We start from the raw sequence: 113,251 nt of genomic DNA on the forward strand, positions 1-113,251 counted from the left end.
ATGCCGATCATCGGCCTGTCCGCCTTGGTGTCGCCGGCGGCGATCGAGCGCGGCCGTCAGGCCGGCTTCCACGATTATGTCGCCAAGTTCGACCGTCCCGGTCTGATCGCGGCGCTGAAGGAGCAGACCGCGGGCGCCGCCGGCGCCTCCGAGCTGAGCCGGGCGGCGGCGTAACCCAGGGGATCAGGAGATAGGCTTATGGCCAGCAACAAGATGCAGTCCAGCGAAGGCGCCATGGTCGAATACGTCACCGCGATGATCGGCGGCCAGCTGTTCGGCCTGCCGATCTCCCGCGTCCAGGACGTGTTCATGCCCGAACGCGTCACCCGCGTGCCCTTGTCCTCGCGCGAGATCGCCGGCGTGCTCAATCTGCGCGGCCGCATCGTCACCGTGGTCGACATGCGCGCCCGTCTCGGCCTGCCGCAGCCCGAGGACGGCAAGGTGCCGATGGCGGTCGGCGTCGATCTGCGCGGCGAATCCTACGGCCTTCTGATCGACCAGATCGGCGAGGTGCTGCGCCTGCCCGAGGCCGGCATGGAAGAGAACCCCGTCAACCTCGATCCCCGCATGGCCAAGCTCGCCGGCGGCGTCCACCGCCTCGACGGACAGCTCATGGTCGTGCTCGACGTCGATCGCGTCCTCGAGCTCGCGCCTGAGATGATGGCGGCCTGATACCGCGGCCTCACCGCCGACGTGCCAGTAATTGGAAGTGCCCCCCGCCGGGGGAGGAAGCAGAGGTTCACATGCGCACTTGTCTCGTCGTTGATGATTCTAGCGTCATCCGCAAGGTTGCGCGCCGCATCCTGGAGGGCCTCGACTTCCAGATTCTCGAAGCCGAGGACGGTGAGAAGGCGCTGGAAGCCTGCAAGCGCGGCTTGCCCGATGCGGTGCTGCTCGATTGGAATATGCCCGTGATGGACGGTTACGAGTTCCTCGGCCATCTCAGGCGGATGCCCGGCGGCGACCAGCCCAAGGTGGTGTTCTGCACCACCGAGAACGACGTCGCGCATATCGCGCGCGCGCTGCATGCCGGCGCCAACGAATACATCATGAAGCCGTTCGACAAGGATATCGTGACGGCGAAATTCCAGGAAGTCGGCCTTATCTGAGCGATCGGCCGGAGGCCGACCGGATTCTTCGGCGCCTGTTTTCAACCGTCCCCTTTCAGTCTGAGTTGGTGAGTAATGAGTGTGGCGTTCGCAGGGAATTCGGCAACGACGGCGTCACGCGAAGCAGGGCCGCTGCGGGTGATGATCGTCGACGACTCCGTCGTCATCCGCGGTCTGATCTCGCGCTGGGTCGGTGCCGAGCACGACATGGAGGTCGCGGCCTCGCTGCGGACCGGGCTCGAGGCGGTCAACCAGCTCGAACGCATCAACCCTGACGTCGCGGTGCTCGACATCGAAATGCCCGAGCTCGACGGCATCTCGGCGCTGCCGAAGCTGCTGGCGAAGAAGCGCGATCTGGTCATCATCATGGCCTCGACGCTGACCCGCCGCAACGCGGAGATCAGCTTCAAGGCGCTGTCGCTCGGTGCGGCCGACTACATTCCGAAGCCGGAATCGACGCGCGAAGCGTCGGCCGCGGACATCTTTCATCACGACCTGATCCAGAAGATCCGTCATCTCGGCGCGCGGCTGCGGCGCAAGTCCGCGGTTGCGAGTCCGCCGCTGGCACCCGCGAGCCCGGCTCCGGCCCCGCGCAGTCCCGTTGCGCGGCCCGTCGCGCCCGCTGCGACCGTGCAGGCCGCGCCGTCGGGATCGCCGGCGCTTCGCCCGTTCTCCAATCAGGCACCCAAGGTGCTGCTGATCGGCTCCTCGACCGGCGGCCCGCAGGCGCTGATGGCGCTCGTCGGCGAGCTCGGCCCGGTGATCGATCGCTTCCCGGTGCTGATCACCCAGCACATGCCGCCGACCTTCACGACCATCCTCGCCGAGCATCTGGCGCGGTCCAGCCGCCGGCCGGCAGCCGAGGCGGTCGACGGCGAGTCGGTGAGGCCGGGACGGATCTATCTTGCGCCCGGTGGCAAGCACATGCGCGTTGCACGCAACGGCGCGGACACCGTGATCGCACTCGACGACGGCCCCGCGGTCAATTTCTGCAAGCCCGCGGTCGACCCGCTCTTCATCTCCGCCATCGATATCTGGCACGGCAACATTCTCTCCGTGATCCTGACGGGCATGGGCTCGGACGGCATGCGCGGCGGCAAGGACATCGTTGCCGCCGGCGGCAACGTCATCGCGCAGGACGAAGCCTCCAGCGTGGTCTGGGGCATGCCGGGCGCGGCGGCCAATGCCGGCATCTGCGCCGCCATCCTGCCGCTCAACCAGATCGGCGCCAAGGTCAACCGCCTGTTCGCGGGAGATCGCTCGTGACGCCCACCGATTACGATTATCTGCGCAAGTTCCTGAAAGAGCGCTCCGGTCTCGATCTCTCGGCGGACAAGCAATATCTGGTCGAGAGCCGGCTCTTGCCGCTGGCGCGCAAGGCGAGCCTTCCCGGCATTCCCGATCTGGTGCTGAAGATCAGGAACGGCGACGGCCGGCTTGCGACCGACGTGGTCGAAGCCATGACGACCAACGAGACTTTCTTCTACCGCGACAAGATCCCGTTCGATCACTTGCGCGACACCATCCTGCCGGGTCTGATCCAGGCGCGCGCGGCGCGCAGGTCCCTTCGCATCTGGTCGGCGGCGTCCTCGACCGGCCAGGAGCCCTATTCGATCGCGATGTGCGTGAAGGAGATGGGCGCGGCCCTCGCCGGCTGGCGCATCGAGATCGTCGCCACCGATCTGTCGCAGGAGGTGCTGGAGAAGTCGAAGGCCGGCGTCTACAGCCAGTTCGAAGTGCAGCGCGGCCTGCCGATCCAGCACCTGGTGAGGTACTTCACGCAAACCGGCGAGCTCTGGCAGCTCAATGCCGACATTCGCGCCATGGTGCAGTTCCGCCAGCTCAATCTGCTGCAGGACTTCTCTCATCTCGGCACGTTCGACGTGATCTTCTGTCGCAACGTGCTGATCTATTTCGACCAGGACACCAAGGCGGTGATCTTCGAGCGGATGGCGAAGTGCCTGGAGGCCGACGGCACGCTGCTGCTGGGGGCCGCCGAATCCGTCGTCGGCATCACCGACGCATTCCGTCCCATCGCGGACCGCCGCGGTCTCTACCAGCTCAATCCCGCCCGCTCCGGCCGCCCCATGGGTGGATTGATGCCGCAGCCGCTGAAGCTCGCCGCGGCGAAGTGATTTGCTTCTCGTCATTCCGGGGCCGCGCGTAAGCGCGGAGCCCGGAATTCAAAAGCACAGGCCATCGTAGCAGGCAGGTGGTTAGACGCGGGGCCATTCGATCTGCCTGTGGTTATGGATTCTCTGATGCGCAATTGCGCATCATAGCTCGCGACTTTGTCGCGCGCCGGAATGACAAGCCCTCACAAGATCGCATGCGGCAGAAACCGCGAGCGGTTGCCCGTGATCGGGCTCTCGTCCTCGCGGATCGACAATCCGCACGGCTCGTGGTTCACCAGCCAGCTTCCCACCACCGGATAAAAGCCCGAGAAATTCGGCAGCGGTGCCAGGGCCTGCCGCACGAAACCTTCGGCGCCGTAAGGGCCCGCCTGCTCCTCGAGCGGCATCCCGCCGGACACCAGCGTGACGTTGGCGCCTTCGCGCGACAGCAGCGGCTTGCGCACATAGGACGTGCCGAGTTCGGCGGCGCGCGGATCGTCCTCGAAGAACGCCGGCAGCAGATTGGGATGGTTCGGAAACATCTCCCAGAGCAGCGGCAAAATGCCCTTGTTGGAGAGCACCGCCTTCCACGGCGGCTCGATCCAGCGCGTCGGCGCGTCCTTCAGCTTGGCGCCGAAGGCGTCGTGGAACATCCACTCCCAGGGATAGAGCTTGAAGGCGAGCGCGATGTCGTTCTCGTCGAGATCGACGAAGCCGCCGTCCTCATCGCGCCAGCCGATCTCCTCGATGTCGAGCAGCCTGGTCGAGAGCCCGGCCTGGCGTGCGGTGTCCTCGAGATAAGCGAGCGTACCGGCGTCCTCCGCGTTGCCGGTGATGCCGGTGAGATGGACATCGCGCCCGCCGGCAATCTCCTTCCATGCCGCGATCAATCGCTCATGGATGGAATTGAACTGATCGGCACGCGAGGGGATGACGCGGCGTTCGATCGCCTGTTCGAGCCAGGTCCATTGAAACACCGCGGCCTCGAAGATCGAGGTCGGCGTGTCCGCGTTGTATTCGAGCAGCTTTGCCGGACCTTTGCCGTCGAATTTGAGATCGAGGCGGCCATAGAGGCTGCGATCGTCGCGCTGCCAGCTTTCGGCGATCAGGCTCCAGAACGCTTCCGGTATCTTCAAGCGCCGCAAACAGCGCTCGTCGCCGATGACACGTCCGGCAAGCTCGAGGCACATCGCGTCGATCTCGCCGGTCGGCGTCTCGATGCCGCGCTCGATCTCGTCGAGCGTGAAGCCGTAATAGGCGCGCTCGTCCCAATAGCGTTCGCCGTCGATGGTGTGGAAGACGAAGCCGCAATGCGCTGCGGTCTCTCGCCAGTCGTCGCGCTCGAGACAGGTGATGCGCTGCATGGATCAGCCGCCGCCCGAGAAGCCGTGGCCGAACGAGCCGAAGCCGCCGCGGCTCACGCTGCTGTGGCCGGAATCGGATGACGTTGCCGACGATGAATGGGACGACGAATCGCTGCTGAAGAAGCTCGATCGCGACGACCAGCGCGAGCTGCTGCCACTGCTCGACGAAGAACTGCCGCTGCTGGTGCAGGTGGTGGTGGCCTGTCCCGGCACGGCGCCGGGCGTGGGCTCGCAGGTCTGCCGCGGCATCAAGGTGTAGGCAGTGGTGCCGACCGCGAGGGTGCCCATCACCAGCAGCGCGACATGACCGGAGCGCTTCACCGGCGGACGCGGAGGCGGTTTCTCGGCCACCGGCCGGCGCTTGCCGAATTCCTTCTTGGAGGGTTTGTCCGCCATCTCAATAGATCATGCTGGCAGCGTTGAGGAGGCCGGCCGCAAGCGAGGACAGGCCGAGCCAGATCGCGGGCGCAAGCTCGCCGTCGGCGATCCGGGCGGACAGGTTCGGCACCGGCACCCTTACGAGAAAGAACACGATGACCTGCACGATCAGCGCGATGGTCGCCCAGATCAGGCAGTCCAGCACATTGGCCGAATGCGCGATGGCGCTGACCAGCGGCGCCACGAAACCGAGCAGGCTGAGGCCGAGCGCGATCGCGGCGGCCGGCTCGTTGTCGCGGATCAGCTGGAACTCGTTGTGCGCCGTGATGCGGGTGTAGACGAACAAATACGCCACGATCGCGATCAGCCCGGTGCAGAAATAGACCAGGAAGGCGGGCAGGCCGGCCAGTGATTGCAGGATCATCGTTCCCCCATCGTGCAGCGACCATTCGTCGGCCGGGGAAGGATAGCGGTTCAAATGTTAAGAGCTGTAGCTGTAGCCGCGCCGGCGGTGTACCTCTCCCGCTTGCGGGGGAGGTCGGCGCGTTCCGGGCGATGCGAAGCATCGTCCCGCGCCGGGTGGGGGTTCTCTCCACGCAGGGATTGTCCCGATGTGGAGAAACCCTCTCCCCGACCCTCTCCCGCAAGCGGGAGAGGGAGAAATCGGGCCCCCCCCCAAAAAACAAAACCCCGCCATTTGCGGCGGGGTCCAGGCTGGGAGGAGCGAGCCTGTGGGCTCGCGACGTAAACCCAGGATCAGGCGGGGATGCGTTCGTCGGCCTCGTGCGGCTCGCGCAGCACATAGCCGCGGCCCCACACGGTCTCGATGAAGTTGCGGCCCTCGGAGGCGTTGGCCAGCTTCTTGCGGAGCTTGCAGATGAAGACGTCGATGATCTTCAGCTCCGGCTCGTCCATGCCGCCATAGAGGTGGTTGAGGAACATTTCCTTGGTGAGGGTGGTGCCCTTGCGGAGCGAAAGCAGCTCCAGCATCTGATATTCCTTGCCGGTCAGATGCACGCGCTGGCCGCCGACTTCCACCGTCTTGGTGTCGAGGTTGACGACGAGGTCGCCGGTCTGGATGACCGACTGGGCATGGCCCTTGGAGCGGCGCACGATCGCGTGGATGCGGGCCACCAGCTCGTCCTTGTGGAAGGGCTTGGTCATGTAGTCGTCGGCGCCGACGCCGAGACCCTTGACCTTGTCCTCGATGCCGGCGAGGCCGGAGAGGATCAGAATCGGTGTCTTGATCTTGGAGACCCGGAGCTGCTTGAGCACGTCGTATCCGGACATGTCGGGCAGATTGAGGTCGAGAAGGATAATGTCGTAATCGTATAATTTACCGAGATCGACGCCTTCTTCCCCCAAATCGGTCGTGTAGACGTTGAAGCTCTCCGACTTCAACATCAGCTCGATCGACTGCGCGACGGCGCTGTCATCTTCAATCAGCAAAACGCGCATGCCAGTTCCCCATAGTCGCCGCTCCTGGGCGTCAGGTCGGCCGCATTCGCGGCACTCAACAAAACGCCTTTGAACAACTGATTCGGATCCTGACAACAGATGGTTAACAAATCCTGATTCTGGAACGCAAGTCCCTCGGGTGCAATTTTTGTCGAATCGCCCTAAGGTCTTGCGGTGAAGCAGTTTTCGTCACCCAGCTCCGTTCAAGTTCCACTTTAAGAGACGGGCCTAACCGACTCCCGCGACTCAGCCTTCTTCTGAAGGGGAGTCACGCTCAGTCACAAAGACAGTGACGCAATGATTAATGATGCGGGTAAACACGAAGTTAAGCGCCGTTCAGAAATATGGCGAAACTTAAGGTTTCCTCCGTGATGTCCCGGAGATCGCTCGGGCGATCCGGGATTCCCGAAGGCGACCACGCTATGAAGGCCCTCATATGAAGGCTCCCCGATGAAGGCTCTTGCCGAACAGATCGGCGACATCGACGGCATCAATATCTATGGCCGTGTGGTCGGCGTCCGCGGCCTGATGGTCGAAGTGGCCGGTCCTATTCACGCCATGTCGGTCGGCGCGCGGCTGGTGATCGAGACCGGGGTCAACCGTTCGATTCCTTGCGAGGTAATCGGCTTCTCCGGCAACAATGCTGTCGTGATGCCGTTCGCCGGCCTCGACGGCGTGCGCCGCGGCTGCAAGGCCGTCATCGCCAATGCCGCCAATCTGGTGCGACCCTCGCCGGCCTGGCTCGGCCGCGTCGTCAACGCGCTGGGCGAGCCGATCGACGGCAAGGGACCGCTGCCGCAAGGCGCCTCGCCGATGCCGTTCCGCAATACGCCGCCGCCGGCGCATTCGCGCAAGCGCGTCGGCGCGCCGCTCGATCTCGGCGTGCGTGCGATGAACACCTTCCTCACCTGCTGCCGCGGCCAGCGCATGGGCATCTTCGCAGGCTCCGGCGTCGGCAAGTCGGTGCTGCTGTCGATGCTCGCGCGCAACGTCGACGCCGATGTCAGCGTCATCGGGCTGATCGGCGAGCGCGGCCGCGAGGTGCAGGAATTCTTGCAGGACGACCTCGGCGAGGAGGGCCTGGCGCGCTCCGTCGTGGTGGTCGCGACCTCCGACGAGCCGGCGCTGATGCGGCGCCAGGCGGCGTATCTGACGCTCGCGGTCGCCGAATATTTTCGCGACGAGGACAAGGACGTGCTGTGCCTGATGGATTCGGTGACGCGCTTTGCCATGGCCCAGCGCGAAATCGGCCTGTCCGCCGGCGAGCCGCCGACGGCCAAGGGCTATACGCCGACCGTCTTCACCGAGCTGCCGAAGCTGCTGGAGCGCGCCGGCCCGGGCCTCGGGGAGGGCGCCATCACCGCGATCTTCACGGTGCTGGTCGACGGCGACGACCATAACGAGCCGATCGCGGACGCCGTGCGCGGCATCCTGGACGGCCACATCGTGATGCAGCGCTCGATCGCCGAGCGCGGCCGCTATCCCGCGATTAACATCCTCAAGTCCGTCTCCCGGACCATGCCGAAATCGGCCGATCCGCAATTCTGGCCCGTCATCCAGCGGGCGCGCCAGGTAATGGCGACCTATGCCGACATGGAGGAATTGATCCGGCTCGGCGCCTACCGGGCCGGCTCCAGCCCGGAAGTCGACGAGGCGATCCGCCTGCACGAGCCGCTGGAGGCCTTCCTGCGCCAGCGCAAGGACGAAAATGCATCGCTTGCGGACGGCTACCGCCAGTTGGCGCAAATCCTCGGTAATTTGGAAACGGAACGCTAACTTTGTCCGGTCATCATCCGATCCCACAGAGTAGCAGAGCCGGTCTGGGCCTCCATTGGGCCCGTGGGGTGACCGGTATCGTCCCACGTGCAGCGGGGGGACTTCTGGGGAGTACGAGTCGATGAAGTCACGAGATACCCTCATCCGCCTGAAGAAGTTTCAGGTCGACGAGAAGCGCCGCCGGGTCACCCAGATCGAGACCATGATCGCCGATTTCCAGCGGATGTCGGTCGATCTCGAACGCGAGATCCAGACCGAGCAGGAGCGCGCCGGGATCAACGATCCCTCGCACTTCGCCTATCCGACCTACGCCAAGGCCGCGATCCAGCGCCGCGAGAACCTGACCCGCTCGGCCGACGAGCTCAAGGGCCAGCTCGACGAAGCCAAGGCCGCGCTGGCCGAGGCCTTCGAGGAGCTGAAGAAGGTCGAGCTGCTCGACGAGCGCGACCAGGCCCGCGAGCGCGCCGAAGAGAACGCCCGCGAGCAGGCCGACCTCGACAGTATCGGCCTGATGCGCGCCCGCATCGGCGCCGTCGCCTGAGCGGCCAAACCAGCAAGCCAGACCACCGAAACATCCTCAGAACCCGGACCCGCAAGGTCCGGGTTTTCGTATGTGCTGTCCACAGTGTGGCGCCGCGCCCCTTGGTGGTCGGCTTTGTCGCGCGCTATGGTGGTGGGTGGTTTACCTCGCCCCGCTTGCGGGGAGAGGTCGGATCGCCCCGGCGATGCGTAGCATCGTCAGATGCGATCCGGGTGAGGGGGATTCTCGGCGAGTCCGTCTGCAACCTCCCTTGCGGAGGCTCCCCCTCACCCCAACCCTCTCAGGGCGAGCGTAGCTCGTCCCGACCCCGCAGGCGGGGAGAGGGAGGAAGATGAGGGGGCTGAATGCTGACGCCAGCAGAGCTGGTCGGGTTGATCGAGGCGGTGGCGAAGGGCGATCAGGCCGCGTTCGAGCGCCTCTACGCCGCCACGCGCGCGAAACTCTATGGCGTCGTGCTCCGTATCTTGCGTCGACAGGATCTCGCAGAGGAGGTCATTCAGGAGACCTACGTCAAGATCTGGAACGGCGCCGGCCGGTTCGATCCGGCGCTGTCGTCGCCGATCACGTGGATGGCTTCGATTGCGCGCAACCGCGCGATCGATATCGTCCGCAAGAAGTCGGAAACGTCCATCGAGGAAGAGCCCCAGGCGATGGAGGTTGCGGCCGACAGTCCCGACCCGCTGGCGCGCCGGGAGATGACCGAAGAGCTGAAGCGGCTGCTGGAATGCATCGGCCGGCTCGAACCGGACCGTCAGCGGCTCGTGCTTCTCGCCTATTACAACGGCTGGAGCCGCGAGCAATTGGCGGAGAAATTCGCCGCCCCCGTCAACACGGTGAAGACGTGGCTCCGGCGCAGTATGTTGGATATCCGGGAGTGCCTCGGACTTTAGAGGATGATGAAGTGGCAGGAACCAGCGCGGCAACGACGATCCACCTCTCCCTTCGGGAGAGGTGAAGGACAGTGATGGCCTATTCGGAGGACCATATCGCGCTCGCCGCGGAATATGCGCTCGGCACGCTCGATGCCGACGAGCGCGCGCAGGTCGAGACCATGATGGCGGTGGACGAGGCGTTCGCCGCGATCGTGCAGGCCTGGTCCTTCCGGCTCGGCGGTCTCAACCAGATGGTCGGCTCGCTCGAGCCGCGCCCGATCGTGTGGGAGAACATCAGGTCCGAGATCGCGCGTACGGCGGGGGCGCAGCAGCCGCCCGCGCTTGCGGAAGCTTCGCCGCCGCCACCTCCGCCTGCACCGGAGCTGCCCGCTTCGGAGCCAGCAGAGCCGGCGACGGAGGCTGCGCAGATACCGGCCGGGTCGCAGGCCGAGGCCGCGCCGCCGGACATGCCGCGTCCGGAGCCGGACGCGCTTCCCGACGTCGCGCCGCAATTCATCCCGCAAGTCCATGCTCCGGATCTTGCCGTCGCGCGCGCGCCGCAGGCGGCGGTCGTCGACGATGGCAACGTGATTCGTCTCGAGGGCCGCGTGAAGCGCTGGCGCTCCATCGCATCCGTCGCCGGTGCGCTCGCGGCCGCGCTGCTCGTGACGCTGTCGCTCCAGATCTTCCTGCCCGATGCGCTGCCGAACGGCTTGCGTCCCGCACCGCGCATCCAGACCGTGGAAGTGAAGGTTCCGGCCGCGCCGCTCGCCGCGTCCGCGCAATATGTCGCGCTGTTGCAGGGCCAGGCCGGCGGCCCCGCCTTCATTCTCACCGTCGACGGCGCGACGCGGAATTTCACGGTGCGCAAGGTCGGTGCGACGCCGGAGCCCGGCAAGAGCTTCGAGCTCTGGCTGATCTCCGACAAGCTGCCGCGCCCGCGCTCGCTCGGCGTGATCGGCTCCGGCGATTTCACCGCGCGTCCGCTGCTCGCCTCCTATGATCCCGAGGTCGTCAACGGCGCGACCTTTGCCGTCACCGTCGAGCAGGCCGGCGGCTCACCCGACGGCCGGCCGACCTCAGCCCCGGTGTTTTCCGGCAAGCTGATCGAGACCGTGCCGCCGTCCCAGCCGCAGGCGCCCGCGAAAAAGTAGGTGTCGTAGCCGGGACAGAGCGCCGCGCGAGTGCTGGAGGCATTGCGCTCGATGCGAGCTGGAAGACATGCCTTCCTGTCGCCATGATCCATCCTGCTGTCGTGTCACGACAAGTCTCCCTGAATCAGCCCCCGATTTGAACCTCGCCGCAATCCGTGGCGTCAAATTCCCGGAAATTGCAGTCGGCGCCGCCGATCGCGGAGCCGGAGAGGGGCTAGAAAGCAGATGGATGCAGCGAGAACGCCGGGCATCGTCGTCCACCAATACACGGGACTGCCGCAGGGTGCGGCGTTCGAGCATTGGCGCGAGCGGGCCGTCGGTCCCTGCGGACTCGACATCGGGCCGAGCCATGGCGACAGCATCGATTGCCGGCTCCAGGTCAGCGTGGTCGACAACATCGCGCTCGCCATTCCGGAAGGCGCCTCCGCGCAATATTCCCGCACCCAGAGCCACCTCGCCGACGGCAGCGACGACCTCGTCCTGATCGCCGCACATGCGGGCCGCGTCCGCGTCGGGCAGAACGGCCATACCGTCGAGCTTGCGCCCGCCCAGATGGTGCTCGTCGACATGAGCATCACCGGCACCGTCGGGCACACCGACGAAGACCGCTTCACCACCATTCGCATGCCGCGCCGCGCGCTGCTCGACATCAATCCGCGCGCCGAGGACAAGCTGTCGCAAGTGCTCTCCGACGGCGCCGTCGCCGAAACCATCTTCCGCTATCACGCGCTCGCCGCCAATCACGCGCCGCATCTCGACGCGGTGGGCCAGCGCCTCACCGCGCAGCACATGGTCGATCTCGTTGGCCTCCTGCTCGGCACCGATGCCGAGCACGCGAGTCTCGCCCGCGGCCGCGGACACGCGGCGGCGCGTCTCGACCTCATGCGCGCCGACGTGATGGCCGCGCTCGGCCGCAACGATCTGTGCCTGTCCGAGGTTGCAACGCGCTCAGGCTTAAGCCCGCGTCAGGCGCAACGTCTGTTCGAGCAGGCCGGCACGACCTTCACCGAATTCGTGCTGGAGCAGCGGCTGCTGCAGGCACGCAAGCTGCTCAGCGACCCCCGCGCCAGGGCGCGCAAGATCAGCGACATCGCGCATTCGTCGGGCTTCGCCGATCTGTCCTATTTCAACCGCGCCTTCCGCAAGCGCTTCGGCGCGACGCCGTCGGAGCTGCGCGAGAGGTAAGCTGCGGTTTTTCCGCAGCGGCGCGGCGCTAGCACGGTTGGTCGATCCGGCCGAATGAGCTATATCGGGCTCGGCGGGCAGACCGCAGGATTTTCTTTGGAAAGCACGGTCCACGGACATGGCGCGTATTGTCGTGCTCGGCGCTGGATTTGCAGGCCTGTGGGCGGCCATCGGTGCCGCGCGCAAGCGCGACGAGATCGGCGCCGGCCGCGATATCGAGATCTGCTTGATCGATCGCAATGCTTATCACAACATTCGTGTGCGCAATTACGAGGTCGATCTCAGCGAGGTCGCGATACCGCTATCGAAACTGCTCGATCCCGTCGGCGTCAGTCACGGGATCGGCGAGGTCGAGGCCATCGATCCAATACGGCGCGAAATTTCGTTGGTCACAAGCAGCGGCGATGAGAAGCTGGTCTATGACCGTCTCGTGCTGGCGCTCGGCAGCGAGGTGATGCGTCCCGACATTCCCGGACTCGCGGAGCACGCGTTCGATGTCGATAGCTACGCTGCAGCGCTCCGCCTCGAGGACCATCTCGCCCGGCTAGGCCGCAGCGCGCCGTCGCAGGGGTATTCGACCGCCGTGGTGGTCGGCGCCGGCTTTACCGGCATCGAGGTGGCGGCCGAGATGCCCGACAGGCTGGCCCGTGCGGGCCTTGGCGGCAGCCCCCGTGTCATCCTGGTCGATCCCAATCCAGCGGTCGGCGCCAGCATCGGCGCGGCGGCGCGTCCCGTCATCGAGACGGCGTTGGCCGCGCTTGACGTCGAGATGCGTCTCGGTGTGCGCGTCGTATCGGTCGAGGCGGCCGGCATTCGCTTGAGCTCGGGCGAGTTTATTCCGGCTCAGACGGTGATCTGGTGTGCCGGGATGCGTGCGAGCCCCCTGGCGGCAAGTTTTCCGGATGCACGCGACCGGCTCGGACGCCTCCTGGTCGATCCCTTCATGCGGGTTGCGAATGTCGGCGGCGTGTTCGCGGCCGGCGACGTCGCTTCGAGCGTGGTCGACGGGCTGCATCCGACCGTGATGTCCTGCCAGTTCGCGCGTCCCATGGGCCGCTTCGCCGGCCACAATGTTGTCGCCGATCTCACGGGCTTGCCGATGCTGTCGCTGCGGATTGACTGGTACGTGACCGTGCTCGATCTCGGCGGCTGGGGCGCCCTCTATACCGAAGGTTGGGATCGCGACGTGAGGTCGACCGGCGCAGCCGCGAAGGCGACCAAGGAGATCATCAATCGTAAGCGCATCTATCCGCCGCTCACCGGCAACAAGGACGACCTGTTCGCGGCGGCAGCTCCGACCGTGCAGGCGCCGCCACCCACTTATGGAGCGTGGTCGCACTAGGCAATCTGTGACGCTGCCGGCCCGCGGTGTGCAGGTTGGAGCATGGCGGGCAGCGCAAGTTGCTCCCTCATTGCGAGCTGGCACTCGCGAATCCCGGACGTCGCTTCGCTCATCCGCGCTACAACCCTACAAGGCCTTGCGTTGCCCGACGGGCAAAACACGCCAGCCGTGGGTCAACGCGCGCCGTCGAAAATATTCCACTTTACCGAAATTCGGAAATGACGTATGTGTCGCCGCAACCCGGCCCAAGGAAGAGGGGCGTATCGCGATCGTCACGAACGCGGGCCGGGCGGCGGTGGACGCCGATGGCATCGGCGCGAAAGGGTCTTGCAGGGCGGAGAGCCGTGAGCGAAACCTCTCGCGCACACGACCGGTGCGATCGGCGTACGGCAAAATCGTGTGGTCCTGGCGCCCGGGGTCTGGCGTCAAGTCTTGCGGTGATGTGGCGGCCCGACCGGGCGCGCGCATCGATCAGCCGCAAGGCGACGGGGGCAATAGTGCAACGCTCCCCGGGGAGAGCACGACATAAGCCGTCAAACCACTGCGCAGGGAAGGCCGGATGTTTGGCTCCACCTGTATGCCGCTGTGCAGCTTTTCTTAAGCACACGCTTTCGCACAGTGGACCGTGGGTGCCCGGCTGGCACCCGGTCTTCCCTGCGCCCTCTTTCAATTGATGAGGTGAGGCGACAAGCAAAGCTCGGGCGAAACAAGCCGCGAGGAGGCGATGCTGTGTCCGCATGAAGGCGAGAACGTTGCAAACCCTATGCATCACCGTCACCCTGAGGTGCGCGCGCAGCGGCGCGATAGCGTCGCAGCGCAAGCCTCGAAGGGCGACGGCCCCGCTGCACCAGCTCGGCTGCGCATCCTTCGAGGCTCCGCATGCGATGCATCCGCATCGCATGCCTCGCACCTCAGGATGACGGATCAATTATTGTCGCCGCGGAGAGATTCTGACGGTGTTGAGGCAGTATGCGCGAAGGCTGAGCTCTCGTGCCCCGGACGCAGCGCAGCGTCCCTTCGACGATGCGCTGCAGAGCCGGGGCCCATGCAGCAGCGACTGCGGTGGCCTCTTGGGTCCCGGCTCTGCGCAGCAGCGCAAGAACGCTGCAGCTTGTCCGGGACACCAGAACGACGCTCACAATGACAAGCTTGAGGCGCGTGCAACTGAATGAATCGCGACCCCAGACATGAGAAAGCGCCCGTGGGGGGCGGGCGCTTTCTGTAGTCGACTTGGGGTTGGGGTCGTCTACATATCCACGTGGCGACTTTGGGGGGCTGGTAAAGAGCCGCGTGAATTCAAGAAACTCGTCAGATCTCCTTAGCGAACGAGGGGCACGTTCGAGCTGGTGATAGCGACCGGCTTGCCGGCCTTGATGACGCGGGCGGTCTGGGTCAGGCCTTCATCCGAACCCGTGCGTGCCGTGATGCCGAGGCCAGCCACCGCGATCCCTGCGACGAGGGCGACGACCACGACCTTCAAATGGGTCGCGCGGTCCGCGCTGTAGATCGAGTGGTTCATGGAAGCCTCCTGCCGCCATCTACCCGAAGTAGTCGCCAGCCCGTTCAGGCAGGTTCATGCTTCCGGTGCCCAACAACCTAGTATTGGGCGGATTCGTTCCCAAGAGGCCATCACAAGAGCGTGATAGGACGTGAAAGGTCGCGATCAAAAGCGACCCTTGATCGTGCATTTTTGCAATTATTTCAAAGCTGTAATGTGCTTGCCGGGCGCCTTTTCGACAGCTGGTCCACAAGGCGCCAGGAACTCAAAAACCATTTGCCTGTGGCCGAAAAACACACGGCTTCTTAAGGCAAATCAGACGCTTCCGACCGTTTTCAACCTCGCCCTGGGGTGGATTTCAGCCTGCGACAGCACGGTGGTCTGGGCCCGGAACCGCTCCACCAGGGACCGGACGAAGGGGCGAATGGCCGCGGAGGTGACCAGCACCGGCGCCTCGCCCTCGCGCGCGGCACGCTCGAAGGCCTCGCGCACGGCGGTCATGAATTCCGACAGCTTCGAGGGCTGCATCGCAAGGCTGCGTTCCTCGCCCTGGCCGATGATGGATTCGGCAAAGGCCTGCTCCCATTTCGCCGACAGCGCGATCAGCGGCAGATAGCCGTTGTAGGAGGTGTTCTGCGCGCAGATCTGCCGCGCCAGGCGCGCCCGGACATGCTCGACCATGGTCGCGGGATTGCGCGAGAAGGCCAGCGAGTCGGCGATGCCTTCGAGGATGGTCGAGAGGTCGCGGATCGAGATGCGCTCGGCGAGCAGCAATTGCAGCACGCGCTGGATGCCGGAGACCGTGACCTGTCCCGGCACGATGTCCTTGACCAGCTCGCTCTGCTCCTTCGGCAGCTCCTTGAGCAGCTTCTGCACCTCGCCATAGGAGAGCAGGTCCGACATGTTGGCCTTGAGCAGCTCGGTGAGGTGGGTGGAGAGCACGGTCGCGGCATCGACCACGGTGTAGCCCTTGAGCGAAGCCTCTTCCTTGAGGCTGGCGTCGACCCAGGTCGCGGGCAGGCCGAAGGTGGGCTCGGTGGTGTGGATGCCGGGCACCTGCACCTGGCTGCCGCCGGGATCCATGACCATGAACTGGTTCGGCCAGATCTTGCCGGTGCCGGCGTCGACCTCCTTGATCTTGATGATGTAGGTGTTGGCCTCGAGCTGGACGTTGTCGAGGATGCGGACCGCCGGCATCACGAAACCCATCTCGATCGCAAGCGAGCGGCGCAGCGCCTTGATCTGCTCGGTGAGGCGGTCGGTGCCGTCGGGGCCGTTGACCAGCGGCAGCAGGGCATAGCCGAGCTCGATCTTGAGGTCGTCGATCTTGAGCGCGGCCGAGATCGGCTCGTCCGCCGCGGCAGCGCCCGGCGCACCCGGCGTTCCCGGGGCGGGTGCGGCCTTGGCGGCCTCCTCGGCCCTGGCGGTGACCCGGTTGCGGTTGCGGGCGTTCCAGGCCAGCGCGCCGGCGCCGGCGCCGAGCGCCAGGAACGGGAGGGTCGGAATGCCCGGCAGCGCCGCCAGCACCAGCATGACCGCCGAGGACATCGCGAGCGCCTGCGGATAGCCGGAGAACTGCTTCATCAGCGCCTTGTCGGCGGCGCCGGAGACGCCGGCCTTGGAGACCAGCAGGCCGGCCGCGGTCGAGACGATCAGCGCCGGCACCTGGGTGACGAGGCCGTCACCGACGGTCAGCAGCGTGTAGCTGCGGCCGGCGTCGGCAAACGACATGCCCTGCTGCGCCACGCCGATGATCATGCCGCCGACCACGTTGATGAAGACGATCAGCAGGCCGGCGATGGCATCGCCGCGGACGAATTTGGAGGCACCGTCCATGGCGCCGAAGAAGCCGCTTTCGTCCTCCAGCTCCTTGCGACGCTCCTTGGCGATCTTCTCGTCGATCAGGCCGGCGGACAGATCGGCGTCGATCGCCATCTGCTTGCCGGGCATGGCGTCGAGGTGGAAGCGGGCGGCGACTTCGGCGATACGGCCCGAACCCTTGGTGATGACGACGAAATTGACGATGATCAGGATGGCGAAGACGATGATGCCGATGACGAAATTGCCGCCCATCACGAAGCTGCCGAAGGCCTCGATGACGTGACCGGCGGCAGCCGTGCCCTCGTGCCCGTGCGACAGGATCAGGCGGGTCGAAGCCATGTTGAGCGACAGACGCAGCATGGTCGAGATCAGGAGAACGGTCGGGAAGGCCGAGAATTCCAGCGGCGTCTGGATGAACAGCGAGGTCATCAGGATCAGGATCGAGAGCGTGATCGAGATCGCCAGGAACAGGTCCAGCACGATCGCCGGCAGGGGCAGGATCAGCACCACCAGGATGGTGAGGATGCCGAGCGCCAGCGCGATGTCGCCGCGCCTGAGGATGGTGACGATCTCGTTGACGGAGGGGATGCCGGCTCTTGCGGTGCCTACGCCTTGTCCCGCGGTGACGTCGACCATGGTAGCTGCCTCCCCGCGCGACTGCCGTCCGCGCGCCCCAAACGTCTGCACGGCGGCCGAGGGGCCGCCGTTTCGAAAGTGAGGCACCGCACTGGCGTCCACGGGGTTCCTCCCGTTTTACGCGGCCGACGACACTCGACTTCACCCGGCAATTCTTGCCGGGTGTATGGTTAGCAAAGGGTTAACGGGGAGTGGGAAGGGGGGTGGGGCAGGCTGTTTCGGCGCCCTCAGGTCGTCATTCCGGGGCGGCTCGCAGAGCCGAACCCGGAATCCATCGGGCGGCGGAGTTGGTCGATGAATGGATTCCGGGCTCGCGCCGAGCGGCGCGCCCCGGAATGACAGGAAGGGCTACTTCGCCTTTTGCATCTTCGTCACCGTGTACCCCGAGGCCGCCTCCTCGGCCTCGAAGCTCACCTTGTCGCCGACCTTCACCTGCTTGAGCATGGCGGGATCCTTGACGCGATAGACCATGGTCATGGGGTCTTCCATGCCGAGGCTCTTCGCCGGACCGTGCTTGAGCGTGATCTTGCCGGCGCCCTCGTCGATTTTCTTGACCTCGCCGCTGATCGAGGCCGCCTCGGCCGCCAGAGCTCCGGCGGCAACGCTCAATGTCAGCGCCAGCGCGGCGGTGATACGGATGATGCGGTTCATGGCAGACTTTCCTCGCGTTACTTGACGGTGACGTGGCCGACCATGCCGTAGTCGCGGTGGTCGGGAATGAGGCACGAATATTCGAACGTGCCGGGCTTGCTGAATTTCCAGAGGATCTCGGCCGTCTTTTGCGGCGCGAGCCTGACGCCGTTGGGATCGTCGTGCTCCATATGCGGATGCTTCTTCATCTCCGCCGCATGCGCGAGATTCTCCTTAGGTGTGGCGAGCAGGAATTCGTGGTCCTCCTTGCCGACATTGCGCAGCACGAAGCGGATCTGCTCGCCGCGCTTGACCTCGATCCGGGCGGGTGCGTAATCCATTTCGTTGAGCAGGATCTCGATGGTGCGCGCGGGCTTCTTGGGGTCGCCGGGCTCGCCGGCCGAAAAAGTCGCGTGAGAGTGCTTGTCGTGCGCAAAGGCCGGCGCAGTCGACAGCGCAACCAGCGCGAGGCCAAGCTTGATAGTCTTCATCGTCATCTCCAGTTGATGGTTCATCGAAACGCTCACATCTTGTGCTTCATCGGTGGGCTGCCGCGCTGCTGCCGTGCCGGCTCCGCGGCCGGCGCCGCGACCTCGTAGGCGACGGTGCCCTTCGGGAATTGGTAGGGGCCCGGATCGCGATAATCGTCGCGCGCGAGATCTTCGCGGATCTTCATCACCGTGAACATGCCGCCCATCTCGATCGGGCCGAACTGGCCGGTGCCCGTCATCATCGGCAGCGTGTTGTCGGGCGCCGGCATCTCCATGTTGCCCATCGCCATGCCGGTCGAGCCCATCGCCATGCCGTCGGGCGCGAGCTTGCCGACCGCCTTGGCGAGATCCTTGCGCGACACGCCGATCAGGTTGCGCACGTCGTGCCCCATCGCGTTCATGGTGTGATGCGACTTGTGACAGTGGAATGCCCAGTCGCCGGGATTGTCGGCGAGGACGTCGAAAACCCTGACGGCACCGACCGGCACGTCGGTCGTCGTCTCCGGATATTGCGCGCTCTCCGGAATCCAGCCGCCGTCGGTGCAGGTGACCGCAAAGCTATGGCCGTGCAGATGGATCGGATGGTTGGTCATGCTGAGATTGCCGATGCGCACACGCACCTTGTCGCCGAGCCGGACCGCCAGCGGATCGATGCCGGGAAACACCCGCGCATTCCAGGTCCACATGTTGAAGTCGGTCATCTCGTTGACATGGGGCAGATAGGTGCCGGGATCGACCCGATAGGTGCTCATCACGAAGACGAAGTCGCGGTCGACCGGCCGGAAGTTTTGATCGCGCGGATGCACGACGACCATGCCCATCATGCCCATCGCCATCTGCACCATCTCGTCGGAATGCGGGTGGTACATGAAGGTGCCGCTCTTCCTCATCTCGAACTCGTAGACGAAGGTCTTGCCGGGCTGGATGTGCGGCTGGTTCAATCCGCCGACGCCGTCCATGCCGCTCGGAATGATCATGCCGTGCCAGTGCACGGTGGTGTATTCGGGCAAGCGGTTGGTGACGAAGATGCGGACCTTGTCGCCCTCGACCGCCTCGATCGTCGGTCCGGGCGACTGGCCGTTATAGCCCCACAGATTCACCTTCATGCCCTCGGCGAACTCGCGCACCACGGGCTCGGCGACGAGATGGAATTCCTTCCAGTCGCCGTTCATGCGGAACGGCAGCGACCAGCCGTTCAGCGTCACCACGGGGCGATAATCGGGTCCGCTGACGGGATGGAGCGGCGGCTGCATCACCACCTTGTCCATGTGCGGGGCTTCCGGAATCGAGGCGGCCTGCACGCGGCCTTGAACCGCAGATGCGCCGACGAGCGCGGCGGTCCCCAAAAATCCTCGGCGGGAAAACATCTCGGTCTCCATGTCAATGGCCGCCGCCATCGGCAGGTGCTGCCGCGGCGATGGTGGTTGGATTGTCGCTGCCCGCGGCCGGCGCGCCACCGCCGTTGACGGCGGTCTGCAAGTCGGCCTGGGCGAGAAAGAATCTCTGCCTGGCGTCGATCGCGCCGCGCAGCGAGGCGAGGCGCTGCCGCGCCTCGGTCAGCAGCGCGAAGATGTCGACCTGCATGCTGGAGAAGCGCAGCTGCATCTCCTCGGTGATGATCTTGCGCAAGGGGATGATTTCGCGCTGGTAGTGGCTGGCGATGTCGTAGGTGGAGCGATAGACGCGATACGCATCGCGCGCTTCCGAGCGCACGTTGACGGCGCGCTCGGTCAGGCGGTTGAAGGCGAGATTGTAGGTCTCCGTCGCCTGCCGCACCCGCACCTCGCCGCCGTCGAAGATCGGTATCTGGAACTGGACGTCGAAGCCGCGCTCGCGGAAAGGTGGCCCTTCCGGATCCTGCGTGCGGCGGGAGATGCCGGCGAGGTCGAGCAGCGTGACGAAGCGCGTCGCCTCGGTGAGGTTCAAGGCCTTGGCCAGTGCCGTCAGCTCCAGCCGCGCGATCTGCAGGTCGATGCGATGGGCGACCGCGTCGGCCTCGATCGAAGGCAAGGTCAGCGGCCGGCGCGGCAGCTGCGGCAACGCGTTCGGCAGGCGGAAGTCGAGGCCGCCGTCCCACAATCCCATCAAGCGTGCCAGCCGTTCGCGGGCGCTCGCCGCGGTCTGTCGCGCGGTGGCGAGGTCGGCCGTGGTCTCCGCATAAAACACCTGCTCGCGGGCCTGGTCGAGTTTGTTGAGGGAGCCGGTCTCGCCGAGCTTGACGGCGAGCTGTGCGGTCGATTCCGCCGTCGCCTTGGCGTCGGTCAGCAGCACCACCATCTCGTTGCCGGCGATGGCGCGCCAATAGGCGCGGCGGACGTCGGCGGCGAGCCGCAGCGTCGCCAGCGCCGCGCGCAATTGGGCCTGACGAAAACGCTCGCGGGCGATCTCGGAGCGGAACGGCAGGGTGGCGAGCGCGAGAATGTCGCCGACCACCTGGCGTTCGATCTCGCTGGCGCCATTGCCTGTGATGCGCGAGATCGAGAATACGGGATTGGGCGGCAGGCTCTGCTCGACCAGATCGGTCTCGGCCAATGCGAGCTCGTTATAGGCGGCTTGCAGTCCCTTGTTGTTGAGCAGCGCGATCTGCACCGCGCTCTCGGCGCTCAGCGTGCGGGCCAGCAATTGATGAACGCGCGCCTCGACCGCGCCGGCGCCGTCGGCCGTTCGCACGAAGGCGACGTCCTTGTCGATGGTCCGGCTGGTCAGCTCAGAGACGGCGTTCATGCCGCTGTCGGGCGAGAACGCGGCGCAGCCGGAGACGCTGAACGCGGTGAGGACGAGCAGGCCTCGCGCAAGATGGCATGTCATGGCGCGCTCCTACCGGTCCTGCTTCGGTTGCGGCGTGACGGCGCCGTTGCGCTCGCGCCATGGCGCGGGCGTGGCCGGCCGCAGGCTGGTGTAGGGCGCGATGGTCGACCGATAGCCGACCGGCGCGACCTTCGCCGCCGGATCGGCAGGATCGGCGGCCGCGACCTGCGTGGTGGCCGGCATGCAGCCGGACAGCGCCAGCGCAACCAGGGCCAACAGCGGCCAATAGAATCGAAAGTGTCGTCCGCGCACCGCGGACATCGCGGCGGACTCCGCCCCGGAAAGCGTCAGCATGATTCATCCCTGATCTGAAGGACCACAGGCCCGCGCGCGCGGAGAGCGCGCAACGGCCCGAAATCGTCGCGTCAGATCAGGCGATGGGAGGGCGGTAGTGCTGGGGCGGCGCCGCGCTGTGCAGGCTGGCCACGATCTCCGGCGCACAGGCGGTGACGGGCAGAGGCGGCATGGCGACGCTGGGCAGATCGGCCGGCAGCGCGCTCACGCACATCATCGCGCAGCAGGGGCCGGCCGTTCCCTTGCCGCCATGATGATGCGGCGCCGGCGTATCCCGTTCGGCGGTCTGGTGATGCGAGTGCGGTCCGGCGTGCTGATGCGAGGTGGCATCATGTCCGTGGCCGGCAGGCATCTGATGATGCGCCGGCACGGCGTCCGCCATCACGGCCTCATCGAGGCAGGGCGCCGGGCCGTTGCTCCAGGCGAGGCCCGCTGCTGGCGCGAGCACGCAGAACAGATAGGCGAGGGCCAGGAGGCGCCCCACCTTGATCCGTACCGATCGTCTCAATCGCAGCAACATTGCGTCGTCAGGTTCCCGCGCGGCGATGGTGCCTGCGCCGATTGCAAGCTAATCGCAAACGGGGCAGCCGCCAAGCATCTTGTTACCGCAGTGCACCGCGCATGCCCAATATCGCGCCACGATGCTTGACCATAAAGCGCCCAGCGAACATGGTCCCGCCGTGCTTGCGCCAAATCATCCAGGACAGAGACCGGCCGCCTTCACGCCTGATTCGCGTCAGGCCTGGGTGCGCCTCGTGCTTGCGCTCGTCATCGGCTCGATCGGCGCCGTCGGCATGTGGGCGGTCGTGGTCGTGATTCCGATCGTGCAGACCGAATTCGGGGCCACGCGCGGCGCCGTGTCGCTCGCCTTCACGCTGATGATGTTCGGTTTCGGGCTCGGCGGGGTGATCGCCGGCAAGATCACCGACCGGTTCGGCATCGTGCTCGCGATGGCGATCAGCATCGCCTTTCTCGGCATCGCCAATGTGCTCGCGGGCCTGTCGACCCAGCTCTGGCAGTTCGTCGCCGCCTATTTCCTGATCGGCCTCGGCACCTCGGCGACCTTCGCGCCGCTGATGGCGGAAGCCTCGCATTGGTTCGAGCGCTATCGCGGCCTTGCCGTGACCATCGTCGCCAGCGGCAATTATGTCGCGGGAACGATGTGGCCGCCGATCGTGAGCTGGGGCACCGAGACGATCGGCTGGCGCTACACCCATATCGGCATCGGCATCGTCTGCGCCAGCACGATGGCGCTTCTGGTCCTCGTCCTGCGCGCGCAGATGGGCGACGACCATGTCCGCGACCATGCCAACGCGCCGCCGCCCCGCGTCGATCTCAAGCTGTCGACCAACACGCTGACCGTGCTGCTCTCGATCGCCAGCATCTCCTGCTGCGTCGCCATGGCGATGCCGCAGGTGCACATCGTCGCCTATTGCGGCGATCTCGGCTATGGCGTGGCGCGCGGCGCCGAGATGCTGTCCTTGATGATGGGCTGCGGCATCGTCAGCCGGATCGGCTCCGGCTATCTCGCCGACAAGATCGGCGGCATCCACACGCTGCTGGTGGGATCGCTGGCGCAGGGGTTTGCGCTGGTGTTCTATCTGTTCTTCGACAGCCTCGCCTCGCTCTATCTCATCTCCGCGATGTTCGGCCTGTTCCAGGGCGGCATCGTGCCGAGCTACGCCATCATCGTGCGCGAGGCGATGCCGGCGAGCGAGGCGGCGACGCGCGTCGGCATCGTGATCTTCGCCTCGGTGTTCGGCATGTCCTTCGGCGGCTGGGTGTCGGGCGTGATCTTCGATGCCACCGGCTCCTACGCCGCGGCGTTCGCCAACGGCGTGGCCTGGAACGCGCTCAACATCGGCATCGTCGTGCTGCTCCTGATCCGCTCGCGGATTAGTTCGGCGAAGGCGGGCCCGGGTTTTGCGACCTAAATTTCGTTAGGGGGCAAGCGGGTCGAGGAAGGGCGTATCGACCGCGCTGACGTAGAAGATGACGACCTTCGTCTCTCCGCTGGTGCGGTTGTAGCCGGTCATCGGTACGCTGGGCGGTTCGACCAGGGCCTCGCCCGCCTTAACCGTAAGCGGCGGTTTGCCGGCCAGCTCCAGGGTGAACGCGCCTTCGAGCACGTACACAGTCACGGGGTAACGGTGCGTGTGATAAACGGTCTTGTCGCCCGGCTTGAATGACGCCGTCATCACCCTCACCGATTGCCTCTCGTCCTTCGGCAGCCCCTCAACCACTTGCTGCAGCACCAGATTTGGTTTGGTGACGCCATGTGTATCGTGGCTCTGGGCGACGGCTGCGGCAGTCCAGCCCAGCACTATTGCGGTGCTGAGGACGAGGTGAGGGCGCATGTTCGGGCTCCATTTCAATATCGCGAATGTGCACCAGCCTAGGAGCGGTCGCTCAGGCCCGGGAGCCGCAACATTGCGGGTGCCGGCCGCAGAAGTGCATAATCCGTCTATGTTCGACTGGAACGACCTCAAATATTTCCTGGCGGTCGCGCGCCACGGCAGCACGATCGCCGCCGGTAAGGCACTCGGCGTCAGCCAGTCGACCGTGCATCGCCGGCTCGATGAACTCGAAAGGCGGCTCGAACGCGCGCTGGTGACGCGTCAGCAGACGGGTTACCGCCTGACCGAGTTTGGCCTGGCGATGTTGCCGTATGCCGAGCGCGTCGAAGCCACCATCGGAGACTTCAGGCGCAGGGCCGGCGATGTCGAGCAGGACATGAAGGGTGTGATCCGCGTGACCTGCCCGGAGCCCATTGTTGCCCGGCTGATCCAATCAGGCCTGATCGAGGCTTTTCACGCGCAGCATCCTTCGCTCCGGGTCGAGTTCGTGATGAGCGATCGCTATCTCGACCTGTCCAAGGGCGAGGTCGACGTCGCCTTCCGATCAGGCGATACCGATGATGAACTCGTCGGGCGCAAGATCGCCGAGTCCATCTGGGCTGTCTACGGCAGCCGCGACTATCTCGAACGGCACGGCAAGCCGCAGCATACCAAGGACCTCGCGGGACATCTGCTGGTTGGCCTGGACGAATCGCTGGCCAATCACCGTGCCGTCAAATGGTTGAAGGAGGTTGCGCCGGATGCCCGGATGTCTGCACGCATCAACAGCGTGCTCGGCCTTGTCTCTGCGATCAAGTCTGGGGTCGGCATCGGGCCGCTTCCGATCGCGCTTGGAGACGCTGAGCCCGACCTCGTACGCGTGCTCGGGCCTATCCCGGAATTGACCCGGAGCTGGCGTATCCTGACGCATCCGGATCTCAGGCGCGTGCCGCGGATCGCGGCGTTCTTCGACTTCATCGTGCTCCAGCGCGAGGCGCTGAAGCCCATCCTGACAGGATGATCCCTACCGCTTCCGCTTTGCGGCGGGGCTCGTCCGCCTGGCAGCCCGCTCCTTGATCTTGGGCCGCACGCGCAGCCCATCGATGAAGACGTCAAGCAGGCGGAGCGCCGTCGCCTGCCAGCCGGCCTGGTCGTGCACGTAGCACATGCCGAAGAACGCGCGCAGCAGATCCTCCGGGCTGATGTCGGCGCGCATTCCGCCGGCCGCGACCGCGCGATCCAGCAGCGAGCCGATCGCCTTGGTCAGCCGGTCGAACGAGAAGGCATGAAGCTCCGATCCGCTCTGCACCGCGAGCGCCAAGGCGGCCATCATTCCCTTCTTGGTCGCAACAAATTCGACACCTGAGTGCAGCCAGCGCCGCAGCGCCGCCACGGGATCTTTCGCGTTCTTCAGTTGCTCGGCCAACTCGCTGAGCTGCTCGACCTCACGGCGATACACCGCCTCGAACAATGCCTCGCGCGTCGGAAAATGCCGATAGAGCGTGCCGATCCCCACGCCGGCACGTTTGGCCACGGCCTCGAGGCTGGCCTCGGGGCCGCCCGCATTGAACACGGCCTTGGCCGCTTCGAGCACGCGCTCGCGGTTGCGCACGGCATCGGCGCGGGGCTTCCGAATCTGGTCGGTGTGGTCGTCCATGGCGCGCAATGTAGATCACGAATTGGTTAGATTGAACCCTCGCCGGACCTGCGCAGGGCTGCATCGCGTTGGTGGCGCAGTGGCTTTTGACCAATTCCAAATATTTTCGGCCGGCCCTTGTTAAACGGAGGGTGCCTCCGTATCTTCGCTTGGCTGTTGGCCGGCTTCCGCCTGGCCGACGCATATCGACGGCGGCCACGGCGGTGGCGCGCTACGCGATGACTCATGTCCAAATCTGATCGGAGCCTTGTATGAACCACTCCATCAGCCTCACCGTGAACGGTGCGCGGCGCGACTTCGTCCTCGACGATCCGCGCGTCACGCTGCTCGATCTCCTGCGTGAGCGCCTCCATCTCACCGGAACCAAGAAGGGATGCGATCGCGGCCAGTGCGGCGCCTGCACCATTCTGGTCGACGGCAAGCGCATCAATTCCTGTCTCGCGCTCGCCATCAGCCATGACGGCGCCGACATCCTCACCATCGAGGGCGTTGCGCGCGGCGACCAGCTGCACCCGGTGCAGGCCGCCTTCATCGCCCATGACGGCTTTCAATGCGGCTTCTGCACGCCCGGCCAGATCATGAGCGCGATCGGCATGATGCAGGAAGCGCAGGCCGGCAACGATCCCGAGCGCATCCGCGAATGCATGAGCGGCAATCTCTGCCGCTGCGGCGCCTATGCCGGCATCGTCGATGCCGTGCTCGATGCGCAAGGACAGATGGACCAATCCAACCAGAGGCGCTCGGCATGAAACCGTTCGAGTACATCAGGCCCGCCACGGTCGCCGAGGCCGTCGCCGCCGCAGCCCAGCCCGGCGCCGCCTATCTCGCCGCCGGCACCAATCTGCTCGATCTGATGAAAGGCGGCGTCAGCCGTCCGGATCGCCTGGTCGACGTCACCCATCTCGACGGGCTCGACGCCATCGAGACTCTCGCCGACGGTTCGTTGCGCATCGGGGCGCTGGTGAGCAATGCCGATCTCGCGCATGATCCGGCCTTTGCAAAGTCCTATCCGGCCGTCGCCGAGGCGCTGCTCTCCGGCGCTTCCGCGCAATTGCGCAATGCCGCAACGGTCGGCGGCAACCTGTTGCAACGAACGCGCTGCGCGTATTTCTACGACACCGCCAGCCGTTGCAACAAGCGCGAGGCCGGCAGCGGATGCGATGCCAGCGAGGGCGAGAACCGCACCCACGCCGTGCTCGGCTGGAGCGAGAATTGCATCGCCACGCATCCGTCCGACTTCTGCGTGCCGCTGGTCGCGCTCGACGCCATGGTCGAGATCGAGGGCAGGGGCGGCCATCGCGAGATCGCGCTCGACGAGCTGCATCGTCTGCCCGGCGACACGCCCGCGCGCGAGTCCGTGCTCGAGCCCGGCGACCTCATCGTCGCGGTGCGCCTGCCGCCGGCGGCGCACGCGTTTGCGGCGCACGCACGCTACCTCAAGGTCCGCGAGCGCACCTCCTATGCCTTTGCAGTCGTCTCGGCCGCCGCCGCATTGCGGATCGAGAACGGCAAGATCGCGGAAGCCCGGCTCGCGCTCGGCGGCGTTGCCGCAAAGCCCTGGCGGGCCCGCGCCGCGGAGGACGTGCTGAGGGGCGTCGCGCCCGCGGCAGATGTCTTCCAGGAGGCCGCCCGGCGTGCGCTGACCGACGCAAAGCCGTCCGGCGACAATGCCTTCAAGATCGAGCTCGCGCGCCGCATCGTCGTGCGCGCGCTGACCCTCGCCGCCGCCGGTACGCCCGCGCGCATGCCGGCGCTGCCGGCGTCTCCCTTTGCCTCGACGACCGGAGCCATCCATGCCTGAGCTCAATCTCACCAGCGCACCCGCCCATATCAGGCACGGTTCGAACATCGGCCAACCGCTGACCCGCCGTGACGGCGTCCTCAAGGTCACGGGGCAGGCGACCTATGCCGCCGACAATCATCCGCCCGGCATGCTCTATGCGGTGACGGCCGTCGCCGGCATTTCGCATGGCCGTGTGATCTCGCTCGATGTCGCCGCGGCCAAGCGCCATCCCGGCGTGGTCGATGTCATGACGCCGGAGCACAAGCCGCAGCTCGCGATCGATCCGGAGATCAAGACCAATCCGTTCGTGTTCCGGATGGAGGCGTTGCAGAGCAACGAAGTCCGCTACGCCAACCAGCCCATCGCGGTCGTGATCGCGGAAACGCTGGAGGCGGCGACGGAAGGCGCGGCGCTGCTGGCGCCGCGCTACGAAACCCTGCCTCCGCTGGTGGGGCTCGACGCCGGCGAGAGTTTCGTGCCGCCGGTCGTCGGCGTCGGCAATCCCACCGAAATTCACCGCGGCGATGTCGAGGCTGGCCTTGCCTCGGCCGAGAAGCGGATCGACGCGACATACGAGACGCCGCCGCAATATCACAACGCGATGGAGCCGCATGGGATCGTCGCAAGCTGGGATGGCGACAGCCTATCGGTGGACATGCCGACCCAGGGTCTGAAGCTGTCGCTCGCGCGCATTGCCGAACTGTTCGGCATCGCGCACGACAAGATCCATATCCGCAGTCCCTTCCTCGGCGGCGGGTTCGGCTCGAAGGGGCTGATGGGCGGTCCGCCGGTGCTCGGCATCATGGCGGCGAAGCTGGTCGGCAGGCCGGTCAAGCTGGTGCTGCGCCGTGAGCAGATGTACGGCCCGGTCGGCCATCGCGCGCCGACGCGTCAGCGCCTGCGCCTCGGCGTCGACGGCGAGGGACGTCTGACCGCGCTCGATCACCATGCGCGGACCGTGTCGAGCACATTCGACGATTTCTACGAGCCCGCGGCCGATGCCTCGCACACGCTCTATGCGGCACCCGCGATCCGCACCTCGCATGACGCCGTACGTGTCCACACGGGAACACCGCTGTTCATGCGGGCGCCCGGCGAGGCGACAGGCTCGATTGCGCTGGAGAGCGCGATCGACGAGATGGCCTGGGCCTGCGGCATGGATCCGCTGGCGTTCCGCCTGAAGAACTACGCCGAGGTCGAGCCGATCAGCGGCAAGCCGTTTTCTTCAAAGGCGCTTCTGGCCTGTTATGAGCAGGGCGCAGCGCGCTTCGGCTGGGCCAAGCGTTCGCTGCAGCCGCGGCAGATGCGCGACGATGCCGGCCTTCTGGTCGGCTGGGGCATGGGCACGGCGACCTTCCCGGCGCTGATGTTCCAGGCGGAAGCGCGCGCGGCGATCCGGCGCGACGGCTCGGGCGTGATGGAGATCGGCGCGCACGACATGGGGCAGGGCGCCTGGACCGCGCTGGCCCAGATCGCGGCTGATGCCGTCGGCCTCGATATCGCGCGGGTCGAGTTCAAGGCGGGGACGTCCGATCTGCCCGATGCCGGCATCGCCGGCGGCTCCGCGCATACGGCCACGGCCGGTGCTGCGATCCACAGCGCCGGCGCGGCCGTGATCGCCAAGCTCGCCGATCTCGCCACCGGTGACGAGCGCTCGCCGCTGTTCGGCGCCGGCAATGCCGGCGTGATCGCGCGCGACGGAAGGCTGGTCCGGCGCGACGACGAGAGCCGCGGCGAGAGCTACGCCGAAATCCTGGCGCGCGCCGGCGTCGCTGAGGTCGAGGCCCGCGGCACCGGAGCGCCGAATCCTGCCGCGATGGAGGAATATGCCATGCATGCCCATGGCGCGGTGTTCGCGGAGGTGAAGGTCGATCCCGAGCTCGGCCAGGTCCGTGTCAGCCGCATGGTGGGGGCGTTTGCCGCCGGGCGGATCGTCAATCCGCGCATGGTGCAGAGCCAGCTGTTCGGCGGCATGATCTGGGGCCTGTCGTTTGCGCTGCACGAGGAGGCGATTACCGATCGCCGTACCGGCCGCATCATGAATGCCAATCTCGGCGAGTACCACGTTCCCGTGAATGCCGACGTGCCGCCGCTCGACGTGATCACGGTCGAGGAGCACGACCCGCACGTCAACGCGCTCGGCATCAAGGGCGTCGGCGAGATCGGCATCACCGGCAGTGCCGGCGCGGTCGCCAACGCGGTCTGGCATGCGACCGGCGTCCGTGTCCGCAAGTTCCCGATCCGGATCGAGGAGCTGCTGACGCCGCGCTGAGGCGGGCAGGCGAGGCGAGGTCTCCTCGCGCCGCCGGGTGTCAGTTCAGCATCTTGCGGAGGGTCTTGATCTGCTCTCGTAGCGCCGCGACGTATTTCTCGAGGGCCGCGCGCAGCTCTCGCGAGTGGAGCTGGTCGGCGTCGCTCAGCACGTCGTGGAGTGCGGCTTCGGCATTGGCGAGGGTGATCTTCATGAGCGAGCTCCGTTACGAAGCGGCCCCGGAGAGCCCAGGAGTCCGGGGCCATAACCTCAGCACCTTTGCGCCAGGCTGCTCGGCTACGTTTCCGAATATAGAGCGGTTGAGCCCGCGGAAATTGAGATGGCTCAATCTGCTTCAGAAAAGGCAGGGCCCCGTATCCTCCCGGATGCGGCTGTTTGCCCTTCAGAACGTCGGCGGCGTGCAGGCCGAGATCACCTCGCACGGCTTGCCGCCGACGCAGCGGAACCGGTGCGGCCGGCGGCTCTCGAAATAATAGGCATCGCCCGGGTTGAGAATGCGGCGCTCGTCCTCGACGGTGACTTCGAGCTTGCCCGAGATCACGATGCCGCCTTCCTCGCCCTCATGGACGAGGTGGACGCGGCCGGTGTCGCTGCCGGGCTCGTAACGTTCCTTGAGGATCTGCAGATTGCGGCCGAACAGATTGTCGCCGATCTGACGGTAGGAGATCGGCTTCTTGCCGACCTCGGTGAGCTCTTCGGCCCGGTAGAAGATCTTGCGCCTGGACTCCGGCTCCAGTGCGAAGAATTCGGCGAGCCCCATCGGGATGCCGTCGAGGATGCGCTTGAGGGCGCCGACCGAGGGGTTCATCTGGTTGGATTCGATCAGCGAGATCGTCGAATTGGTGACCCCGGCGCGCTTGGCCAGCTCGCGCTGCGACAGCTTGTGGCGCGCCCGGATGAATCGCAGCCGTCCACCGATGTCGACGCTCATGGCCCGGATCCCGTGTTGCAGGTGTTGCGGATCGCGCAAATATGGACCGGCAGCCCCAGACAAATCAATGGGTTGTGGCGCAACAGAAAAGGACTTGTTGCGCATCTCAAGGCGTGCCTCTGCTAGCACGTCAGCACAGGAGCGCGGCCGTGACCCTTCATCAGATTCCGAACACTATCAAGACCGACTCGTTCTGGATGCCGTTCACGGCCAACCGGCAATTCAAGAAGGCGCCGCGCCTGTTCTCCTCGGCCGAGGGCATGCACTACACCACCGTCGACGGCCGCAAGGTGATCGACGGCTCCGCCGGCCTCTGGTGCGTCAATGCCGGCCACGGCCGCAAGCAGATCGCCGCCGCGGTCGAACGCCAGCTCATGACGCTGGACTTCGCGCCGTCGTTCCAGATGGGCCATCCGCTGGCGTTCGACTTCGCCGAGCGGCTCGCCGAGATCGCGCCGAAGGGCCTCGACCGCGTCTTCTTCACCAATTCCGGCTCCGAGTCGGTCGACACCGCGCTGAAGATCGCGCTCGCCTATCACCGCGCCACCGGCCAGGCCAGCCGCACCCGCCTGATCGGCCGCGAGCGCGGCTATCACGGCGTCGGCTTCGGCGGCACCTCGGTCGGCGGCATGGTCGCCAACCGCCGCGCCTTTACCACCCTGCTGCCGGGCGTCGACCACATCCGCCATACCCATGACCTCGGCCGCAACGCCTTCGCCAAGGATCAGCCGGAGCATGGCGCCGAGCTCGCCGACGATCTCGAGCGTCTGGTCGCCCTGCACGGCGCCGAGACCATCGCCGCCGTCATCGTCGAGCCGGTGCCGGGTTCGACCGCGGTGCTGCCGCCGCCGAAGGGCTATCTGCAGCGCCTGCGCGAGATCTGCGACAAGCATGGCATCCTCCTGATCTTCGACGAGGTCATCACCGGCTTCGGCCGTCTCGGCACGCCGTTCGCCGCCAATTTCTTCGGCGTCACGCCGGACCTGATGACGACCGCCAAGGGCATCACCAACGGCACGATTCCCTGCGGCGCAGTGTTTGCGAGCCGCAAGGTGCATGACGGACTGATGGTCGGCCCCGAGAACCAGATGGAGCTGTTCCACGGCTACACCTATTCGGCGCATCCGACCGCCTGCGCCGCGGGCATCGCGACGCTCGACATCTACAAGGACGAGGGGCTGCTGACGCGTGGTGCCTCGATCGCCGAATATTGGCGCGATGCGCTGCATTCGCTCAAGGGTCTGCCGAACGTCGTCGACATCCGCAATTGCGGCCTGATGGGTGCGGTCGAGCTGGCGCCGCGCGACGGTGTCGTCGGCGCGCGCGGCTACGACGTCATGGTCGACTGCTTCAACACCGGCCTTTACCTGCGCATGAGCGGCGACAGCTTCGCGATGTCGCCTCCGCTCATCGTCGAGAAGAGCCATATCGACCAGATGGTCTCGATCCTCGGCGACGCCATCAAGAAGGTGGCCTGATAATTGCTCTCGCCGTTGCGAGTTGTGTCCTTGCAGCGGCGAGCGTGATACCGCGGGAGTTTGACCAAGCGTGAAAGTTCTGATCCTCGGCAGCGGTGTCATCGGTGTCACCTCTGCATACTACCTCGCACGTGCCGGCCACGAGGTGACGGTCGTCGACCGTCAACCCGAGCCGGCGCTGGAGACCTCCTTTGCCAATGCCGGCGAGGTCTCGCCCGGCTATTCCTCGCCATGGGCCGGCCCCGGCGTGCCGGTGAAGGCGGTCAAGTGGCTGTTGATGAAGCACGGCCCGCTGGTGATCCGGCCGAAGCTCGATCCCGTGATGTGGGTCTGGCTGCTCAAGATGCTGCGCAACTGCACCAGCGCGCGCTACGCGATCAACAAGAGCCGGATGATTCCGATCGCGGAGTACAGCCGCGATTCCTTGCGCGACCTGCGCCGCGACATCGGCATTCAATATGACGAGCGCTCGCAAGGCACGCTGCAGCTGTTCCGCTACCAGGCCCAGCTCGACGGCACCGCCGAGGACATCGCCGTGCTCAAGCAATATGGCGTGCCCTTCGAGGTGCTGAGCCGCGAGGGCTGCATCGCGGTCGAGCCGGCGCTATCAGGCGTCAAGGAGAAGTTCGTCGGCGGGCTGCGCCTGCCGCAGGACGAAACCGGCGATTGCCACATGTTCACGCAGGCGCTGGCCAAGCATGCCGAAGCGCTCGGCGTGCGCTTCATGTTCAACACCTCGATCGACCGTATCGTCACCGAGGGCGCCCGCGTCAGCGGCGTTTCGACCAGCGCCGGCCTGCTGCAGGCCGACGCCTACGTGCTCGCGCTCGGCAGCTGGTCGTCGCGGCTCGCAGCCCCACTCGGCATCTCGCTGCCGGTCTATCCGGTGAAAGGCTATTCGATCACGGTGCCGATCAAGGACGCCTCCGGCGCGCCGGAATCGACCGTGATGGACGAAAGCTACAAGGTCGCGATCACGCGGCTCGGCAATCGCATCCGCGTCGGCGGCACCGCGGAAATCTCCGGCTATTCGGACAAGCTCTATGACGCGCGCCGTGCCACGCTCGATCATTCGCTGACCGACCTGTTCCCGCGCGGCGGCGATCTCGCTAAAGCGACATTCTGGAGCGGCCTGCGCCCGATGACGCCGGACGGCCCGCCCGTGATCGGTCCGACCCAATACGCCAATCTCCATTTCAACACCGGCCACGGTACGCTCGGCTGGACCATGTCCTGCGGCTCGGGACGCGTGCTCGCCGACATGCTGTCGGGCAAGAAGCCGGACATTGACGTGAGTGCGCTGACGGTGGACCGGTATAATCACCGCTTCGGGTAAGACTCTCTCCCCGCGTCATTGCGAGGAGCTCTTGCGACGAAGCAATCCAGACTGTCTCCGAGGATGCATCTCTGGATTGCTTCGCTGCGCTCGCAATGACGGTGTGGAGGTGACGTGCGTCCAAATCTATCACCGTCACCCTGAGGTGGCCGCTTCTTCAGCGGCCCTCGAAGGGCGACGGCCCGGCTGCATCGCGGCCGTGCATCCTTCGAGGCTTTCCGCGGGACGCGTTGCGTCCCGCGCCTCAGGATGACGGGTCGAGCCCGCGTTTCGCGGGATCAAGGTCGCTTCCGACGCGCAGAGATGATGCGGGCGATGTGGCCATCATCGCCGTACATCTTGTCCCAAAGATTGACGCCGGACGCCCACGATCTGATCCAGTCCTCGAAACTGGGAGAGTCCTCGAAGAATGCGTCGGTCCAGTCGTCTCCATCGTGCTCGTTCGGATCGAAAATCTGCATCCTTGAAGCCGGATCCAGACAATCGATGCAAGAATAGATGGCGCATCCCCAATGGCAGATCGGTAGCAGGCCATGGGGCCATCTTAGCTCCGGCGCGCTTCGATAGACCTCGTAAAGCGCAACAGCGGTCTTGTCGGTATCGTCGGGAACTCCGTTCGTCAAACCGATGAGTCCATATCCAGGTCCGAATCCTCCATTCCCGATCTCTGCGTAAATCCGCTTCAAAAGCGCCGGCAGCCGGAAGCGGAGGTGCTCCTCGTCATCGGCGATATCGCCTGCATTAGTGGGAATCAGCCCCGTGCGCGGAGTTCGACCCAGATCTGTAACATCAGTCTTCAGCCGTCGTCGGATCGCAGCAATGATGAGGTCATCCATCGACGAGGGACCTTAGCCTTGTGGAATGCCCTCGTAGTATGCGTGAAGAGGGGAACGGCGGCAAACTACGCCGTCCCCGTCACGCAATTCACCCACAGCACCACGGCCTTCGCATCGTTCGCCGGATTCGAAAACCGATGCGGCCGGCGGCTGGCAAAGCGAAAGCTGTCGCCGGTCTTCAGCGACCAGGTCTCGCTGTCCACCGTCAGCAGCATCTCGCCTTCGAGCACGAGGCCGGCTTCCTCGCCGTCATGGGTGTAGAGCTCGTCGCCGGTGGAGCCGCCGGGCTCCAGATGCACCAGGAACAGGTTGAGCCTGTTGTCGCTGCTCGCCGGGCTCAGCAGCTGCTTGGACACGCCGGTGCGCCAGAGCTTCAGCTCCGGGCGCTGCAGCCCGCGCGTCACCACCTGGTCGGAGACGCCGTCGGCGTTCGGGCTGGCGCCGAACAAGGCCGCGATGCCGACGCCGAGCACGTCGGCGAGCGTCGCCAGCACGCGCAGCGACGGCGATGACAGCCCGCGCTCGATCTGGCTGAGAAAGCCGATCGAAAGCTCGGTGCGCGCCGCGACCGTCTCCAGCGAGAATTGCCTGACGCGCCTGAGATCCCGGATGCGGCGGCCGACCGCGACGTCCATCGCGGGCTCGGCCGGTTTGGTCACGGCTTTTGATTTCACCCGCTTCACCGGCTTTGCGGCGGCCGGTCTGCGCATTCTTTTGCCACCGCTCACGTCAAACCGCTTCCTTCATGTGCATGAAAACCGCTTGCATCATCCGCGAAAGTGTGACCAAATTTTCATATTGGTGAAAATAGGCCGAAACGGCGTGGCCCGCAACGTCTGATCAAGACAACGTCTGATCACGACATGCGCGAGCGTCGCAACCGGCCGGGCCCAAAGGGGGATGCGATGAAGCGTTTTGGTCTGGCCGCGGTCGCGGCGCTCGCAATTGCAACCGTAGTGCCGGCCTCGGCGCAGCAGGTGCTGAAGGTCGGCTCGACCCCGACCGGCATTCCCTTCACTTTCCTCGACACCAAGACCAACACCATTCAGGGCATCATGGTCGATCTCATCACCGAGGTCGGCAAGGATGCCGGCTTCAACGTGCAGATCGAGCCGATGCAGTTCTCGGCCCTGATCCCGTCGCTGACCTCGAGCAAGATCGACATCATTGCCGCCGCGATGTTCATCACGCCGCCGCGCAAGGAGGTCGTCGACTTCTCCGACCCGATCTACAGCTATGGCGAGGGCCTCGTGGTGCCGAAGACCGACACCAAGGCCTATGCTACGCAGGACGACCTCAAGGGCGAGACCGTCGGCGCGCAGGTCGGCACCGCCTTCGTCGACGCGCTGAAGAAATCCGGCCTGTTCGCCGAGGTGAAGGCCTACGACACCATTCCCGACATCCTGCGCGACGTGAACACCGGACGCCTCAAGGCCGGCTACGCCGATTATCCGATCCTCGCCTACAATCTGAAGCAGGGCGGCTTCCCCGAGGTGCGCCTCGTCGACGGCTACAAGCCGGTCACGGTCGGCTCGGTCGGCATCGGCGTGCGCAAGGGCGAAGCCGCGCTGCTCGGCAAGATCAACGCCTCGCTGGCGAAGCTGAAGGCCAACGGCACCATCGCGAAGATCCTGGATAAATGGGGCCTGAAGGCACAGGGCTGATCGTTAGCGACGGATCGATGAAGGCTGCGCGATGAAAGGCTTCTGGCACGACGCCGCCGAGTTCTTCCCGATCCTGATGAACGGCGTCGCGCTGACGATCGTCGTCACCATCGGCTCGCTGCTGCTCTCGACGGTGCTTGGCCTGATCTGGGCGATGATGCGGGTCTCCGGCATCAAGGCGCTGTCGATGCTCAGCGCCAGCCTGATCAACGTGATCCGGGGCATCCCGATCATCGTCCTGTTATTCTATCTCTACTTCGTGATGCCCGATCTCGGCGTCACATTGTCGGCCTTGCAGGCCGCGATCCTCGGGCTCGGCATTGCCTATTCGGCCTACCAGGCTGAAAACTTCCGGGCCGGCATCGAGGCGATCGACAAGGGCCAGATCGAGGCGGCGCAGTCGATCGGCATGGGCTGGTGGCTCACCATGCGCCGCGTGGTGCTGCCGCAGGCCGTGCGCATCGTGCTGCCGCCCTACGGCAACGTCATGATCATGATGCTGAAGGACTCGTCGCAAGCCTCGACCATCACGGTCGCCGAGCTCGCGCTGCAGGGCAAGCTGATCGCGTCCTCGACCTTCAAGAACACCAGCGTGTTCACGCTGGTGGCGCTGATGTATCTCACCATGAGCATTCCGCTGATCCTGCTGGTCCGTCACTTCGAGAAGCGGGCCGGCAAGCGATGATCGAGCTGAGCGACGTCCACAAGAGCTTCGGCAAGGTCGAGGTGCTCAAGGGCATCACGGCTTCGGTCGCGAAGGGCGAGGTGGTCTGCATCGTCGGTCCCTCCGGCTCCGGCAAGTCCACCATCCTGCGCTGCATCAACGGGCTGGAAAGCTACGACCGCGGTGACATCAGCGTCGAGGGCCTGAAGGTCGACCGCGACGCGCCGTCGATCGTGAACATCCGCACCCAGGTCTCGATGGTGTTCCAGCGCTTCAACCTGTTCCCGCATCGCACGGCGCTGGAGAACGTGATCGAAGGGCCGCTCTTTGTGAAGAAGGAGCCGCGGGCGCAGGCGCTGGAGCGTGGCCGCGCGCTGCTCGCCCAGGTCGGCCTCGCCGAGAAGGCCGATGCGCATCCGCCGCAGCTCTCCGGCGGCCAGCAGCAGCGCGTCGCGATCGCGCGGGCGCTGGCGATGCAGCCGAAGGCCATCCTGTTCGACGAGCCGACCTCGGCGCTCGACCCCGAGCTGGTCGGCGACGTGCTCGGCGTGATGCGCAAGCTCGCCGACGACGGCATGACCATGGTCGTCGTCACCCACGAGATGGGCTTTGCCCGCGACGTCGCCGACCGCGTGCTGTTCATCGACGGCGGTGTCATCGTCGAGCAAGGGGCAGCCAAGACCGTCCTCAATCAACCCCAGCATCCGCGGACGCAGGATTTCCTGCGCCGCGTGCTGCATCCGCTCTGACCGGTCTTCGCCATGACGACGCGCCTGCCTCTGCCGCCCTCGCTCTATGCCGACACCGCCGTCGCGCCGGTGGCCACGCCGCCGCTCGACGTCGACAAGAATGTCTCGGTCGCGATCGTCGGCGGCGGCTACACCGGCCTGTCCACCGCATTGCATCTGGCCGAGCAGGGCGTCGAAGCGCTGGTGCTGGAGGCGCAGGAGCCGGGCTGGGGCGCGTCCGGCAACAACGGCGGTCACACCAATCCCGGATTGAAGCACGACCCCGATCAGATCGAGGCCGATTTCGGCCCTGAGCTCGGCCGCCGCATGATCGAGTTCGCCTACGGCACCACCAACTTCACGCATGATCTGATCCGCCGCTACCAGATCCCATGTGAGGCACGGCAGAACGGCACGCTGCGCGCGGCCTATCATGAGGCCAGTACTGCCGCGATCGAGAAGACGGCGCAGCAATGCATCCGCCGCGGCATGCCGGTCAAATATCTGAATCGCGCGCAGCTCCGCGAGATGACCGGCACCGACCGCTACGTCGGCGCCATGCTGGACACGCGCGGAGGCGATCTGCATCCGCTCAGCTACGCCCGCGGCCTTGCGCGGGCCGCGATCTCGGCCGGCGCGAAGGTGCATGGCGAGACGCCCGCGCTGTCGCTGCGCCGCGAGGGTAGCCGCTGGCGCATCGAGACGCCGCGGGCGGTCGTGCATGCCGACAAGGTGCTGCTCGCCACCAACGGTTTCACCGACGATCTCTGGCCGGCGCTCCGCCGCACCATCGTGCCCGTGTTCTCCTCGATCGCCGCCACCGCGCCGCTCTCCGACGCGGTCGCACGTTCGATCATGCCGACGCGTCCGGTGCTCTACGAGAGCGGCCACATCACCGTCTATTACCGCATCGATCAGCAGAACCGCCTCTTGATGGGCGGCCGCGGCCCGATGCGCTGGATCAAGTCGCCGTACGATGTCGCCTATCTCATGCGGTACGCGGAGAGACTATGGCCGCAGCTCAAGGGCGTTGCCTGGACCCACGGCTGGAACAGCCGGCTCGCCATCACCGCGGATCACTATCCCCATGTGCATGAGCCGGCCGAGAGCGTCCTGATCTCGCTCGGCTGCAATGGCCGCGGCGTTGCGCTTGCGACCGCGATGGGCGCTCAGCTCGCGCGTCGGCTGATCGGCGGCGCCACGGTCGAGATCGACATGCCCATCACCGGCATCAAGCCGATCCCGCTGCACGCGTTCTGGCCGGTGGGTGTGACGACCGCCGTCATCGCGGGCCGGGTGCGGGACCGGCTCGGCATCTGAAAAAGGCGCCGCCCTGTGAGGAGCGACGCCTTACATGATTGGCAGATCGGGGGTCAGCAGCGGCCCTGCTTCCAAAGGCCGGGCGGGCAGCCGTAACCGCGCCAGCCGACCTTGCGCCCGCGTGACCATCCTGGCGGCGTGCCGTGGTGATGATGACCCATCGAATGACCGTGACCATGGCCATGACCGCCACCATGGCCGCCACCATGGCCGCCCTTGGCCAGTGCAGGGCTCGTGAACGTAAAGCCGGCCGCGATGATCAGCGACGCGGCGAGCGCAAGTTTCTTCATCATGTCCTCCACTGGGGTGAGCGCGCATTCGTCCGTTCAACGAACGAACCGTGCGCAGCTAAGTTCCCTGCGAATGTGGAGGAGTCGTGATGCTCGCCTGGATGCGTAGTCGCCCGAGAACTCAACGCGCGCTGGCAGACTAGCGCAGCGATCCCCAGCGCTCAGGCTTCCGCAACCGCGTCGGCCCAGGGCTGAAAGATCTCGACCGCGCCGGAATTCGTGTCGCCCTCGCGCATCACCACGCTCGGGCAGGCGAATTTCTGCGGTAGCGTCTGCACGCGGCTCTCTTCATAGTCGAAGCGCGCGGCCAGCGTCTTGCGCACGTCCGCGGGCAAACGCGCATCGCCGATCACCACCGCGCCTTCGCTGGCGTCGATGCGCGGCTGATGGATGGCGGCGTCGAGATCCATGCCGTAATCCATCGCGAACGACACGAGCTGCAGCACCGACGGCAGGATGCGGCGGCCGCCGGAGGCGCCGACGGCGAGGCGATTGCCGTCCTTGGTCTCGGCGATGACGGGCGTGTAGTTGCAGAGGCAGCGCTTGCCGGGCGCGAGCGAGTTGGTGGTGCCCGGCGTCGGGTCGAACCACATGATGCCGTTGTTCATGGCGATGCCGGTGTGCGGCGTCACATACCGCGAGCCAAAGGACGAGAGCAGGGTCTGCGTCACCGCGGCGATGTTGCCGTCCCGGTCGACCACGGAGAAATGCGTGGTGCAGGCCGGCGCCAGATATTCGGCACCGAGCGAGCGTTTGCCGTCGGCATCGCCCATGTCCTTGAGCCGCTCGCGGAAGGCCGCCTGCAGCGCGAGTGCATATTCGACATAGGCGGCCGCATCCGGCGCGCTTGCCGGCTTCAGGCTCTGCTGCAACAGGCGCAGCGCGTGCGCCATGGTGGGCCCGGCCGTGAGCTCGGGCGTCGCATACACCTGGCCGCCGCGATACGGGATCGCCAGCGGCTCGCGCAAATGCGCGCGGAAGGCAGCGAGGTCCTCGACCGACAGCGAACCGCCGTCGGCCTTGATGTCGGAGGCGATGCTCCTGGCGAGATCGCCCCGATAGAAGTCGCGCGGCCCAGCCTCGGCGAGATGCGACAGCGTCGCTTTCAGCGAGTCCTGCGGCAGCCGCGTCTCGGCCTTGATGCCCCATGGCGCGCTTGGTGGCAGGCCGTCCTTCAGGAACGCCGCCGCGCTGGCGGGATAGCGCCTGAGATCGGCGGCCGAGCCCGAGATCGTCACCGTGGTCCACCAATCGACCAGCAGGCCTTCGCCGGCGAGCCTGGCTGCCGGCGCGACCAGATCCTTCCACGGCATCCTGGCGTAGCGGCGATGTGCCTCTTCCATCCCGGCGACGACGCCGGGCACGGCGATCGAGCCGGGACCGTGGATGTTGCGATCGTCCTTCACCCGCGGCCAGGGGAAGAGATCGGAAGCAGCGCCCGCGCCGCTGAGCGGATAGTCGGCGACGCGCAGGCTCTGCGGCGCGCACATGCCGTAGTCGATCACCTCATAGCGATTTTCCTTGGCGCGGTAGAGCACCATCGCACCGCCGCCGCCGATGCCACTGTTCCAGGGCTCCAGCACGTTCAACGCCATGGTCGTTGCCACGACCGCGTCGACGCAATCGCCGCCCGCCGCCAGCACCTGCGCCCCGACTTCGGCCGCTCGCCGCGATTGCGAGGCGACGATGCCGCCCTTGGACGTGACGGCGGGCTTGCGGACGGTTTGGTTGAGGCTGAACTGATGAGGCATGATGTCTTGATGTTCTGTGCTGGCTTCGTTGCGCTGACTTGCTTCGCGATTGGCGAAGCGCGCGGACAATGGCACATTGCGGCCAACGAGAACATCCAAAGGGAGGCGCGACATGGCTGGTGTGAAACAGGCGCGGGATGGCGCCGTCGGAATCCTGACGCTCGACGAGCCGGCGAGCCTGAATGCGATGACGCCGGATCTGCTCGGCGCGCTCGCCGTCGCCATCGGCGAGATGTCGCAGGACGAGGGTATTCGAGCCCTGATCCTGACCGGTGCGGGACGTGGCTTCTGCTCGGGACAGAATCTGAAGGCGTCGGAGGCGCTCGGCGAAGACATCGCGGCCGGCGTTATGCGTTTGTACTGGCCGGCCTTCAAGGCGCTGCGCGAGTGCCGCGTGCCCGTCATCGTCGCCGTGAACGGGGTGGCTGCCGGCGGCGGCTTCAGCCTCGCCATGGCCGGCGACATCATCGTCGCGGCGCGGTCGGCGAGCTTCATCCAGGTGTTCAGCCGCATCGCGCTGGTGCCGGATCTCGGCTCGACCTGGCTGCTGCCGCGGCTGATCGGCCGGCAGCGCGCGCTCGAGCTGATGCTGCTGAACGAGCCGCTGACGGCAGTGCGTGCCCAGGAGATCGGCCTGGTGCGGCAGGTCGTCGACGACGCGAAGCTGATGGACGAGGCGCTTGCTTTGGCGCACCGGCTCGCCGAGGGCCCGACGCGCGCTTTGGTGGCGACCCGCCTGCTCGTCGAGGAGAGCGAGCGCGCGACCTACGAGGCGCAATTCCGCCGCGAGATCGAGCTCCAGGCGGTGATCCGCAAGAGCGCCGACGCCGTCGAAGGCCGCAATGCCTTCGTCGAGAAGCGCAAGGCGAGGTTCACGGGGAGGTAGGGCAGGGGTAGCCTCTCGCTACGCCGTCATGGCCGGGCTCGTCCCGGCCATCCACGTTCTTCGGAGTGGCCCAAAACGTGGATGCCCGGGACGAGCCCGGGCATGACGAGTGGAGAGACTGTTGGTCGGCAAGCAGGGCCGCTCAGAGCCCGCGGTTCAGCCGGCTGGCCTGATACTTGGCGCGCCATTTCGGGCCAGGCCCGCGCATATAGTGAAGCTCGGGGCGGTAGGGGTTACCGGCGACCCTGACCAGCGTCTGCCATTTGGCGGCAACGAAGCTCAGGGGCTGGCGGAGCAGGCTCAGGGAGGCGATCAACATGGCATCACCTCAATGCGGCTTGCCGAGCATGGCGGTGAAGGGGAGGTCGAAAATCTCCTCGCCGTCGTCGTCGCTGACATGGATCACCCAGTCGCGCCAGTCTTCGTTGCTCGGCGTCAGGATCATCGACCGCATGATCTGGGAAGCGCGGTCGCGCGCCTCGGTGAGATTGGAAACGGCGGCGCCGTAGCGGTCGATCAGCGTGCCCTCGGTATTGGAGCAGTGAAAATAGACCTGGACCATATGCGCCTCCTGGCGGAGCAACTTGGATGGCAAAGAGATACCACCCGAAGCCTTCGCGAAACATTCGGGTCGAACCCGGTAAGGGAATTTACGGATATTGGTCGGTCCCAAGGCCGTTACAGGTTTAATCACAGGCGGGTGATGTTGAACTGGACGGCATTTCCACGGCATGGAACAGCTTTTCGGGGACGTCTGGGGAGGCCGCCGTGAGCTATTTCACATCTAGACGCGAACGCCGAAGGCTGCGCGCATGTGCGGCGGTCTTGGTGGGCGTCTTGGCGGCCTTGCTTGGGCTCGGCTCGGTGGCGTCATCAGAGCCGCTCCGCCGGAGCGGCTATGCGATCGGCGCGGACACCTGCGGCAACGGCGATCTCGCTTTCCCCAGGATCCAGATCGACATGAAGGCCGGATTTTGCGCCGGGCTCGTCGCCAGCGAAGAGGACCGCCTCAAGTTTCCGAGGTCGATCGTCCAGGTTCCGGACCGCGACCTGTTCGTGGTGGCAGACATGGGGGGCTGGGGCCACAGCGACGGACGGCTGCTGCTGCTCGATCCGCGCGCGCCGCAGGGCGGGCGGCTCAAGGAGCTTCTCGCGGGAATCGAATATCCCTTCGGCCTCGCGGTCGGTCCGGACAAGAAGCTCTACGCCTCGACCGCCGAGACGATCTTCCGGTTCGATCCGCTCGCCGACAATCCGCGCGGCACGGTCGAAACCATCATCCGTCACATGCCCGGCCGCCGGATCAAACTGCCCGACGGCACCAGGCTCGAGGAAAGTGCGCATCCGCTCAAGCAGTTCGTCTTCGACAGGAACGGGCGGCTGTTCGTCAATGTCGGCTCGCACAGCGACGACTGCATCACGCCGGCTCCGATCACGAAGCCCTGCGCGGCGGCCGAGGGCACTGCCGCCATGGCCTCGATCTGGCTGTTCGCGCCGCCCGCAAGCGGCGTCTTCCCGGCGCTGAATCCGGGCGATCCCGATCCGCCGCACACCGTCTATGCGCGCGGCCTGCGCAACTCGATGGCGCTGGCGCTGCATCCGAATTTCCCTGATGCTGGCTACGCCTTCCTGCAGGGCGAGAACAGCCGCGACCTGCCCGATATCTTCAAGCCGAACGAGGAGATCAACGCGATTCTAGAAGGCGGGCACTATGGCTGGCCCTATTGCTACGACCTCTCGACGCCGAGTCCCGAATTCAGAAGCGTGCTGCAATCCGGGGCCTACAAATCCTTTTGCACGGCAGGCGCGGTCTACAAGCCGCCGTTCACGCTGCTGCCGCCGCACGGTGCGCCGCTCGCGATGCTGTATTATCACGGCGCCAAGTTTCCGGAGCTGGAGGGCAAGCTGCTGGTCGGCTTGCACGGCTATCGCCCGACCGGCAGCCGCCTGCTCGTCTACGACGTCGACGACCACGGTTTCCCCAAGCCAAGCCCGGCCCCGGTGCGCTATCACGTCAGTTGTGCGGCCGAGCCGACGCGCAGCTTTCAGACCGAGGCCGGCGAAGCGGCCGCCGCGCCGTTCGACGAGCTGATCGCGGGCTGGCACCGCGTCAACGGCGCGCGGCCGCAAGGCGCGCCGGTCGGCATGACGGTCGCGGAGGATGGCGCGGTCTGGCTGGTCGAGGACAAGAACCGGACCGTGATCCGCATCGACCGTGCCGCGGGCGATCCGCCGCCACCGCTGCCGTGCGACACGCGCAGCGAGGCGATGATCGATCAGCTTGCGGCCTTCGTCGCCCGGGACGCGCAGAACAACGTCCGGCTGACCACGCTGCGCAAAGGCCTCGTCGAGCGGCACTGCGTCGGCTGTCATTCGGATTTCGGCCTGAAGCCGGGTCAATCGGAGGCAGAGAAGGACCGCGCGGTGCTCCGCTTCATGCTCGCGCAGGACGGCTGGATCTATCCGGGCGATCCCTCTTCCGGCAGGCTGCGCACGCGCCTGCGCGGCATCGGCGCGGAGAAGCTGATGCCGCCGGGCGGCGAGAGCCTGCCGAAGACCGAACCCGGTTATGCACGCCTGCTCGACACCATGGACCTGCTTGTTGCGAAAATGGTTCCGGGCACACGGATGCGGATCAAGCCCGGCCCACCGCAGCGCAAGTTCTTTGGCAAAACCGGCAAGGAATGCGGCGAAATACCGGCCGGGAAGGTCGTTGTCGTGACACAAAGCAGCGCTGTAGACAAACCCGGCTTCAGTCGATTCTTCCGGCCGGCCGATCCCTACCTGAACGGCGAGTGCACCGACGGCGATGGCTATTACATCCGGCAGGAATTTCTGGTGCCTGTGCAGTAGCGTCCTCGTCGTCGTTGCGACGGCTTCCGCGCAAGCGGAGACGAAGCTGTTCGAAAGCGCGCAGGTGACGCCCGCCGGCGAATACACCTTCGGCATCGAGGGCCCTGCAGCGGACCTCGACGGCAATCTGTTCGTGGTCAATCTCGGCAAGCCCGGCACCATCGGCAGGCTGCCTGCCGGCGGTGCGGCGTCGCAGCCGTTCACGGCACTGCCCGAGGGCAGCGTCGGCAACGCCATCCGCTTCGATCGCAGCGGCACCATGTTCATCGCCGACTACAAGAAGCACAACATATTTGCGATCCCGAAGGGGACGACCGAGCCCGCCATCTGGTTTCACTCCGACGAGATGAACCAGCCCAACGACATCACGATCGCCCACGACGGCACGATCTATGCGAGCGATCCGAACTGGAAGGGCAGGGAAGGCCACATCTGGCGGATTGCGAAGGCCGCCGACGGCACGGTGCGGGGACAGGTGATGGCGTCACCGCGCGCGATGGGCACCACCAACGGCATCGATCTCAGCCCTGACGGCAAGACGCTCTATGTCGGCGAATCCAGCAACGGTCAGATCTGGTCCTATGCCATCAACGGCACCGAGCTGACGGCGGCAAAGCTGGTCAAGACATTCCAGCCCGACACCGTCGATGGCTTGCGCACCGACGTTTCCGGCCGTCTCTATGTCGCGCGCATCCTCAAGGGCACCGTCGCGCTGATGAAGCCCAATGGCGCGGTCGAGCGCGAGATCGCGCTCAAGGCCAAGGAGCCGACCAACCTCGCCTTCGGCGGCAGCGACGGCAAGACCGTCTTCGTCACCCAGCGTCAGGGCGGCTTCATCGAGTCCTTCCGCACCGACCAGCAGGGCCGCGAGCACTGCCTCCAGCGCGGGCGCTGCTGAGCCATGGCTTTGGGTTGAAACGGTTGCCGTGGGTGGTTCACCTCTCCCGCTTGCGGGAGAGGTCGGCGCGTCCGGGCGATGCGAAGCATCGTCCCGCGCGCCGGGTGAGGGCTTTCTCCTTTTAGGGATTGCCCCATTGCGGATGCACCCTCTCCCCAACCCTCTCCCGCAAGCGGGAGAGGGAGCGCACCTCGCTCGTTGCAGCGATCAGCCTCACGCGACAGGTTGCGGCATTCTTCTTGCTTGCATCCTGCGGCCGCAGCGATCAAGACATCTGTGGCATCTTCAAAACGACCACGGAGTGTTTGAGTGAAAGCCGTCCATACCGAACTGCACCGCAGCCACGATCCGCAATTCTTCCTGGTACGCGGCGTCGTCAAGCGCACCACCGAGCAGCCGGAGCGCGCCGACCGCCTGCTCAAAGGGTTGAAGGACGGCAAGCATCGACTGGTCGAGCCGACCACGTTTGGGCAGGGGCCTCGCGCGCGCATTCACAGCCCGGAATATCTGTCGTTCCTGAGCGAAGCCTGGGACGCCTGGACCGCGCTCGGCGATTCCGGCCCGGAGATGATCGGCAACATCCATCCGGTGCGGCATGCCGCGACCTATCCGACCCACATCGTCGGCAAGCTCGGCTGGCACACCGCCGACACCGCGGCGCCGATCGGTCCGGGCACCTGGGCCGCGGCCTGTGCCGCAACCGACGTTGCGGTCACCGCCGCGCAGATGGTGATGGACGGCGAGGATGCGGTCTATGCGCTGTGCCGCCCGCCCGGACACCACGCCTATCGCGACATGGCCGGCGGCTTCTGCTTCCTCAACAACAGCGCGATTGCCGCGGCGCATCTGCGGCAGAAGCACGAGCGCGTCGTCATCCTCGACGTCGACGTCCATCACGGCAACGGCACGCAAGGCATTTTTTACGCGCGGCCGGACGTCTACACGGTGTCGATCCACGCCGACCCGATCGCGTATTATCCCTATGTGTGGGGCTATGCGCACGAGCGGGGCGAAGGTCCGGGCCTCGGCACCAATCTCAACATCCCGCTTCCGATCGGCACCGGCGATGACGGCTACATGCAGGCGATGGAGCTCGCACGCAAGGCGATCGAATCCTTTGCCCCCGGCGCGCTCGTCATCGCGCTCGGTCTCGATGCCTCCGAACACGATCCGCTGAAGGGACTGTCCGTCACCACGCCCGGCTTCCGCCGCATCGGCCAGGCCATCGCCAGGATGGGCCTGCCGACCGTGTTCGTCCAGGAGGGCGGTTATCTCTCGGATATTCTGGGCGCGAACCTGACCTCGGTGCTGGCCGGTTTCGAAGAGGCGAGGTGAGTCTCTTCGCCTCGTCGGGTCGGTCGTCATGCCCGGGCTTGTCCCGGGCATCCACGTTCTTCGAGCGTGCGGCGATGCGTGGATGGCCGGGACAAGCCCGGCCATGACGGCGGAGAGAGCACCGCTCGCCGTCGTTTGGGGGCAGACGCACAACCGCGGAAGGCGTCATTCAGCCGCTTGCTGCAGCGGCCAGGCATTGCGGCTGATGGGGAGGCCGCCGTTCGCGCCGGAGCCGTCGGCGATCGCGAGGCGATGCGAAGGCGACGGCGAGCTCAGCGAGAAGTGCCAGCCGTCGGGATCGTCGGCGATATCGGGCTTGAAGCTGATCTCGATCGCCTCGCGCGACACCTGCATCGCGAAGGCGTCGAGCGGCAGATTGAGCCCAAAGCCCCTGGCCTTCAGATAGGCCTCCTTGAGCGTCCAATAGTCGAAGAAGCGCTCGATCGCGGCGGGCTCGGGCAATCCGCGCAGCGTTTCGACCTCCTCCGGCGCAAAGAAGCGAAGCGCGGTGGACAGCGGCGCCACGCGTCGCGACACGGTTTCGACGTCGACGCCGACGGTCTCATGCCGCGACACGACGCAGGCGACGCAGCCGTCGGCGTGAGACAGGCTGAAATGCAGCGCGGTCGAGGTCGCGGGCGCTGCGACAAACGGCCGCCCGTAACGGCCGGCCCCGAACGACCAGTCGGACGGCGCGACGTTGGTGGCGACCTGCGACAGCGCCAGGCGCAGCATGGCGTGCGCGAAAATATATTGCCGTCGATGCCGCTCGAACATGAAGCGATCGGCCCGGATCCGCTCGTCGACCGAGAGCAGCCGTCGGCACGTCTCGACCGCGCCCGGCGCGTCAATGGACTCGATCAGTCCGACAAAGAGTTCAATTCTGTCGTCCGCCATCAATTGGGCCTTTTGCGTCAGGCAGCGGGCAAATTCCCCGTCCCGACGGAAGAAACAACTGAGCAAGAATCAACCACGCAGCCGCCTGTAGCGGTCCACCCGGGCGAATTCTTGTCGATTTGCAGGCCGGTTTACAGGCGCAAGCTTGTGCGAGACCCCAACTCGACGCGCGAGCAGCCCCTCCGAAAAGTGAAGCCTGAAGATTCTCAGGGCGTCCCGGCCGACGAATTCTACTTCTTCTCGGTGCCCGGCAACTTCGGGCGACCTTTGCGGTACCTGTCGCTCAAGAGGTACCCCCGGCAAATCTGCTGAAGCCCATAACAATCCCCCGTCGAAATAAATCGTCCAAATCAAAACTCAGGGACATCTTGCGCGGCGACGTCAAATAATCAAGCCGCAACTTGATCATTCACAGCTTTGGCGGGTGAACCCGTGGTCATCCGTGTTGTGCGGCTCGGGCCGCCCTGCGAGCGAGGGCTGCCGTCGATGGCTAACGAGTCGTTTCATTTTACCTTGATTCCGTTTGTGAGTTTCCCCCGTCTCCCGGTGCGGCTATGAGTGCGGCCTGATGGCCATTTGAGCGCGCTCCATGCATTCCGTTGCCCTGCTGACTGCCAGCTACGCCAAGGATATCGAGCGCTTTTCGCTGCTCAGCGAGAGCATCGACACCTGGCTGACGGGGTACACGCGGCATTATGTTCTCGTTAACGATGAGGACGTGCCGCTGTTCGCGCGCTTCGCGTCCGACAAGCGGGTCATCGTTCCGGCCTCGCGGTACCTGCCGAAATGGCTGTTCGCACTACCGCCGGCGCTTCAGTTCATCAGCAAGCGGCGCGTCTGGCTGTCGCTGCTGTCGTCGCCGGTGCACGGCTGGCACATCCAGCAGATCCTGAAGATCGCCGGCGTTCTCAACGCGCCCGAGCAGCGCGTCTGCATCCTGGACTCGGACAATCTGTTCTTCCGCGAATTCGACGTTGGCCAATATGCCGGCGCCGAGAAGACGCCGCTGTTCGTCACGCCGAAGGACATCGGTGCCGACCACCCGCTGCATGGGCTGTGGCTGCGTACCGTCGATCAGCTTCTCGGCATCAAGGGCCGCTCCTTCCCCGCCGACGATTATGTCGGCAACGCGCTGGTCTGGGACAAGGACACCGCGCGCGACATGACCGCCGCCATCAAATCGGCGACGGGGCTGAACTGGGTGCTGGCGCTGTGCCGGAAGAAGAAGTTCTCGGAATATCTCATGTACGGCCATTTCGTCGCGAACTCGCCCGCGCATCTGGCCACCCACCGGGTCACCGAAGCCAGCATCGCGGTCTCGCATTGGGACGACACGCCGCTCGACCGTCCCGCCATCGAAGCGATGATGCGCGCCGCTTCGCCCGAGCAGGTCGCGCTCTGCATCCAGTCCTATTCCTCGACCTCGATCGACGACATCCGCGACGTGTTCCGCCTCTCGTCGCGCGATCGCCGGGCTCCGAGCCTTGCGCCGGACCACATCGACGATGCGGCCGCTTTCGTCGTGCCGAAGGCGCGCTGAGATCACGGCCGCCAAGCTGTTGGTCTCGGTTTACCTCTCCCCGACGAGGAGAGGTGATCCTCAGGCGTCCCTGGTAAACTTGCTGATCACGTCCAGGAACGGCTTCGGCTTGAACTCGCCGTCGAGCGGCAGCGGGCGATTCGGCTGCTTGTCGGCGCGGGCGAAGGTGCCGTTGATCCAGCTGTAGCGATCCGAAAGTCCCCAGGTCAGGATCGAGCGCACCGGGCCGCTGGTCGAGATCGCGGTGAGGAGATCGTCGACGCGCTTGGCGACGATGGCGTCGCGCTGCGCAGGACTTCCCGCCAGCTTCTGGTCGTCGACGTCGAGCTCGGTGACGAGCACGTCCAGCCCCCACGAGCGCAGCTCGGTGACGAATTCGGCGAGGCCATGGGTGTCGATCTCGAGCTCGGCATGCAGATGCGATTGCAAGCCCACCGCGTGCAGCGGCACGCCCCGGTCGAGTAGGTCCATGATCAGGTTGCGATAGGCGGCGCGCTTGGCAATGAACGAGTCCTTCGCCGACTCGATGTCATATTCGTTGATCGCGAGCTTGACCAAGGGATCGGCCGCGGCGGCGGTGCGGAAGGCCAGCGGAATCCAGCCTTGACCCAGATGCTGCGTCCAGAACGTGTCGCGCCGGTCCTTCGGACTGCGGGGGTTGTCCGGGATCGGCTCGTTGACGACGTCCCACGACGTCAGCTTGTCCTTGTAGTAGGAGACCACGGTGCCGATGTGGTCGACATAGGCGCGCTCGACGCCGCGGGTATCCTTGATCTGCTTGGTCCAGTCCGGAATGTCGTGATACCAGGCGAGCGCGTGACCGCGCATCGTCAGGTCGTTATCCCCAGCGAAATCCAGGATCGCGTCGGCGCGCTCGAAATTGAACGTGTGGGCGTTCGGCCGCAACATCGGCCATTTCAGCTCGAGCACCGGCACCACCTGCGTGCAATAGGTGCTGATGGCTTCGCCGAGCCTGGGATCGGCCTGCAGATCCCAGAGCGTGGCGGCCGCGCCAAAGCCGGGGCGGCGCTGCGCAAGCTTCGACGCCGGGGCCGCGGATGCCGTTGCGCCCGCCGCAAGGGTTGCGGCGCTGCCGAGGAGAAATTCGCGTCTGTGGAGCCTGGTCACGGCAGTCCTTTTCGAGCCAACACTGCCATCGTACCAAGTGGGGACTTGCGACGCCGGGGTTTTGCCTTGTTGGGTTAACCTCTGCCGTTTGCCGGTCATGGTTTCCTCGCATGATCGCGCCTTGCCGTTCAAGGAAGGCCAAATTTAACGCTAACGCGCGAAAGCGGCTTCAAGGCTTCATTTGCCGCCCGATCTGCAGACTTATGTGACAATCTTGAGCGATGCTGCGGCGCAGTTCGTTCGCCCCGCCAAGGTCCCATTGATTAACGGCCGTCACATTCGCAAGAAAGCTGCCGGTCCCGTGCTCACATGCTGAACCGCCATTTCTCGATTTATCTGATCGCCTACATCCTGCCCGCGGCGGTGGGCTTCTTCGCCGTGACGGCCTATACGCGGCTCCTCAGCCCGGCAGAGTACGGCGTCTATGTCGTCGGCATCAGCCTCGCCGGCATTCTGGGCGCGATCTTCTTCGCCTGGATCAAACTGTCGGTGTCGCGCTATCAGGCGATGTCGGCGGAGGTGGATTTTCGCGGCACGGCGATGGTCGCCTTCGCCCTCACCGCTGCCGTACTCTGCGCCACGACCCCCTTGGTCTTCCTGGTCCGCAGCGACGTCAGTGTCGAGCTGCTGCTCGCCAGCATGTTCGTCGCGATCATGGCCAATGCCGTCGATGTCGGTCAGGAGTTCGAGCGCGCCAAATTGCGTCCCTACCGCTTTGCCGCGATCTCGATCGTGCGCAGCGTGGCGAGCGTCGGATTCGGCCTGCTCGCCATCTGGCTCGGTTGGGGCGGATTGGGGCTGCTGGCCGCGTTCGGCCTGGGCTCGCTGACCGGGATCATCCTGAATCTGGTCGGCGACCGCACCAGGATCGCACGGTTCCAGCGCAGCCAGTTCATGCAGCTGGCGCGCTACGGCCTGCCGCTGACGCTGGCCGGATTGTCCGTTGCGGTCTATTCGGCCTGCGACCGGCTCATCGTCGCTTACCTGCTCGGCAAGGATGCCGCCGGCATCTTCGGCGTCGCGGCCGACCTGCCGCGCCAGTTCATGGTCATGATCGCATCCAGCGTTGCCGCTGCCACCGTGCCGCTGGTGTTCCGGTCTTTGTCCGAGAACAACAAGGAGACGACGCGGGAGCGCTTGACCGAAAGCCTCGAGCTCCTGCTCGTCGTGGTCACGCCCGTTGCGGTCTGGCTCGCGCTTGCGGCGGATCAGGTTGCCGGCACGCTCGTCGGCGTCGACTTCCGCGCCGGCGTGTCGGCACTGCTGCCGACCCTGGTGCTCGCCCGCTTCTTCGGGATCGCCAATCAGTTCTACGTGCAGATCAGCTTCCAGCTCGCCGAGCGCCCCTTCATGCTGGCGGCGCAGTCCTTCCTCACCTTGGTCGTCAGCGTGGTGCTGATGGTCGTGCTGGTCGCCGGCTACGGCATCTACGGCGCTGCGCTGGCGACGCTCGCGACCGAGGCGATCGGTTTGCTCGTCGCCATCGTCTTGATGCACCGCGCCCACCCGGTCCCGTTCGACCTCGGCCGTCTCGCCGGCATTGCGGTCTCCGCAGCCTTGATGGCGGCGGCGATCCTGCTGGCGCGATCGCAAGCGGGTGGCACGGGTCTCGTGGCGCTCGTCATTGTCAGCCTCGCCGGCGGCCTTGCTTATGTCGCGACTGGCTGGCTCCTCAACGTCGCCAATGTCCGGACGCTCTCGCTGCGTTTCCTGCGAACGTTCAACCGGAGCGCCCTGGGAGTCTAAAGCGCGATGAGATTTGAATGAATCGTCATCGCGCTTTAGGTTGTTGTTTGCGCATGATCTTTCCGGAAAACCGCTGCGCACTTTTCCGGATCATGCTTTAGCCCAGATCCGTGCCCCAGGCGGCCGAGTTCCAGGTGGATGGGAACCTTGCGCGAGCGAGCAATATTGACCAGCAACTCTGAACCCGGCGGTCCATGCTGGCCCTATCATCGCCCCTTATCGGCAATCGATCGGCGGTGACTGGGAGTGCTGTAACGCTCTCGCCGGGGTGCGCCGCTTCGTCGGTCGCGGTCCTCCAAAGGCGCGTCAATGGGAGAGATGTGTGGTGAGCGGATACATATTCAATAACAGAGGAATCCGCGCCGGCGTTCTGGACGGCGCATCAATTTTCGACCTCACCGGCAAGAAAGTCTACGACCTTCGGGGCAACAATATCTACCGTCTCTCGGGCGAGCTGGTGGGCCATACGCTCGACGCGTCGGGCTCTGACAAGCGGCTGGACCGCGACAGCGAAGCGCTGCTCTCCGTCCAGGAATCGCCGGAACCCGAGGAGCCCGAGAATCGTCCTGCACCGCAAAGGCAGCCATCCGCAACCTTTGTGGAAGCAATACGCCTGCGCCGGATCGTCTCCGACACCCCGTCCGATCGTCCCAAGAAAGGGTGATCGTGCAGTCCCGCGGTTTTCACGAACACTTCGCGCAGCGGCAGGCGATGCCCGATGCGGAGCCAGTCAACCGGAAAATCTATTGCAGCGGCGACCGCACCCTGGTCGCAGCATCGTAGATCAGGATTTGCAGCATCGGGAACCTGTCGAGCAGCTCGGCGCCGGCTGCTCGGGCTGCCGTTTCGCTTTCATAACGGGTCTTGAAATGGCCATCGACGATAAGTGAGAAGCCATCGGTCGGTGCTATGTCAGCCCTTTGAATCGTTCTCGGCTCGATCTCTTCGACTTGCATGGTCGGCTTTTTCATGGGGTACCTCCAATCGTTGCAGGAGACGGCTTGAGGCGCGCTTGCCTCCAACCGTCTCAGTTGTCCCTCGCGATCTCAGGCTTGTCATACAGACCGCGTTCAGGAGGGAGCTGTGGACCTCGATCTTGCCGCTGTAGGTGATAAAGCCGAGCTTGCGAGATTTGTTCATGAAAAAGCTGACGCGGGATCGGGTTGTCCCGATCATCTCTGCGGGTGTCTCCTGGCTGACCTGGACGGAGATGGGCTGGGTGGCGCCATCCTGGCCGAAATTCGCCAGCACCAGCAGAAGACGCGCAAGCCGCTTCTCGCTCGAATTGAACAAATGGTCGATCAGGTCTTCTTCGATGCGGCTGTTTCGACTGAGCAGATATCTGGCGGCCGCCTCGGCCGGTTCGCCTGCGCTCAATGCCGTACGACCGTCTGATGCCGGTCCTTCATGAGTGCGGCGTCCAGTTCCGTCTGGCTGATCGCGTAGGACTGGATCAGGAGTTGGGAGGCAGACCTCGCGGGCGTTTGAAACAGCGTCGCGACGCGCCGATAGGCGATCCTCGACAACCCTTCGATCTGCTCGTCGTCAGTGAGAACGACATATTCACCGGCGGGCTGAGCGCCCTCCAGACCCTGAAGGAGGAAGGGATTGGCGAACGAAACGGTGGTGCGCGTTGTTCTGATGGTCAAGATGAGATCTCCTGGACGAACCTGCAGAGGCGTCGGCCGCGCCACTTGCTGACGCGGCTCGTCGTGCCGGTCGCGGGACGGCCGTTGGAGACTCTAACGGTTGGCTCGCCTGGCTGCAGAGCAGAATTGCTCAGCGGTGAAGGAATAGTCCTTATTTGATGGTGAGCCGCGCGCCGATCATACGACCGTCATTTGAGCAGTTTTGCACGTCATCCGCCCCTGCTCAGGTATGTCTAAGCGCTGGTAGGCGCCCGGCGTGCGAATATGCCTGGAACGAACGTCGTCGGGGTGACTTGGTGATGGCGACCGGATGTGATGCCCACTCATCATATCTGATGAATGGCGGCCCTGGTTCGCACCCCCGTGCTGGGGCCGCTTCCTTGCGTGCGCTCCTTCAGCGGCTATTCGGTTGATCTCATCGGATCGTCCATGGTTTTGTGGACATTCCCGCACTTGGAACACTCGAAGATGCGCAGATCGGGGCCCTCGCGACTTGCCCCGACGTGAGTCAGTATCATGCGGCTGCGGCAGGCCGGGCAGAGTGGTCTTGGTATCGGAATCAACGTCGGTTCTGGACGGCCATAGACCTCGGACATATGAAGTTACTCCTCATATGGCGGGGTACGCTGGGCCTGAAGCCGCCGCCGATGACGGCCGATTCGCCGGCCGCTCGCGGTGAGCATGCCGCGCTCGTCTGTCAGCCTCTGTTCAATATTGCTCACATTGTCGCAATTACCGGGCGGCGAATGGGTCCGATCTCACGTTTCCGATCTCGGTCGCGATGCGCCTTGCCGGTGCGCAAATTCGGCGGGAAGCAGCTGCCGGTGTGAGCAATATTGCTCAGCAGAAGATCCAGGCACGGATCAGTATGCGCGCGTCGGGGGCACGACCTCGGAATTGCTGCCGAAGGCGTCCGGGGGCGATCGCAGCATTTCTTCGGCGGACGTCGGGAGCAGACCGGAAATGACCCAGGGAATGCCGGAGATCCGCGCATCGGCGCAGTTGCTCGCCCGCTATCGCGAGCCCGACAGTGCGCGCGGTGTTCTCGAACTGGCGATCACGGCAATTCCGCTCTGCGTCATCTGGGCCCTGATCTGGGCCGCTCTTGACCAAGGCTATTGGTTCGCTGTGCTGCTCGAGGTGCCCGCGGCGGGCTTGCTGGTCCGTCTGTTCATGATCCAGCATGATTGCGGACATGGCTCTTTCTTCCGCGGCCGGGCTGCGAACGATTGGGTCGGCCGAGCCATCGGGGTGGTGACGCTGACACCATACGATTATTGGCGGCGTAACCATGCCGGCCATCATGCGCACTCCGGCAATCTCGATCACCGAGGCTTGGGCGACATCGATACGTTGACCGTGCGCGAGTTTCGCGACCAGCCGCGATGGCGTCGGGTGCTCTACCGTTTGTATCGGCATCCCATCGTGATGTTTGGCGTCGGTCCCGCCTATTTGTTCATCCTGAAGCATCGATTGCCGATCGGGCTGATGCGCGGCGGCTGGACCCCCTGGCTGAGCACGATGGGCACGAACGCCGCGATCGCGATTCTCGTCGCCGCGATGATTCAGCTGGTAGGCTATGGGCCATTCCTGCTGGTACACCTGCCGATCGTCGTTCTGGCGGCGTCGATCGGTGTCTGGCTGTTCTACGTCCAGCACCAGTTCGAGCACGCCTACTGGTCCCATGACGAGAACTGGAATTTTCACGACGCCGCGCTGCACGGCAGCTCGCACTACCAATTGCCGGCTGTCTTGCGATGGTTTACGGCAAATATCGGCGTCCACCACGTCCATCATTTGTGCAGTCGAATTCCCTGCTATCGCCTGCCGGAGGTGTTGCGGGACCATCCACAGCTCGCCGGCGTCGGACGGATTACGCTGCTCCAGAGCTTGCGGACCGTGCGGCTGAACTTGTGGGACGAGGAGCGGCTGCAACTCGTTTCCTTTGGCGAGGCTGCCTTGACCTCAACCGCCTCGCCGAAGCCGCTGAAGGCGTGAATGTCCGCGCACCGCGGTCGCGTTTATGGCCGGGGTTCGGCCGAAAGGTGCTGGGCGTTTAGCCACCTTTCTCGATCAAAAGCCTGTCTTCAAAGGATATAGGCCGTTCTTGCTGCATCGCGTCCAATTCCGCAGCGAGGACAAGAATCCGCGGATCCGACCCTCCAGGGCGGACATTTCGCCGCAGTGACAGACCGCCAGCCTCGGGCGTGAGCCACCCTTCCGCCTGCGCAAGCCGTCGTATATGAGAGATTGGTTGCCGAAGCGGGCCGAATATCGCCACAGACGGAACGTATGGCGGCTGCGATTTCTTAATCCAAAGATCGCAATCTGACACGTAATCGACATGAGCGCGGACTGGCATTTCGACCGGGGAATGGCATGAGAGACCGACTGACGACGGCGCAATCCACCTCGGCAATGCGGCGTTGGGGCCCCGGCATTGCGACCCTGGCGGCGATGATGGCATTTGCTGCTCTGAGCCCGGCCGGAGCGGCCAAGCAGGCGCGCCAGCCGGCCGAGGCGGTGGCGCCGCGGCAGGCCGGCGACCCGATCATGGCGATCGTCTCGATCAAGAGCCAGCAGGTCACCTTCTACGACGCGGACGGCTGGATCCTGCGGGCGCCGGTCTCGACAGGCACCACGGGACGCGAGACGCCGGCCGGCGTCTTCGCCATCATCGAGAAGGACAAGGACCACCGCTCGACCATGTATGACGATGCCTGGATGCCGAACATGCAGCGCATCACCTGGAATGGCATCGCGCTGCATGGCGGACCGCTGCCCGGTTATGCCGCCTCGCACGGCTGCGTCCGCATGCCGTTCGGCTTCGCCGAGAACCTGTTCGACAAGACCTATATCGGGATGCGGGTGATCATCTCGCCGCACGACACGGTCCCGACTGAGATCTCGCATCCCTCGCTGTTCGTGCCGAAGCCGGAGGCCATCGCGGCAGCACCCCGCCGGGCCGACAAGCTCTCCGTCGAGGCGGAGGAGGCGACAAGGGCTGCCGACGAGGCCAAGAAGGCTGCTTCCGTCGCCGCGAAGGAAGCTGCCTCGCTCCCCGCCGCGCTGCGCAAGCTGGAACAGCAGAAGGCCCGCTCGGATGCCGAGCTCGCCTTCGCCGACAAGACGCTCGCGAACGCCAAGACCGATCAGGCCCGCGCCAAGGCCGAGGAGCTGAAGCAGAAGGCGGCAGCGAAAGCTGCCGACGCGGCGACGCAGCTCGATGCCGCCAAGGCCGCCGCGCAGCCGAAGCGCGATGCCGTGGCCGCGACGAAGGAAGCCGCGAAGGCCGCGGCGGCCAGAAAAGCCGAGGCCGTCAAGGCCGCGACCGACGCGAAGCTCGCGGGCGAACCGGTCTCGGTCTATATCAGCCGCGCCACGCAGAAGCTCTATGTGCGGCGAAACACCCACAAGCCGGCGCCCGACGGCGGCGGCGAGGTGTTCGACACCAGCATCGAAGTCCCCGTCACGATCCGCAATCCGGATCAGCCGCTCGGCACGCATATCTTCACGGCGATGGCGAAGACCGACACGGGCCTGCGCTGGAGCGTGGTCACGATCGAAAACGGCGACGAGGCGCGCAATGCTCTCGATCGCATCACCATCCCGCAGGACGTGTGGGATCGCATCGGGCCGACCGCATTGCCGCGCTCCTCGATCGTCGTCTCGGACGAGCCGCTCAGCAGCGAGACCAATTATCGCACCGAGTTCGTCGCGGTGCTCAGCAACGAGCCGCAGGGCGGCTTCATCACCCGCAAGCCGACCGCGCCTGCCATGATCGCGAGCGACGACGGCTGGGACAACGGCTTCGGCTTCTTCTTCCAGCAGCGCGATCCGTACGTCCAGTCGGCCAATCCGCGCCGGCGCAGCCAATATCAGTACTATCAGCCGGCGCAGCCGATGCAGCGCGGCTTTTGGTAGGGAAGCCGGGCTTGCCTGCGGCGCAGGCCTATGGCCGCGCCGTGATCACCAGGGCCTGGATCTTGGCTTCGACCGGTCCGGACCCATGGCGCGCGCGGATCGCAGCGGCGACAGCGTCCGTCGCGGTCTGAAGATCGCCGCCGCTTCTCGCCTCGATTTCGCCGCGCAGCGGCGTACCCTGGCAATAGGCGAGCGCCACGAGGTCGGGCGACGGTGCTCGGCCGGTGGCTGCCAGTGTTTCGATCGAGACGTTGTCGAGACCTGCGCGTGCGAGATCGGCCCGTATGATCGCCTGGTCGAAATAGCCGTGCGGTGTCCGCGCCATGAAGCGGGGCGGATCGTCCGGAAACAGCTTGCCCAGGGCGGTCGTTGCGTCATCGGCGAACACGTTCTCCTCGATGCGGTCCCAGACATTGAAGAGAAATGTGCCGCCGGGCTTCAGGACGCGCTTTGCCTCTGAGTAACCCTTGACGCGGTCCGGAAAGAACATGGCGCCGAATTGGCAGCAGACCACGTCGAACTCGGCCTCGCCAAAGGGCAGCGCCATTCCGTCCGCCTGGCGCCAGGTGATGCGATCGTCATCCGCCTGACGCTGTGCGGCGACCGCGAGCATGGGCTCGTTGAGATCGGTCGCGACATAACGGACGCCGGGCGGCAGCGCTGCTGCCACGGCGCGCGTCACCGCGCCGGTGCCCGCGGCGATCTCGAGCAGCACGGAAGGCGAGCGCGCGGCGACGCGTCTTGCGATGTCCTCCGCATAGACGGAGAAGATCATCGGGACGAGATATTCGTCGTAGATTTTCGGAATCGAGCCGGTGAAAACCTTGTCAGTGTCGGACATGTCAGCCTCGCTGAAGGTTCGAACGCGAAGCGCATGTTAGCATGGCTCCCCGCGCGAGCCAGCAGCGGCGCGACATCCACCGGCGACCGGTCCCTACGATCTCCCGCCGCCGACTTCGCGGATCGGCCGGGTGCCGTCCCAGGTCGACGCCGCCTGACGGACCCGCTCGAAGAACGGCCCCTTGGTGCCGCTGATGTCCGAAATCTCGATCACCGTGCCCGGGTGGGCCTGGGTGTCGAAATAAGCAAAGCGTCCCCGTTCGCCGCCGATCTGGCCTTCATGGCCGATCCTGTAACCGAGCCCGAGTGCCTTGTCGTAGAGCGCCTGATAGTCGTGGCTCCAGTAGGACATGTGCTGCAGGCCCTCGTGGCCGGCGTCGAGGAACTCCTTGTACAGCGACGGCGCCTCGTTGCGCTGCTGGATCAATTCGATCTGGAGGTCGCCCGAATTGGCCAGCGCAATGCTCATCTCGACGGCAGAGTCCCGGCCGCGATGGCGAAACCAGTCGGTCCTGACGCGGTCCATGTAGTACCAGGGGCCGACACCCATCACCTCGATCCAGTGCCTCATCGCGGCGTGGATGTCCCGCACCACATATCCGTTCTGGCGCACCGCGCCGAAGATGCGGCTCATGTCCGCGCTCCTGTTCTTTGCTTATTCACGAGGGGACCTCATCCTGAGGGCCCGCCGCAGGCGGGCGTCTCGAAGGATGGCTGCATGCGAGCTGCCTGCGACGTTCCTGTTCACTTGACCTCGATGCCGGCGTCCTTGGCAACCTGCTTCCAGGCTGCGATGTCGCGGGCATTGATGTCGCGCTGCTCCTCGCCGGGCACGAATTGCGGCGTGATGCCCAGCGCGAGCAACTTTCCTTTCACCAGATCATCGCCGAGCGCCTCCTTCAGCGCGGCCGACAGCTTCTTCGCGATCGGTTCGGCAAGGCCTGCCGGCGCATACATCGCCCAGGACAGGTTGCGGTCGAACGGCACGCCCTGCTCCTTGTAGCTGGCGACGTCAGGCAGGCTCGGCGAGCGCTCGCCGCAGGCGGCCAGCGCCTTGATCGAGCCGTCCTTCACCAGCGGCGTCGCGGTCGCGACGTCGAGCGTCGCCAGCGAGATGTGGCCGCCGAGCAGGTCGCCGGCCAGCTTCGCGATGCCGTTGAACGGCACGTGATCCATCTTGATGCCGGTCTGCTGCATCAGAATTTCGGCACAGAACTGCCCGGTCGAGCCGACACCCCAGCTGCCGTACTGGACCGGCTCGCCCTTCTTGGCCAGCGCGACCAGGCTCTTGACGTCATTGGCGGCGAAATTCCTGGTCGCGACCAGCATGATCGAGGAGGTGCCGACGCGGCCGATGGTGGTGAAATCCTTGATCGGATCGTAGGGCAGCTTTGGATAGATCGCGGGGGCCAGCACATGCGTGGTCATGCCGCCGACGGTGATGGTGTAGCCGTCGTTTGGAGATGTCGCGACCATCTGCGTGCCGAGCGTGCCAGCCGCACCGGTGTGGTTCTCGATATAGATGCTCTGTCCGAGCGTCTTGCCCATCCTGTCCGCAAGCAGCCGGCCGACCACGTCACCGCCGCCGCCCGCTGCGTAGGGCAGCAGCATCTTGATCTTGTGGGTGGGGTAGGCGGCCGGATCCTCGGCAGATGCGGGCGCCGCCGCAGTCAGGATCAGCAGTGATGATGTGACGAGGCGAAGCGTCACGATGGCTTGCCGCGCGGGCAAGAGGCGGGCGAGGCGTGCCATGGCGTTGTCTCCCGATTGCTCTCCGCTTATCAACGGAGTTGAATGCCACCCGCGCGTTGCTGCGTCGCGGTCGACGATCGTCGCCTATGACATGCGAACGATCGTTCGTGCGGTTGACTAGCGAACGATCGTTCGTTAGTCAAGCCGACATGGTTGTCCATAACACCACCGCAGCGGACGAGGCCGCGCCTACAACGCGCGAGCGCATCCTCACCGAAGCGCTCAACCTGTTCGCGCAGAGTGGCTATGGCGGCGCCTCGATGCGCGAGCTGGCGCGCCGCGTCGGCATCCGCGAGAGCAGCCTCTACAACCATTTCCCCGGCAAGGCCGCGATCCTGGAGGCGATCGTGGCCGAGCACGGTCCGGCGAGTTCGGCGAGCCGGCTGGAAGAGCCGCGCTACAAGCAGCTCGCGCGCCAGCCTGCCGCGTTCTGCCGCCAGTTCGCGCTCGACCTCGTCGAGCAATGGTCCGATCCGCGCGAGCACCAGTTCCAGAAGGTCATCACCGCCGAGCGCAACCGCGTCCCCGGCATCCGCGCCAAATTCGCCGACCATTTCTACGCGCGCGAGCAAAGCCTGATGACGGATTATTTCCGCGGCTTCGCGCTGGCCGGCCTGGTGTCGACGCCGGATCCGCGCGAGACCGCCCGGCTGTTCGCGGCAGGCCTGATCTATATCCGTCTCGAGCATTATGTGATGGGCGCAGCACCTTCGCCGCGGGCGAAGGTGCTCGAGGCGATCGACCGCTATCTCGCCTTCTTCCTGTCGCTGATCGCGGCGGGCGGCGAGACCGACAACAAGAAACGAAAGCCAAAGGGAGAGAACCGTGGCAAGGCTGCCTCTGATTGATCCAGAGACGACCAGCGGCGACATCCGCGCCTCGTTCGACCGTATGCCGGTCAAGCTCAACATCTTCCGCATGATGGCCCACGCCGAGGCCAACATGATTCCGGCGATGCGGCTCGGCAACTCGATCCTGCACAAGCAGAAGCTATCTTCCGTCAACCGCGAGCTGTTGATCCTCCAGGCCGCCCAGTTGGAGGGCGGCGCCTATGAGTGGCGCCAGCACGTACCGATCGCGCTCGGCGTCGGCTGCACGCAGGCCCAGGTCAATGCGGTCGAGCTCGGCGACTACGATGCGGAGGCCTTCAGCGAGGCCGAGCGCGCGCTGCTGAACTTCGGCCGCGAGGTGGTCGAGAACGTCCGTGTGTCCGACGCAACGTTCGCTGCCATGCGTCGCCATTTCAGCGATCAGGAGATCGTGGAGTCCATCGTCGCGCTCGGCTTCTACATGATGATGGCGCGCCTCACGGAAGCGACCGAAACCGATCTCGATCCCGCCGCCGGCATGAAGGTCTATGACGGTGGCAAGAAATAAGGCGGCTGACGATGGCGGAGACCGAGAGCAAACCGGAGCGCTATGTCCGTCCGCCGAGCGCGGAATCGCTGGGTGAAGCGCCGGGCAGGGGGCGACTGAAGGGCCGCCATATCCTCATCGTCGGCGGCGGCCAGCGCGTGTTCGATGCCGTGACCGATCCGATCGGCAACGGCCGCGCCATGAGCATTCTGTGTGCGCGCGAGGGCGCGAAGGTCGCCGTGGCAGATCTCAATCACGCCTCCGCGCAGCAGACCGTCAAGCGCATCACCGACGAAGGCGGCGAGGCCTTTGCCATTGTCGCCGACGTCACGCATGAACCCGATGTTATCCGCATGATCGAGGAGGCACATCGCGCCATGGGCGGCCTCGACGGCATGGTGCTGAACATAGGCACCTTCGGCAAGACCGGCCTCGATAACGTCAGCCCGGAAGAGTGGAATAGGATTTACGACGTCAATGTTCGCGGCCCCATGCTGTGCTGCCGCGCCTCACTGCCGAAACTCGACGACGGCGGCGCCATCGTCTTCATCTCGTCGATCGCCGCGCTGAAGGCCGGATCGCAAATGGCGGTCTACGATTCGTCGAAAGCCGCACTCGGCGGCCTGATGCGCAACATCGCCCATCTCGGCGCACGCCGCGGCATCCGCGCCAATCTGGTTTATCCCGGCCTCGTCGACACCCCGAACGGCCGCGAAGCCGGCGCCGGCCGCCCCAATCGCGGCAAGGGCCACATCCCGTTCGGCCGCCAGGCCACGGCGTGGGAGATCGCCTATGCCGTGCTGTTCTTCCTGTCCGACGAGAGCGTCTACGTCACCGCGCAGACGCTCGCGGTGGATAGCGGCCTGAGCGGGATGTGAGAGGCCAAACGACATCAACCACACCCACTGACGTCATCCTGAGGTGCTCACCTTGCGATGCATTCGCATCGCAAGTGAGCCTCGAAGGATGGGCTACAGGCGCCCGCGGCCCATCCTTCGAGGCGCGCAAGGGCGCGCACCTCAGGATGACGGCGGTGCATGTGGATACGCAAACCTGTGCTTACCGCGCGTGCGATCGCGCGCGACAGATGAGGTGATCGAGCGAGATGTGTCCGGGTCCGTAGGCCATGAGGGCGAGCGCCATGGCGGCCCAGGTGAGGTGGATCGGCCAGCCGTCGGGCACCGTGAGCTCGACGACGACAGTCATGAACAGCAGCCCAAGCCCTGCGAACCGCGTGCCCAGTCCGAGCACGAGGAGGATCGGAAACATGATCTCGCCGGAGCCCGACAGGAATGCCATCACAGTCGGCGCAGGGAAGTGGTAAGGCCCGCCCGGCAGATGCAGCATGAACTCGTCGCTGAACAGCGTCACGGCGGTGTCGTTGAGCCTGAGGAAGCCGTCCCATTTGAGCAGACCTGAGCGCCAGAACGGCACCGCGAGCGCGAGGCGCAGCACGAGCAGGACCAGCGAGGGGGCGGCGATCGCCTGCACCAGCTGATTGGCCTTGTCGACGAGAAGCCAGGGCGACGGCAGGCCGCCGCCGGTCGCCATGCGTTGGTCCGTGATCATCATGCGTCTCCAGCAGCAAGCGAGGTGAATGCACCGGCCTCGATCAGGCCGGCGATGTTCGAGGCGATGTCGAAGTCGGGCGACGCATCCAGGGCTGTCGCGGCAGCTTCGCCGAGCGGCTGGCCGGATGCGAGGCAGGCAGCAAAGACGGCGCCGCCGGCGGGAAGATGCCGCACCGCGACGTCGAATTCGGGCCGTGTGATCAGCGCGTCCTCCGGCGTGGACGCATCAATGCGCTCGACGGGTGCGTCGTCGCGATTGGCGGCGAAGATCGTCACCGCAGAGTACGGCGAACGAACGATCCGCATCGCCGGATGCGGGATGAAGACGGCGTCCGCCAGACGCGCCGGGGCAATCGCGGACAACCGGTCCGGCGACAGCGGCGCGGCGTCGCCCGCATGATAGGCGTCGAGCCAGGCCCGTTCGATGCGGGCGACATCGGCAAGCCAAGGCATCGCCTGCGCATGCTCATAGGCTTCGATGAACCGGGGAAACTCGCGGCCATATTCGAACAGCAGCGGCGAGGTCGGCGGATGGCTGCGCACATGGAAGCGCGCCATGGCGCGGAAGAATTCGGCGCCGGTGATGCGCTGCACCGCCGGATAGACCGCGGCCAGCGCCTCGATCAAGCTGACGGTGACGTTGTTGCGGTAGACATCGTAGCGCCGGCTGGCGGCCTTGCCGTTCGGGCCGGTCACGATCTCAGGCGTGCCGCGTGCCGGATCCAGCAGCGCCTGCGCGAACGAGGTGGCGAAGGACGAGCCGGGCTCAGGCCGCATGACGCTCTCCTGCCATCGCGGCGGACTGATGACGGTCGAGGATCACCTGTGCGGCAGCGGCTTCCGCCTGCAGGACCGGCCAGTCCGGAATCCTGCTGTCCCATTCGATCAGCGTCGGCACCGCGCCGCGGCGCTGGATGACGATCTCGTAGAGCTTCCAGACGGCATCCGCGACCGGGCCGTCGTGGCTGTCGATCAACAGCAGATCGCCTTCGTCGTCGGCCTGCTCGGCATGGCCTGCAAGATGAATTTCCTGAACGCGTGACAGCGGGAAGTCCGCGAGATAGTCGAGCGCCGAATAGCCGTGATTGGCGGCGGAGACGAACACATTGTTGACGTCGAGCAGCAGCCCGCAGCCGGTGCGCTCTGCAATTGCGCGAATGAACTCGGTCTCGCGCATCGAGGATTCGCGGAAGGCGACGTAGGTCGAGGGATTTTCCAGCAGCAGCGGACGGCGGATTGCCTCCTGCACCTGGTCGATGTGGTCGCAGACGCAAGCCAGCGTCGCTTCGGTATAGGGCAGCGGCAAGAGATCGTTGAAGAAGCTGGTCTCATGGGTCGACCATGCCAGATGCTCGGACACCAGTGCCGGCTGATAGCGCGCGACCAGGCCGCGGAAGCGCGCCAGATGCGCCTTGTCGAGCGGCCGCGGCCCGCCGATCGACATGCAGACCCCATGCAGGGACAGCGGATGGTCGCGGCGGATTGCCTCGAGCGCGCGATGCGGCGGACCGCCGTCGCCCATGTAGTTCTCGGCGTGGACCTCGAAGAAGCCACGCCGAGGCCCTGCCGCGAGGATGGCCTGGAGATGCTCCGGCTTGAAGCTCGTCCCGGCAACGCCGCCGATGGGCGTCGCGAAACGGAGCGGCACGGCCGCAGGTCCGGTCGACTTGGTCACCGTGCTCATCGTGCTGCTCCGTTCGTGCCTGCTGGCGATGTCGAGCCGGCCCTTACACCGGCTTCAGCGAGCCCTTCTTGCCGCCCGGCAGTTCGATGCTGGTGCAGGTGCCGCCCTGCACGAATTTCCAGGCGTTGCCCTGGTAGTCGACGGTCGAGGTGCCCTGGCAGGTCGTGCCCGGTCCCGCCGCACAGTCGTTCTGGCCCTTCAGCGCGACGCCGAAGCACTTCTCCTTCTTGGCGGCGACGGCAGCCTCGGCCTCGGCCTTGGTCAGCGGGCCGGCGGTGGCGAGGGTCGCGAGCGCGGTGGATATGGCGCCGGCGAGGACGAGCGAGGTGACGGCATGCTTGGCAGACATCGAGATTCTCCTGTTCGAGATGGCATCGCCTGGCAGGCAATGCGCGCATGGTCTCCTTCGCTGCGCGCGCAGCCGGGGTTACTTGCCGGCTGCTCACAAACCCGTGAGACCGATTGGATCGGGCGCACCGCGCGGTGCGCTTGGGCCGGTATTTGCGGGCAAGCCTCGGCTCAAAGCCAATGCCTAGGGTCTATCGACACGGTAGCCGCCGCGCATTGGCGGCGGGGGCTCGTTCCTGCCAGACGTAACGGACGCGCGCTGGCGGCGTAGAGCAATGTCAGTGGCTCGAATGGACCGGCAGGAAGAGCGCGATGAAGGTTGATCCCGAACGACGGCTTCGTGCGATCGCAGGGCTGACGGTCAGCATCCGCCTCGCGGTGTCCGCGCTGGTCCTGACGGCGATCCTGCTGACGGCCGCGCTCTCCAGCCTGCTCTGGTGGCGCACGGCGGAGGCGACCAGCCGGCAGCTCGCCTCGACCATCAACGAGCAGATCGTGGCGGCGGTGCGCAAGGAGGTCTCGGCCATCGTCGACGAGGCGCGCGCCGCGCACACCGCGATCCGCACCCTGTTCCTGCAGAACGTGCTCGACACCCGCGAGGCCGACAAGCGCGAGTTCGTGTTTCTCTCGCAATTGCAGTCGCAGGCGACGATCTCCTGGGTCGCCTTCGGCTGGCCCGACGGCTCCTTCTTCGCCGCGCACAAGCTCGGCGATCGTCGCCTGGAGATGATGGAGATCTCGCTGACCGATCATCCGGGCCAGCGCCGCGTCGATGAATATGACGTGGTTCCCGGCGACATCGAATTCGCCAATCGCCGCTTCGAGCCGACCTCATTCCGCGTCGCCGATCAGGCCTGGTTCAGGGCCGGGCTCGACGCGGACGAACCGCAATGGTTCAGGGTGATGGACCACGCGACCGGCGAGCGGCCGTCGATCGCATTCGCGGGGCCGATCGACGTCTATCAGGAGCGGCAAGGCGTCCTGGCCGTCATCATCGAATACACGAGGCTTGCGCGCTTCCTGTCGCAGCTCGAGGTCGGGCGTACGGGGACTGCCTTCATCGTCGATGGCAGCGGCGAACTGGTCGCGGCACCGGACAAGGAGGCCGACGAGCTCCATGCGGCGCGCGGCGACACCTCGCTGCTGCCGCTGGCGCGCGCAGCGCTCGACAAGGCGGGGGAGGCCGGCCGTAAGGAGGCGTGGCGGAGCCGGCTCATTTCGGGCGGCGCGGCCTATGAGGTTGCGCTGACGCCGCTGCCGTTTCCCGGCTGGTCGCTCGCCACCGTGATTCCGGAGGCGGAATTTCTCGGCCCGGTCGAGACGACGTTGCACCGCCTGATCCTCGGCCTTGCCATCGGCGCCGTGCTCGCCGCGCTGGCCTCGGCGATGCTGGCGCGGTCCGTCATTGCCGCGCCGCTGTCGCGCGTCGTCGGCGAGCTCCGCCATGTCGAAGCTTTCGCGCTGGAGCAGGTCCGCCGCCATCCCTCGCGGCTCAAGGAGATCGCGAGCCTGTCCGGCGCGATCGCGGAGATGGCGGCCGGCCTGTCCGCCTTCCGCAAGTTCATCCCGGCCGATCTGGTCCGCGGCCTGCTGCGTCAGGGCGTCGAGGCGAGGCCCGGCGGCAATGTCCAGGAGCTCAGCGTGATGTTCATCGACATTGCCGGCTTCACCGGGCTGTCGGAGCGGCTGGGCGACCGCGTGGTGCCGCTGCTGTCGCGCTATCTCGACGTCACCTCGGAGATCATCGTCGCCAATGGCGGGACGATCGACAAGTTCATCGGCGACGCCGTGATGGCGTTCTGGGGTGCGCCGCAGCCGCAAGGCGATCACGCCGCGCGATGCTGCCGTGCGGCGCTCGCCTGCCGCAAGGCGGTGGAAGAGTCCGGTCTGGTCGATGATCTCGGCCAGCCGCTCGAGATCCGGATCGGCATCAATTCGGGTCGCATGCTGGTCGGCAATATCGGCTCGGAGCTGCGGCTGAACTACACCGTGATCGGCGATGCCGTGAACGTCGCCAGCCGGCTCGAAGGCGCCAACAAATCCTATGGCACGCAGATCCTGATCGGCGAGACGACCGCACGTCTGGCGCGCGGCGCCGTCATCACGCGCGAGGTCGACAGCATCGCGGTCTACGGCCGGGAGGAGGGACTGTTGGTCCACGAATTGATCGGGATGGTGGACGAAGAGGCCGTCGACGGCGGGGCGATCGGCTGGATCGCGGATTACGAGCGCGGCCTTGCCGCCTATCGCGCGCGGCGGTTCACCGATGCGCTGGCCGATTTCGAGGCCGTGTTGAAACGGCGCCGCCACGATCGTCCCGCCGAGCTGATGCGCGACCGCTGCCGGCAGCTCGCATCGGCCGCGCCCGGTGCCGCCTGGCGGGCCGTGGCGACATTGGCGACGAAATAGCGGCGTCGGAATCCATGACGCTGGCGCTCCAATCACGCGATACGCACCTCACATCAGGCACTTGAGCCCGCCGGGCGTCTATAGTAAGGATTGCATGGGTCTGCAGTTCACCCAGGCGTCACCGTCCCGCGAGGGAAGCTAAACCTGCAAGGCTCAATCGAACCGACACCAAACCTCGTGCCGCGTCGTAAGCCGGTGACCTCCGACAATCCTATCCGGATCGGCACTTTGAGGATTGGTCATGGCCAGAACTCCCATTGCCTTTGTTGCGGGCGACATCTCCGCGCTCGCGAAATCCGTGCGCGCCCAGCTTCTGGAGCGGACGTCGCCACCCGGGCACGTCGAGCTGCTCAACATTCTTGCGCGTGCGACGGGACATAAGAACTACCAGCACTTCCGGGCAGGTGCGGTCGGCAAGCCCGTGGACGACCGCGGCAGTCCCGCGCCCCGAGCCGATGCGGTCGATCTGAAACGCGTGCAGCGCGCGGCGCGCCATTTCGACGATCACGGCAGGCTGCTGCGTTGGCCGGCCCGTCACAATTTGCAGCAGCTGAGCCTCTGGGTGTTGTGGGCCGGCTTCCCGCCGCGGTGCAGTCTGGCCGAGGCGGAAGTGAAGACGCTGTTGAATCGTCAGCACGCTTTTGCCGACGATGCCTTGCTCCGCCGCGCGCTATGCGATCACGGTCTGGTCGCTCGCACCGCCGATGGGCGAGCGTATCGCAGGATCGAGCGTCGGCCTCCGATGGAGGCGGCCGCGCTCCTGCGACATCTCAAAGCCAACGCATCCGGCCGACCGGAGGCTGCGCCATGACCGCAAGTCCTGACGTATTGGCTCTCGCCGGGCCTGCTCCGGTTTGGGTGCAGACCTCCCGCGGGACAGTCCAATGCGCAATCGCGGGCGAGGGGGCTGCCATCCTGGCCATCCATGGCGGCATGGGCGGCCACGACCAGTCGTGGCTGCTGGCGCGCGCCCTCGCCATGACGCTCAGAGACAAGCGGGTGGTGGCCGTGTCCCGCCCGGGCTATCTCGGCTCGCGCCTCGCGCTCGGCGCCTCGCCCGACGAACAGGCTGATGTCTATGGAGCGCTGCTCGACGCGCTCGGGATTGCGAACGCGGCGGTGGTCGCGGTTTCCGCCGGCGGTCCCTCGGCGCTGCAATTCGCAGCACGGCACCCCTCGCGCTGCCGCTCGCTCGTGCTGGTATCGGCCTGCACCCGACAATTGCAAACGCCGCCGGAGGTAGAAGCGCGCCTGCGCCTGATGCGCCACCTTGCGCGCCTTCCCGGACTGCCTCGCTTGCTGAAGTGGCGGGCTGAACGCAATCCGCAGGCCGGCGCCCGCCGCGCCATTCCCGATGAGGCCATGCGCGAACGCACCCTTCGCCATCCCGAGGCCGGTCCGCTGTTGCGCGCCTTGCAGTCGAGTGTGTTCGAGCATCTGTCCGCCCGGCTGCCGGGGACCGTCAACGACATCGCGCAGTTTGCCGCGCTGGAACGCTTGCCCGCGGGATCGATCTCGGCGCCCACTCTGGTCGTGCACGGACGCGCGGACAATGTCGTGCCGTTCTCGCATGCCGAGAACGTCTGCCGGGCCATCCCGCAGGCGAAGCTGCTGGCGCTCCCCGACGGCGGCCACGTCTCGCTGTTCACGCATCTGGACTTGGTGCGCAAGGAGGCCGAACCGCTCCTTGACGCGCGCGAACACGCTCCGTCCCTTCATCGCACCGAGACTCTCCCATGAAGGCGACATTGCTTAGACCCGAAGACTACACCCGCTCGCCCTGGAAGAACGGCGGCGGCATCTTCACCGACATTGCGGGCGCCTGGCGCGCCGACGCGGCGGCGAGGGATTGGAGCAGCCTGCTGTGGCGCTTTGCCAGCACGCCGATCGTGGCACCCGGCCCGTTCTCGCATATGCCCGGCATCGACCGGCTCCAGATGGTCGTCAATGGGCGCGGGCTGGTGCTGAAGTCGCCGACGCAGGAGTTCGACGAGCGTGAACCTTTTACGACGGTGCGCTTCACCGGCGAGATGGAGATCGTGACCGCGCTCGAACAAGGCCCGGTCGAGGTCGTGAACCTGATGGCCCGGCGCGGTGCGGCGGAGATCGAGCTCGTGGCGCTCAGGGAGCCCGGCGAGAGGCGGCTCGCCGCCGGCACGCATCTGGTCTACGCCGCGCACGGCGATTGCCGCATCCGCCTCGATGGCGAGGAATTTTCACTTTCGCACGAAGACACGCTGAAGGTGGAGCTCGCCGCGGTCTCGCAGCTCGCGCTGGTGTCGGGGCTGGCGGTGCTGGGCTCGGTCCGGCTTCTCGGCTAGGCGGCATCGGCTCCGACAGCCCGATGCGCACAATCCATGCAACTGGCCAGGTTGACGCGGCGAAGCCGGGGCACGATATCTGCCCTGATGCAGGCCACAGCTGAAAGGGGCAGGATATGAACGTACCGACCGACAATGCCCCCACGCAAGCCGACGGTGTCGTGGACTGGCTGACCAACGGCACGCGCGACGAGCGCTTCATCGACGACATTTTTGCGCAGATGTGCATCCGCCTCCAGCAGGCCGGCATTCCGCTCAAGCGGGCGACGCTTCACGTCCAAATCAATCATCCGCAATGGCTCGGCGCCCGCATGATTTGGTCCGACGGCATGAAGGGGGCCGAGATCGCGCGGGTCGACTACGACGTTCGCGAGCGGTCCGAGTACATCGGAAGTCCTGCCAACGAGATCCATGAGGGAGCCGCCGAGCTGCGCGAGAATCTCGAGCGCGATCCCGCGCTCGGCCGCAAGCACGCTCTCTACGACGAGATGCGAGCCAACGGCTTGACCGACTACATCGCCTGGCCGCTGTACCACACGCTCGGCAAGCGCCACATCGTCACCTTCGCGACCGACCGGCCCGGCGGTTTCGACCCGGCGCATATCGCCGCCCTCAAGAAGCTCCTGCCGGTGCTGGCGCTGGTCAGCGAGATCCGTATCAAGAACCGCCTGGCGCGCACCCTGCTGGAGACCTATGTCGGCTCCCATGCCGGCGAGCTCATCCTGGCCGGCGCCACCCGGCGCGGCACCGGCACGACGGTGCGCGCCGCGATCATGATTTGCGATCTCAGGGATTTCACCAAGATTTCCGACAACTGGCCGCGCGACGACGTTATCGATCTGCTCAACGATTATTTCGACGCGATGTCGGAGCCGATCGCGCGACACGGCGGCGAGATCCTGAAATTCATCGGCGACGGCCTGCTCGCCATCTTTCCGCTTCAAGATCCCAACGCCTGCGCAAACCTGCTCCATGCCGTCACCGAAGCCCGTCTGGCCATGGCCGCCCTGAACGAGCGGAACAACGCGACCGACCGCGCGCCGCTGAACTACGGCATCGGCGTCCATGTCGGCGACGTCATGTACGGCAATATCGGATCGGCCAGCCGGCTCGACTTCACGGTGATCGGCCCCGCCGTCAACATGGCCTCGCGCCTCGAAGCGCTGACCAAGCAATTGGGACGGAAGGTGCTGCTGTCGCGCGACTTTGCGGAGCTGGTGCAGCCGAAGTTCGAGCTGGAGCACGTCGGCAAGCACGAGGTGCGTGGCTTCAGCGATCCGATCGAGCTGTTTGCGTATCACGGCTGAGGCTGGCATGCCGGGCGATACAAGCCGCGGCCGAAGGCGAGCTTCCGAACCGAGGCTCGTCTGTTGCAAACGCGGGAATGTGCAACTACGCTTCGCCGCGGCCAGCCCATGGTCCTGCGATCAGCTGTACACATGCCCAAATTTCTTCGCATCGGAGTCCATCAGTCGAACGTATCGGGGTACACGTCGAAGGCGTGGTGTGTCCGGCGGGTTGGTTCGGCGGTCTTCCTGAAGTGGGGCGCCGTGGAGGTTCATGGCGCCGGCGATGGGCGAAGGGTCTACTGGGCGCGGGTGCCGCAGGAGAAGACGATACGCTGCGGCACGGCGCAGCGCGCCCAGGACTACACCAAGGCAGCGATCGCCCGGCGCCGCAATCATCGCTACGAACCGCTGACTGGGCCGATCGCGCCCCGGCGCCGATCAGCCGAACGCGGCGCCGAGCTCAAGCAAGCGCTGGCCACGATCCTGATCGTCGACATCGTCGGCTCCACCGCAAAAGCCGCCAAGCTCGGCGATGCGCGCTGGACCAAGATCATGGGCCACTATTATGCCGCCGTGCGCAAGGAATTGAAGAGCTCGCGCGGCAAGGAAGTCGTGACGACGGGTGACGGCGTGCTGGCCACGTTCAGGAAACCGGACGCCGGCATCGCGTGCGCGACCGCTATTCAGAAGGCCATGCGCACGCTGGGCCTCGAGATCCGGATCGGCTTGCACGCCGGCGAATACACCATCAGCGGCGGCGAGATGGTCGGCCTTGCCTTTCACATCTGCACCCGCGTCGCGGCGAAGGCGCGCCCCGGCGAGGTGCTGGTGTCGAGCGCGGTCAGGGAGCTGATGAAGATGCAGTCTGCGGTCAGCCTGAAGGATCACGGCGTGCACCGGCTCAAGGGCGTGCCGGAACGGTGGAGGCTGTGGCGGGTCGAGGGGTGAGGGCCGCCGCCGTCACCTCATCTGCACCACGACCTTTCCCTTGGCTCGTCCCTTTTCGAGATAGGCAAGCGCCTGTTTTGCCTGGTCGAACGGAAAGACCTTGTCGACCACCGGCCGGATGCGCTCGGCTGCGAGAAGCGCGCCGATCTCGGCGAGTTGCCCGCCGTCGGGATGCACGAACAGGAACGAATATGTCGCGCCAGCCTTGCGGGCCTTGCGAATGATCTTCCGGCTCAGCAAGCCGAACAGCAGCACCATGAAGACATTCATCCCCCGTCCGCGCGCGAACGCGGCGTCCGGCGGGCCGACGAGCGAGGCAATCCTGCTGCCCGGCTTCAGAATCCGAAGCGACCTCTCGATCGTATCGCCCCTGACCGTCCCAAGCACGGCGTCGTAACCGCGCAGCACGTCCTCGAATGGCTGTCTCTTGTAGTCGATCACCTCGTCAGCTCCGAGGCTGCGCACCAGGTCGACATTTCCGGTGCTGGTCGTCGTCCCGACTTTCGCTCCGAGATGTTTCGCGAGCTGGATCGCAAAAGTACCAATGCCGCCGGCGCCCGCGGGGATGAACACCTTCTGCCCGGGCGTGAGGCCGATCCTCTCCTTGAGCGCCTGCCAGGACGTCAGGCCGACCATCGGGATCGAGGCCGCCTGCACGAAGTCGAGGTTTGCCGGCTTGAGCGCTGCGGCATTCTCCGGCACGCGCGCGAACTCGGCGAGTGCGCCGGTGCCGAGGTCGAAGATGCTGGCGAAGACGGCGTCACCCGGCTTGAAGCGGGTCACGCGGCTTCCCACCTCGACGACCACGCCTGCGAGGTCACTGCCGAGCGTGGCAGGCAGATCGAACTTGAGGATGGGCTTGAATGTTCCCTTCGGGATCATATTGTCGATCGGGTTCAGGCCCGCGGCGTGAACCTCGACCAGAATTTCGTTCGGTGCGGGCTTCGGCCGGGCGATGTCGGCCAGCTCCACCTGATCGGGCTTGCCGTATCGCTTGAAGATCAGAGCTTTCATGTTTTCCTCTCGGCCGAAATGTTCTTCGCGCTCGCAGAGCCGCGGGCTGCCGGTGCCGGTTGTCGCCGTCAGAAAGCCCGGGCGGTGCGGGTGGGCCCTGCCGCCGGCATATCGAGCCGCAGGTCTTTTCGAAGCCCGGCATCCACCAGGCTCGCAGGCGCAAATCGGCGAAGCAATCGCAGGCGCTTCGCCAGCTTGCCGGCGGAATATCGGAGTTTTGGCCGCGCTGCGCTCGCCGCCTCCAGCACGGTCTCGGCCACGACGCCGGGCTGTTCGGCCGTCGCCATCACCTCATTTACCCGCCTGGTCACGCCGGTGCGCGCCTCGTGATAGGCGTCGAGCCTGGCGTCGGGCTCCATGAAGTTCGCATCGAATGGCGTCTTGGTGTAGGCGGGCTCGACGACCGAGACCCGGATGCCCCTCGTGCGCAGCTCATGGTCGAGCGATTCCGAATAGCCGGCCACCGCGTGCTTGGTCGCGGCATAGAGCGCGCCATAAGGCATCGGCAGAAAACCAAGCACCGAACCGATGTTGACGATGCGCCCATGGCCCTGCTGGCGCATGTGCGGAACGACGGCGCGCGTCATCCGGACCAGTCCGAAGAAGTTCGTCTCGAAGATCGCTCGTGCCTGCTCGATCGAGCTCTCTTCCGCGCCGGCAGGAGCGACGCCGAAACCGGCATTGTTCACCAGCAGGTGGATGCCGCCCTCGCGCCGCATCAGCTCGCTGACGGCGGCTTCCACCGACTCGTCGCGGGTGACGTCGAGGGCCAGCATCTCGAACGCTTGGTTGCGGACCTGTGCCCCCCGTCTGCTGGTGCCGTAGACCTTGTAGCCGGCCTGCGCGAGCCGCGCCGCCGTGGCTTCGCCGATCCCGGACGAGGCGCCGGTCACGAGCGCGACCTGGGGTTTTATCTTGTTCATGGGCTGGTCTCCGACGCGGCCACTGGATGCGAAATGTTTTGATTACGATCGTAACTAATGATATACATGACGATCGTAATGATAATTGTCAAGGGCCCGAGGCCCGAGGACCAGTCTGATGCGCGTTTCGAAGGAACAGGCCGCCCAGAACCGCGAGCGCATTCTCAATGCCGCCTCCCGCTTGATGCGGGAGCGCGGCATCGCCGGCGTCGGTGTCGACGCCCTCGCCGAGGCGGCCGGGATGACTCACGGCAGCCTGTACAGTCAGTTCGGCTCCAAGGAGCGGCTGGTCGAGGAAGCGGTCGCCCATGCGATCAGCGCCAAGGGAAAGGAATTGTCCGAGGGCTTCGCCCTCGACGACTACGTGTCGGAATACCTCTCGCCGGCGCATCGCGACGCTCCCGCCAGCGGCTGCCCCTTTGCGGCGCTGGCGTGCGAGGTGTCACGCCAAAGCAGCGGCGTGAAGGAGCGTTTCACCGCCGGCTTGCGAGGCGTGATCGCGCTGCTGAGCAGCCGCCTGCCGTCCGGCTTGAAGCCGCGGCAGCGCGACGACCAGGCGATCGTAGCGACCGCCGCCCTGGTCGGCGCTCTCGTGCTCGCCCGCGCGGTGAACGATCCCAAGCTGTCGGACGACATTCTTCGCGCGACGCGGAACGCAATATTGAAGTGAAATACGCGTTCGACCCAGGGAGACGTAACTTCGAATAACGGCCGCGCTGCATCGCCGCGCACACGGGCCGATGGCGAGTGCCAGAGCAATGATCAGGACCAAGCTCGGCCTGTTCCCGGTTGGGAACTGCGGCGATTCCCTTTCCTCCGACAATTGCAGCAGCGGCGTTAAGGTCGAGGACACCAAGCGCCTTTACGGGTCCTTCGCCTCTCTGCCCTAGCCTTCGCATGGGTGGGGCGACATTGATGGGCTTCTTCGCGCGGCTTCGTGATTTTTTCTCGGTGGGCGATACGACCGATCCGCTCGGCCGCTCGTTGCTCGTCGAGCAGTTCCGCGTGCTCCGCAAGCAGGTGCCGGTTCTCTATGCCGCGCTTCTGGTCAACAGTATCAGCGTTGGACTGCTTCTTCCGAACACGGTCTCGGCATGGCTGCGATTTGCCTTGCCAGCCGCTCTCCTGGCGGCCTGTCTGTTTCGGCTGGCGCAGTGGCTGCGGCTGAAGAAGGCCGATTTCACCGCCGAGGAGGCCTACCGAGAGCTCGCAAGGGTTCGTCTCGCCACGGTGGTGCTCAGCTCCAGCTTCGTGATCTGGATCCTGGCGCTGTTCATGGTGGTCGATCCCGGTCTGCGTGTGTCGGTCTCCCTGCTGCTCTTCATGGGCTGCGTCGGGACTGCCTACTGCCTCGGCAGCTTCCCGCCGTCGTCCCGGCTGACGATGCTGATTGCCGGCGCACCGATCGCGACGCTCCTGCTGCTGTCCGGCGATGGGATGCTGGTCTCGGTCGGGATCAATCTGCTGGCGCTGCTCGTCCTGCTCGCCCGGATGATCAACACCAATTTCCGCTCCTTCGTGAAGCTGGTCGAGACCCACGGACGGCTGTCCGAGGAAGGCGATCGCGCCCGGGCCGCAGAGCAGACCGCGACCGCGTTCGCGGAGCGCTTCGACAGGGCGCTCAACAACATGTCCCAGGGGCTCTGCTTCTTCGATGCCGATCAGCGCCTGATCGTCTGCAACCGGCAGTATCTCGAGGTCTACGATCTCGACCCGAAACTGGTCCGGCCGGGCATGAAGCTGAACGAGATCGTCGATCTCCGCTATTCGGCCGGCAGCGCCCCGAAGATGTCGAAGCAGGATTATCTGGCCTGGCGCAACAGCGCTCCGGTGAGCGCCGAGAACTCGGATACGACCGTGGAGCTCACCAACGGGCGGATCGTGCGGATCCGGCATCGCCCGATGGGAGAGAAGGGCTGGGTCGCAACCCACGAGGACATCACGGAGCGCCATCGCACCGAGAGAGCGCTGGCGGAAGCCAAGAGCGCGGCCGAGCAGGCCGAAGCTGCCGCGCGCGCCGCGCACACCCATCTGACCGAAGCGCTCGATGTGGTTCCCGAAGGACTTGCCGTCTTCGACAAGGACGACCGTCTGGTTCTCTGGAATCGTCAATACGCCGAGTTCTACGCGGCCAGCCGGGATGCACTTGCCGCCGGCACGCCGTTCGAAACCATTCTTCGAACCGGATTGGCCGGGGGACAATATCCGGACGCCGCGGGGCGGGAGGAGGAGTGGCTTACCGAGCGCCTCGCCCACCATGCGCTGCCCCAACACTCGCACGAGCAGCATCTGGCGGGTGACCGCTGGGTTCGCGTCGAGGAAAGACACACCAGCGACGGAGGAAGCATCGGGGTCCGGATCGACATCACCGACCTCAAGCGCCGCGAAGCCTCCTTCCGCCTCCTCTTTGAAGAGAACCCGCTTCCGATGTGGGTGGTCGATGCGAAGACGCGTCGGCTCATCGCCGTAAATGGTGCGATGTGCAGGCATTACGGCTATTCCCGCCAGGATCTCCTCGCCATGTCCGAGCATCAGCTCGCCTCTGCGGAGCAGCAGGCGGCGGCCGAATGCGACTGCGAGTTGCACAGGACGGCCGACGGCGAGGTGATCGAGGTCGTGATCGAATCCCGGCCGCTGGTCTATGACGGGCGGTCGGCCCATGTCTGCGTCGGCTTCGACGTGACGGAACGGAACAGGGCTCAGCAGAGGGTGAGCTATCTCGCCGGTCACGACGCGCTCACGGAGCTGCCCAACAGGGCCGCCTTGGGCCAACATCTCTCCGCCGCGATCGAACGCGCCGAGATCACCGGTAGCGCCTTCGCCGTGCTCTGCATCGATCTCGACCATTTCAAGGCGATCAACGACCGCTTCGGTCACGCCGTCGGCGACGCCGTGCTGCGCGAGGCCGCAAGGCGCCTGCAGGAGGTTTCGCAAGGATCCTACGTGGCGCGCGTCGGCGGCGACGAATTCATCGGCATCATCGATCAAGCGCCGCTGCCGGCAACCGCGGAGCTGCTCGCCACCAGGATGCGGGCCCAGTTCGAGCAGCCGATCGAGGTCGACGGCCATGCCCTGAAGATCGATCTCTGCGTCGGCGTCGCGCTATATCCGAGAGATGCCGGCGATTCCGTTGCACTGCTGGCGAACGCGGATGCCGCCCTCTATCGCGCCAAGCATGAGGGCAGGGGAGCCATCCGCCTGTTCACCAGCGCGATGGACCAGCAATTGCGCGACCGCCGCGAGCTGGAGCACGATTTGCTGGCCGCGGTGGAGCGGGGTGAACTCTATCTGGAGTACCAGCCGCAGCAGCATCGCGATGGCACGGTGATGGCCTACGAGGCACTGGTGCGCTGGCGGCATCCGGTGCGCGGGATCATCCCGCCGGGCGAGTTCATTCCGATCGCGGAGCGAAGCGGCTCCATCGCGCAGATCGATGATTGGGTCCTGAAGGAGGCGTGCAGGGAAGCGGCATCATGGGATCAGCCGCTGCGGGTGGCCGTCAACGTCTCGGCGGCCCAGTTCCGCCGGGAAAACCTCGACCGGCAGGTCCGCCGGTCGCTGCGCGACAGCGGGCTTCCGGCCGCGCGGCTCGAGCTCGAGATCACCGAAGGCGTCCTGATCGAGGACATGCCGCGCGCCAAGCGGACCATGCAGTCGCTCAAGGCACTCGGCATCCTGATCGCCCTCGACGATTTCGGAACGGGATACTCGTCGCTGTCATATCTCGAAGCGTTTCCACTGGACCGCATCAAGATCGACCGCTCCTTCGTCGCCTCGCTCGGCCAGAGCGATCGCTCGCTCGCCATCGTCAGGGCCGTGATCGGCCTCGCCCACGGGCTCGGGGTGCCGGTCCTTGCCGAAGGTATCGAGACGGAGAAACAGATGTCGCTGCTGATGCAGGAAGGCTGCGACGAGATGCAAGGATATCTGATCGGGCGGCCGCGGAGCCTCGTGTCCTCCCGGCCAAGCAAAAACGCCTCCAGGCGAGCGGCTTCCTGAACGGCGGAAAGGGCAGTGCGGCGCGCTTTAGCTGGCCGGATCGGCCCGGTCGCATCTCGGGCATCGGCCGTCCGCGGCGACTGCGAGTTGCTGGCCGATTTCGTCCCTGAGGGCGTCTGCCTCGAACGGCGTCCCGTCGCTCTTCAGGATTCGCTTGGCGCGTTCGTAAGCATGGCTCTCGGCGGCGTCGTCGCCGACGCGGATGATCACCTCGCTGTGGAAGGGGCAGACTGTGGTCGCGCGCGTCGTCTCGAGCGCATAGCGCACGGCCGCAGAGAGATCGTCGAGGTTGGCGGGCATCATGGCTGCTCTCCCGGTCGAGGCGCTCCCGATGGTGGCCTGTTGCCGGCGGCGCGATTTGGTGTCGGGCCGGCCGGGCGAAATCAATCAGCCCCGGCTTCCGAGGAGAGCTTCCAGGGGGGCACCGAGGCCGATTGCATGGTCTGTCCAGGGCTGGGCCATCCAAACGGCTGGGCCATCCAACCCGCGGTACCGGCCTTCGTTCCATCGAACCTGCCGGCGGAGCCTCTCCTTGCGGAGCCGGCCCCCTGAGCGCGGTCGCTTGCACCCTGTCTTCGAAGCGGCGCCCGGAGTGCCTAGGAGTCCGGGCTCCGCTTCGTGCGGCACCGGATAGCGCGCCCGATGCCAGACACAGCATAGCGGCGGGCAGGCGGTTCGCCTTGACCCATCGCAAACCTGGGAAAGGCCCGTAAGGGATCGTCCGCAATTTCGCCGGCGGGGATTTCGGAGCATGAGAGAAGCATGCAGCGCCAGATCCTCTTCAGGTGCCCGCGCACCGGCACGAACGTCGAGCATCGGTTCGACGACGAACGGCCCGAAGGGGCCGGGCCGGCGGACAGCTATGTGCCCGTGAGGTGTCCGGCCTGCATGTCGCTGCATTTCGTCAACAGCACCACCGGCAGGCTGCTGAATGAGCCAGGCGCGCAGCCCGGCTCCACGCCGCGTTCCGCCTGATCCACCGCCGGCGCTTCACGCCGACCAGCGGTCCTGCTCCTCCCGGTGCGCCTGCTCGTTGAGCCGTTCGGCCAGTTCATCGGCGATCTGCTCCGACTCGGCCGAGGCCACCGGCTCGCCCTTGTGAGTCCTAAGCTTGTCCTTGTCGGCTTCGAGCGGGAAGTCGTCAGGTGTCAGTTCGGTTTCCTTGCCGGTCATCTTGGTCATGGCGCGCCTCGCTGTGTCATCTGGGACAACACGAACGAGGGCTGATTGTTGCAGCCGGGATGAAGCGCCGATCGGCAGGCCGAAGCGGGCCGCCCCAACGATCCGGAACTGTGTCTCTTGCTTCGCTATTTCTCGACGGCGCCCGTCCAGTCCTTGAAGCCGCCGAGGTTGTAGACCTTGTCGTAGCCCAGATCCTTCAGCAACTTGCCGGCCAGCGCCGATCGGCCGCCGGACGCGCAGTAAAGAATGACAGTCTTGCTCTTGTCGAACGCCTTGTCGTGGGAGGGCAGCTCCGGATCCGCGCGAAACTCCAGCATCCCGCGCGAGACATTCACGGCGCCTGCGATCTTGCCGCTGGCGGCGACCTCCGGCGCGTCGCGAACATCAACGACCAGCGTGTTACCGCTTCGGATCATCTCGGCGGCCTCGTCCGACGTGATCTTGGGCACCGCCGCGTTGGCGGCTTCGAGCATTTGCTTGACGCTGATCGGCATGGGTCGTCTCCGGTGCTGGTTTCGGCGCCGAGGATAGCACATTGGGGGCGCCTCGCCTCGTCCTGTTGAAGGAGAGCGTGGCGAGCGAAATGATCGGCAGGGATCACGGTGATAGTGCACAAAACTCATCGTCATCGAGCCGAAGCGGCGGACCTTCGGCAACGCATTTCGCCACATCCAGTCCGCCTTCGCCCTGCGGGCTTCGGCGTGACAGCCTTCGTTCGCTTCGCTGGGAGATCGCGACGCTGGCTTGCCGAGCCGAAGCTCGCGAAGCGAGCGAAGGCTGGTGGGCCCGGCAGGACCAGAACCTGCAACCAGACCGTTATGAGCGACGGGATATCGACAAGGTTCGGCGAGCCGTTCGCTGGAACGCGCTCTGTCATGCCGCGGAAGCCGGTGCGCCGACGGCGCTGCCGATCGGCAGGGCCTATCCGAAATATGGTGGGTGGGCCGGGAAGGGGGATCGTCGAGGGGGAGTGGGTGAAGAGTTCGAGCGATGCAAAAGCGGATCACATCATCAAGTCCGGTGGACCGCACCTAATCTTTGAGACTGCGGGTGCAGTCGAGATATCGAGTGCACTGGACTGCACCCCTGCAGTGAGACACGATAATTTACGGTGGCAATGTGGGGCGCCGAAACGCCGTGAGGCGGGACGCGTCAGCCCCGTGGGTAATGTTCGAAGCGGGTAAGTTCGAAGATCTCGTCTGGAAACAAGCGCGGGGAGAAGCGTTTGGGGGGATAAGGAACTCAGCGGCTGCGCCGTCTGGCGTACCCCGCGTATAAGGAAGCATTCGATGAAGATGATCAAGGGACCGGCGATATTCCTCGCCCAGTTCGCGGCCGACGCGGCGCCGTTCAACTCCTTCGACAAGATCTGCGAATGGGCGGCTTCGCTCGGCTACGCGGGGGTCCAGATCCCGAGCTGGGATGGGCGGTTCTTCGACCTGAAGATGGCCTCGGAATCGCAGGACTATGCCGACGAGGTGAAGGGGATCGCGGCCCGACACGGGCTTGCGATCACCGAGCTCTCGACGCATTTGCAGGGTCAGCTCGTTGCCGTTCACCCGGCCTATGACGCGGCATTCGACGGCTTCGCCGTGCCGGAGGTGCGCGGCAACGCCAAGGCCCGCACGGAATGGGCCGTCGACCAGGTCAAGCGCGCGATCCTGGCGTCCAGGCGACTTGGAATCACGGCGCAAGCGACCTTCTCCGGTGCACTTGCATGGCCCTATGTCTATCCCTGGCCGCAGCGTCCGGCCGGTCTCGTCGAGACCGCTTTCGACGAGCTCGCCAGGCGCTGGCGGCCGATCCTCGATTTTGCTGATGAGCACGGCGTCGACCTCGCCTATGAGATCCACCCGGGCGAGGACCTTCACGACGGCATCTCCTATGAGATGTTTCTCGAGCGGGTGAACGGTCACAAGCGCGCGAACCTGCTCTACGACCCCTCGCACTTCGTGCTGCAGCAGCTCGACTATCTCGACTACATCGACATCTACCACCAGCGCATCAAGGCATTCCACGTCAAGGATGCCGAGTTCAATCCGACCGGCCGCCAGGGCGTCTATGGCGGGTTCCAGAGTTGGGCCGACCGTGCCGGCCGCTTTCGATCGCTCGGCGACGGTCAGGTCGATTTCGGCGCCATCTTCTCCAAGCTCACGCAATACGATTACGACAGCTGGGCGGTGCTGGAATGGGAATGTGCGCTGAAGCATCCCGAGCAAGGCGCGCGCGAAGGTGCCGAGTTCATCAAGAGCCACATCATCCGCGTCACCGAGAAGGCCTTCGACGATTTTGCAGGCGCCGGCACCGACGACGCCGCGAACCGCAAGATGCTCGGCATCTCCTGAGGGAGGAGACGAAATGACGATCGAAGCAAGCAACGAAGCCGGCCATCGCGGTCGCATCCGGCTCGGCATGGTCGGCGGCGGCCAGGGAGCCTTCATCGGCGCAGTCCATCGCATCGCCGCTCGCATCGACGACCAGTTCGAGCTCGTGGCCGGTGCGCTCGCCTCGGATCCGATCCGGGCCAAAGCCTCCGCGAAGGAGCTCGGCATCGCCGACGACCGCGCCTACGGCTCCTTCGAGGAGATGGCCAAGGCGGAAGCTGCCCGAGCGGACGGCATCGAGGCGGTCTCGATCGTGACGCCCAACCACGTGCACAGTCCGGTCGCGAAGGTGTTCCTGGAAGCCGGAATTCACGTCATTTGCGACAAGCCACTGGCGACGACCGTCGCAGAGGCCGAGGAGCTGGTGGCCTTGGTCAGGAAGACGGGCAGGGTGTTCGTGGTGACGCACAACTACACGGGCTATCCCATGGTCCGGCAGGCCCGGGCCATGATCCTGAACGGGGAGCTCGGCGAGATCCGGCTGGTCCAGGCCGAATATCTCCAGGACTGGCTGACGGAGCGATTGGAGGCAAGCAGCCACAAACAGGCGGCATGGCGCACGGACCCGGCCCGGTCCGGCGCCGGCGGATGCATCGGCGACATCGGCACCCACGCCTATAATCTTGCCTGCTTCGTCACCGGCCTCGAGCTCGACGAACTGCTCGCCCAACTGTCGACCTTCGTCGAGGGCCGGCGCCTCGATGATGATGTCCAGATACTCCTGAAGTGGAAAGGCGGCGCCAAGGGCATGTTGTGGGCGAGCCAGGTCGCCGTCGGCAACGAGAATGGCCTCACGCTGCGCGTCTACGGCAGCAAGGGCGGCCTCGAATGGGCGCAGGAGAATCCGAACCAGCTCTGGTTCACGGCTTACGGCCGGCCTAGGCAGCTGCTGACCCGCGGCGGCGCCGGTGCCTTTGGCGAAGCGGCCCGCGTCACCCGCATCCCCGCCGGTCATCCCGAAGGCTACCTTGAAGGTTTCGCAACCATTTATGCCGAGGCAGCGCGCGCCATTCGCGGCGCAAGAACCGGTGAGAAGCCCGATGCCGAAGTCATCTTCCCGACCGTTGAGGATGGCCTGGCGGGCGTGAAGTTCATCGATGCTGCTGTAAAGTCTTCGGCATGCAAAGGCACCTGGGTTCGGATCACGTAACGGCTCGCGTCTGTCATGAGGCGCTCGGTCATGCCATCGACGTACCCTTCCACGGGATCGCTTCGCCGCTTCGAAACTGATCAGATCAATGCGCTCTTCGGTGGGCGGGTGCCCGGCTAGCTTCGATCGCCTGCAATAGCGAGTCCCGCGCGCCATGGATCGACGGGGGACAGCTCGAAGGCATGCGCCAGTTCGGGCCGAATGCGTGCGCTAAAGCCGAATGACGATCGTCCGCGATACGGCGCGGCCGAGGAAATTGTTGCCCGTGCCTGCTGGGACAAGTCAGTAGCTTGTTGGCGCGCGGCACGGCTGCGAAACAATCCCAGATGTCGGTATCTCGCTATGGGTATTCTGTAGCCATCAATGGGGCAGTTCGCTTAGCGGATTCAGCTCAGGGCGTGACCGGCCAATCCGTAGACCCAGGGCTCGTTTTCCTTTCGGTTGAGGAATCGCCGTCCCTTGGACATGGTCGTGACAGTTTCGCTCATTGCGAGGCCGCTTTGCTGAAGAAGGTCGGCAAAGGGGCCCGTCTGTTCCCGCGTATCCACGCGGGCGAATCGTCCGGCGAGATCCCTGAGATGCACGGCCGTGAGATGGATCGCGTCACAATCATTGTTGGCGACGATGGGGCCGATCACATGACCGCGTCCAAATTCGCGGTTCATGGAGTAGCCGACGGTCTCGCCGCCGCGGCGCAGAACGCAGATCGACGCCCCCTCCGCAAGCAATGCAAGCAGCTTCTGGCGGTTCGTTCCGAAGGCGCGCTCATCCAGTGCCGCTATCTCTTCAATATTCTCCGCTGAAAGCGAGTGCAATTCGCCGTCCAGAACTGGCACCGCCGGGAGAGATGATGCAACCTCCCCCTGCCAAAGATATACGACGGCTTCTTTGGTGAAGCCCAGCGACAGATAGAGGTGATACGCGGCGTCAGTGGAGTTGAGGCTCAGATTCCGACCGCCGCAGCGCTCAAAGACCTGTTCCATAAGCCATCGCCCCGTGCCTTGCGCCTGGGTGCGAGGCGATGTGATCACCAAGCCAATCGTCGCGAATTCGCGGCCATGTGGGAACCACATCGCGCTGCCGAAGACGCGTCCGATGCCGTCGACCGCGACGATGCCATGGCCTGCGCGACGCAAGAAATTCCAATCCTTAGGCCGATGCGGCCAGCCGACCCCAATTGAGAGCGCATGGAGCAGTTTCACATCGACTTCGTTGATGTCCTTCGCAGCGAGTTCAAAGGACTTCACGCGTACCGTTCGTCCCATTCAGCTTCATCCATTCTTGCACGATGCCAAGTCCACGATGCCAAGTCCCTGGGACATCCTGCCTCTTATCCCCTAGCACAATAGGACAGCAGACGTGCTCCGCCGCATTATGGCACGAATATTCAGCAGGTTTCGCCTGTTTAGGGCAAGTTTTCGAAATCTTCAGGCTGTCGTGCAGCGCAATTCGGCAGGGAAAGCTCCTTCCTGCAGCTACCCTCTCGAAATTCGTAAATTGCGCAGACAGAGCGGACCACCATGAGAGTCAAAAAAGATCTTGCGAGGCAATTCGCTTTTGTCGGCGGCGAAATGCCAAAGGAGGCCGCCTCATGCCCAAGAATGATCGAGGATCCCGGTAGGCGACTGTCTGCGTGACACGGCGGGTGCATCGATGGCCTTTCTCTTCAATTCTGATGCGGCCAGAGGAGCGGTCTTCCGCGAGGCGTTTGCGCGTGAGCTTCCTGATCTAAAATTCTACCATTGTAGCGAATCCATCGACCCGGAAAGCATACGATACCTGCTGACCTGGAACGTGCCCGAGGATGTCTCGCGCTTTCCTAATCTGGAAGTGCTGTTTTCGCTCGGTGCGGGGGTCGATCAGTTCAAGCCGGAGACCATACCGGATCACGTGAAGCTAGTGCGCATGGTCGAGGATGGCATCGAACGCATGATGCAGGAATACGTCGTCCTTGGCGTGTTGACGCTGCATCGCGAGATGCTCGCCTATCGGGAGCAGCAGAGAAGGGGACTTTGGCAGGCCTTGGCAACGCAACAGGCGACCGATCGGCGTGTGGGTTTCCTGGGCTTTGGCAGGCTGGCGCAAGCTGCAATCGATCGCCTGAAGCCGTTTCGATTCCCCCTTGCTGCGTGGAGCCGCAGCAAGAAAACGGTCGAGGGAGTTGCCTGCTTTCAGGGCGACGACCAGCTTGGCGAATTTCTGCAAGGGACGGATATCCTTGTATGTCTTCTCCCGCTGACGGAGCAAACGAGCGGCATCCTGAACGCAAAGCTCTTCTCGCGTTTGCCAGCGGGAGCAAGGTTGCTGCATGTAGGCCGCGGCCCGCAGCTTGACCAGGGCGCACTCATCGAGGCGCTCGACAGCGGGCATCTGGCAGCAGCCATGCTCGACGTCACCGATCCCGAGCCACTGCCGCAGAGCCATGCGCTCTGGTCCCATCCGAAGGTGATCATCACGCCGCATATCGCGTCCGTGACACAACCGCATACGGCGGCACAATCGGTCATAGCGAACATCCGGCGCCACCGCGCCGGACAGAGTCCGATCGGCCTCGTCGATCGAACGCTTGGCTACTAACAGGAAAGATGCCATGTCACTTCTGGTCACCATCGACACCAATCCGGACTTCGAACCAAAGCAGGCCGTGCCCGCTCCGGAACGGCTCATTTCGGGTAGCCCATCCTTCAAGACCTGGGCGCAGGATGCCTCGAAGGGCGAGAAGGTGCTGACCGGCGTCTGGGAAGCGACACCGGGCGAGACCCATTCCATCAAGGGCACCACCTTCGAGTTCTGCCACATCCTTTCGGGCCTCATCGAAATCGAGGAAAAGGATGGCGAGGTCAGGAGGTACCGCGCCGGCGACAGCTTTGTGATGAAACCCGGCTTCGTCGGAATCTGGCGCACGATCGAGACGGTGCGAAAGATCTACGTCTGCCACTATGACTGAGCCGGTGCCGAGGGCCGCACTGGAAACGGCGCACCGAATATTCGACCTTCAGGGCCGCGTCTGACCGGATGCAACGCCGCCAAACAATTCATTCTCGAGGAAAAATGCGGCGTGCGGTCCTGTACTGCTCGCATGAGGCGGCATCGTCTCGCCAATCGCAAATCCCGGCAGCGATGGCGGGGAGGGCCGAAGACAAGGAGCAAGCCATGATTGCGTTGAAGGACAAGGATCTGTTTCGCCAGCAAGCACTGATCGGCGGCAACTGGCGCGATGCGAGCACGAAAGCCACCGTTGAAGTTATCGATCCTGCGAGCCAGACAGTGCTCGGCACCATCCCCGACATGGGCCGAGACGAGACGAGGGCGGCGGTCGACGCCGCGGCCGCTGCGTTCAAACTGTGGAAGACCAAGGCTCATGCAGAGCGTGCCGTGCTGCTGGAGCGCTGGTATGAGCTCATGCGGCGCCATGAGCAGGATTTGGGGCTTCTGCTAACGCTGGAACAAGGCAAGCCGCTTGCAGAATCGCTCGGAGAAATCCGCTATGGGGCATCCTTCGTCAAATGGTTTGCGGAAGAAACTCGTCGCATCAACGGGTCGACGATCCCGGCGCCCAGCGTCGATCGCCGCATTCTGGTGCTGAAGGAACCGGTCGGCGTCTGCGGGATCATCACGCCCTGGAATTTTCCGAACGCGATGATTACGCGTAAGGTGGCACCGGCGCTTGCCGCGGGCTGCACCGTGGTCATCAAGCCCTCTGAATTCACGCCCTTTTCAGCCCTTGCCATGGGTGTACTGGCGGAGCGGGCGGGAATTCCACCTGGCGTGATTAACATCGTGACGGGCATGCCGACGGACATCGGCAAGGAGCTGATGGCCAACGAAACTGTCCGCAAGATCTCTTTTACCGGATCGACCCGCGTCGGCGCGTTGCTGATGAAAGGTGCTGCTGACAACGTCAAGCGGCTGAGCCTCGAGCTCGGCGGCAACGCGCCGTTCATCGTCTTTGATGATGCCGATGTCGATCGGGCCGTCGAGGGCGCGATTGCGTCTAAATTTCGCAATGGCGGCCAGACGTGCGTTTGCTGCAATCGCATTCTCGTGCAGTCGGGCATTTACGACGTCTTTGCACAGAAGCTTGCCGGTCTGGTCGCGAAGATGAAGGTCGGTGCGGGTACGGAAGAGGGGGTCACAATCGGGCCGATGATCAACGCGGCGGCGATCGAGAAGATCAAGCGGCATGTCAGGGACGCCCTGGACAAAGGCGCGAAGATCATCTCGGAGAGCGAGGCGATGCCGGAAGGTCGGCAATATGCCCGCCCTCTCGTGCTCGGCGAGGCGACGACTGAGATGCTCCTGGCTTCAGAAGAGACCTTCGGGCCGGTCGCACCGCTGTTCCGCTTTGAGACCGAGGACGAGGCGATAGCGATTGCCAACGGCACGCCATTCGGCCTTGCCGCGTATTTCTACACCGAAAATCTGAAGCGCTCGTGGCGTGTTGCCGAGGCGCTGGAGTTCGGCATGATCGGGCTGAATACCGGCCTGATCTCGACCGAGGTTGCGCCTTTCGGCGGCGTCAAGCAGTCGGGTCTCGGACGTGAGGGGGCGCAGCTGGGGATAGAAGAATACCTCGAGACCAAGGCGCTCCATGTCGGCGGGCTGGACTGAGCGGCCCATCGGATCGGCAGCAGAAAAAAGAAAGGGGGCGGTCGAACCGCCCCCTTTTTCCTGCACTGTGCACCGATTTCTATTGAAGCTTTCGCAGAGCTGAAGCGCCGCGAGAGAACCAAAAAGAATGCGTTCAAGCGCTTTTGCGCAGGGGCTCCAGTCCGACTGCCGCAGCAAGCCCGTCAATGCCAGCGACCTCGGTGTATTCGTAGAAGGGATTGGCGGGCTCGTGACCGCGGTTCACCCAGACCTTGCTCTTGATGCCCAAGTCGTAGGCGGTCATCAGGTCGTAGCGGAAGGAGGAGGAGACGTGGGTAATGTCCTCCGGGCCGCAGCCCAGCCTGTCCAGCATATACTCGAAGCCCTTCATGTGCGGCTTGTACGCGCCGGTCTCCTCCGCCGTGATGACCATGTGGAAGGGAGCGCCGAGTTTCTCAACGTTCGACATGATGAGGTTCTTCATGGAGTTCGACAGGATCACCAGCGGAATCTCCCTGGCAACCTTGGCCAGTCCCGCCGGGACGTCGGCATGTGGACCCCACGTGTGGATCTCTGCATTGATGCGCTGGGCATGCTCCGGCCGAAAGACGATACCGTTGCGTTTGCAGGCGCGCTCCAGCGCATTATGCACGATCTCGAAGTACGGCTTCCAGGCGCCGAGAACCTCATCCAGGCGGTAGGCCGAAAAATCCTTGATGAGCTTTGCCATCGCCGCGGCCGAAAGCTCCGAGCCATAGACACGGGTCGCGGCGCCGGCCATGTCGAAATTCGTCAGCGTGCCATAGCAGTCGAAGGTGATGTACTTGGGTCTAAACGTTGCCATCGCTCGTCCTTTCAGTCCTCATGCGCCGCTTGCCGGCACGACAAGCATCATAGCGAGCGAGCAACCAGATAAAGCACCGCTGTCGCGGCGACCCGGAGCAGATTGTTTCGTATTGGGTCGGAGCTTTGGCAGAGAGTTGCGCCCACAGACGTGTCGAATGGGCGTCATCTGGGCCGTCGTTCAGCACCGGCATAAAATCCCGCGGCGATCATCGATGAAAGTCAAAACTTCCTCCATCCATACGCTGCATGCGAGCAACTGCTGTCTCCGTCGCCGTACGTTGCATCCGAAAAGATCGGGCGGCCGCACAGCGTCGCGGCCGAGCTGGAGGACGACATGTTGAGCAACTCGCTGACTGAACTCGATCGGGCGCATCTGATTCACCCGGTCTCATCCTACCGCAGCCATGAGAAGTCGGGCGTGCGGGTGCTGAAATCGGCCAAAGGCGCCACGCTGACGGATGTCTCGGGACGTCAGTTGCTCGACGGCTTCGCGGGTCTGTGGTGTGTCAATGCCGGCTACGGCCAGGACAGCATCATTGAAGCGGCCACAAGGCAACTGCGCGAACTGCCATACGCGACGGGATATTTTGGGTTGGGCTCCGACCCGGCTATCAGGTTGGCGGCGAGGCTCGCCGAACTGGCGCCTGGCGATCTGAACCATGTCTACTTCACCCTGGGCGGCTCCGATGCCGTCGACAGCACGATCCGGTTCATCCGGTACTACTATCATGCGAAGGGTACGCCACAGAAGGACCAGTTCATTTCCGTGGAGTGTGGCTATCACGGATCGTCAACGACGGGCTCCGGCCTGACTGCGCTGCCCGCCTTTCACACGGGCTTCGGAGTGCCTTATAGCTGGCAGCACAAGATCCCGTCGCACTATGCCTATCGCAATCCTGTCGGTACCCATCCTCAGGCTATCATTGCTGCATCGGTTGCGGCCCTGCGGGCTAAGATCGCCGAGCTGGGCGCCGACCGCATTGCTGCCTTCTATGTCGAGCCGATACAGGGGTCAGGAGGCGTCCTCGTTCCGCCGCCGTCCTGGCTGAAGGCGATGCACGCCGTTTGCAAGGCGCACGACATTCTGTTCGTTGCCGACGAGGTCATCACCGGCTTTGGCCGGGTCGGTCCGCTTTTCGCCTGTGAAGAGGACGATATCGTGCCCGATCTCATGACGACGGCAAAAGGACTGACCTCCGGCTATGTGCCGATGGGGGCCGTTCTCATGTCTGATAGCGTGTACAACACGATCGCTGACGGCGCCGGCAAGACGGCCGTCGGTCACGGCTACACCTATTCCGCACATCCCGTCAGCGCAGCCGTCGGGCTCGCATGCCTCGACCTTTACGAGAACGGCTTGCTGGAAAACGGCCGTAAGGCCGGCCACCGCCTGATGGAAGGGCTTCGGACGCTTGTCGATCATCCGCTTGTCGGGGACGTCCGTGGTCGCGGCATGCTGGCCGCAATCGAGCTTGTCACCGACAAGGAATGCAAGACGCCCCTGCCGGCGGAAGCCGACGCGGCACGTCGCATCTTCGACCGCGCCTGGGACAATGGACTTGTCATCCGCGCCTTTGCTCAGGGCGTGCTAGGTTATGCGCCGCCGCTCTGCTGCACCGATGCGGAGATCGACGGCATCATCGAACGGACAAGGACCACGCTCGACCAGACGCTCGAAGACAGCGACGTCCGCGCGGCGATGAAAGGATGATCGCCGCGCTCGCGATCGGCGGCCAGATCGTTCCTCAGCCGTTGAAGATGCTCTCGAGGGGTAGGTGAGACTTCACGATAGGAGACTTGAGCACGACAAAGCTGAAGTATTTGTCGATGCCAATATCCATTTCGACGAGGCGCTCCATGATCGCTTGGTATTCACTGATCCCTGAGGTGATGAACTTGACGAGATAGTCGTACCCGCCCGACACCAGGTGGCACTCGACGACGGAATCGATCTTTTCAATCGTCGTGAGGAAGCGCGCGAAATCGATCTGCCGATGATTCTTCAGAGTGATTTCGGCGAACACCGTCAGTGTCTGTCCGAGCTTGGCAACGTCGATCTGGGCGGAATAGCCGGTGATGAAGCCCTCGGTCTGAAGCCTCTTGACGCGCATCAGGCATGGGCTCGGGGACAGGTTGATCAGCTCTGCGAGTTCGACGTTGGAAATCCGCCCGTTCTTCTGCAGTTCGCATAAAATCCTGATGTCGATCTTGTCGAGCTTCATCGCGATGCCTTGAGATTGTGGAGGATGGCAGCGTCAAGGCTTTGAGGCTTCAGCGTCATACACACTGTCATAGCACCAACCCGCATCTTTGCCCACTGAGCGGTAAAATTGCCCTTCAGAACTCGGCGACCTTGCCCCAGGCCCCCAGTTTCAGCCGCTCCGGCCTGTAGGGACGCGGGTCGACGATCGGCGCACGACCAGTGATGATGTCGGCAATCATATGCCCAGCGCCGGGGCCGATTCCAAAGCCGTGGCCGCTGAACCCCGCCGCCAGGATGAAACCCGGAATCGCATCGACTTCACCGATTGCCGGAACGCCATCCGGCGTACTGTCGATGTAGCCGGCCCAGACGTTCGAGATGGCGACGCGCCGGAGCTCCGGCAGCAATTCGCAGGCGCGTCGATGCGTCAGCCGAATCTGCGCCATGTCGGGACGGGGATCGAGCGTCCGGTTCAGCTCCATGGGGGTCACCTGATCCAGCTCCCATTTTGCCAGAGATTCATGACCATGGCGCACACCCTCGAACGCTCCCGGGGCAAGACTTCGCCACCGACGGGCGAACATGGGCAGGAATTCGCGGCCGAACCTGAACTGCTGCGGCGTCGGATCGACTCGCGCGCGCCCACTGATCGCCAGCGTGTATCCGCCGTTGCCGCGTCGGGTGAGCGACACGAGCGCGGTATGCAAGGCGTCGGGCAGACCGGCCGTGCCGGGAGCGACTGCGAGAATGGACTGGCGCACGGACGCCTGCGGAAAACGAATTCCATACTGGTTGCAGAACAAAGAGGCCCACGCGCCTCCCGCCATGACCGCGGTTTTCGTCCGGATCGTGCCCGCTTCGGTCACCACTCCGTTGACCCGGCCGGCACTGAGTTCTATGCCGCGCGCCGCGCAATTCTGGTGTACGGTGCCACCGGCCGCCATGATCGCGCGCGCGGCAACGGGCACCGCCTTCGAGGGATTTGCCGTTCCGTCCGTTGGAGAAAAGACGCCGCCTTTCCACTTGCGGCCTGTTGCCTTGCCCCGCTCGCTCGCCTCTTCCGCGCTAAGCATATGTGTGGTGACGCCGACGGTCCTGGCGAAATCGCGCCACTTGGCCCAGCCGGCCAACTCGTTTTCGTCGTTCGATAGATACAGAAGGCCGCAACGGCGGAAACCCGTGTCCTCACCGGTTTCCTCGGCAAATCTCTCCCAGAGGTCGAGGCTCTTGGTTGCGATCGGCAGCTCGCGCGCATCGCGGTTCTGTTGGCGGCACCATCCCCAGTTGCGGCTGGACTGCTCGGCGCCGACGCGACCCTTTTCGAGCAAGGCGACCTTGATGCCGCGGCGGGCGAGATAATAGCTCGTGAACACGCCCACCACGCCGCCGCCAATCACCACGACATCGGCCTCGTCGGGCAGGAACGGACTGGATTCGATATGCAGGAGCGGCGCGCTCATCAACAGGGTCTCCGGTGGCTGCCGTAACGTATTCGAGAAAAAGCGGCAGGCCTCGCGAACTTTCGCGATCAGACCGAATTTCCTGCGGTTCATTGCCTTTGACACAGGCTATTATTGCGAAAACATTGTGCATGCTGCGGCTAGCGGGCGGCGAGACCGATGCACGCGCTCCGGCAATCGATGGGCTTCCCTTCCGGGCAGGCGCTCCTGCTGGCCTGGCGGCACAGAGTGAAATGCCAAATCGGACTTCGTTTTCGGAAGTTCCTGCTGCCCGGATGCCCGCTTTCGGCGATTCCGGGGAGATCGAAATCGCCAATATCGGGAGAACCACTCGATCGGTGGGTCGAAGTCCATAGAGGCAACCTGCATGAGCCCAGCAGCACACCTTGGCAGAAGCGATCAAGCCATGACGCGGATGTCATCTGTGCATCGCTTCGATTGGGTTGGCCAATTCGGTCGGCGCCGCGCTCTGAACGACAGCTCTTGCTTGTTGCGCGAGGAGGCCTGAATCATGTCGCAGCCTCCAACGAAGGAATGGCAAGTTGAGCGGCAAATTGTCGACCTGTCGAAGGAGCGTGGCAACGCAAAGAGCCAAAGGCTCGAGTCGCAGCCGTATGACCGGACCCGGTTGATAGGGGAGGATCTTCCTATGGCCTCTGACGTGCAGGCTGCGGTCCCCGCCGATGTCGCGCTCTCGGTGCGCGATCTGAGCGTCAGTCTCCCTGAGGGAATGGAGCGAGCTTACGCCGTCGAGAACGTCTCCTTCGATCTGAAGCGCGGTCAGATCCTGTGCATCATCGGAGAATCCGGATCGGGCAAATCGGTCACGGCAAACGCGATCATGGGACTTCTGCCGAAGGCGATCAGGGTCTCCTCGGGTGCGGTCCACCTGAACGGGATGAACATCGTCGGCCTCTCGCCCATCAAGCTCCGCAGCCTGCGCGGCCGCGTCGTTTCAATGATCTTTCAGGATCCTCTTTCGGCGCTCAACCCGCTGATGACCGTGGGCGCGCAGATCGAGGAGGTGATGGCGGCGCACGATGTCGGCACGCCGAAATCCCGGCGCAGCCGGGCCGTCGACCTGTTGATTGAAGTGGGACTGCCCGATCCGCAGCTGATGTATCACCAATATCCCTTCCGCCTTTCGGGCGGGCAGCGGCAGCGGGTGATGATCGCCATGGCTCTGGCGCTCGAGCCTGCGATCCTGATTGCGGACGAGCCGACCACGGCACTGGACGTGACGACCCAAGCGCAGATCCTCCAATTGATCCGCGACATTCAGCGCCGCAAGGGAATGAGCGTCATGTTCATCACCCATGACTTCGGCGTCGTGGCGGAGATTGCCGATTACGTCGTGGTGATGGAAAAGGGCCATTGCGTGGAGCAGGGGACCGCCGAGCAGGTGCTCAAGTCGCCGAGCCACCTCTATACTCGCCGCCTGATCGCCGCCGTGCCACGCCTCACCGGCAAGGACCGCGTTGCTTTGCAACCCGCGGACAGAACGTCCATCCTCAAGGTGGAATGTCTCGCAAAGACCTATCGCAGCGGCAGCTCGTTTTTTGGCAGGCAGCGCATCGTTGCGGCGGTCAATGGCGTCACGTTCGATCTTGCGTCTGGGCGCACGCTGGGCGTGGTCGGGGAAAGCGGCTCGGGCAAGTCGTCTCTTGGTCGGCTGCTGATCAAGCTCATGGACAGCGATAGCGGCTCGATCCTGTTCGAAGGCCGCGACATCGCCGCGCTTTCGGAAGCCGAGTTTCGGCCCTTGCGGCCAAAGATCCAAATGATCTTCCAGGATCCTTTCGCCTCGCTCAATCCGCGATCGACGGTGGGCCAAATCCTCACGGTGGGTCCGGTCGCGCATGGGATGCCCTACGGCGAGGCTGCCGAGCGGGCGCGAGAGCTTCTGTCTCATGTCGGCCTGGATTCAGGAGCTTTTGACCGCTATCCGCACGAATTCTCCGGCGGGCAGCGCCAGCGCATCGGCATCGCCCGGGCACTGATGTTCAAACCAAAACTGCTGATTGCCGACGAAGCTGTCTCGGCGCTCGACGTGTCGATCCAGGCCCAGATCCTGAAGCTGCTGGACCAGATTCAGCGAGAGACGGGCGTCTCGATGATCTTCATCACGCATGATCTGCGGGTCGCAAGTCAGATTTGCGACGAAATCGCCGTCATGCATCGCGGACACATCGTGGAGCGTGGACCGCCTTCGCAGATCTTCCTCGACCCGAAATCCAACTACACGCGGGAGCTGGTGGCGGCGATCCCAGGGGAGCAGCCGGCGCAAGCACCCCAACACCTAGCAAATCCATAAATCACAGCGGACATTCCAAGTGAGGAGAGAGGTCATGAGCAAGCATTCGACGACTCAATCGAGCTACTCGCGGCGCGATGCGCTGCGAATGGTCGCGATCGGCGGGGTTGCCGGTTTGATCGCGCCCAATCTGCTGGGAAAGCATGCCTTCGCTCGGACGTCTTCAAAACCAAGCGGTCGCGTGATCGTCGGACTTGGGCAGGAGCCGACCGTCTTCAATCCGCTGATGGTCCACATCGAAGTAGATGATGGCGTGCATTTCTCGGTGTTCGATGCGCTCTTCCGCATCGATCCTCAGGGCGTCATTCAACCCAATCTGGCCTTGGAAGTGCCGAACCAGAAGAATGGTGGCATTTCGGAGGACGGTCGCAAATGGCGTATTCGCCTGCGAGACGATGTCCGCTGGCACGACGGCAAGCCTTTCAGCGCCGAGGACGTGAAGTTCACTCTCGAGCTGATCATGAATCCCAACTTCCGCAGCTGGCGCACGGCCGGCCATGCTCTCGTGCGCGACATCACGGTGGTCTCGCCCACGGAGATCTCGTGGCGAATGGAAGAGGCTTTTGCGCCTTATCTGTCATTCCTGACCGAAACCTTCATCGTCCCCAAGCACATACTCGAGAAGGAAGCCAATCCGAACAACGCCGCCTTCAACCAGGCGCCGGTCGGCACCGGTCCGTTCAAGTGGGGCAAGCGAGTCGCCGGCGATCATCTCGAGCTCGTGGCTAATCTCGAGTACTTTGGTGAAGGCCCTCACATCGAGAGGCTGGTCTTCAAATACATTCCCGACCTCACCGTCCTCTACACTCAGTTCAAGAGCGGCGATGTGGATCTGGTGGGACAGCCCTACATCACACCTGACCACTACGGGGAAGCCAAGACGCTGCCGAACCGGGTGGTGACCCTGGTTCCAAGGAGCTCGTTCGAGTCCTTCTACCTGAACCTCGAGCGTCCCCAGTTCAAGGAACTTGCGGTTCGCGAGGCGCTCTACGCGGCAATCGACAAGGAGGCGATCATCCAGGGGCTCTATTACGGAGTGCCGACGCCGACTGAGACCTTCATGCCCAAGCAGTCCTTGTACCACAACCCCAATCTGCCGGCCCACGAGTTCAATCTCGATCGCGCGCGCAAGCTCCTCGACCAGGCCGGCTGGGTGCCTGGACGGGATGGCATTCGGGCCAAAGGCGGCGTCCGCCTGTCCTTCGCCAACTCGACAACATCAGGCGATCCGCTTCGCGAGCAGGCGCAGCAGTTCTTGCAGCAGGCATTCGCTCAGCTGGGCATCGAGATGAAGATATCGAACTTGCCCGCCGCCGTGATGTGGGGTGAGTTCTGGCAGCAATCGCAATTCGATTCCGTGATCGTCGGCAGCACCTATCTGATTGGCGCTGATCCGGATGTTACCAACCGCCTGCACTCGCGTTCGATCGCAGCGAAGGGCGGGCGCGGCTCGAACAATGCGCAGTATTCAAATCCAGAGGTCGATGCCCTGCTCGACAAGGGCGCGCGCACCTTCGATCCGGAAGCGAGGCGCGGGATCTACCACAAGGTACAGGAGCTTGTTCGTCGGGACCTGCCCTTCCTTCCGCTGTACCAGAGCAATGCGGTCCAGGGTAACAAGAAGGGGATTTCGGGTGTCGTGCCGAACGGGAATACCCGTACGGAATCATGGAACGCGTTGGCCTGGTATTGGACGAGTTGACCGGCCGCCGCTCGAGGCCTGCATAGCCGGAGGACGGCGGCGGACTGGTACAGCCAACCTACATGGAGACTCGAATGTCCGGGTTCCTGCTCAATCGTCTTTCGCAGAGCATCGTGCTGCTTGTGATCGTCTCGATCATCGGTTTCACGGTTCTCAACCTCATGCCGGGCGGTCCTCTCGCGCAGTTCGGGCTTGATCCCGGCATGACCCAGAAGGACGTCGAGCGGCTCGCAGCGCAGCTTGGGTTGAACCGCCCGCTGTGGCTCCAATATCTCGACTGGGCCTGGCGGCTGATTCAGGGCGACTGGGGCCACTCTTTCCGCGATGGCTCGTCGGTGCTCGCGGTGATTGGCCGGCATCTCCTGGCGACGCTGCTGCTGATGGGCACGTCCACCGCCTTGGCGATCGCGGTCGGCACCTGGATCGGAATCCGCGGTGCCACCCATCGCTATTCCCTGTTCGACTACTGCGCGACGATCTGTGCCATGGTCGCATTGTCGGTCCCGACATTCTGGTTCGGCCTCATCGGCATCTACATCTTCACGCTGAAGCTCGGCTGGGTGCCCGCAGGCAACATGTACACGATCGGCGACGGGTCGGTCATGGACTACCTGCATCACCTGATCTTGCCGAGCTTGGTGCTGTCGCTGGTTCATGTCGCGATCTGGAGCCGCTACATGCGCACGGCGACACTCGATGCGCTAAGCCAGGATTTCGTCAAGACGGCCCGAGCCAAAGGCGTGAGCGAGCGCCGCATCTTGCTGAAACATGTGGTCGGCAATGCGCTGTTACCGATGATCACGCTGGCGGGGATGCAGCTGCCCAGCATTCTGACCGGCGCGCTGGTCACGGAAACTGTGTTCACCTGGCCGGGAATGGGGCGGCTGTTTCTCGACAGCCTTGGTTACAGCGACTATCCGGTCGTGATGGGGCTGTTGATCTTCTCAGCCGTTCTGGTCGTCTTGGGCAACCTGATCGCAGACATCGTTATCGCCATCGTCGACCCGCGCATTCGCCTGGCTTGAGCCCGCGGACTTACGCCTGATAACAGGAGGCAGCAGAATGACCGCAATTGCCGCGCACCTACCTCCAACTCGCTGGTGGCACAGCCGTGCGGTGTACCGCTTCATGCGCCATCATCTGGCTCTCGTGGGGATCGCGATGATCACCCTGCTAGTGTTGGCATGCACAATCGGCCCATATGCCCTGCCTTACGACTCGCTCCACATCGATCTGCGCGCTCGTTTTGCTCCACCTCTGAGCGGTCATCACTACTTCGGAACCGATCCCCTCGGGCGTGATCTGGCTGCGCGGTTGCTGATGGCCGGCCGCGTCTCGCTCCTGGTGGGGTTCTCCGCGATGCTGCTGTCAACGCTGATCGGGACGCTGGTCGGCGTAACGGCCGGCTATCGCGGCGGCTGGATCGGCGCGGCGCTGATGCGTGTGGTCGACGGGTTCCTTTCCTATCCCTCGATTTTCCTCGTGCTCGCGCTGGCCGCGACGTTGCGGCCGAGCCCCGTGATGATCACCGTCATCATTGCGGTCACGAGCTGGATGGAGACTGCCAGGATCGTTGAGGCAGAGGTCCGCTCGCTGCGCGAGCGTGAGTTTGTCCAAGCCGCGCGTATGGTGGGACTGAGCCGGAGACACATCATGTTCCGGGAGATCCTGCCCAATGCCATGGGTCCCATCATCGTCGCTGCAAGCCTGGCGGTTGCCCGCGCGATTCTGCTGGAAGCCTATATCAGCTTCCTCGGTTACGGAATTCAGCCGCCGCTGCCAAGCTGGGGCAACATGCTCAACGGCGCGCAGCAATATCTGGCCAGCGCTCCGTGGCTCGCCATCATTCCCGGTGCTGCGATCACGATCGCTGTGACGAGCTTCAACTTCATCGGCGATGGGCTCCGAGATGCCCTCGACGTTAGAAACGACCACTTTTGATGGTCTGAGTTCAATGCGAGCCGAGGTGCCGGCCTGCGGCCGCCTGAACATCTAGGAGCCATAAGCCATGCACGCGCCGACAGTTGCGGAGAAAGCGACACCGTATTGGTGGGAGGCCGCCCCGCTTATGCCGCTGCCTGAGCAGCCATTGCCCAAGAAGCTGGACGTGCTGATCGTGGGCGCGGGCTATGCTGGACTCGCGGCCGGGTTGATGCTGGCGCGCGAGGGACGCTCGGTCGCGGCCTTTGACGCAATGAATCCGGGCGAGGGAGCTTCGACGCGCAACGGCGGAATCACCAGCGGAAGCATTCGGCCGGACTACGACACGCTGGCGCGGCGGTTCGGCGAAGAGAAGGCGCTGGCGATCGAGGCGGAGGGCAAGGCCGCGCGCGAATTCCTCTACGATTTCATCAAGACGGAAGGGCTCACCTGCGACTTCCAGCTGGTCGGACAGTTCAAAGGCGCGTTTGGATACGAACAATACGAAGCCATGGGACGCAGCGCGGAGAGACTCGCGAAGAAACTCGGGAATCGAGGCTTATGCAGTTCCCTATGCCGAGCAGCGCAAGTACATCGGTACCGATGTCTATCGCGGCGGCACGGTTCGGATGGATATCGGCGGGCTGCACCCGGCGAAATTCCACGCAGAACTCATGCGTGTCGCACTCGCTTCGGGGGTGGCCGTCCACGGCCGAACACCAGTCACCTCGATCGAGAGGGATGGCTCCGGATTCCGCGTCGTGACGTCAGCCGGCGCGCTAGAGGCGCGTCAGGTGCTGGTTTGTACGAACGGCTATACCGATGGCGTCGTCCCCTTCCTGCGCCGCAGGCTGGTCCCGGTTCGCAGCCGGATCATCGCGACGGAGGAGCTCGCGCCAGAAGTCATGGCGCGGCTGATGCCGAAACGCATGATGATCACCGAGAACCGAGAGGTCGGCTTCTATTACCGTCCATCGCCCGACGGGAAACGCATTCTGCTCGGTGGACGTGACGGCTCGCGTGTCGGCGATCCCGTGGCTCCGAAACTGCTTCTGCGCAGGGGGCTGGTCAATCTGTTTCCTGAGCTCGAGACCGTTCGCCTCTCACACAGCTGGTTCGGCAATGTGGCGATGAACCGCGACATGATACCCCGCATCTTCGAGAAGGACGGCATCGTCTATGCCACAGGCTTCTGCGGTTCGGGCGTGGTCTGGGCGCCATGGATCGGCATGCATGCGGCCCACAAGCTGATGGGACATGAGGGGCGGGCGCGCAGTGCATTCGACTTCCGGCCTCCGGCTTTCATCCCGTTTTATCGGGGAAATCCTTGGTTCATGCCTGCGTTCATTCAGGGCTACCGGATGCGTGACCGAATCGCGATGTGGCGCGCCAGCCGTTGACGGCATATTGGATGCGATGCTGCATCATCTACGAAATACTATGCCGAACTTTGCTCCTGGTTGCTCGCATAATGCCGTCGAGCTCAAGATACACTGCAGACGATCAGAGGATCATCAGACAGCCGTCGTTCCTGTCGGCCACTGGCGATTAGTCGGGCAACTCCGAGCAAGAGACATCGGCGTATCATGACAAGAGCAGCGTACCAGACCGGAGATCGTGTCGAAGAGAACGTGGTCCTGGTTCCCTTCGCCACAGCGCATCTGGAAGGTGCCCTAAAGCTCTCGCAAGAGATGTCCTGGCCCTATCGGCTTGAGGATTGGGACGTCGCGCTGCAGTTGGGCCATGGCTTTGTGTTGCAGCGTGCCGGTGTGGTGATCGGGACCGCGGCTTGGTGGCCGTACGGCGATACCCATGCGTCCGCGGGCATGATCATCGTCGCGAAAGACGCTCAGGGCCGCGGCTATGGGGCGCGGCTGATGGATGCGTTGCTGGCGTCGGCACGTCCGCGATCCATCGCGCTGAATTCGACGGCCGAAGGCATCATGCTCTACCGGCGCCGCGGCTTCGTCCCCATCGGGATCATCCATCAGCATCACGGCATCCCAAGAGGGCGTTTTGAGGCGCCGCATTCCGGCTTCATCAGGCCGATGGACGTATCGGATTTTGAGGCCATCACGCGGCTCGATCGGGAAGCTACGGGTTTGGACAGGCAACGGATGCTGGACCGGCTCCTCCAGAGCGGAGATGGCTATGTTCTCCTGCGTGACGGCACGCCGCGCGGCTACGCCATCTGCCGCCTCTTCGGCCGCGGACATGTCATCGGCCCTGTCGTCGCCGAAAGCCCGTCCGATGCCCGCGCGCTGATCGAGGCTGCGCTCGCACGCCTCGGGCGTGCTTTCGTCCGCATCGACACCTCTACCACATCGCAGCTCGGAGAGTGGCTCGAAGGCATCGGCCTGCAGCAAGTCAGCGATGCCACCACGATGATCCTGGGGACACCGGCGCCCTCGACCGGACCGGCGCGCCTCTTCGCGCTCGCCAACCAGTCGTTCGGCTAGGAGACATCGACGTGCTACGCCAGGAGATGCGCGGGGCAGATATCCGAAACGGTGAGACGGCCGAAACGGTCGGCGCGCTGGCAACACCGGCTCTCTTGCTCGACAGCGACCGGCTCGACCGCAATCTCGCCCGCCTCTCTTCGCGTATGCAAGCGCGCGGCGTCGTGCTGCGTCCCCATATGAAGACGGCGAAATCCATCGACGTCGCTCGACGCGCTCATCGGTCGGGTCCCGGGCCAATCACCGTCTCCACCCTGGCGGAGGCGGAATACTTCGCCCAGCACGGTTTCCGGGACATGACCTATGCCGTGGGACTGGCGCCGCACACCGCAGAGAGAGCAATGCGCCTGCGAAAGGCGGGCGTCGATCTCAAGGTGCTACTCGATTCCCCCGAACAGGCGACGATGCTGGGCGCGGCCGGTCGCGCCGCCGGCGTGACCCCGTCCGCCTTCATCGAGATCGACTGCGACGGTCACCGCGGTGGGCTGACCGCCACCGATCCCAAGCTCGGCATGGTCGCGGCCACCCTGGCCGAAGCCGGCGTCAAGCTCGCCGGCATTCTCACCCATGCCGGCGAGTCCTACAGCCTCTGCACGCCTGAGGCTCTTGAGGGCGCGGCCGAAAACGAAAGGGCCGTGGCTGTCGCCGCTGCGGCGGCGTTGCGGGCCGCGGGGCATGAATGCCCTGTCGTGAGCGTCGGTTCGACCCCGACCGCCCATTTCGCGAAAGACCTGACCGGCGTCACGGAAGTGCGGACCGGCGTCTACATGTTCTTCGACCTCGTGATGCACGGTGTCGGTGTCTGCACGACCGAGGACATCGCAATCTCGGTGCTCGCCACCGTGATCGGCACGAAGCCGGAGAAGGGTTGGATCTTGGTGGACGCAGGCTGGATGGCGCTGTCACGCGATCGCGGCACCGCGGCGCAGCGGGTCGATCAGGGGTACGGCCTCGTCTGCGATCTCGCCGGCAAGATCTATCCCGACCTCATCGTTGTGCAGGCGAGTCAGGAGCACGGCATCCTCGCCATCAGGCCCCGATCGGCTGAGGCTTTGCCGGATCTTTCGATCGGCGCAAAAGTCAGGATCCTGCCCAATCACGCCTGCGCGACGGCCTCGCAGCACGAGGTCTACAACGTCGTCTCCGCCGGCAGCGAAATGATCCAAGCGCGATGGCGACGAATGCGCGGCTGGTAGGCGGTCGGCACCTATATCGGATCAAGGATCGCTTCCAATGACCTCTCCCCTCCAACACCTGACGGAAGCCGGCTTCCTCGGAAAATTCTACATCGACGGAGAATGGCGGAAGCCGGTCGGATCAGTTGCGGCAGCAGCAACCGTCGTCAATCCGGCGACGGAGCAGCCGATCGCCGAGGTTACGCTCGGCGATGACGATGATGTGGACTGCGCCATCGCAGCCGCCAGACGAGCCTTCGCCGGCTGGTCCGTGACGCCGCCTGCCGACAGAGCGGCGCTGCTCGACCGGGTTCATGGTTTGCTCCTTCAGAGGCTGGAGTTGTTCGCGCAGGCTCTCACGTGCGAGATGGGAGCTGCCATCACCTATGCGCGCCGAGCCCAGGTGCCGCTGGCGGCCGAACATATCCGTGTTGCACGCGACAATCTCACCAACCATCCGTTCGTCATCCGACGCGGCAACACTGCGATCATGCACGAGGCGATCGGGGTCTGCGGTCTCATCACCCCCTGGAACTGGCCTCTCTACCAGATCACAGCCAAGGTCGGCCCCGCGCTCGCTGCCGGTTGCACGGTGGTGTTGAAGCCGAGCGAATTGTCGCCACTGAGCGCCTTGCTATTCGCTGAGGTGATGGACGATGCCGGTTGTCCGCCCGGCGTCTTCAACCTCGTCAATGGGACAGGTCCGATCGTGGGCGCCGCTCTGGCGTCGCATCCAGAGGTCGACATGATCTCGATCACGGGCTCGACCCGGGCCGGCGTTCTCGTGGCGCAGGCCGCGGCGCCTACCGTCAAGCGCGTCGCCCAGGAGCTCGGCGGCAAGTCGCCGAACATTATTTTGCCGGACGCCGATCTCAGCCGTGCTGTTCCGCTCGGCGTCGGCGCCGCCTTCCGCAATCTCGGCCAATCCTGCAGCGCACCGACGCGCATGCTCGTGTCCCGCTCACAGGTGGAGGAGGTCGAGATTCTGGCGGCGGCCGCTGCTTCAGAACTGGTGGTTGGCGATCCCCTTGCGGAAAGCACGACCCATGGCCCGATCGCCAACCGGCCGCAGTTCGAGCGCGTGCAGACCATGATCAGCATCGGTCTGAAGGAAGGCGCGAAGCTCGTCATCGGCGGGCCGGGGCGGCCCGACGACCTTCAGATTGGCCTCTATGCGCGGCCGACGATCTTCTCGAACGTCCGTCGCGACATGAGGATCGCGCAGGAGGAGATTTTCGGCCCGGTGCTGTCGATCATTCCCTACGACACCGTGGAGGAGGCGATCGAGATCGCCAACGACACGGTCTACGGTCTCGGTGCCCATGTACAAGGCACTGACATGGAGAAGATACGGGCGGTCGCCCATCAGATCCGGTCGGGGCAGGTGCATCTCAACCATCCCGATTGGGACCCCAACGCACCTTTTGGCGGCTACAAGCGCTCCGGCAATGGCCGGGAATACGGCCTTGAGGGCATGGAGGAGTATCTTGAGACCAAGGCCGTCCTCGGATATTACCGATGAAGGCCAGCGAATGACCGAGAGCAGCTTCGATCGATCAAGCGGCCAAAAACCCGAACATCTTGCGAAGTCCTGGATGATTTCAGCACATTCTATCGGGTGCATCGTGCGATGAAGGGCTGATCGGAACTTTGCTTCCGCATTCTTGGCAGCCAAGGTTCGTTGGAACATGTCGCCCCACGTCGAGCGCATTCACAGCGATGAGCGTTTTCCGGCCGAGTCCGATGTCGTCATCGTCGGCGGCGGCATCCTCGGCACCACGGCCGCCTATTACCTGGCGAAGCGCGGCCTCTCCGTGGCGCTCCTCGAGAAGGGCCACGTCGCCTGTGAACAATCGAGCCGAAACTGGGGTTGGTGCCGCCAGCAGAACCGCGACCGGCGCGAACTGCCGCTATCGGTGCTCTCCATGCGGCTCTGGGACGAGCTCACGCGCGATATCAATCGGGATCTTGGATTTCGACGCTGCGGTCTCGTCTATGCGACCCATGACGAGGCTGTGCTCGCCGGCTGGGAAAAGTGGCGCGAGGTCGCCCGGGAGTACGACGTCGATACCCGCGTGCTGAGCCGGGCGGAAGTGGCCGAGCGAGTCCCCGAAGCACGCGACAAATGGGTCGGCGGGACCTATTCGGAGCGGGACGGCAAGGCCGAACCTGCGCTCGCCGCGCCGGCTATCGCCGATGCGGCCAGAGTGCTGGGCGCCACGATCCACCAGGGATGCGCCGCGCGCGCGCTCGACTTGGCCAATGGCAAGATCGCGGGCGTGCACACGGAGAAGGGCTACATCAGAACCAGCGCGGTGCTGTGCGCCGCCGGCGCCTGGTCCTCGCGCTTCCTTCGGCCGCTCGGGATCAGCTTCCCCCAAGCGAGCATCCGGCAGACCGCGCTGCGTTCCACCCCCACGATCAATATCGGCGAGGCGGTCTCGACACCCTACTGCACGATCACGCGCCGACTGGACGGCAGCTACACGCTTGCGATCAGCGGCAAGGCGAACCTCGAAATCACACCCCAGGCGATCCGGTATAGCCGGGAATTCATGCCGCAGTTCTTGCGCCGGCTGAAGAACGTCAGGCTCGGCGTCGGCCGATCGTTCGTTTCGGGGCCGGATTCGATGCCAGCGCTGCTGACCAACGACGATCGGATCTTCGAACAGAATCGCGTGCTGGATCCTCCTCCCTTGAAATGGCTGGTGAGCCAAGTGGTGGAGAGTGTCCGGAAAACCTTCCCCCAGCTCGGCGAAATCAAGATCGATAGCGCCTGGGGCGGCTTCGTCGATTGCACGCCGGACGCAGTGCCCGTGGTGTCGCAGGTGGACGGGGTGGAAGGCCTCGTCCTCGCGGCGGGTTGCTCGGGTCACGGCTTCGGTTTGGGCCCGGGGCTCGGCTATCTGGCTGCGGAGCTTGTCGTCAATGACACGCCTAGCGTCGATCCCACACCGTTCCGGCTGTCACGTCTGGTCGATGGCTCGAAGCTGGACATCGCCGCCATCTGAACATCGAGCCGGAACTCAGTCCTGACGCGCACCCTGGCGTTTCCTCCCCAACTTGAGCCACTCCTTCGGAGTGGCTCTTTCTTTATGGACAAGACGGTTTGGCTGATCGAGGTGCATCAGCCGAGGACCCACGTTTGGGCCTGACCAAAGCATCACCAACTCGCCGGCCGATGGTTCAATCAGGAAGACTGCTCTCCCAACGGACCAACGATCGCGCCTGAGTTCATGATGTCCGCCGGATCAAAGGCGGTCTTGATCCGGCGCATCGCCGCGATGCGTCCGAGATCGCCATACCGCTCCAGTAGGTGCTTCTTGAACCGACCGACGCCGTGCTCCGCGCTGAACGTGCCGCCGAGCGCCGCGGCCGTGTCGTAGAGTTGCAGCGACAGGCTGCCTTCGACCCGCTTGGTAAACTCCAACCGGTCGGCGCCGGCAGGAACGAGCACGTTGTAATGCAGATTGCCGTCGCCGACATGGCCGTAGACGGACAGCTCAAGCTCGGCATCATACGATCGCACCTGCGAGCCGGCCAATTCCAGAAAGCGGTGAATGGAAGAAAGCGGTACCGAAATGTCGTGCTTGACTGACCCGTTCCGCCGTTTCTCACCCTCGGGGATGGTCTCGCGCAGCCGCCACATCGCGGTCCGCTGCGATCCGCTCTGCGCCAGGAATGCGTCCTCGATCCAACCGGACTCGATCGCCTCGGCCAAAACGGCTTCCATCAGTTCGTCGAGATCGAGATGACGTGAGGAAGAGGCGAACTCGACGAGCACGGCGCCTTCTGGGCCTGCTCGAAGGGAGGGCGGGTCGGTCATTGCATCGGTCGCGAGCGCGATCGATCGGGCCGCCATGAACTCGAATGCGGTCAGCAGGTCCGCGGATTCACGACGGATCAGGGCGAGAAGCTCGGCGAGCGGCGCGCCCCGCGCGAGCTTCAGCCAGGCAGTCGCGCGGCGGGTCGGCAAGGGCGCCAGACGCAGCACTGCGCCCGTGACGACGCCGAGAGTTCCCTCGCTTCCGACGAAGAATTGTTTGACGTCGTAGCCGGTATTGTTCTTCCGCAGCTTGCGCATGTCGGAGACCACCGTGCCGTCCGATAGCACCGCCTCAATTCCGAGCAGCAGATCGCGCGTCATCCCGTACCTGACGACCGATAACCCGCCGGCATTCGTCCCGATGTTGCCGCCGATCCGGCAACTGCCTTCCGCACCGAGGCTGAGCGGCAACAGAAGTCCGGCGGCCGCCGCGGCGTCCTGTACGTTCTTCAGGATGGCGCCGGCGTCCACAGAGATGCTCATCGAGACGGGATCGACTTCGCGAATCCTGTCCATCCGCTCGAGGCTCACGATAATCTGCCGTCCGGAGGCGTCCGGGGTCGCGCCTCCGCAGTAGCTGGTGTTGCCGCCCTGCGGAACGATTCCGATACCGTGGTGCGCCGCCAGCCGCACGATGTCGGCGACTTGCTGCGTCGTCGTCGGCTTCAGCACTGCAAATGTGGACCCGGAGAAGAGCTGGCGTTGATCCGTTGTGTAGGCGACGATCCGCTCCGGGTCCTCAACGACGCCCCCGCTGTCCAGAACATCACGAAACGCCTGAACGTGTATTGACTGGACCATTATCAGCTCCCGATTGGCACTTAATCATTTTTGCGCGCTGCTGCGGCATTGCCTGCCGTACGTCGGCGCTTCCGAAGAAGTCGATGCTGAAATGTCGCGGTTGGCGGTAGTTTGCACCGCCCGGCCTCGTGGTGAGCGCCTTCTTCGCGGTACACATCGGCGCTGAGAGGAGGGGACCTTTAGCGAACTGCGGGGCTAGCGGTGGGAGCACCTGTCGCGACGAGATCTATGCCGCAAGGGGCGGCGGAATCGCCTCGTTCGACAACCGTCGAAACAGGTCGAGAACAACCGAGACCTCGCCTATGCCAGGTCCCGCCCCGGATCGAGCTTGGACGCGCTGAATTCATGCTGTGCGAGGGGAAGTCTGACCTCAAAGATCGACCCTTCGGGGCCTGATCGAGCAAGAACCAACTTGCCGCCCGCTCTTTCGAGAAGCGTTCGGCAGACCGCGAGGCCCAGACCCATGCCGTTTGGCCTCGTGGTGAAGAACGGTTCGAATATTCGCTCTTGATCCGCGGGAGCAACACCGGGTCCTGTATCTTGGACGATCAGGAGCGCAGAGCCGCGCTCGGACCGTGAGGACAATGTCAATTCCCGCCTGCCCGATGCAGGGCTCATTGCCTCGATCGCGTTTTTCACCAGGTTGAGAATGACCTGCTGAACCTGCGTGGGGTCTGCGTGCACATAGTGGCCCGGTGTGAAAAAATTCGCCGCGACCTGAATTTTGTGGAGTTGCAGCTCGTGCTCGAGGAGGCGCAATACTTGCAGCGCAACGGTTTCCACGTGGATGGTAGTCGTAACGGTCCCTGAGCCCTTGAACAGCTCTCGGACGCTCGAGATCGTTGCATTGACCCGCAGGCTTGCCGTCTCGATGTCCTGCAGAATGACATCGACGTTGGCCAAGTCTGGAGGCTCCATACCAAGCTGCAGGCGCGCGGCCTCGACGTTTAGCGGAATCGACGCCAATGGCGATCTGATCTCATGGGCGATCGCCGCGGTGGCCGCGTCGATGCTCATGAGCCGGTTGCCCCTTTCTCGTCGCAGCATCGTCAACGCGCTGGCGAGGCGCGAGTAGAGCAATGCCGTTTCCGTCAGAAGCACGCTCAACAGCAGTGAGCTCGCGACGAGTGCGAAGCCACGCGCGGCATACCAGCCCAGGGAGAAGCGGACCGAGCTCGCGACCGCCGCGACCAGGAAATTCGGAATCCAGGCCAGCAAGGTCACCATCAACCAGAGGTCGAGAATCGTGCGTCGGCGGACAAACAGCACGGCGAGCGTAATCGCGCCGAGCAGGCACAGCGCAATGTTGATCTGGTTTCCGAACCGCGTCTGTTGCGTGATGCTGCCCGTGTAAAATGGCGGCAGCAGTGCGACGTTTGCCGTCACCAGCCAGGCCAGCACAGCAATCGCCGCCACCACGCCGCAGATCGTCATCGCGAGGCTCTTCGCCGGCGCAATTCGAGAGGTCGGCTTTTCGTCCTTCAGGAAGGCGTAAGCCATGATGCAGAGAGGAAAAGTCGTATGCCACAGCACGAAGAACCAGGCGGGGCTGTTGTTGCCGTCGCCGATCACGCCGGCGGGCCCGTAGCCGCCGGGGAAGGTCAGCGTCTGCAGAAAGGCCATGGCGCCGCTGAAGATGTAAGCGCTGCCCACGGCAAGCAGCGCCCTGTGGGGCTGAATCGCGTATTGTGCAAATAAAAGGATCGCCGTGAGCAGGTCGACCAGGCTCAGAACCGTCTGGAGTACCGGAACGAACACGTCGATCCGTGCGAGCTGAAGGTGGGCGAACGGAGCAACCAGCACGGCGATCACGAGCAGGATGATCGCAGCAGCCGAAGCTGCGACCCGCTGCTGGCGCGTCGGAGGCATCGACGAGATCACGAGCGGGAAGTCGTGAGGAGAATCTACCGGCATGGAGGAAGCCCAATGACATTAACCGGTCGGCCTCCGCCAGTGAGAACGAGTTGAGCGTGAGGGTCAAGTGGCCAGTTTCCTACCCGAGCGTTAAAACGAGATGCACCAGGCCAGGATCGCCACTGGCGATTGGACTAAAGCCAAACTTGCGGAAGACGCTGAGCATCGGCGCGTTGTCCGGCAGCACCTCCGCGGTCAGCTGCCGTAACTCGGCGCCGCGAGCCAGCTTGACAAGATGACGCATCAGGAGTGAGCCGACGCCGCGCCGCTGCCAGGCGTCTATCACCACGAAGGCCATTTCGGCCCGCCCTGGTTCGAAAACGATATAGCGCCCGCCAGCGACGATGGCGCTCTTGCCTGCTGCGTCGGCCACGGCGACTAGCGCAACGTGGCTTTTGAAGTCGGCGTTCATGAAGAAGCTGCGCTCCTTGTCCGAGAAGTGCCGCTTCGTCGTAAAGAACCGGCGCTGCAATGACTGCGCCCCCGTTGCCTCCAACGCGGCGAGCATGCCGGCCTCATCGTCCGGCCGAAGGGCGCGGACCTCGATCAGATTGCCGTCACGCAAGTGCTCGCTTGCGCTATATTGACCAATGTCGGACATCGCGTTCTCGTGCCGTAGGCCGGCTTCGATCGTGTCCGGCGTCCTCCCATCAGGTCGCTCCTTGGGCTTCGCTCGCTTGATCCAGATCAAGATCGCAGCGCAACCGCGCCGGCTACGCTTGTCCGCCGGCCACACAGGAGGCACGTCCGTGAAGACACTTCGCCAGCTTCTCACCGGAGAGGACGTGATCCAGCTGGTGATCCGGCTCGGCTTACTCGCGCTGTTGATCTTCTGGACGTTCTACCTGGTCCGCCCGTTCGTGACGATTCTGGTCTGGGCCCTCGTGCTCGCGGTCGCGCTCAATCCAGCCTTCGTCCTGCTCGCCAAGCTGCTGGGCGGCCGCCCGAAGCTCGCGGCGACCATTCTCACGGCGGCCAATTTCGCCGTCGTCATTGGGCCGGCAGCCTGGCTCGGCCTCGGCGCGGTGGACGGGATCAAGGATTTTGCAGCTCAATTGGCGGTCGGCGAACTGGCGGTTCCCTCGCCGCCCGAGGCGATCAAGAGCTGGCCCCTGATCGGGACGCAGTTTTACGAGCTCTGGGATCAGGCCTCGACCAATCTGCGACCGGTTCTGCAAATGATCGCACCATATCTGAAGCCGTTTGCCGGAACGTTGCTCGGCCTTGCAGGCGATGCCGGCGTAGGCACGATCAAGTTTCTGCTCTCGGTCGCGGTCGCCGGATTCATCTTCCCGTATGGGGCGCAGCTGGTCGCGGCAGGCAGGGGCTTTCTGTCGCGGATCGTACCCGAGCAGAGCGAGCACTTTCTGGATCTGGCAGGTGCCACCATTCGCGCGGTAGCACAAGGCGTGATCGGCATCGCCGTCATCCAGGCGCTGCTGGCCGGTATTGGTTTCAAGTTGGCGGGCATCCCGATTGCCGGCCTATTGGCGCTCGTGGTGCTGCTTCTCTCGATTGTCCAGATCGGCGCCGCCCTCGTCGTGCTCCCGGTGATCATATGGATCTGGACCGACAAGGACGTCTCCACGGCCGTGCTGCTGACGCTGTTCCTCGGCGCGGTCAGCATTCTCGACAATATATTGAAGCCCATGGTGATGGGGCGCGGCCTGACGACGCCGACGCTCGTCATCCTCATCGGCGTGATCGGCGGCACCCTGGGCCACGGGATCATCGGTCTTTTCATCGGACCGATCATCCTGTCGGTGGCCTGGGAACTTGCGGTGGCCTGGATCGGGACCGGCCGCACCAGCCCGGCGCGGCATGCAGTCCCCCGAACGTTGACCTAAATCAACGTCGGCCGTCCCCGAGCGCCTTGGATCAAGCCGCGCGGTGATGAGGTCCGAAATGTCGATGGAAATCCCAAGCCTGCCCGGCGGTCCGCTGTCCGGGGTCGTTGCCTCCGCTGTCGAATACATGGTCGATGCAGGCCAGCGTAGCGTGCTGTTTCTCGACATCATGCGCCAGCGCGGCGACCAGTACCGCGAGCACGTCGCGCAGACTGCGCCGCATGTGCTGCAATATGCTGCCGAATTGATCATGGACGGCCGCAAGCTCGACGAGCCGGTCAATTACGCGCTGGTGCGCATCATCCCGCCGGAGGGGGTGGAACTCGATCTTGAGCGCCGGCCGTTCATCGTGGTCGATCCGCGCGCCGGCCACGGTCCGGGCATCGGCGGCTTCAAGGCGGACAGCGAAATCGGCGTCGCGATGAAGGCCGGGCATCCCTGCTATTTCGTCGGCTTCCTGCCGGAGCCGATGCCGGGACAGACCATCGAGCGGATCGCGCGAGCTGAAGCGCTGTTCGTGGAGAAAGTCATCAGCCTGCATCCGCAGGCCGATGGCAAGCCGTGCGTGATCGGCAATTGCCAGGCCGGCTGGGCCGTCATGATCCTGGCCTCGCTACGGCCGGAATTGTTCGGTCCGCTGATTATTGCCGGGGCCCCGCTCGCCTACTGGGCTGGCGTGCACGGAAAATATCCGATGCGCTATGCCGGTGGCCTGCTTGGTGGAAGCTGGCTGACGGCGCTGACCAGCGATCTCGGCGCCGGCAAGTTCGACGGCGCGTGGCTGGTGCAGAACTTCGAGAGCCAAAATCCCTCGAATACGCTCTGGACCAAGCAATACAACGTCTATTCCAAGGTCGACACCGAAGCCGACCGCTACCTGGAGTTCGAACGCTGGTGGGGCGGGCACGTCAATCTCAACGCCGAGGAGATCCAGTTCATTGTCGACGAGCTGTTCGTCGGCAACAATCTCGCGGCGGGCAAGATCGAGATGTCCGACGGCCGCAAGGTGGATTTGCGCAACATCAGGTCGCCGATCCTGGTGTTTTGCTCCAAGGGCGACAACGTCACGCCGCCGCAGCAAGCGCTGCACTGGATCCTCGATTGCTATGCCGACGTCGATGAGATCAGGGCTTACGGGCAGACCATCGTCTACACGGTTCACGAGAGCATCGGGCACCTCGGCATTTTCGTCTCCGGCGGTGTCGCCAAGAAGGAGCATGCCGAATTCTCCAGCAATATCGACCTGATCGACGTGCTGCCGCCGGGGCTCTACGAGGCGACGTTCGAAGCCAAGGACGAGGAGACCACGAGTTCAGATCTCGTCGTCGGCCAATGGGTCATGCGCTGCGAGGCGCGCACGCTCGACGATATCCGCGCCATGGGCGGCAATTCGCCCGAGGACGAGCGACGCTTCGCGGCTGCCAAGCGCGTTTCGGAACTCAATCTTGCTGCCTACCAGAAATTCGTCCAGCCCTGGGTCAAGAGCATGACGTCGCCGCAATTGGCCGAAGCGATGCGCAATCTGCATCCGCTGCGCCTCCAGTATGAAGCGCTCAGCAGCCAGAATCCCTGGATGGCCATGGTGAAGTCCGCGGCAGAGGAGATCGAGGAGAATCGCAAGCCTGTCGCGAAGGACAATCCGTTCCTGGCGTTCCAGGAGCAGATGTCCAAGCAGATCGTGCACGTGCTGGACAGCTGGCGCGACTCGCAGGAGGCGCTCAGCGAAGCGATCTTCCTCAACGTCTACGGTTCGCCTCTCTTGCAGGCGGCTGTCGGGGTCGATCCAACGTCCGAGCCATCACGCCGGCGGGAGATGTCGCCCGAACACCGCGCCATGCTCAAGCAGCGGATCGCCGAATTGAAGGCGAAAATCGGTGAGGGCGGACTCCGCGAAGCGGCCTTGCGCGCGCTCCTTTACGTGGGCTCGGCGCGAGGCATGGTCGACGAGCGGAGCATCGAGGCCTTGCGCCAGGTTCGCCGCGAACATGGCGGCGCGCGTATGACGCTTGCCGAGTTCAAGACGCTGGTGCGTGAGCAGTTCTTCATGCTGCTGCTGGACAGGGACGCAACGCTGGCTGCGATTCCCAAGCTGCTGCCCGACGACTTGAAGCAAAGGCGTGCAGTGTTTGCCGCCATCCGCGAGGTGCTGTCGGCCAGCGAGGCGATTTCCGGCGAACGTGCAGACCGCCTGAAGCGCATTGCCGATCTGTTCGGCGTGGATTCGGGAGAGGCAACGTCGAAAGTTGCCCCTTTCGACCCCAAGGCGAGGGCGTCCTAGCGCATATCGGAAGGATGGAGGGCGATATCATGTCAGCCGATACGAGACCGGCACAGTCTCCTAGCAAATATGATCGGCTGATCGCTGCAGCCAGAGCGGCGTCGCCCGCCCCCACCATCGTGGTGCATCCATGCGACGAGACCTCGCTCCGCGGCGCGGTCGAGAGCGCCCAGGCTGGGATCATCGCGCCGGTGCTGGTTGGGCCTGCTAGCAAGATCAGGGAGACGGCCGCGAGGTTCAGCGTCGATATCTCCGGATACGAGATCGTCGATGCCGCGCACAGCGACGCCGCGGCAGCGAAGGGCGTCGAACTCATTCATGCCGCCAGAGGCGAATTGCTGATGAAAGGCAGCCTGCACACCGACGAGTTGATGCGTGCCGTAACAGCGAAGGTCGGCGGCCTGCGCACCGATCGGCGCATCAGCCACGTGTTCGTCATGGACGTGCCAGCCTATGCCGAGACCATCTTTGTGACGGACGCGGCCATCAACATCTTCCCGGATCTCGATGCCAAGCGCGATATCATCCAGAACGCAATCGACCTCTACACGCAGACCGGCTTCGGCAAGCTGCCTCGAATTGCCATCCTCTCCGCCGTCGAGACCGTCACTTCCAAGATTCCGTCGACCATCGAGGCTGCGGCGCTCTGCAAGATGGCCGATCGCGGCCAGATTACCGGCGGACTGCTGGATGGTCCGCTGGCCTTCGACAATGCGATCGATCCGGAGGCGGCGCGCATCAAGGGCATCAAGTCGGACGTTGCGGGCAGGGCGCAGATCCTGGTCGTTCCCGATCTCGAGGCCGGCAACATGCTGGCGAAGAACCTCGCCTATTTTGCCAAGGCGGATGGTGCGGGTATCGTGCTTGGCGCCCGGGTGCCGGTTGTCCTGACCTCGCGCGCCGACTCGCCACGTGCACGAATGGCCTCCTGCGCGGTCGCCGCGCTTTACGCCAACGCGAGACGACTGAAAACGCCAACGATTGCCGCGTGATCGCCATGGATACGATCCTTGTCGTCAACGCCGGCTCATCGAGTGTGAAGTTCCAGGTCTATTCGGTCGAGGGCGAAGGCACTCTTCGCCGTCAGATCAAAGGCCAGATGGATGGCATCGGCACCCGGCCGCGCCTGCGGGCCAGTGGTGCAAACGGCGATTCGCTGGCCGACCGCTGCTATCCGATCGAGGCGGTGGCAAACGTTCCGGCCGCGATGGAGGTCGCGGGCGATTGGCTGCGGAACGAGATGCAGGTCAATCCGCTTGCAGTCGGGCATCGCGTCGTGCACGGCGGCGCGGAGTTCGACCGGCCGGTGTTGATCGATCATGGCGTGGTGGCACGTCTCGATCGCCTGGTCACGCTGGCACCGCTGCATCAGC

At 64.7% G+C, this 113,251-nt stretch carries 105 protein-coding genes and 2 pseudogenes (1 of these 107 cut by a window edge); 61 read left to right on the top strand and 46 right to left on the bottom strand.

From position 1 onward, the window contains the following. Positions 1–198 precede the first annotated feature (198 nt). From E4K64_RS19865 to E4K64_RS19880, 4 genes are all read left to right on the top strand, one after another. Positions 199–672 (top strand): chemotaxis protein CheW, encoded by a 474-nt coding sequence (locus tag E4K64_RS19865; RefSeq protein WP_135165039.1) that lies wholly within the window; start codon positions 199–201, stop codon positions 670–672. A gap of 71 nt (positions 673–743) precedes the next feature. Beyond that, complete coding sequence (locus E4K64_RS19870; RefSeq protein ID WP_007600538.1) at positions 744–1,109, top strand: response regulator; 366 nt, start codon at positions 744–746, stop codon at positions 1,107–1,109. Positions 1,110–1,184: 75 nt separating this feature from the next. Further along, the gene (locus E4K64_RS19875; protein WP_135165040.1) at positions 1,185–2,375 is read left to right on the top strand and encodes a protein-glutamate methylesterase/protein-glutamine glutaminase; all 1,191 of its coding nucleotides are present in this window, start codon (positions 1,185–1,187) and stop codon (positions 2,373–2,375) included. Then, complete coding sequence (locus tag E4K64_RS19880) at positions 2,372–3,244, top strand: CheR family methyltransferase (RefSeq protein ID WP_135165041.1); 873 nt, start codon at positions 2,372–2,374, stop codon at positions 3,242–3,244. The genes E4K64_RS19875 and E4K64_RS19880 overlap by 4 nt, the downstream gene beginning before the upstream one ends. A 182-nt stretch (positions 3,245–3,426) precedes the next feature. On the opposite strand, the gene E4K64_RS19885 is transcribed toward E4K64_RS19880, so the two are convergent. The 4 genes from E4K64_RS19885 to ctrA form a co-directional block, all read right to left on the bottom strand. Then, positions 3,427–4,587, bottom strand: coding sequence for a glutathionylspermidine synthase family protein (locus E4K64_RS19885; protein WP_135165042.1), 1,161 nt, complete (start codon positions 4,585–4,587; stop codon positions 3,427–3,429). A 3-nt stretch (positions 4,588–4,590) separates the two neighbouring features. Then, on the bottom strand, positions 4,591–4,983 hold the full coding sequence (locus E4K64_RS41180) for a hypothetical protein (protein WP_135165043.1): 393 nt from the start codon (positions 4,981–4,983) through the stop codon (positions 4,591–4,593). Between the two features lies 1 nt (position 4,984). Next, the gene (locus E4K64_RS19895; RefSeq protein WP_135165044.1) at positions 4,985–5,389 is read right to left on the bottom strand and encodes a DUF350 domain-containing protein; all 405 of its coding nucleotides are present in this window, start codon (positions 5,387–5,389) and stop codon (positions 4,985–4,987) included. Positions 5,390–5,721: 332 nt separating this feature from the next. After that, a complete protein-coding gene (ctrA, locus tag E4K64_RS19900; protein WP_016848562.1) occupies positions 5,722–6,423 on the bottom strand; it encodes a response regulator transcription factor CtrA in 702 nt (233 codons plus the stop codon). A gap of 450 nt (positions 6,424–6,873) precedes the next feature. On the opposite strand from ctrA, the gene fliI reads away from it, so the two are divergent. From fliI to E4K64_RS19930, 6 genes are all read left to right on the top strand, one after another. Then, a complete protein-coding gene (fliI, locus tag E4K64_RS19905) occupies positions 6,874–8,199 on the top strand; it encodes a flagellar protein export ATPase FliI (protein WP_135165045.1) in 1,326 nt (441 codons plus the stop codon). A 121-nt stretch (positions 8,200–8,320) separates the two neighbouring features. After that, the gene (gene fliJ / locus E4K64_RS19910) at positions 8,321–8,740 is read left to right on the top strand and encodes a flagellar export protein FliJ (protein WP_011084990.1); all 420 of its coding nucleotides are present in this window, start codon (positions 8,321–8,323) and stop codon (positions 8,738–8,740) included. A gap of 344 nt (positions 8,741–9,084) precedes the next feature. Then, a complete protein-coding gene (locus tag E4K64_RS19915) occupies positions 9,085–9,630 on the top strand; it encodes a sigma-70 family RNA polymerase sigma factor (RefSeq protein ID WP_126255835.1) in 546 nt (181 codons plus the stop codon). Between the two features lie 74 nt (positions 9,631–9,704). Beyond that, entirely contained in the window at positions 9,705–10,766 is a 1,062-nt protein-coding gene (locus E4K64_RS19920) for an anti-sigma factor (RefSeq protein ID WP_135165233.1), read from the top strand. A 225-nt stretch (positions 10,767–10,991) separates the two neighbouring features. After that, positions 10,992–11,951, top strand: a complete 960-nt coding sequence (locus E4K64_RS19925) for a helix-turn-helix transcriptional regulator (protein ID WP_135165046.1) — start codon at positions 10,992–10,994, stop codon at positions 11,949–11,951. A 118-nt stretch (positions 11,952–12,069) separates the two neighbouring features. Further along, on the top strand, positions 12,070–13,293 hold the full coding sequence (locus E4K64_RS19930; RefSeq protein WP_135165047.1) for an NAD(P)/FAD-dependent oxidoreductase: 1,224 nt from the start codon (positions 12,070–12,072) through the stop codon (positions 13,291–13,293). Positions 13,294–14,611: 1,318 nt separating this feature from the next. Here the strand turns inward: E4K64_RS19930 and E4K64_RS19950 are convergent. The 8 genes from E4K64_RS19950 to E4K64_RS19985 form a co-directional block, all read right to left on the bottom strand. Then, positions 14,612–14,812 carry a hypothetical protein gene (locus tag E4K64_RS19950; protein ID WP_135165048.1) on the bottom strand — a complete coding sequence of 67 codons (201 nt, stop codon included), beginning with the start codon at positions 14,810–14,812 and terminating at the stop codon, positions 14,612–14,614. Positions 14,813–15,106: 294 nt separating this feature from the next. Further along, on the bottom strand, positions 15,107–17,248 hold the full coding sequence (gene flhA / locus E4K64_RS19955) for a flagellar biosynthesis protein FlhA (RefSeq protein WP_167772143.1): 2,142 nt from the start codon (positions 17,246–17,248) through the stop codon (positions 15,107–15,109). 348 nt (positions 17,249–17,596) lie between these two features. Continuing rightward, entirely contained in the window at positions 17,597–17,899 is a 303-nt protein-coding gene (locus tag E4K64_RS19960) for a copper-binding protein (protein ID WP_135165050.1), read from the bottom strand. Positions 17,900–17,916: 17 nt separating this feature from the next. Then, positions 17,917–18,369, bottom strand: a complete 453-nt coding sequence (locus tag E4K64_RS19965) for a cupredoxin domain-containing protein (protein ID WP_167772144.1) — start codon at positions 18,367–18,369, stop codon at positions 17,917–17,919. A gap of 32 nt (positions 18,370–18,401) precedes the next feature. Then, positions 18,402–19,736 (bottom strand): copper oxidase, encoded by a 1,335-nt coding sequence (locus E4K64_RS19970; protein WP_135165052.1) that lies wholly within the window; start codon positions 19,734–19,736, stop codon positions 18,402–18,404. Between the two features lie 13 nt (positions 19,737–19,749). After that, on the bottom strand, positions 19,750–21,177 hold the full coding sequence (locus tag E4K64_RS19975) for a TolC family protein (protein WP_135165053.1): 1,428 nt from the start codon (positions 21,175–21,177) through the stop codon (positions 19,750–19,752). Positions 21,178–21,186: 9 nt separating this feature from the next. Continuing rightward, positions 21,187–21,471, bottom strand: a complete 285-nt coding sequence (locus E4K64_RS19980; RefSeq protein ID WP_135165054.1) for a hypothetical protein — start codon at positions 21,469–21,471, stop codon at positions 21,187–21,189. 76 nt (positions 21,472–21,547) lie between these two features. After that, positions 21,548–21,955 (bottom strand): hypothetical protein, encoded by a 408-nt coding sequence (locus E4K64_RS19985; protein ID WP_235884717.1) that lies wholly within the window; start codon positions 21,953–21,955, stop codon positions 21,548–21,550. A gap of 157 nt (positions 21,956–22,112) precedes the next feature. Here E4K64_RS19985 and E4K64_RS19990 point away from each other — a divergent pair, with 157 nt between their 5' ends. Beyond that, positions 22,113–23,405: an MFS transporter gene (locus E4K64_RS19990; RefSeq protein ID WP_135165056.1), complete on the top strand. Its 1,293-nt coding sequence runs from the start codon at positions 22,113–22,115 to the stop codon at positions 23,403–23,405. 6 nt (positions 23,406–23,411) lie between these two features. Here the strand turns inward: E4K64_RS19990 and E4K64_RS19995 are convergent, their stop codons facing one another. Beyond that, on the bottom strand, positions 23,412–23,828 hold the full coding sequence (locus E4K64_RS19995; protein WP_135165057.1) for a cupin domain-containing protein: 417 nt from the start codon (positions 23,826–23,828) through the stop codon (positions 23,412–23,414). Between the two features lie 94 nt (positions 23,829–23,922). On the opposite strand from E4K64_RS19995, the gene E4K64_RS20000 reads away from it, so the two are divergent. Beyond that, entirely contained in the window at positions 23,923–24,828 is a 906-nt protein-coding gene (locus tag E4K64_RS20000) for a LysR family transcriptional regulator (protein WP_167772145.1), read from the top strand. A 3-nt stretch (positions 24,829–24,831) separates the two neighbouring features. On the opposite strand, the gene E4K64_RS20005 is transcribed toward E4K64_RS20000, so the two are convergent. Beyond that, on the bottom strand, positions 24,832–25,464 hold the full coding sequence (locus E4K64_RS20005; protein ID WP_135165059.1) for a TetR/AcrR family transcriptional regulator: 633 nt from the start codon (positions 25,462–25,464) through the stop codon (positions 24,832–24,834). A 251-nt stretch (positions 25,465–25,715) separates the two neighbouring features. On the opposite strand from E4K64_RS20005, the gene E4K64_RS20010 reads away from it, so the two are divergent. The 3 genes from E4K64_RS20010 to E4K64_RS20020 are packed head-to-tail and all read left to right on the top strand — an operon-like array spanning position 25,716 to position 29,519. Further along, positions 25,716–26,213, top strand: a complete 498-nt coding sequence (locus E4K64_RS20010; protein WP_126260126.1) for a (2Fe-2S)-binding protein — start codon at positions 25,716–25,718, stop codon at positions 26,211–26,213. Then, positions 26,210–27,265, top strand: coding sequence for an FAD binding domain-containing protein (locus E4K64_RS20015; RefSeq protein ID WP_135165060.1), 1,056 nt, complete (start codon positions 26,210–26,212; stop codon positions 27,263–27,265). Before E4K64_RS20010 ends, E4K64_RS20015 begins: the two co-directional genes overlap by 4 nt. Beyond that, the gene (locus E4K64_RS20020) at positions 27,258–29,519 is read left to right on the top strand and encodes a xanthine dehydrogenase family protein molybdopterin-binding subunit (protein ID WP_135165061.1); all 2,262 of its coding nucleotides are present in this window, start codon (positions 27,258–27,260) and stop codon (positions 29,517–29,519) included. The genes E4K64_RS20015 and E4K64_RS20020 overlap by 8 nt, the downstream gene beginning before the upstream one ends. Before the next feature lie 40 nt (positions 29,520–29,559). Here E4K64_RS20020 and E4K64_RS40430 read toward each other — a convergent pair whose 3' ends face one another. Next, entirely contained in the window at positions 29,560–29,712 is a 153-nt protein-coding gene (locus E4K64_RS40430; RefSeq protein ID WP_167772146.1) for a hypothetical protein, read from the bottom strand. A 189-nt stretch (positions 29,713–29,901) separates the two neighbouring features. Next, positions 29,902–30,450 carry a cupin domain-containing protein gene (locus tag E4K64_RS20025; protein ID WP_028134606.1) on the bottom strand — a complete coding sequence of 183 codons (549 nt, stop codon included), beginning with the start codon at positions 30,448–30,450 and terminating at the stop codon, positions 29,902–29,904. A 149-nt stretch (positions 30,451–30,599) separates the two neighbouring features. On the opposite strand from E4K64_RS20025, the gene aptA reads away from it, so the two are divergent. Continuing rightward, complete coding sequence (aptA, locus tag E4K64_RS20030; RefSeq protein ID WP_164718887.1) at positions 30,600–31,928, top strand: omega-aminotransferase AptA; 1,329 nt, start codon at positions 30,600–30,602, stop codon at positions 31,926–31,928. Between the two features lie 70 nt (positions 31,929–31,998). Further along, positions 31,999–33,264, top strand: a complete 1,266-nt coding sequence (locus E4K64_RS20035) for a D-amino acid dehydrogenase (RefSeq protein ID WP_135165062.1) — start codon at positions 31,999–32,001, stop codon at positions 33,262–33,264. A gap of 278 nt (positions 33,265–33,542) precedes the next feature. On the opposite strand, the gene E4K64_RS20045 is transcribed toward E4K64_RS20035, so the two are convergent. Together E4K64_RS20045 and E4K64_RS20050 are read right to left on the bottom strand one after the other, a co-directional pair. Continuing rightward, positions 33,543–34,100 (bottom strand): SMI1/KNR4 family protein, encoded by a 558-nt coding sequence (locus E4K64_RS20045; protein ID WP_135165063.1) that lies wholly within the window; start codon positions 34,098–34,100, stop codon positions 33,543–33,545. A 65-nt stretch (positions 34,101–34,165) separates the two neighbouring features. Further along, positions 34,166–34,810, bottom strand: coding sequence for a helix-turn-helix domain-containing protein (locus E4K64_RS20050; RefSeq protein WP_167772147.1), 645 nt, complete (start codon positions 34,808–34,810; stop codon positions 34,166–34,168). A 195-nt stretch (positions 34,811–35,005) separates the two neighbouring features. Between E4K64_RS20050 and E4K64_RS20055 the strand changes: the two genes are divergently transcribed. From E4K64_RS20055 to E4K64_RS20070, 4 genes are read left to right on the top strand one after another with little or no spacing between them, the layout of a single operon-like run. Next, the gene (locus E4K64_RS20055; protein ID WP_135165065.1) at positions 35,006–35,764 is read left to right on the top strand and encodes an ABC transporter substrate-binding protein; all 759 of its coding nucleotides are present in this window, start codon (positions 35,006–35,008) and stop codon (positions 35,762–35,764) included. A gap of 31 nt (positions 35,765–35,795) precedes the next feature. Next, on the top strand, positions 35,796–36,449 hold the full coding sequence (locus E4K64_RS20060) for an amino acid ABC transporter permease (protein WP_135165066.1): 654 nt from the start codon (positions 35,796–35,798) through the stop codon (positions 36,447–36,449). Beyond that, on the top strand, positions 36,446–37,177 hold the full coding sequence (locus tag E4K64_RS20065; RefSeq protein ID WP_135165067.1) for an amino acid ABC transporter ATP-binding protein: 732 nt from the start codon (positions 36,446–36,448) through the stop codon (positions 37,175–37,177). Before E4K64_RS20060 ends, E4K64_RS20065 begins: the two co-directional genes overlap by 4 nt. A gap of 12 nt (positions 37,178–37,189) precedes the next feature. After that, positions 37,190–38,476 carry an NAD(P)/FAD-dependent oxidoreductase gene (locus E4K64_RS20070; protein ID WP_135165068.1) on the top strand — a complete coding sequence of 429 codons (1,287 nt, stop codon included), beginning with the start codon at positions 37,190–37,192 and terminating at the stop codon, positions 38,474–38,476. Between the two features lie 53 nt (positions 38,477–38,529). On the opposite strand, the gene E4K64_RS40435 is transcribed toward E4K64_RS20070, so the two are convergent. Together E4K64_RS40435 and E4K64_RS20080 are read right to left on the bottom strand one after the other, a co-directional pair. Then, complete coding sequence (locus E4K64_RS40435) at positions 38,530–38,766, bottom strand: hypothetical protein (protein WP_167772141.1); 237 nt, start codon at positions 38,764–38,766, stop codon at positions 38,530–38,532. A gap of 161 nt (positions 38,767–38,927) precedes the next feature. Further along, the gene (locus E4K64_RS20080) at positions 38,928–40,517 is read right to left on the bottom strand and encodes a gamma-glutamyltransferase family protein (RefSeq protein WP_135165069.1); all 1,590 of its coding nucleotides are present in this window, start codon (positions 40,515–40,517) and stop codon (positions 38,928–38,930) included. 112 nt (positions 40,518–40,629) lie between these two features. Between E4K64_RS20080 and E4K64_RS20085 the strand changes: the two genes are divergently transcribed. Continuing rightward, entirely contained in the window at positions 40,630–41,403 is a 774-nt protein-coding gene (locus E4K64_RS20085) for an enoyl-CoA hydratase-related protein (RefSeq protein ID WP_135165070.1), read from the top strand. 142 nt (positions 41,404–41,545) lie between these two features. Here E4K64_RS20085 and E4K64_RS40440 read toward each other — a convergent pair whose 3' ends face one another. Further along, entirely contained in the window at positions 41,546–41,722 is a 177-nt protein-coding gene (locus E4K64_RS40440) for a hypothetical protein (RefSeq protein WP_167772148.1), read from the bottom strand. Positions 41,723–41,731: 9 nt separating this feature from the next. Next, positions 41,732–41,965, bottom strand: coding sequence for a DUF6894 family protein (locus tag E4K64_RS20090; protein ID WP_094973683.1), 234 nt, complete (start codon positions 41,963–41,965; stop codon positions 41,732–41,734). 266 nt (positions 41,966–42,231) lie between these two features. Between E4K64_RS20090 and E4K64_RS20095 the strand changes: the two genes are divergently transcribed. The 3 genes from E4K64_RS20095 to E4K64_RS20110 all read left to right on the top strand — a co-directional run bounded on the left by E4K64_RS20095 (position 42,232) and on the right by E4K64_RS20110 (position 46,489). Further along, entirely contained in the window at positions 42,232–44,256 is a 2,025-nt protein-coding gene (locus tag E4K64_RS20095) for a PQQ-dependent sugar dehydrogenase (protein ID WP_430642514.1), read from the top strand. Beyond that, positions 44,213–45,154, top strand: coding sequence for an SMP-30/gluconolactonase/LRE family protein (locus E4K64_RS20100; RefSeq protein WP_135165072.1), 942 nt, complete (start codon positions 44,213–44,215; stop codon positions 45,152–45,154). Before E4K64_RS20095 ends, E4K64_RS20100 begins: the two co-directional genes overlap by 44 nt. 309 nt (positions 45,155–45,463) lie before the next feature. Beyond that, positions 45,464–46,489, top strand: a complete 1,026-nt coding sequence (locus tag E4K64_RS20110; protein ID WP_135165073.1) for a histone deacetylase family protein — start codon at positions 45,464–45,466, stop codon at positions 46,487–46,489. 165 nt (positions 46,490–46,654) lie between these two features. Here the strand turns inward: E4K64_RS20110 and E4K64_RS20115 are convergent, their stop codons facing one another. Then, entirely contained in the window at positions 46,655–47,386 is a 732-nt protein-coding gene (locus E4K64_RS20115) for a 4'-phosphopantetheinyl transferase family protein (RefSeq protein WP_135165074.1), read from the bottom strand. 589 nt (positions 47,387–47,975) lie between these two features. Here E4K64_RS20115 and E4K64_RS20120 point away from each other — a divergent pair. Then, positions 47,976–48,926 carry a DUF6492 family protein gene (locus tag E4K64_RS20120; protein WP_135165075.1) on the top strand — a complete coding sequence of 317 codons (951 nt, stop codon included), beginning with the start codon at positions 47,976–47,978 and terminating at the stop codon, positions 48,924–48,926. A 60-nt stretch (positions 48,927–48,986) separates the two neighbouring features. On the opposite strand, the gene E4K64_RS20125 is transcribed toward E4K64_RS20120, so the two are convergent. Continuing rightward, a complete protein-coding gene (locus E4K64_RS20125) occupies positions 48,987–50,054 on the bottom strand; it encodes an endo-1,4-beta-xylanase (protein WP_135165076.1) in 1,068 nt (355 codons plus the stop codon). Between the two features lie 309 nt (positions 50,055–50,363). Between E4K64_RS20125 and E4K64_RS20130 the strand changes: the two genes are divergently transcribed. Next, entirely contained in the window at positions 50,364–51,800 is a 1,437-nt protein-coding gene (locus E4K64_RS20130; protein WP_135165077.1) for an oligosaccharide flippase family protein, read from the top strand. Positions 51,801–52,125: 325 nt separating this feature from the next. Next, positions 52,126–52,464, top strand: a complete 339-nt coding sequence (locus tag E4K64_RS40880) for a 4-fold beta flower protein (RefSeq protein WP_209311976.1) — start codon at positions 52,126–52,128, stop codon at positions 52,462–52,464. A gap of 79 nt (positions 52,465–52,543) precedes the next feature. Here the strand turns inward: E4K64_RS40880 and E4K64_RS20140 are convergent, their stop codons facing one another. The 3 genes and pseudogenes from E4K64_RS20140 to E4K64_RS20150 all read right to left on the bottom strand — a co-directional run bounded on the left by E4K64_RS20140 (position 52,544) and on the right by E4K64_RS20150 (position 53,449). Further along, positions 52,544–52,771, bottom strand: a complete 228-nt coding sequence (locus tag E4K64_RS20140; protein WP_135165079.1) for a hypothetical protein — start codon at positions 52,769–52,771, stop codon at positions 52,544–52,546. Between the two features lie 91 nt (positions 52,772–52,862). Then, positions 52,863–53,141, bottom strand: a pseudogene (locus E4K64_RS20145) (helix-turn-helix domain-containing protein); the annotation flags it as partial. A gap of 32 nt (positions 53,142–53,173) precedes the next feature. Further along, positions 53,174–53,449: a hypothetical protein gene (locus E4K64_RS20150; protein ID WP_135165080.1), complete on the bottom strand. Its 276-nt coding sequence runs from the start codon at positions 53,447–53,449 to the stop codon at positions 53,174–53,176. Between the two features lie 963 nt (positions 53,450–54,412). Between E4K64_RS20150 and E4K64_RS20155 the strand changes: the two genes are divergently transcribed. Then, a complete protein-coding gene (locus E4K64_RS20155) occupies positions 54,413–55,447 on the top strand; it encodes a fatty acid desaturase (protein WP_135165234.1) in 1,035 nt (344 codons plus the stop codon). Between the two features lie 381 nt (positions 55,448–55,828). Continuing rightward, positions 55,829–57,373: a L,D-transpeptidase gene (locus E4K64_RS20160; protein WP_135165081.1), complete on the top strand. Its 1,545-nt coding sequence runs from the start codon at positions 55,829–55,831 to the stop codon at positions 57,371–57,373. A 28-nt stretch (positions 57,374–57,401) separates the two neighbouring features. On the opposite strand, the gene E4K64_RS20165 is transcribed toward E4K64_RS20160, so the two are convergent. The 3 genes from E4K64_RS20165 to E4K64_RS20175 form a co-directional block, all read right to left on the bottom strand. Next, on the bottom strand, positions 57,402–58,214 hold the full coding sequence (locus E4K64_RS20165) for a class I SAM-dependent methyltransferase (protein WP_135165082.1): 813 nt from the start codon (positions 58,212–58,214) through the stop codon (positions 57,402–57,404). A 93-nt stretch (positions 58,215–58,307) separates the two neighbouring features. Continuing rightward, a complete protein-coding gene (locus tag E4K64_RS20170) occupies positions 58,308–58,847 on the bottom strand; it encodes a VOC family protein (RefSeq protein ID WP_135165083.1) in 540 nt (179 codons plus the stop codon). A gap of 110 nt (positions 58,848–58,957) precedes the next feature. Next, positions 58,958–59,923, bottom strand: coding sequence for a tripartite tricarboxylate transporter substrate-binding protein (locus tag E4K64_RS20175; protein WP_167772162.1), 966 nt, complete (start codon positions 59,921–59,923; stop codon positions 58,958–58,960). Between the two features lie 191 nt (positions 59,924–60,114). Between E4K64_RS20175 and E4K64_RS20180 the strand changes: the two genes are divergently transcribed. The 3 genes from E4K64_RS20180 to E4K64_RS20190 are packed head-to-tail and all read left to right on the top strand — an operon-like array spanning position 60,115 to position 62,199. After that, positions 60,115–60,813 (top strand): TetR/AcrR family transcriptional regulator, encoded by a 699-nt coding sequence (locus E4K64_RS20180; protein ID WP_135165085.1) that lies wholly within the window; start codon positions 60,115–60,117, stop codon positions 60,811–60,813. Then, entirely contained in the window at positions 60,791–61,342 is a 552-nt protein-coding gene (locus E4K64_RS20185) for a carboxymuconolactone decarboxylase family protein (protein WP_135165086.1), read from the top strand. Before E4K64_RS20180 ends, E4K64_RS20185 begins: the two co-directional genes overlap by 23 nt. Positions 61,343–61,353: 11 nt before the next feature. After that, a complete protein-coding gene (locus tag E4K64_RS20190) occupies positions 61,354–62,199 on the top strand; it encodes an SDR family NAD(P)-dependent oxidoreductase (RefSeq protein ID WP_135165087.1) in 846 nt (281 codons plus the stop codon). Positions 62,200–62,380: 181 nt separating this feature from the next. On the opposite strand, the gene E4K64_RS20195 is transcribed toward E4K64_RS20190, so the two are convergent. From E4K64_RS20195 to E4K64_RS20210, 4 genes are read right to left on the bottom strand one after another with little or no spacing between them, the layout of a single operon-like run. Next, complete coding sequence (locus E4K64_RS20195) at positions 62,381–62,890, bottom strand: DoxX family protein (protein ID WP_135165088.1); 510 nt, start codon at positions 62,888–62,890, stop codon at positions 62,381–62,383. Continuing rightward, positions 62,890–63,669 (bottom strand): HvfC/BufC N-terminal domain-containing protein, encoded by a 780-nt coding sequence (locus E4K64_RS20200; RefSeq protein ID WP_135165089.1) that lies wholly within the window; start codon positions 63,667–63,669, stop codon positions 62,890–62,892. The genes E4K64_RS20195 and E4K64_RS20200 overlap by 1 nt, the downstream gene beginning before the upstream one ends. Further along, complete coding sequence (gene bufB / locus E4K64_RS20205) at positions 63,659–64,576, bottom strand: MNIO family bufferin maturase (protein ID WP_135165090.1); 918 nt, start codon at positions 64,574–64,576, stop codon at positions 63,659–63,661. Before bufB ends, E4K64_RS20200 begins: the two co-directional genes overlap by 11 nt. A 43-nt stretch (positions 64,577–64,619) precedes the next feature. After that, entirely contained in the window at positions 64,620–64,925 is a 306-nt protein-coding gene (locus E4K64_RS20210; RefSeq protein ID WP_135165091.1) for a BufA1 family periplasmic bufferin-type metallophore, read from the bottom strand. A gap of 311 nt (positions 64,926–65,236) precedes the next feature. On the opposite strand from E4K64_RS20210, the gene E4K64_RS20215 reads away from it, so the two are divergent. From E4K64_RS20215 to E4K64_RS20240, 6 genes are all read left to right on the top strand, one after another. Then, positions 65,237–67,333, top strand: coding sequence for an adenylate/guanylate cyclase domain-containing protein (locus E4K64_RS20215; RefSeq protein WP_135165092.1), 2,097 nt, complete (start codon positions 65,237–65,239; stop codon positions 67,331–67,333). 241 nt (positions 67,334–67,574) lie between these two features. Further along, on the top strand, positions 67,575–68,144 hold the full coding sequence (locus tag E4K64_RS20220) for a DUF2087 domain-containing protein (RefSeq protein WP_135165093.1): 570 nt from the start codon (positions 67,575–67,577) through the stop codon (positions 68,142–68,144). Further along, the gene (locus E4K64_RS20225; protein WP_135165094.1) at positions 68,141–69,073 is read left to right on the top strand and encodes an alpha/beta fold hydrolase; all 933 of its coding nucleotides are present in this window, start codon (positions 68,141–68,143) and stop codon (positions 69,071–69,073) included. The genes E4K64_RS20220 and E4K64_RS20225 overlap by 4 nt, the downstream gene beginning before the upstream one ends. Further along, on the top strand, positions 69,070–69,654 hold the full coding sequence (locus E4K64_RS20230) for a HutD/Ves family protein (RefSeq protein WP_135165095.1): 585 nt from the start codon (positions 69,070–69,072) through the stop codon (positions 69,652–69,654). Before E4K64_RS20225 ends, E4K64_RS20230 begins: the two co-directional genes overlap by 4 nt. Positions 69,655–69,770: 116 nt before the next feature. Next, positions 69,771–70,961 (top strand): adenylate/guanylate cyclase domain-containing protein, encoded by a 1,191-nt coding sequence (locus E4K64_RS20235; RefSeq protein WP_135165096.1) that lies wholly within the window; start codon positions 69,771–69,773, stop codon positions 70,959–70,961. 132 nt (positions 70,962–71,093) lie between these two features. Continuing rightward, a complete protein-coding gene (locus E4K64_RS20240) occupies positions 71,094–71,891 on the top strand; it encodes an adenylate/guanylate cyclase domain-containing protein (protein WP_135165097.1) in 798 nt (265 codons plus the stop codon). A gap of 12 nt (positions 71,892–71,903) precedes the next feature. Here the strand turns inward: E4K64_RS20240 and E4K64_RS20245 are convergent, their stop codons facing one another. Together E4K64_RS20245 and E4K64_RS20250 are read right to left on the bottom strand one after the other, a co-directional pair. After that, positions 71,904–72,905, bottom strand: coding sequence for an NADP-dependent oxidoreductase (locus E4K64_RS20245; RefSeq protein WP_135165098.1), 1,002 nt, complete (start codon positions 72,903–72,905; stop codon positions 71,904–71,906). Positions 72,906–72,973: 68 nt separating this feature from the next. Further along, positions 72,974–73,828, bottom strand: a complete 855-nt coding sequence (locus E4K64_RS20250) for an oxidoreductase (protein WP_135165099.1) — start codon at positions 73,826–73,828, stop codon at positions 72,974–72,976. Positions 73,829–73,946: 118 nt separating this feature from the next. Between E4K64_RS20250 and E4K64_RS20255 the strand changes: the two genes are divergently transcribed. Together E4K64_RS20255 and E4K64_RS20260 are read left to right on the top strand one after the other, a co-directional pair. Further along, on the top strand, positions 73,947–74,498 hold the full coding sequence (locus E4K64_RS20255) for a TetR/AcrR family transcriptional regulator (RefSeq protein ID WP_126260066.1): 552 nt from the start codon (positions 73,947–73,949) through the stop codon (positions 74,496–74,498). Between the two features lie 245 nt (positions 74,499–74,743). Then, positions 74,744–77,827 carry an EAL domain-containing protein gene (locus tag E4K64_RS20260; protein ID WP_135165100.1) on the top strand — a complete coding sequence of 1,028 codons (3,084 nt, stop codon included), beginning with the start codon at positions 74,744–74,746 and terminating at the stop codon, positions 77,825–77,827. A 27-nt stretch (positions 77,828–77,854) separates the two neighbouring features. On the opposite strand, the gene E4K64_RS20265 is transcribed toward E4K64_RS20260, so the two are convergent. Then, positions 77,855–78,130, bottom strand: a complete 276-nt coding sequence (locus E4K64_RS20265; RefSeq protein WP_135165101.1) for a hypothetical protein — start codon at positions 78,128–78,130, stop codon at positions 77,855–77,857. Between the two features lie 459 nt (positions 78,131–78,589). Here E4K64_RS20265 and E4K64_RS20270 point away from each other — a divergent pair, with 459 nt between their 5' ends. Continuing rightward, positions 78,590–78,802 carry a hypothetical protein gene (locus E4K64_RS20270; protein ID WP_135165102.1) on the top strand — a complete coding sequence of 71 codons (213 nt, stop codon included), beginning with the start codon at positions 78,590–78,592 and terminating at the stop codon, positions 78,800–78,802. A 15-nt stretch (positions 78,803–78,817) separates the two neighbouring features. On the opposite strand, the gene E4K64_RS20275 is transcribed toward E4K64_RS20270, so the two are convergent. Both E4K64_RS20275 and E4K64_RS20280 read right to left on the bottom strand, forming a co-directional pair. Beyond that, on the bottom strand, positions 78,818–79,000 hold the full coding sequence (locus tag E4K64_RS20275; protein ID WP_135165235.1) for a hypothetical protein: 183 nt from the start codon (positions 78,998–79,000) through the stop codon (positions 78,818–78,820). A gap of 134 nt (positions 79,001–79,134) precedes the next feature. Beyond that, entirely contained in the window at positions 79,135–79,503 is a 369-nt protein-coding gene (locus E4K64_RS20280) for a rhodanese-like domain-containing protein (RefSeq protein WP_135165103.1), read from the bottom strand. 795 nt (positions 79,504–80,298) lie between these two features. Here E4K64_RS20280 and E4K64_RS20285 point away from each other — a divergent pair. Then, positions 80,299–81,354, top strand: a complete 1,056-nt coding sequence (locus E4K64_RS20285) for a sugar phosphate isomerase/epimerase family protein (protein WP_135165104.1) — start codon at positions 80,299–80,301, stop codon at positions 81,352–81,354. 13 nt (positions 81,355–81,367) lie between these two features. Beyond that, on the top strand, positions 81,368–82,543 hold the full coding sequence (locus E4K64_RS20290) for a Gfo/Idh/MocA family protein (RefSeq protein ID WP_135165105.1): 1,176 nt from the start codon (positions 81,368–81,370) through the stop codon (positions 82,541–82,543). Positions 82,544–82,929: 386 nt separating this feature from the next. Here the strand turns inward: E4K64_RS20290 and E4K64_RS20295 are convergent, their stop codons facing one another. Beyond that, entirely contained in the window at positions 82,930–83,808 is an 879-nt protein-coding gene (locus E4K64_RS20295) for a GNAT family N-acetyltransferase (RefSeq protein WP_135165106.1), read from the bottom strand. 388 nt (positions 83,809–84,196) lie between these two features. Between E4K64_RS20295 and E4K64_RS20300 the strand changes: the two genes are divergently transcribed. The 3 genes from E4K64_RS20300 to E4K64_RS20310 all read left to right on the top strand — a co-directional run bounded on the left by E4K64_RS20300 (position 84,197) and on the right by E4K64_RS20310 (position 87,154). After that, positions 84,197–85,120 (top strand): 2-hydroxyacid dehydrogenase, encoded by a 924-nt coding sequence (locus E4K64_RS20300; RefSeq protein WP_135165107.1) that lies wholly within the window; start codon positions 84,197–84,199, stop codon positions 85,118–85,120. A 13-nt stretch (positions 85,121–85,133) separates the two neighbouring features. Next, positions 85,134–85,490, top strand: coding sequence for a cupin domain-containing protein (locus E4K64_RS20305; RefSeq protein WP_135165108.1), 357 nt, complete (start codon positions 85,134–85,136; stop codon positions 85,488–85,490). 206 nt (positions 85,491–85,696) lie between these two features. Beyond that, the gene (locus tag E4K64_RS20310) at positions 85,697–87,154 is read left to right on the top strand and encodes an NAD-dependent succinate-semialdehyde dehydrogenase (RefSeq protein ID WP_167772149.1); all 1,458 of its coding nucleotides are present in this window, start codon (positions 85,697–85,699) and stop codon (positions 87,152–87,154) included. A 133-nt stretch (positions 87,155–87,287) separates the two neighbouring features. Here the strand turns inward: E4K64_RS20310 and E4K64_RS20315 are convergent, their stop codons facing one another. Continuing rightward, entirely contained in the window at positions 87,288–87,977 is a 690-nt protein-coding gene (locus E4K64_RS20315) for a haloacid dehalogenase type II (protein WP_135165109.1), read from the bottom strand. Between the two features lie 336 nt (positions 87,978–88,313). Between E4K64_RS20315 and E4K64_RS20320 the strand changes: the two genes are divergently transcribed. Then, a complete protein-coding gene (locus tag E4K64_RS20320; RefSeq protein WP_135165110.1) occupies positions 88,314–89,690 on the top strand; it encodes an aspartate aminotransferase family protein in 1,377 nt (458 codons plus the stop codon). A gap of 34 nt (positions 89,691–89,724) precedes the next feature. Here E4K64_RS20320 and E4K64_RS20325 read toward each other — a convergent pair whose 3' ends face one another. Beyond that, positions 89,725–90,201 (bottom strand): Lrp/AsnC family transcriptional regulator, encoded by a 477-nt coding sequence (locus E4K64_RS20325; RefSeq protein WP_126260007.1) that lies wholly within the window; start codon positions 90,199–90,201, stop codon positions 89,725–89,727. A gap of 115 nt (positions 90,202–90,316) precedes the next feature. After that, positions 90,317–91,642 carry an NAD(P)/FAD-dependent oxidoreductase gene (locus tag E4K64_RS20330; RefSeq protein WP_135165237.1) on the bottom strand — a complete coding sequence of 442 codons (1,326 nt, stop codon included), beginning with the start codon at positions 91,640–91,642 and terminating at the stop codon, positions 90,317–90,319. Positions 91,643–92,291: 649 nt separating this feature from the next. On the opposite strand from E4K64_RS20330, the gene E4K64_RS20335 reads away from it, so the two are divergent. From E4K64_RS20335 to E4K64_RS20375, 9 genes and pseudogenes are all read left to right on the top strand, one after another. Further along, on the top strand, positions 92,292–93,956 hold the full coding sequence (locus E4K64_RS20335) for an ABC transporter ATP-binding protein (RefSeq protein ID WP_135165238.1): 1,665 nt from the start codon (positions 92,292–92,294) through the stop codon (positions 93,954–93,956). Positions 93,957–93,990: 34 nt separating this feature from the next. Beyond that, complete coding sequence (locus tag E4K64_RS20340; protein ID WP_135165111.1) at positions 93,991–95,658, top strand: peptide ABC transporter substrate-binding protein; 1,668 nt, start codon at positions 93,991–93,993, stop codon at positions 95,656–95,658. 74 nt (positions 95,659–95,732) lie between these two features. Beyond that, positions 95,733–96,683 (top strand): ABC transporter permease, encoded by a 951-nt coding sequence (locus E4K64_RS20345; RefSeq protein WP_135165112.1) that lies wholly within the window; start codon positions 95,733–95,735, stop codon positions 96,681–96,683. Between the two features lie 37 nt (positions 96,684–96,720). Next, positions 96,721–97,599: an ABC transporter permease gene (locus E4K64_RS20350; RefSeq protein WP_135165113.1), complete on the top strand. Its 879-nt coding sequence runs from the start codon at positions 96,721–96,723 to the stop codon at positions 97,597–97,599. 67 nt (positions 97,600–97,666) lie between these two features. Further along, positions 97,667–98,978, top strand: a pseudogene (locus E4K64_RS20355) (NAD(P)/FAD-dependent oxidoreductase). Positions 98,979–99,164: 186 nt separating this feature from the next. Next, positions 99,165–100,037, top strand: a complete 873-nt coding sequence (locus E4K64_RS20360; protein ID WP_135165114.1) for a GNAT family N-acetyltransferase — start codon at positions 99,165–99,167, stop codon at positions 100,035–100,037. A 26-nt stretch (positions 100,038–100,063) separates the two neighbouring features. Next, positions 100,064–101,233: an alanine racemase gene (locus E4K64_RS20365; RefSeq protein ID WP_135165239.1), complete on the top strand. Its 1,170-nt coding sequence runs from the start codon at positions 100,064–100,066 to the stop codon at positions 101,231–101,233. A 37-nt stretch (positions 101,234–101,270) separates the two neighbouring features. Continuing rightward, a complete protein-coding gene (locus E4K64_RS20370) occupies positions 101,271–102,734 on the top strand; it encodes an aldehyde dehydrogenase family protein (protein ID WP_135165115.1) in 1,464 nt (487 codons plus the stop codon). 166 nt (positions 102,735–102,900) lie between these two features. Continuing rightward, on the top strand, positions 102,901–104,223 hold the full coding sequence (locus E4K64_RS20375) for an NAD(P)/FAD-dependent oxidoreductase (RefSeq protein ID WP_135165116.1): 1,323 nt from the start codon (positions 102,901–102,903) through the stop codon (positions 104,221–104,223). A gap of 179 nt (positions 104,224–104,402) precedes the next feature. Here the strand turns inward: E4K64_RS20375 and E4K64_RS20380 are convergent, their stop codons facing one another. From E4K64_RS20380 to E4K64_RS20390, 3 genes are all read right to left on the bottom strand, one after another. Next, a complete protein-coding gene (locus tag E4K64_RS20380) occupies positions 104,403–105,839 on the bottom strand; it encodes an FAD-binding oxidoreductase (protein WP_235884719.1) in 1,437 nt (478 codons plus the stop codon). Positions 105,840–106,139: 300 nt separating this feature from the next. Further along, complete coding sequence (locus E4K64_RS20385; RefSeq protein ID WP_135165117.1) at positions 106,140–107,753, bottom strand: MASE4 domain-containing protein; 1,614 nt, start codon at positions 107,751–107,753, stop codon at positions 106,140–106,142. Positions 107,754–107,832: 79 nt separating this feature from the next. Then, positions 107,833–108,354, bottom strand: a complete 522-nt coding sequence (locus tag E4K64_RS20390; RefSeq protein ID WP_135165118.1) for a GNAT family N-acetyltransferase — start codon at positions 108,352–108,354, stop codon at positions 107,833–107,835. Between the two features lie 148 nt (positions 108,355–108,502). Here E4K64_RS20390 and E4K64_RS20395 point away from each other — a divergent pair, with 148 nt between their 5' ends. The 4 genes in view from E4K64_RS20395 to E4K64_RS20410 are tightly spaced (at most 58 nt apart) and all read left to right on the top strand, a layout consistent with a single transcriptional unit that may run on beyond the window. Continuing rightward, positions 108,503–109,600, top strand: coding sequence for an AI-2E family transporter (locus E4K64_RS20395; protein WP_209311977.1), 1,098 nt, complete (start codon positions 108,503–108,505; stop codon positions 109,598–109,600). Positions 109,601–109,658: 58 nt separating this feature from the next. Next, on the top strand, positions 109,659–111,878 hold the full coding sequence (locus tag E4K64_RS20400) for a DUF3141 domain-containing protein (protein WP_135165119.1): 2,220 nt from the start codon (positions 109,659–109,661) through the stop codon (positions 111,876–111,878). A gap of 29 nt (positions 111,879–111,907) precedes the next feature. Beyond that, complete coding sequence (locus E4K64_RS20405) at positions 111,908–112,870, top strand: phosphate acetyltransferase (RefSeq protein ID WP_135165120.1); 963 nt, start codon at positions 111,908–111,910, stop codon at positions 112,868–112,870. 5 nt (positions 112,871–112,875) lie between these two features. Beyond that, on the top strand, positions 112,876–113,251 hold the start of the coding sequence (locus E4K64_RS20410) for an acetate/propionate family kinase (RefSeq protein ID WP_135165121.1). 839 nt of this gene lie beyond the right edge of the window; only the first 376 of its 1,215 coding nucleotides appear in the window; its start codon is at positions 112,876–112,878; the stop codon falls past the right edge of the window.

It is taken from the genome of Bradyrhizobium frederickii, from assembly GCF_004570865.1.
Classification (GTDB): Bacteria; Pseudomonadota; Alphaproteobacteria; order Rhizobiales; family Xanthobacteraceae; genus Bradyrhizobium; species Bradyrhizobium frederickii.

Coding starts and splice junctions, on each gene's coding strand:
- E4K64_RS19865 (WP_135165039.1), top strand. CDS start 199: ATGGCCAGCAACAAGATGCAGTCCAGCGAAGGCGCCATGGTCGAATAC.
- E4K64_RS19870 (WP_007600538.1), top strand. CDS start 744: ATGCGCACTTGTCTCGTCGTTGATGATTCTAGCGTCATCCGCAAGGTT.
- E4K64_RS19875 (WP_135165040.1), top strand. CDS start 1,185: ATGAGTGTGGCGTTCGCAGGGAATTCGGCAACGACGGCGTCACGCGAA.
- E4K64_RS19885 (WP_135165042.1), bottom strand. CDS start 4,587: ATGCAGCGCATCACCTGTCTCGAGCGCGACGACTGGCGAGAGACCGCA.
- E4K64_RS41180 (WP_135165043.1), bottom strand. CDS start 4,983: ATGGCGGACAAACCCTCCAAGAAGGAATTCGGCAAGCGCCGGCCGGTG.
- E4K64_RS19895 (WP_135165044.1), bottom strand. CDS start 5,389: ATGATCCTGCAATCACTGGCCGGCCTGCCCGCCTTCCTGGTCTATTTC.
- ctrA (WP_016848562.1), bottom strand. CDS start 6,423: ATGCGCGTTTTGCTGATTGAAGATGACAGCGCCGTCGCGCAGTCGATC.
- fliI (WP_135165045.1), top strand. CDS start 6,874: ATGAAGGCTCTTGCCGAACAGATCGGCGACATCGACGGCATCAATATC.
- fliJ (WP_011084990.1), top strand. CDS start 8,321: ATGAAGTCACGAGATACCCTCATCCGCCTGAAGAAGTTTCAGGTCGAC.
- E4K64_RS19915 (WP_126255835.1), top strand. CDS start 9,085: ATGCTGACGCCAGCAGAGCTGGTCGGGTTGATCGAGGCGGTGGCGAAG.
- E4K64_RS19920 (WP_135165233.1), top strand. CDS start 9,705: ATGGCCTATTCGGAGGACCATATCGCGCTCGCCGCGGAATATGCGCTC.
- E4K64_RS19925 (WP_135165046.1), top strand. CDS start 10,992: ATGGATGCAGCGAGAACGCCGGGCATCGTCGTCCACCAATACACGGGA.
- E4K64_RS19930 (WP_135165047.1), top strand. CDS start 12,070: ATGGCGCGTATTGTCGTGCTCGGCGCTGGATTTGCAGGCCTGTGGGCG.
- E4K64_RS19950 (WP_135165048.1), bottom strand. CDS start 14,812: ATGAACCACTCGATCTACAGCGCGGACCGCGCGACCCATTTGAAGGTC.
- flhA (WP_167772143.1), bottom strand. CDS start 17,248: ATGGTCGACGTCACCGCGGGACAAGGCGTAGGCACCGCAAGAGCCGGC.
- E4K64_RS19960 (WP_135165050.1), bottom strand. CDS start 17,899: ATGAACCGCATCATCCGTATCACCGCCGCGCTGGCGCTGACATTGAGC.
- E4K64_RS19965 (WP_167772144.1), bottom strand. CDS start 18,369: ATGAAGACTATCAAGCTTGGCCTCGCGCTGGTTGCGCTGTCGACTGCG.
- E4K64_RS19970 (WP_135165052.1), bottom strand. CDS start 19,736: ATGTTTTCCCGCCGAGGATTTTTGGGGACCGCCGCGCTCGTCGGCGCA.
- E4K64_RS19975 (WP_135165053.1), bottom strand. CDS start 21,177: ATGACATGCCATCTTGCGCGAGGCCTGCTCGTCCTCACCGCGTTCAGC.
- E4K64_RS19980 (WP_135165054.1), bottom strand. CDS start 21,471: ATGCTGACGCTTTCCGGGGCGGAGTCCGCCGCGATGTCCGCGGTGCGC.
- E4K64_RS19990 (WP_135165056.1), top strand. CDS start 22,113: ATGCTTGACCATAAAGCGCCCAGCGAACATGGTCCCGCCGTGCTTGCG.
- E4K64_RS19995 (WP_135165057.1), bottom strand. CDS start 23,828: ATGCGCCCTCACCTCGTCCTCAGCACCGCAATAGTGCTGGGCTGGACT.
- E4K64_RS20005 (WP_135165059.1), bottom strand. CDS start 25,464: ATGGACGACCACACCGACCAGATTCGGAAGCCCCGCGCCGATGCCGTG.
- E4K64_RS20010 (WP_126260126.1), top strand. CDS start 25,716: ATGAACCACTCCATCAGCCTCACCGTGAACGGTGCGCGGCGCGACTTC.
- E4K64_RS20015 (WP_135165060.1), top strand. CDS start 26,210: ATGAAACCGTTCGAGTACATCAGGCCCGCCACGGTCGCCGAGGCCGTC.
- E4K64_RS20020 (WP_135165061.1), top strand. CDS start 27,258: ATGCCTGAGCTCAATCTCACCAGCGCACCCGCCCATATCAGGCACGGT.
- E4K64_RS40430 (WP_167772146.1), bottom strand. CDS start 29,712: ATGAAGATCACCCTCGCCAATGCCGAAGCCGCACTCCACGACGTGCTG.
- E4K64_RS20025 (WP_028134606.1), bottom strand. CDS start 30,450: ATGAGCGTCGACATCGGTGGACGGCTGCGATTCATCCGGGCGCGCCAC.
- E4K64_RS20045 (WP_135165063.1), bottom strand. CDS start 34,100: ATGGATGACCTCATCATTGCTGCGATCCGACGACGGCTGAAGACTGAT.
- E4K64_RS20050 (WP_167772147.1), bottom strand. CDS start 34,810: ATGCGCAGACCGGCCGCCGCAAAGCCGGTGAAGCGGGTGAAATCAAAA.
- E4K64_RS20055 (WP_135165065.1), top strand. CDS start 35,006: ATGAAGCGTTTTGGTCTGGCCGCGGTCGCGGCGCTCGCAATTGCAACC.
- E4K64_RS20060 (WP_135165066.1), top strand. CDS start 35,796: ATGAAAGGCTTCTGGCACGACGCCGCCGAGTTCTTCCCGATCCTGATG.
- E4K64_RS20065 (WP_135165067.1), top strand. CDS start 36,446: ATGATCGAGCTGAGCGACGTCCACAAGAGCTTCGGCAAGGTCGAGGTG.
- E4K64_RS20070 (WP_135165068.1), top strand. CDS start 37,190: ATGACGACGCGCCTGCCTCTGCCGCCCTCGCTCTATGCCGACACCGCC.
- E4K64_RS40435 (WP_167772141.1), bottom strand. CDS start 38,766: ATGAAGAAACTTGCGCTCGCCGCGTCGCTGATCATCGCGGCCGGCTTT.
- E4K64_RS20080 (WP_135165069.1), bottom strand. CDS start 40,517: ATGCCTCATCAGTTCAGCCTCAACCAAACCGTCCGCAAGCCCGCCGTC.
- E4K64_RS20085 (WP_135165070.1), top strand. CDS start 40,630: ATGGCTGGTGTGAAACAGGCGCGGGATGGCGCCGTCGGAATCCTGACG.
- E4K64_RS40440 (WP_167772148.1), bottom strand. CDS start 41,722: ATGTTGATCGCCTCCCTGAGCCTGCTCCGCCAGCCCCTGAGCTTCGTT.
- E4K64_RS20090 (WP_094973683.1), bottom strand. CDS start 41,965: ATGGTCCAGGTCTATTTTCACTGCTCCAATACCGAGGGCACGCTGATC.
- E4K64_RS20100 (WP_135165072.1), top strand. CDS start 44,213: ATGGCTATTACATCCGGCAGGAATTTCTGGTGCCTGTGCAGTAGCGTC.
- E4K64_RS20115 (WP_135165074.1), bottom strand. CDS start 47,386: ATGGCGGACGACAGAATTGAACTCTTTGTCGGACTGATCGAGTCCATT.
- E4K64_RS20120 (WP_135165075.1), top strand. CDS start 47,976: ATGCATTCCGTTGCCCTGCTGACTGCCAGCTACGCCAAGGATATCGAG.
- E4K64_RS20130 (WP_135165077.1), top strand. CDS start 50,364: ATGCTGAACCGCCATTTCTCGATTTATCTGATCGCCTACATCCTGCCC.
- E4K64_RS20140 (WP_135165079.1), bottom strand. CDS start 52,771: ATGAAAAAGCCGACCATGCAAGTCGAAGAGATCGAGCCGAGAACGATT.
- E4K64_RS20155 (WP_135165234.1), top strand. CDS start 54,413: ATGACCCAGGGAATGCCGGAGATCCGCGCATCGGCGCAGTTGCTCGCC.
- E4K64_RS20160 (WP_135165081.1), top strand. CDS start 55,829: ATGAGAGACCGACTGACGACGGCGCAATCCACCTCGGCAATGCGGCGT.
- E4K64_RS20165 (WP_135165082.1), bottom strand. CDS start 58,214: ATGTCCGACACTGACAAGGTTTTCACCGGCTCGATTCCGAAAATCTAC.
- E4K64_RS20170 (WP_135165083.1), bottom strand. CDS start 58,847: ATGAGCCGCATCTTCGGCGCGGTGCGCCAGAACGGATATGTGGTGCGG.
- E4K64_RS20180 (WP_135165085.1), top strand. CDS start 60,115: ATGGTTGTCCATAACACCACCGCAGCGGACGAGGCCGCGCCTACAACG.
- E4K64_RS20190 (WP_135165087.1), top strand. CDS start 61,354: ATGGCGGAGACCGAGAGCAAACCGGAGCGCTATGTCCGTCCGCCGAGC.
- E4K64_RS20195 (WP_135165088.1), bottom strand. CDS start 62,890: ATGATCACGGACCAACGCATGGCGACCGGCGGCGGCCTGCCGTCGCCC.
- E4K64_RS20200 (WP_135165089.1), bottom strand. CDS start 63,669: ATGCGGCCTGAGCCCGGCTCGTCCTTCGCCACCTCGTTCGCGCAGGCG.
- bufB (WP_135165090.1), bottom strand. CDS start 64,576: ATGAGCACGGTGACCAAGTCGACCGGACCTGCGGCCGTGCCGCTCCGT.
- E4K64_RS20210 (WP_135165091.1), bottom strand. CDS start 64,925: ATGTCTGCCAAGCATGCCGTCACCTCGCTCGTCCTCGCCGGCGCCATA.
- E4K64_RS20215 (WP_135165092.1), top strand. CDS start 65,237: ATGAAGGTTGATCCCGAACGACGGCTTCGTGCGATCGCAGGGCTGACG.
- E4K64_RS20220 (WP_135165093.1), top strand. CDS start 67,575: ATGGCCAGAACTCCCATTGCCTTTGTTGCGGGCGACATCTCCGCGCTC.
- E4K64_RS20225 (WP_135165094.1), top strand. CDS start 68,141: ATGACCGCAAGTCCTGACGTATTGGCTCTCGCCGGGCCTGCTCCGGTT.
- E4K64_RS20230 (WP_135165095.1), top strand. CDS start 69,070: ATGAAGGCGACATTGCTTAGACCCGAAGACTACACCCGCTCGCCCTGG.
- E4K64_RS20235 (WP_135165096.1), top strand. CDS start 69,771: ATGAACGTACCGACCGACAATGCCCCCACGCAAGCCGACGGTGTCGTG.
- E4K64_RS20240 (WP_135165097.1), top strand. CDS start 71,094: ATGCCCAAATTTCTTCGCATCGGAGTCCATCAGTCGAACGTATCGGGG.
- E4K64_RS20245 (WP_135165098.1), bottom strand. CDS start 72,905: ATGAAAGCTCTGATCTTCAAGCGATACGGCAAGCCCGATCAGGTGGAG.
- E4K64_RS20250 (WP_135165099.1), bottom strand. CDS start 73,828: ATGAACAAGATAAAACCCCAGGTCGCGCTCGTGACCGGCGCCTCGTCC.
- E4K64_RS20255 (WP_126260066.1), top strand. CDS start 73,947: ATGCGCGTTTCGAAGGAACAGGCCGCCCAGAACCGCGAGCGCATTCTC.
- E4K64_RS20260 (WP_135165100.1), top strand. CDS start 74,744: ATGGGCTTCTTCGCGCGGCTTCGTGATTTTTTCTCGGTGGGCGATACG.
- E4K64_RS20265 (WP_135165101.1), bottom strand. CDS start 78,130: ATGATGCCCGCCAACCTCGACGATCTCTCTGCGGCCGTGCGCTATGCG.
- E4K64_RS20270 (WP_135165102.1), top strand. CDS start 78,590: ATGCAGCGCCAGATCCTCTTCAGGTGCCCGCGCACCGGCACGAACGTC.
- E4K64_RS20275 (WP_135165235.1), bottom strand. CDS start 79,000: ATGACCGGCAAGGAAACCGAACTGACACCTGACGACTTCCCGCTCGAA.
- E4K64_RS20280 (WP_135165103.1), bottom strand. CDS start 79,503: ATGCCGATCAGCGTCAAGCAAATGCTCGAAGCCGCCAACGCGGCGGTG.
- E4K64_RS20285 (WP_135165104.1), top strand. CDS start 80,299: ATGAAGATGATCAAGGGACCGGCGATATTCCTCGCCCAGTTCGCGGCC.
- E4K64_RS20290 (WP_135165105.1), top strand. CDS start 81,368: ATGACGATCGAAGCAAGCAACGAAGCCGGCCATCGCGGTCGCATCCGG.
- E4K64_RS20295 (WP_135165106.1), bottom strand. CDS start 83,808: ATGGGACGAACGGTACGCGTGAAGTCCTTTGAACTCGCTGCGAAGGAC.
- E4K64_RS20300 (WP_135165107.1), top strand. CDS start 84,197: ATGGCCTTTCTCTTCAATTCTGATGCGGCCAGAGGAGCGGTCTTCCGC.
- E4K64_RS20305 (WP_135165108.1), top strand. CDS start 85,134: ATGTCACTTCTGGTCACCATCGACACCAATCCGGACTTCGAACCAAAG.
- E4K64_RS20310 (WP_167772149.1), top strand. CDS start 85,697: ATGATTGCGTTGAAGGACAAGGATCTGTTTCGCCAGCAAGCACTGATC.
- E4K64_RS20315 (WP_135165109.1), bottom strand. CDS start 87,977: ATGGCAACGTTTAGACCCAAGTACATCACCTTCGACTGCTATGGCACG.
- E4K64_RS20320 (WP_135165110.1), top strand. CDS start 88,314: ATGTTGAGCAACTCGCTGACTGAACTCGATCGGGCGCATCTGATTCAC.
- E4K64_RS20325 (WP_126260007.1), bottom strand. CDS start 90,201: ATGAAGCTCGACAAGATCGACATCAGGATTTTATGCGAACTGCAGAAG.
- E4K64_RS20330 (WP_135165237.1), bottom strand. CDS start 91,642: ATGAGCGCGCCGCTCCTGCATATCGAATCCAGTCCGTTCCTGCCCGAC.
- E4K64_RS20335 (WP_135165238.1), top strand. CDS start 92,292: ATGGCCTCTGACGTGCAGGCTGCGGTCCCCGCCGATGTCGCGCTCTCG.
- E4K64_RS20340 (WP_135165111.1), top strand. CDS start 93,991: ATGAGCAAGCATTCGACGACTCAATCGAGCTACTCGCGGCGCGATGCG.
- E4K64_RS20345 (WP_135165112.1), top strand. CDS start 95,733: ATGTCCGGGTTCCTGCTCAATCGTCTTTCGCAGAGCATCGTGCTGCTT.
- E4K64_RS20350 (WP_135165113.1), top strand. CDS start 96,721: ATGACCGCAATTGCCGCGCACCTACCTCCAACTCGCTGGTGGCACAGC.
- E4K64_RS20360 (WP_135165114.1), top strand. CDS start 99,165: ATGACAAGAGCAGCGTACCAGACCGGAGATCGTGTCGAAGAGAACGTG.
- E4K64_RS20365 (WP_135165239.1), top strand. CDS start 100,064: ATGCGCGGGGCAGATATCCGAAACGGTGAGACGGCCGAAACGGTCGGC.
- E4K64_RS20370 (WP_135165115.1), top strand. CDS start 101,271: ATGACCTCTCCCCTCCAACACCTGACGGAAGCCGGCTTCCTCGGAAAA.
- E4K64_RS20375 (WP_135165116.1), top strand. CDS start 102,901: ATGTCGCCCCACGTCGAGCGCATTCACAGCGATGAGCGTTTTCCGGCC.
- E4K64_RS20380 (WP_235884719.1), bottom strand. CDS start 105,839: ATGGTCCAGTCAATACACGTTCAGGCGTTTCGTGATGTTCTGGACAGC.
- E4K64_RS20385 (WP_135165117.1), bottom strand. CDS start 107,753: ATGCCGGTAGATTCTCCTCACGACTTCCCGCTCGTGATCTCGTCGATG.
- E4K64_RS20390 (WP_135165118.1), bottom strand. CDS start 108,354: ATGTCCGACATTGGTCAATATAGCGCAAGCGAGCACTTGCGTGACGGC.
- E4K64_RS20400 (WP_135165119.1), top strand. CDS start 109,659: ATGTCGATGGAAATCCCAAGCCTGCCCGGCGGTCCGCTGTCCGGGGTC.
- E4K64_RS20405 (WP_135165120.1), top strand. CDS start 111,908: ATGTCAGCCGATACGAGACCGGCACAGTCTCCTAGCAAATATGATCGG.